Source organism: Microbacterium gorillae (assembly GCF_000826185.2).
GTDB lineage: Bacteria > Actinomycetota > Actinomycetes > Actinomycetales > Microbacteriaceae > Microbacterium > Microbacterium gorillae.
Window position 1 is genome coordinate 280,790 of record NZ_LN648874.1, and the last position, 113,525, is coordinate 394,314.

At 69.0% G+C, this 113,525-nt stretch carries 110 protein-coding genes and 2 tRNA genes (2 of these 112 running past the window's edge); 67 read left to right on the top strand and 45 right to left on the bottom strand.

The features are described 5' to 3' along the window. Window positions 1–342 carry the end of a branched-chain amino acid aminotransferase gene (locus BN1193_RS07240; RefSeq protein ID WP_040165133.1) on the top strand. Its footprint begins 738 nt before the window's first position, so 342 of the gene's 1,080 nt are visible here — the last part of the coding sequence; its start codon lies beyond the left edge, outside the window; the stop codon is at window positions 340–342. An 80-nt stretch (window positions 343–422) separates the two neighbouring features. On the opposite strand, the gene BN1193_RS07245 is transcribed toward BN1193_RS07240, so the two are convergent. Then, the gene (locus BN1193_RS07245) at window positions 423–2,597 is read right to left on the bottom strand and encodes an ABC transporter permease (protein ID WP_230206442.1); all 2,175 of its coding nucleotides are present in this window, start codon (window positions 2,595–2,597) and stop codon (window positions 423–425) included. 159 nt (window positions 2,598–2,756) lie between these two features. Between BN1193_RS07245 and BN1193_RS07250 the strand changes: the two genes are divergently transcribed. The 4 genes from BN1193_RS07250 (at window position 2,757) to BN1193_RS07265 (ending at window position 7,047) form a co-directional block, all read left to right on the top strand. Further along, entirely contained in the window at window positions 2,757–3,404 is a 648-nt protein-coding gene (locus BN1193_RS07250) for a TetR/AcrR family transcriptional regulator (protein WP_040165670.1), read from the top strand. A 60-nt stretch (window positions 3,405–3,464) separates the two neighbouring features. Continuing rightward, window positions 3,465–4,235 (top strand): fumarylacetoacetate hydrolase family protein, encoded by a 771-nt coding sequence (locus BN1193_RS07255; protein ID WP_040165135.1) that lies wholly within the window; start codon window positions 3,465–3,467, stop codon window positions 4,233–4,235. Further along, the gene (locus BN1193_RS07260; RefSeq protein WP_040165137.1) at window positions 4,232–5,467 is read left to right on the top strand and encodes an MFS transporter; all 1,236 of its coding nucleotides are present in this window, start codon (window positions 4,232–4,234) and stop codon (window positions 5,465–5,467) included. The genes BN1193_RS07255 and BN1193_RS07260 overlap by 4 nt, the downstream gene beginning before the upstream one ends. Before the next feature lie 311 nt (window positions 5,468–5,778). After that, window positions 5,779–7,047, top strand: a complete 1,269-nt coding sequence (locus BN1193_RS07265; RefSeq protein WP_040165139.1) for a glycosyltransferase — start codon at window positions 5,779–5,781, stop codon at window positions 7,045–7,047. A gap of 36 nt (window positions 7,048–7,083) precedes the next feature. Here the strand turns inward: BN1193_RS07265 and BN1193_RS07270 are convergent, their stop codons facing one another. Further along, window positions 7,084–7,704, bottom strand: coding sequence for a hypothetical protein (locus BN1193_RS07270; protein WP_040165142.1), 621 nt, complete (start codon window positions 7,702–7,704; stop codon window positions 7,084–7,086). 142 nt (window positions 7,705–7,846) lie between these two features. Here BN1193_RS07270 and gltX point away from each other — a divergent pair, with 142 nt between their 5' ends. The 3 genes from gltX to BN1193_RS07285 all read left to right on the top strand — a co-directional run bounded on the left by gltX (window position 7,847) and on the right by BN1193_RS07285 (window position 10,844). After that, the gene (gene gltX / locus BN1193_RS07275; RefSeq protein ID WP_040165144.1) at window positions 7,847–9,355 is read left to right on the top strand and encodes a glutamate--tRNA ligase; all 1,509 of its coding nucleotides are present in this window, start codon (window positions 7,847–7,849) and stop codon (window positions 9,353–9,355) included. Between the two features lie 238 nt (window positions 9,356–9,593). Further along, the gene (locus BN1193_RS07280; protein ID WP_040165146.1) at window positions 9,594–10,682 is read left to right on the top strand and encodes a pyridoxal-phosphate-dependent aminotransferase family protein; all 1,089 of its coding nucleotides are present in this window, start codon (window positions 9,594–9,596) and stop codon (window positions 10,680–10,682) included. Between the two features lie 90 nt (window positions 10,683–10,772). Continuing rightward, window positions 10,773–10,844 (top strand) — tRNA-Gln (locus BN1193_RS07285). A 219-nt stretch (window positions 10,845–11,063) separates the two neighbouring features. Here BN1193_RS07285 and BN1193_RS07290 read toward each other — a convergent pair. Together BN1193_RS07290 and BN1193_RS07295 are read right to left on the bottom strand one after the other, a co-directional pair. Beyond that, the gene (locus BN1193_RS07290) at window positions 11,064–12,203 is read right to left on the bottom strand and encodes a hypothetical protein (RefSeq protein ID WP_040165148.1); all 1,140 of its coding nucleotides are present in this window, start codon (window positions 12,201–12,203) and stop codon (window positions 11,064–11,066) included. Then, the gene (locus BN1193_RS07295) at window positions 12,196–12,684 is read right to left on the bottom strand and encodes a DUF4365 domain-containing protein (RefSeq protein WP_052460536.1); all 489 of its coding nucleotides are present in this window, start codon (window positions 12,682–12,684) and stop codon (window positions 12,196–12,198) included. The genes BN1193_RS07290 and BN1193_RS07295 overlap by 8 nt, the downstream gene beginning before the upstream one ends. A gap of 232 nt (window positions 12,685–12,916) precedes the next feature. On the opposite strand from BN1193_RS07295, the gene BN1193_RS07300 reads away from it, so the two are divergent. Then, on the top strand, window positions 12,917–13,936 hold the full coding sequence (locus BN1193_RS07300) for a LacI family DNA-binding transcriptional regulator (protein WP_040165150.1): 1,020 nt from the start codon (window positions 12,917–12,919) through the stop codon (window positions 13,934–13,936). A gap of 19 nt (window positions 13,937–13,955) precedes the next feature. Here the strand turns inward: BN1193_RS07300 and BN1193_RS07305 are convergent, their stop codons facing one another. The 7 genes from BN1193_RS07305 to kynU all read right to left on the bottom strand — a co-directional run bounded on the left by BN1193_RS07305 (window position 13,956) and on the right by kynU (window position 22,665). After that, a complete protein-coding gene (locus BN1193_RS07305; protein WP_040165151.1) occupies window positions 13,956–14,624 on the bottom strand; it encodes a 2'-5' RNA ligase family protein in 669 nt (222 codons plus the stop codon). Next, complete coding sequence (locus BN1193_RS07310) at window positions 14,621–15,763, bottom strand: ABC transporter ATP-binding protein (RefSeq protein ID WP_052460590.1); 1,143 nt, start codon at window positions 15,761–15,763, stop codon at window positions 14,621–14,623. Before BN1193_RS07310 ends, BN1193_RS07305 begins: the two co-directional genes overlap by 4 nt. A gap of 70 nt (window positions 15,764–15,833) precedes the next feature. After that, on the bottom strand, window positions 15,834–17,588 hold the full coding sequence (locus BN1193_RS07315; RefSeq protein ID WP_230206443.1) for an ABC transporter permease: 1,755 nt from the start codon (window positions 17,586–17,588) through the stop codon (window positions 15,834–15,836). A 19-nt stretch (window positions 17,589–17,607) separates the two neighbouring features. Then, window positions 17,608–19,029: an extracellular solute-binding protein gene (locus BN1193_RS07320; protein WP_052460537.1), complete on the bottom strand. Its 1,422-nt coding sequence runs from the start codon at window positions 19,027–19,029 to the stop codon at window positions 17,608–17,610. After that, window positions 19,029–19,634 (bottom strand): HAD-IA family hydrolase, encoded by a 606-nt coding sequence (locus BN1193_RS07325; RefSeq protein WP_195907828.1) that lies wholly within the window; start codon window positions 19,632–19,634, stop codon window positions 19,029–19,031. Before BN1193_RS07325 ends, BN1193_RS07320 begins: the two co-directional genes overlap by 1 nt. Window positions 19,635–19,870: 236 nt before the next feature. Continuing rightward, on the bottom strand, window positions 19,871–21,277 hold the full coding sequence (locus tag BN1193_RS07330; RefSeq protein WP_040165154.1) for a carbohydrate-binding protein: 1,407 nt from the start codon (window positions 21,275–21,277) through the stop codon (window positions 19,871–19,873). Window positions 21,278–21,396: 119 nt separating this feature from the next. Beyond that, on the bottom strand, window positions 21,397–22,665 hold the full coding sequence (gene kynU / locus BN1193_RS07335) for a kynureninase (RefSeq protein ID WP_040165679.1): 1,269 nt from the start codon (window positions 22,663–22,665) through the stop codon (window positions 21,397–21,399). Window positions 22,666–22,897: 232 nt separating this feature from the next. Between kynU and BN1193_RS07340 the strand changes: the two genes are divergently transcribed. Then, window positions 22,898–26,401, top strand: coding sequence for a S8 family serine peptidase (locus BN1193_RS07340; RefSeq protein WP_141396643.1), 3,504 nt, complete (start codon window positions 22,898–22,900; stop codon window positions 26,399–26,401). A 253-nt stretch (window positions 26,402–26,654) separates the two neighbouring features. Here BN1193_RS07340 and BN1193_RS07345 read toward each other — a convergent pair whose 3' ends face one another. The 3 genes from BN1193_RS07345 to BN1193_RS07355 form a co-directional block, all read right to left on the bottom strand. Next, on the bottom strand, window positions 26,655–28,298 hold the full coding sequence (locus BN1193_RS07345; protein WP_230206444.1) for an MFS transporter: 1,644 nt from the start codon (window positions 28,296–28,298) through the stop codon (window positions 26,655–26,657). Then, on the bottom strand, window positions 28,298–29,311 hold the full coding sequence (gene glsA / locus BN1193_RS07350; protein WP_040165157.1) for a glutaminase A: 1,014 nt from the start codon (window positions 29,309–29,311) through the stop codon (window positions 28,298–28,300). Before glsA ends, BN1193_RS07345 begins: the two co-directional genes overlap by 1 nt. Before the next feature lie 162 nt (window positions 29,312–29,473). Next, on the bottom strand, window positions 29,474–30,112 hold the full coding sequence (locus BN1193_RS07355) for an MBL fold metallo-hydrolase (protein WP_040165159.1): 639 nt from the start codon (window positions 30,110–30,112) through the stop codon (window positions 29,474–29,476). A gap of 158 nt (window positions 30,113–30,270) precedes the next feature. Here BN1193_RS07355 and BN1193_RS07360 point away from each other — a divergent pair. Further along, a tRNA-Glu gene (locus BN1193_RS07360) sits at window positions 30,271–30,346 on the top strand. 122 nt (window positions 30,347–30,468) lie between these two features. Here the strand turns inward: BN1193_RS07360 and BN1193_RS07365 are convergent. Beyond that, window positions 30,469–31,356, bottom strand: coding sequence for an NAD(P)H-binding protein (locus BN1193_RS07365; protein ID WP_040165161.1), 888 nt, complete (start codon window positions 31,354–31,356; stop codon window positions 30,469–30,471). A gap of 84 nt (window positions 31,357–31,440) precedes the next feature. Between BN1193_RS07365 and BN1193_RS07370 the strand changes: the two genes are divergently transcribed. Continuing rightward, complete coding sequence (locus tag BN1193_RS07370; RefSeq protein ID WP_040165163.1) at window positions 31,441–31,782, top strand: metalloregulator ArsR/SmtB family transcription factor; 342 nt, start codon at window positions 31,441–31,443, stop codon at window positions 31,780–31,782. Between the two features lie 110 nt (window positions 31,783–31,892). Here the strand turns inward: BN1193_RS07370 and BN1193_RS07375 are convergent, their stop codons facing one another. Both BN1193_RS07375 and BN1193_RS07380 read right to left on the bottom strand, forming a co-directional pair. Further along, a complete protein-coding gene (locus tag BN1193_RS07375; RefSeq protein ID WP_040165165.1) occupies window positions 31,893–33,014 on the bottom strand; it encodes a DUF4349 domain-containing protein in 1,122 nt (373 codons plus the stop codon). Continuing rightward, window positions 33,014–33,568, bottom strand: a complete 555-nt coding sequence (locus BN1193_RS07380; protein ID WP_040165167.1) for an RNA polymerase sigma factor — start codon at window positions 33,566–33,568, stop codon at window positions 33,014–33,016. Before BN1193_RS07380 ends, BN1193_RS07375 begins: the two co-directional genes overlap by 1 nt. Before the next feature lie 263 nt (window positions 33,569–33,831). Between BN1193_RS07380 and BN1193_RS07385 the strand changes: the two genes are divergently transcribed. Next, window positions 33,832–34,833 (top strand): TerC family protein, encoded by a 1,002-nt coding sequence (locus BN1193_RS07385; protein ID WP_040165169.1) that lies wholly within the window; start codon window positions 33,832–33,834, stop codon window positions 34,831–34,833. A 45-nt stretch (window positions 34,834–34,878) separates the two neighbouring features. On the opposite strand, the gene BN1193_RS07390 is transcribed toward BN1193_RS07385, so the two are convergent. Beyond that, window positions 34,879–35,412, bottom strand: a complete 534-nt coding sequence (locus BN1193_RS07390) for a hypothetical protein (protein WP_141396644.1) — start codon at window positions 35,410–35,412, stop codon at window positions 34,879–34,881. A gap of 294 nt (window positions 35,413–35,706) precedes the next feature. Between BN1193_RS07390 and BN1193_RS07395 the strand changes: the two genes are divergently transcribed. The 4 genes from BN1193_RS07395 (at window position 35,707) to BN1193_RS07410 (ending at window position 38,894) form a co-directional block, all read left to right on the top strand. Further along, entirely contained in the window at window positions 35,707–36,528 is an 822-nt protein-coding gene (locus BN1193_RS07395; protein ID WP_040165173.1) for an ABC transporter ATP-binding protein, read from the top strand. Continuing rightward, the gene (locus BN1193_RS07400) at window positions 36,525–37,199 is read left to right on the top strand and encodes an ABC transporter permease (protein WP_040165174.1); all 675 of its coding nucleotides are present in this window, start codon (window positions 36,525–36,527) and stop codon (window positions 37,197–37,199) included. The genes BN1193_RS07395 and BN1193_RS07400 overlap by 4 nt, the downstream gene beginning before the upstream one ends. After that, complete coding sequence (locus BN1193_RS07405; RefSeq protein ID WP_040165176.1) at window positions 37,196–37,924, top strand: ABC transporter permease; 729 nt, start codon at window positions 37,196–37,198, stop codon at window positions 37,922–37,924. The genes BN1193_RS07400 and BN1193_RS07405 overlap by 4 nt, the downstream gene beginning before the upstream one ends. 61 nt (window positions 37,925–37,985) lie before the next feature. Further along, complete coding sequence (locus BN1193_RS07410; protein ID WP_040165177.1) at window positions 37,986–38,894, top strand: ABC transporter substrate-binding protein; 909 nt, start codon at window positions 37,986–37,988, stop codon at window positions 38,892–38,894. Window positions 38,895–38,990: 96 nt separating this feature from the next. Here the strand turns inward: BN1193_RS07410 and BN1193_RS07415 are convergent, their stop codons facing one another. Continuing rightward, complete coding sequence (locus BN1193_RS07415; protein WP_040165178.1) at window positions 38,991–40,307, bottom strand: LLM class flavin-dependent oxidoreductase; 1,317 nt, start codon at window positions 40,305–40,307, stop codon at window positions 38,991–38,993. Next, the gene (locus tag BN1193_RS07420; RefSeq protein ID WP_040165180.1) at window positions 40,304–41,605 is read right to left on the bottom strand and encodes an O-acetylhomoserine aminocarboxypropyltransferase/cysteine synthase family protein; all 1,302 of its coding nucleotides are present in this window, start codon (window positions 41,603–41,605) and stop codon (window positions 40,304–40,306) included. The genes BN1193_RS07415 and BN1193_RS07420 overlap by 4 nt, the downstream gene beginning before the upstream one ends. Window positions 41,606–41,843: 238 nt before the next feature. On the opposite strand from BN1193_RS07420, the gene leuC reads away from it, so the two are divergent. From leuC to BN1193_RS07450, 6 genes are read left to right on the top strand one after another with little or no spacing between them, the layout of a single operon-like run. Next, on the top strand, window positions 41,844–43,286 hold the full coding sequence (leuC, locus tag BN1193_RS07425; RefSeq protein WP_040165182.1) for a 3-isopropylmalate dehydratase large subunit: 1,443 nt from the start codon (window positions 41,844–41,846) through the stop codon (window positions 43,284–43,286). A 1-nt stretch (window position 43,287) separates the two neighbouring features. Continuing rightward, window positions 43,288–43,914, top strand: coding sequence for a 3-isopropylmalate dehydratase small subunit (gene leuD, locus BN1193_RS07430; protein WP_040165184.1), 627 nt, complete (start codon window positions 43,288–43,290; stop codon window positions 43,912–43,914). Next, on the top strand, window positions 43,911–45,275 hold the full coding sequence (gene murA, locus BN1193_RS07435; protein ID WP_040165186.1) for a UDP-N-acetylglucosamine 1-carboxyvinyltransferase: 1,365 nt from the start codon (window positions 43,911–43,913) through the stop codon (window positions 45,273–45,275). The genes leuD and murA overlap by 4 nt, the downstream gene beginning before the upstream one ends. 7 nt (window positions 45,276–45,282) lie before the next feature. Next, a complete protein-coding gene (locus tag BN1193_RS07440; RefSeq protein ID WP_040165187.1) occupies window positions 45,283–46,032 on the top strand; it encodes a lysophospholipid acyltransferase family protein in 750 nt (249 codons plus the stop codon). After that, window positions 46,022–47,146 (top strand): NAD(P)H-dependent glycerol-3-phosphate dehydrogenase, encoded by a 1,125-nt coding sequence (locus tag BN1193_RS07445; protein WP_040165188.1) that lies wholly within the window; start codon window positions 46,022–46,024, stop codon window positions 47,144–47,146. Before BN1193_RS07440 ends, BN1193_RS07445 begins: the two co-directional genes overlap by 11 nt. After that, on the top strand, window positions 47,052–48,143 hold the full coding sequence (locus BN1193_RS07450; protein ID WP_040165189.1) for a D-alanine--D-alanine ligase family protein: 1,092 nt from the start codon (window positions 47,052–47,054) through the stop codon (window positions 48,141–48,143). Before BN1193_RS07445 ends, BN1193_RS07450 begins: the two co-directional genes overlap by 95 nt. A 23-nt stretch (window positions 48,144–48,166) precedes the next feature. Here the strand turns inward: BN1193_RS07450 and BN1193_RS07455 are convergent, their stop codons facing one another. Beyond that, window positions 48,167–48,661 carry a DUF3515 family protein gene (locus BN1193_RS07455; RefSeq protein ID WP_040165190.1) on the bottom strand — a complete coding sequence of 165 codons (495 nt, stop codon included), beginning with the start codon at window positions 48,659–48,661 and terminating at the stop codon, window positions 48,167–48,169. 54 nt (window positions 48,662–48,715) lie between these two features. Between BN1193_RS07455 and thiL the strand changes: the two genes are divergently transcribed. Beyond that, on the top strand, window positions 48,716–49,702 hold the full coding sequence (thiL, locus tag BN1193_RS07460; RefSeq protein WP_040165191.1) for a thiamine-phosphate kinase: 987 nt from the start codon (window positions 48,716–48,718) through the stop codon (window positions 49,700–49,702). On the opposite strand, the gene rsmD is transcribed toward thiL, so the two are convergent. From rsmD to BN1193_RS07475, 3 genes are all read right to left on the bottom strand, one after another. After that, the gene (gene rsmD, locus BN1193_RS07465) at window positions 49,675–50,247 is read right to left on the bottom strand and encodes a 16S rRNA (guanine(966)-N(2))-methyltransferase RsmD (protein WP_040165192.1); all 573 of its coding nucleotides are present in this window, start codon (window positions 50,245–50,247) and stop codon (window positions 49,675–49,677) included. The two genes, thiL and rsmD, sit on opposite strands and share 28 nt — an antisense overlap. A 652-nt stretch (window positions 50,248–50,899) precedes the next feature. Then, on the bottom strand, window positions 50,900–52,291 hold the full coding sequence (locus BN1193_RS07470; RefSeq protein WP_040165193.1) for an HNH endonuclease signature motif containing protein: 1,392 nt from the start codon (window positions 52,289–52,291) through the stop codon (window positions 50,900–50,902). Between the two features lie 378 nt (window positions 52,292–52,669). Beyond that, window positions 52,670–53,254 carry a CPBP family intramembrane glutamic endopeptidase gene (locus BN1193_RS07475; protein WP_040165195.1) on the bottom strand — a complete coding sequence of 195 codons (585 nt, stop codon included), beginning with the start codon at window positions 53,252–53,254 and terminating at the stop codon, window positions 52,670–52,672. Window positions 53,255–53,557: 303 nt separating this feature from the next. Between BN1193_RS07475 and BN1193_RS07480 the strand changes: the two genes are divergently transcribed. From BN1193_RS07480 to BN1193_RS07520, 9 genes are all read left to right on the top strand, one after another. After that, window positions 53,558–55,300 (top strand): alginate lyase family protein, encoded by a 1,743-nt coding sequence (locus BN1193_RS07480; RefSeq protein ID WP_040165196.1) that lies wholly within the window; start codon window positions 53,558–53,560, stop codon window positions 55,298–55,300. A gap of 42 nt (window positions 55,301–55,342) precedes the next feature. Continuing rightward, complete coding sequence (locus BN1193_RS07485) at window positions 55,343–57,493, top strand: ATP-dependent DNA helicase RecG (protein ID WP_040165197.1); 2,151 nt, start codon at window positions 55,343–55,345, stop codon at window positions 57,491–57,493. Window positions 57,494–57,511: 18 nt separating this feature from the next. Then, complete coding sequence (coaD, locus tag BN1193_RS07490; RefSeq protein ID WP_040165198.1) at window positions 57,512–58,009, top strand: pantetheine-phosphate adenylyltransferase; 498 nt, start codon at window positions 57,512–57,514, stop codon at window positions 58,007–58,009. Between the two features lie 85 nt (window positions 58,010–58,094). Further along, entirely contained in the window at window positions 58,095–58,610 is a 516-nt protein-coding gene (locus BN1193_RS07495; protein ID WP_052460591.1) for a YceD family protein, read from the top strand. Window positions 58,611–58,612: 2 nt separating this feature from the next. Continuing rightward, a complete protein-coding gene (gene rpmF, locus BN1193_RS07500) occupies window positions 58,613–58,822 on the top strand; it encodes a 50S ribosomal protein L32 (RefSeq protein ID WP_040165203.1) in 210 nt (69 codons plus the stop codon). A gap of 46 nt (window positions 58,823–58,868) precedes the next feature. Continuing rightward, entirely contained in the window at window positions 58,869–59,528 is a 660-nt protein-coding gene (gene rnc / locus BN1193_RS07505; protein ID WP_040165684.1) for a ribonuclease III, read from the top strand. 16 nt (window positions 59,529–59,544) lie between these two features. Continuing rightward, window positions 59,545–60,435: a bifunctional DNA-formamidopyrimidine glycosylase/DNA-(apurinic or apyrimidinic site) lyase gene (gene mutM / locus BN1193_RS07510; protein WP_040165205.1), complete on the top strand. Its 891-nt coding sequence runs from the start codon at window positions 59,545–59,547 to the stop codon at window positions 60,433–60,435. Between the two features lie 88 nt (window positions 60,436–60,523). Next, window positions 60,524–60,922, top strand: a complete 399-nt coding sequence (locus BN1193_RS07515; protein ID WP_040165207.1) for a VOC family protein — start codon at window positions 60,524–60,526, stop codon at window positions 60,920–60,922. Window positions 60,923–61,054: 132 nt separating this feature from the next. After that, the gene (locus BN1193_RS07520) at window positions 61,055–61,897 is read left to right on the top strand and encodes a hypothetical protein (protein WP_040165208.1); all 843 of its coding nucleotides are present in this window, start codon (window positions 61,055–61,057) and stop codon (window positions 61,895–61,897) included. 13 nt (window positions 61,898–61,910) lie between these two features. On the opposite strand, the gene BN1193_RS07525 is transcribed toward BN1193_RS07520, so the two are convergent. From BN1193_RS07525 to BN1193_RS07545, 5 genes are all read right to left on the bottom strand, one after another. Then, the gene (locus BN1193_RS07525) at window positions 61,911–62,915 is read right to left on the bottom strand and encodes an endonuclease/exonuclease/phosphatase family protein (RefSeq protein ID WP_052460539.1); all 1,005 of its coding nucleotides are present in this window, start codon (window positions 62,913–62,915) and stop codon (window positions 61,911–61,913) included. Window positions 62,916–62,991: 76 nt separating this feature from the next. Next, window positions 62,992–63,654: a nucleoside/nucleotide kinase family protein gene (locus tag BN1193_RS07530; protein ID WP_230206445.1), complete on the bottom strand. Its 663-nt coding sequence runs from the start codon at window positions 63,652–63,654 to the stop codon at window positions 62,992–62,994. 42 nt (window positions 63,655–63,696) lie between these two features. Further along, window positions 63,697–64,188 carry a hypothetical protein gene (locus tag BN1193_RS07535; RefSeq protein ID WP_040165209.1) on the bottom strand — a complete coding sequence of 164 codons (492 nt, stop codon included), beginning with the start codon at window positions 64,186–64,188 and terminating at the stop codon, window positions 63,697–63,699. Between the two features lie 120 nt (window positions 64,189–64,308). Then, window positions 64,309–64,695: a hypothetical protein gene (locus BN1193_RS07540; RefSeq protein ID WP_141396646.1), complete on the bottom strand. Its 387-nt coding sequence runs from the start codon at window positions 64,693–64,695 to the stop codon at window positions 64,309–64,311. Then, window positions 64,695–65,132, bottom strand: coding sequence for a VOC family protein (locus tag BN1193_RS07545; RefSeq protein ID WP_040165211.1), 438 nt, complete (start codon window positions 65,130–65,132; stop codon window positions 64,695–64,697). The genes BN1193_RS07540 and BN1193_RS07545 overlap by 1 nt, the downstream gene beginning before the upstream one ends. Window positions 65,133–65,264: 132 nt before the next feature. On the opposite strand from BN1193_RS07545, the gene BN1193_RS07550 reads away from it, so the two are divergent. Beyond that, complete coding sequence (locus BN1193_RS07550; RefSeq protein ID WP_141396647.1) at window positions 65,265–66,419, top strand: hypothetical protein; 1,155 nt, start codon at window positions 65,265–65,267, stop codon at window positions 66,417–66,419. A 56-nt stretch (window positions 66,420–66,475) separates the two neighbouring features. Here BN1193_RS07550 and BN1193_RS07555 read toward each other — a convergent pair whose 3' ends face one another. Beyond that, window positions 66,476–67,153, bottom strand: coding sequence for a hypothetical protein (locus BN1193_RS07555; protein WP_141396648.1), 678 nt, complete (start codon window positions 67,151–67,153; stop codon window positions 66,476–66,478). 149 nt (window positions 67,154–67,302) lie between these two features. Between BN1193_RS07555 and BN1193_RS18025 the strand changes: the two genes are divergently transcribed. Continuing rightward, complete coding sequence (locus BN1193_RS18025; RefSeq protein WP_154670783.1) at window positions 67,303–67,476, top strand: hypothetical protein; 174 nt, start codon at window positions 67,303–67,305, stop codon at window positions 67,474–67,476. Between the two features lie 212 nt (window positions 67,477–67,688). Continuing rightward, window positions 67,689–68,492 (top strand): LLM class flavin-dependent oxidoreductase, encoded by an 804-nt coding sequence (locus BN1193_RS07560; RefSeq protein WP_094770339.1) that lies wholly within the window; start codon window positions 67,689–67,691, stop codon window positions 68,490–68,492. Here BN1193_RS07560 and BN1193_RS07565 read toward each other — a convergent pair. From BN1193_RS07565 to BN1193_RS07580, 4 genes are read right to left on the bottom strand one after another with little or no spacing between them, the layout of a single operon-like run. Then, entirely contained in the window at window positions 68,476–69,570 is a 1,095-nt protein-coding gene (locus BN1193_RS07565; protein ID WP_052460540.1) for a GNAT family protein, read from the bottom strand. The two genes, BN1193_RS07560 and BN1193_RS07565, sit on opposite strands and share 17 nt — an antisense overlap. Next, on the bottom strand, window positions 69,567–70,676 hold the full coding sequence (locus BN1193_RS07570; RefSeq protein ID WP_052460541.1) for a hypothetical protein: 1,110 nt from the start codon (window positions 70,674–70,676) through the stop codon (window positions 69,567–69,569). The genes BN1193_RS07565 and BN1193_RS07570 overlap by 4 nt, the downstream gene beginning before the upstream one ends. Continuing rightward, window positions 70,676–71,743: a GNAT family N-acetyltransferase gene (locus BN1193_RS07575; RefSeq protein ID WP_040165216.1), complete on the bottom strand. Its 1,068-nt coding sequence runs from the start codon at window positions 71,741–71,743 to the stop codon at window positions 70,676–70,678. The genes BN1193_RS07570 and BN1193_RS07575 overlap by 1 nt, the downstream gene beginning before the upstream one ends. Window positions 71,744–71,755: 12 nt before the next feature. Beyond that, window positions 71,756–71,995: a hypothetical protein gene (locus tag BN1193_RS07580; protein WP_040165217.1), complete on the bottom strand. Its 240-nt coding sequence runs from the start codon at window positions 71,993–71,995 to the stop codon at window positions 71,756–71,758. Between the two features lie 413 nt (window positions 71,996–72,408). Here BN1193_RS07580 and smc point away from each other — a divergent pair, with 413 nt between their 5' ends. From smc to BN1193_RS07595, 3 genes are read left to right on the top strand one after another with little or no spacing between them, the layout of a single operon-like run. Further along, window positions 72,409–75,924, top strand: a complete 3,516-nt coding sequence (gene smc, locus BN1193_RS07585) for a chromosome segregation protein SMC (protein ID WP_040165218.1) — start codon at window positions 72,409–72,411, stop codon at window positions 75,922–75,924. Window positions 75,925–75,933: 9 nt separating this feature from the next. Further along, window positions 75,934–76,803 (top strand): signal recognition particle-docking protein FtsY, encoded by an 870-nt coding sequence (gene ftsY / locus BN1193_RS07590; protein WP_040165219.1) that lies wholly within the window; start codon window positions 75,934–75,936, stop codon window positions 76,801–76,803. Between the two features lie 40 nt (window positions 76,804–76,843). After that, window positions 76,844–77,344: a DUF2004 domain-containing protein gene (locus BN1193_RS07595; protein ID WP_040165220.1), complete on the top strand. Its 501-nt coding sequence runs from the start codon at window positions 76,844–76,846 to the stop codon at window positions 77,342–77,344. Here the strand turns inward: BN1193_RS07595 and lipA are convergent, their stop codons facing one another. Both lipA and lipB read right to left on the bottom strand, forming a co-directional pair. Beyond that, complete coding sequence (gene lipA, locus BN1193_RS07600) at window positions 77,345–78,331, bottom strand: lipoyl synthase (RefSeq protein ID WP_040165221.1); 987 nt, start codon at window positions 78,329–78,331, stop codon at window positions 77,345–77,347. It abuts the gene before it with no gap. After that, window positions 78,328–78,975: a lipoyl(octanoyl) transferase LipB gene (lipB, locus tag BN1193_RS07605; protein ID WP_040165224.1), complete on the bottom strand. Its 648-nt coding sequence runs from the start codon at window positions 78,973–78,975 to the stop codon at window positions 78,328–78,330. The genes lipA and lipB overlap by 4 nt, the downstream gene beginning before the upstream one ends. A 136-nt stretch (window positions 78,976–79,111) precedes the next feature. On the opposite strand from lipB, the gene BN1193_RS07610 reads away from it, so the two are divergent. Both BN1193_RS07610 and ffh read left to right on the top strand, forming a co-directional pair. After that, on the top strand, window positions 79,112–79,690 hold the full coding sequence (locus BN1193_RS07610) for a TetR/AcrR family transcriptional regulator (RefSeq protein WP_040165226.1): 579 nt from the start codon (window positions 79,112–79,114) through the stop codon (window positions 79,688–79,690). Between the two features lie 38 nt (window positions 79,691–79,728). Next, on the top strand, window positions 79,729–81,294 hold the full coding sequence (gene ffh / locus BN1193_RS07615) for a signal recognition particle protein (RefSeq protein ID WP_040165228.1): 1,566 nt from the start codon (window positions 79,729–79,731) through the stop codon (window positions 81,292–81,294). Between the two features lie 30 nt (window positions 81,295–81,324). Here ffh and BN1193_RS07620 read toward each other — a convergent pair whose 3' ends face one another. After that, on the bottom strand, window positions 81,325–81,996 hold the full coding sequence (locus BN1193_RS07620; RefSeq protein ID WP_040165230.1) for an SGNH/GDSL hydrolase family protein: 672 nt from the start codon (window positions 81,994–81,996) through the stop codon (window positions 81,325–81,327). Window positions 81,997–82,262: 266 nt separating this feature from the next. Here BN1193_RS07620 and rpsP point away from each other — a divergent pair, with 266 nt between their 5' ends. The 4 genes from rpsP to trmD are packed head-to-tail and all read left to right on the top strand — an operon-like array spanning window position 82,263 to window position 84,218. Continuing rightward, window positions 82,263–82,700, top strand: a complete 438-nt coding sequence (gene rpsP / locus BN1193_RS07625; protein ID WP_040165231.1) for a 30S ribosomal protein S16 — start codon at window positions 82,263–82,265, stop codon at window positions 82,698–82,700. Between the two features lie 5 nt (window positions 82,701–82,705). Further along, the gene (locus tag BN1193_RS07630) at window positions 82,706–82,936 is read left to right on the top strand and encodes an RNA-binding protein (RefSeq protein WP_040165234.1); all 231 of its coding nucleotides are present in this window, start codon (window positions 82,706–82,708) and stop codon (window positions 82,934–82,936) included. After that, entirely contained in the window at window positions 82,936–83,523 is a 588-nt protein-coding gene (gene rimM / locus BN1193_RS07635; protein WP_040165235.1) for a ribosome maturation factor RimM, read from the top strand. Before BN1193_RS07630 ends, rimM begins: the two co-directional genes overlap by 1 nt. Window positions 83,524–83,528: 5 nt before the next feature. Next, the gene (gene trmD / locus BN1193_RS07640) at window positions 83,529–84,218 is read left to right on the top strand and encodes a tRNA (guanosine(37)-N1)-methyltransferase TrmD (protein ID WP_040165696.1); all 690 of its coding nucleotides are present in this window, start codon (window positions 83,529–83,531) and stop codon (window positions 84,216–84,218) included. Between the two features lie 99 nt (window positions 84,219–84,317). Here trmD and map read toward each other — a convergent pair whose 3' ends face one another. Next, complete coding sequence (map, locus tag BN1193_RS07645) at window positions 84,318–85,100, bottom strand: type I methionyl aminopeptidase (protein WP_040165237.1); 783 nt, start codon at window positions 85,098–85,100, stop codon at window positions 84,318–84,320. 108 nt (window positions 85,101–85,208) lie between these two features. Here map and BN1193_RS07650 point away from each other — a divergent pair, with 108 nt between their 5' ends. The 8 genes from BN1193_RS07650 (at window position 85,209) to dprA (ending at window position 91,296) form a co-directional block, all read left to right on the top strand. Next, window positions 85,209–85,745: a hypothetical protein gene (locus tag BN1193_RS07650; RefSeq protein WP_052460543.1), complete on the top strand. Its 537-nt coding sequence runs from the start codon at window positions 85,209–85,211 to the stop codon at window positions 85,743–85,745. 156 nt (window positions 85,746–85,901) lie between these two features. Then, window positions 85,902–86,249: a 50S ribosomal protein L19 gene (gene rplS, locus BN1193_RS07655; protein WP_040165238.1), complete on the top strand. Its 348-nt coding sequence runs from the start codon at window positions 85,902–85,904 to the stop codon at window positions 86,247–86,249. Window positions 86,250–86,384: 135 nt separating this feature from the next. Next, window positions 86,385–87,152, top strand: coding sequence for a signal peptidase I (gene lepB, locus BN1193_RS07660; protein WP_040165240.1), 768 nt, complete (start codon window positions 86,385–86,387; stop codon window positions 87,150–87,152). Then, window positions 87,149–87,805 carry a ribonuclease HII gene (locus tag BN1193_RS07665; RefSeq protein ID WP_040165241.1) on the top strand — a complete coding sequence of 219 codons (657 nt, stop codon included), beginning with the start codon at window positions 87,149–87,151 and terminating at the stop codon, window positions 87,803–87,805. Before lepB ends, BN1193_RS07665 begins: the two co-directional genes overlap by 4 nt. A 44-nt stretch (window positions 87,806–87,849) precedes the next feature. Further along, on the top strand, window positions 87,850–88,179 hold the full coding sequence (locus tag BN1193_RS07670; RefSeq protein WP_040165243.1) for a DUF2469 domain-containing protein: 330 nt from the start codon (window positions 87,850–87,852) through the stop codon (window positions 88,177–88,179). Window positions 88,180–88,262: 83 nt separating this feature from the next. Beyond that, a complete protein-coding gene (locus tag BN1193_RS07675) occupies window positions 88,263–88,616 on the top strand; it encodes a YraN family protein (RefSeq protein WP_040165244.1) in 354 nt (117 codons plus the stop codon). Further along, window positions 88,613–90,133 (top strand): YifB family Mg chelatase-like AAA ATPase, encoded by a 1,521-nt coding sequence (locus BN1193_RS07680; protein ID WP_040165246.1) that lies wholly within the window; start codon window positions 88,613–88,615, stop codon window positions 90,131–90,133. The genes BN1193_RS07675 and BN1193_RS07680 overlap by 4 nt, the downstream gene beginning before the upstream one ends. Next, window positions 90,130–91,296, top strand: a complete 1,167-nt coding sequence (gene dprA, locus BN1193_RS07685; protein WP_040165248.1) for a DNA-processing protein DprA — start codon at window positions 90,130–90,132, stop codon at window positions 91,294–91,296. Before BN1193_RS07680 ends, dprA begins: the two co-directional genes overlap by 4 nt. A gap of 9 nt (window positions 91,297–91,305) precedes the next feature. On the opposite strand, the gene BN1193_RS07690 is transcribed toward dprA, so the two are convergent. Continuing rightward, the gene (locus tag BN1193_RS07690) at window positions 91,306–92,163 is read right to left on the bottom strand and encodes an SDR family NAD(P)-dependent oxidoreductase (RefSeq protein ID WP_195907829.1); all 858 of its coding nucleotides are present in this window, start codon (window positions 92,161–92,163) and stop codon (window positions 91,306–91,308) included. A 121-nt stretch (window positions 92,164–92,284) separates the two neighbouring features. Between BN1193_RS07690 and BN1193_RS07695 the strand changes: the two genes are divergently transcribed. The 3 genes from BN1193_RS07695 to BN1193_RS07705 all read left to right on the top strand — a co-directional run bounded on the left by BN1193_RS07695 (window position 92,285) and on the right by BN1193_RS07705 (window position 95,238). Then, complete coding sequence (locus BN1193_RS07695; protein WP_052460544.1) at window positions 92,285–93,952, top strand: FAD-binding protein; 1,668 nt, start codon at window positions 92,285–92,287, stop codon at window positions 93,950–93,952. A gap of 5 nt (window positions 93,953–93,957) precedes the next feature. After that, window positions 93,958–94,254 carry a hypothetical protein gene (locus BN1193_RS07700; RefSeq protein WP_141396650.1) on the top strand — a complete coding sequence of 99 codons (297 nt, stop codon included), beginning with the start codon at window positions 93,958–93,960 and terminating at the stop codon, window positions 94,252–94,254. 81 nt (window positions 94,255–94,335) lie between these two features. Then, complete coding sequence (locus BN1193_RS07705) at window positions 94,336–95,238, top strand: tyrosine recombinase XerC (protein WP_040165255.1); 903 nt, start codon at window positions 94,336–94,338, stop codon at window positions 95,236–95,238. 125 nt (window positions 95,239–95,363) lie between these two features. Here the strand turns inward: BN1193_RS07705 and BN1193_RS07710 are convergent, their stop codons facing one another. Further along, window positions 95,364–96,464: an IS30 family transposase gene (locus BN1193_RS07710; RefSeq protein WP_094770328.1), complete on the bottom strand. Its 1,101-nt coding sequence runs from the start codon at window positions 96,462–96,464 to the stop codon at window positions 95,364–95,366. A gap of 211 nt (window positions 96,465–96,675) precedes the next feature. Beyond that, window positions 96,676–97,221 (bottom strand): murein hydrolase activator EnvC family protein, encoded by a 546-nt coding sequence (locus BN1193_RS07715; protein WP_094770340.1) that lies wholly within the window; start codon window positions 97,219–97,221, stop codon window positions 96,676–96,678. Between the two features lie 305 nt (window positions 97,222–97,526). Here BN1193_RS07715 and rpsB point away from each other — a divergent pair, with 305 nt between their 5' ends. From rpsB to BN1193_RS07760, 9 genes are all read left to right on the top strand, one after another. Next, window positions 97,527–98,417 (top strand): 30S ribosomal protein S2, encoded by an 891-nt coding sequence (rpsB, locus tag BN1193_RS07720; RefSeq protein WP_040165259.1) that lies wholly within the window; start codon window positions 97,527–97,529, stop codon window positions 98,415–98,417. A gap of 70 nt (window positions 98,418–98,487) precedes the next feature. Then, entirely contained in the window at window positions 98,488–99,315 is an 828-nt protein-coding gene (gene tsf / locus BN1193_RS07725) for a translation elongation factor Ts (protein WP_040165261.1), read from the top strand. Window positions 99,316–99,411: 96 nt separating this feature from the next. After that, window positions 99,412–100,131, top strand: a complete 720-nt coding sequence (pyrH, locus tag BN1193_RS07730; protein WP_040165263.1) for a UMP kinase — start codon at window positions 99,412–99,414, stop codon at window positions 100,129–100,131. A 65-nt stretch (window positions 100,132–100,196) separates the two neighbouring features. Further along, on the top strand, window positions 100,197–100,751 hold the full coding sequence (gene frr / locus BN1193_RS07735) for a ribosome recycling factor (RefSeq protein ID WP_040165265.1): 555 nt from the start codon (window positions 100,197–100,199) through the stop codon (window positions 100,749–100,751). Between the two features lie 6 nt (window positions 100,752–100,757). Continuing rightward, window positions 100,758–101,822: a phosphatidate cytidylyltransferase gene (locus BN1193_RS07740; protein ID WP_094770341.1), complete on the top strand. Its 1,065-nt coding sequence runs from the start codon at window positions 100,758–100,760 to the stop codon at window positions 101,820–101,822. Then, the gene (locus tag BN1193_RS07745) at window positions 101,819–102,382 is read left to right on the top strand and encodes a DivIVA domain-containing protein (RefSeq protein ID WP_040165267.1); all 564 of its coding nucleotides are present in this window, start codon (window positions 101,819–101,821) and stop codon (window positions 102,380–102,382) included. Before BN1193_RS07740 ends, BN1193_RS07745 begins: the two co-directional genes overlap by 4 nt. Before the next feature lie 145 nt (window positions 102,383–102,527). Beyond that, window positions 102,528–103,136, top strand: a complete 609-nt coding sequence (locus BN1193_RS07750; protein ID WP_040165269.1) for an aggregation-promoting factor C-terminal-like domain-containing protein — start codon at window positions 102,528–102,530, stop codon at window positions 103,134–103,136. Window positions 103,137–103,145: 9 nt separating this feature from the next. Beyond that, window positions 103,146–103,439 carry a hypothetical protein gene (locus BN1193_RS07755; RefSeq protein WP_040165271.1) on the top strand — a complete coding sequence of 98 codons (294 nt, stop codon included), beginning with the start codon at window positions 103,146–103,148 and terminating at the stop codon, window positions 103,437–103,439. Beyond that, complete coding sequence (locus BN1193_RS07760) at window positions 103,436–104,173, top strand: alpha/beta hydrolase (RefSeq protein WP_094770342.1); 738 nt, start codon at window positions 103,436–103,438, stop codon at window positions 104,171–104,173. The genes BN1193_RS07755 and BN1193_RS07760 overlap by 4 nt, the downstream gene beginning before the upstream one ends. On the opposite strand, the gene BN1193_RS07765 is transcribed toward BN1193_RS07760, so the two are convergent. Further along, on the bottom strand, window positions 104,148–105,197 hold the full coding sequence (locus BN1193_RS07765) for an AI-2E family transporter (RefSeq protein WP_040165274.1): 1,050 nt from the start codon (window positions 105,195–105,197) through the stop codon (window positions 104,148–104,150). The genes BN1193_RS07760 and BN1193_RS07765 overlap by 26 nt on opposite strands. 161 nt (window positions 105,198–105,358) lie before the next feature. Between BN1193_RS07765 and BN1193_RS07770 the strand changes: the two genes are divergently transcribed. Both BN1193_RS07770 and BN1193_RS07775 read left to right on the top strand, forming a co-directional pair. Then, on the top strand, window positions 105,359–107,215 hold the full coding sequence (locus BN1193_RS07770; protein ID WP_094770383.1) for a hypothetical protein: 1,857 nt from the start codon (window positions 105,359–105,361) through the stop codon (window positions 107,213–107,215). Next, on the top strand, window positions 107,212–108,141 hold the full coding sequence (locus tag BN1193_RS07775) for a tetratricopeptide repeat protein (protein ID WP_040165278.1): 930 nt from the start codon (window positions 107,212–107,214) through the stop codon (window positions 108,139–108,141). Before BN1193_RS07770 ends, BN1193_RS07775 begins: the two co-directional genes overlap by 4 nt. Before the next feature lie 57 nt (window positions 108,142–108,198). On the opposite strand, the gene glgB is transcribed toward BN1193_RS07775, so the two are convergent. The 3 genes in view from glgB to glgX are tightly spaced (at most 52 nt apart) and all read right to left on the bottom strand, a layout consistent with a single transcriptional unit that may run on beyond the window. Next, window positions 108,199–110,328, bottom strand: a complete 2,130-nt coding sequence (gene glgB, locus BN1193_RS07780; RefSeq protein WP_040165280.1) for a 1,4-alpha-glucan branching protein GlgB — start codon at window positions 110,326–110,328, stop codon at window positions 108,199–108,201. A 1-nt stretch (window position 110,329) separates the two neighbouring features. Continuing rightward, window positions 110,330–112,411, bottom strand: coding sequence for an alpha-1,4-glucan--maltose-1-phosphate maltosyltransferase (locus BN1193_RS07785; protein WP_407662099.1), 2,082 nt, complete (start codon window positions 112,409–112,411; stop codon window positions 110,330–110,332). Window positions 112,412–112,463: 52 nt separating this feature from the next. After that, window positions 112,464–113,525, bottom strand: the 3' end of a protein-coding gene (gene glgX, locus BN1193_RS07790; RefSeq protein WP_230206446.1) for a glycogen debranching protein GlgX. The gene runs 1,071 nt beyond the window's last position; the window shows 1,062 of its 2,133 coding nt (coding positions 1,072–2,133); its start codon lies beyond the right edge, outside the window; its stop codon occupies window positions 112,464–112,466.

Consider the following 113,525-nt stretch of genomic DNA (forward strand, 5'->3'; position numbering starts at 1 on the left):
ATGAAGGACGGCACGATCGTCACGCCCGAGTCGGACTCGATCCTGCAGGGCATCACGCGCGACTCGATCCTGCAGCTCGCCGCGGATCGCGGTCACACGGTGGAGCGCCGCGCCATCTCACTGCAGGAGTGGCGCGATGGGGTCGCCAACGGCGACATCGTCGAGGTGTTCGCATGCGGCACCGCCGCCGTGCTGAGCCCGATCGGCGTGCTCAAGGGCGAAGGCTTCGAGGACGTGCAGCCGCTCGGCGAGCTGGCCGCGTCCCTGCGCCAGGAGCTGACCGACATCCAGTACGGCCGCGCCGAGGACAAGCACAACTGGCTCGTCCGCCTCTCCGACTGACCCACCCCCGCCGAAACACCCAAGCACGTCCGAGACCCCGCGCGGTGCGGGGTGTTTCGGACGTGCTTGGGTGTTTCGCGTCAGAGGGCGGCGGGCTCGGGAGCGGCGGCGGCGACGGCGGCCTCGTGCTCGGCGCGGGAGAGCAGGAAGTGCGGCTCCTTGATCGTCTCGGTCTCGGTCCGGACCGGCTTGATCAGGTCGATGACGCTCACCACGATGAACGAGGCGATCGCCCACAGTGCCAGGACGAGCAGGTGGATCGCGATTCCGGCGCCGTCGAAGTAGAGGATCGCGCGGATGGACTCCACCGCCGCCGGCATCGGTAGCACGTCGTGCAACCACCGGAAGGCTTCCGGTTCCATGTAGATGGACAGCGCGCCGTTGGAGGAGGGCACACCGAGGAACATCATGACCCCGACGACGGGGATCACCGCGAGCAGACCGAGCAGTCGCTCCAGGATCGTCGTGAACATGGCGACGGCGAAGATCGCCAGTGTCCCGGTGCCGAACAGCTGCCAGAAATGTCCGTCCACCGCGCCCGTGATCGGGTCGGCGATCAGCCAGATGACCGTGGACATGAACGGCGCGTACACGGCCAGGATCGGGACGAGGCGCCGGAGCGGGCGCGACGAGGGTGCCGCGTTCGCCGAGACCACGATGATCATGAATCCGGCGAGGATCCACCCCATGCCGACGTACATGCTCACCGTGCCGTTGCTGTCGTCCTTCGGAAGCGGTGCGACGTCCTCGGCGGCCACCGGCAGGTTCTGCGCGGCGGCGACCTGCGTGAACACCCGCGTCACCACCATCGCTGCGGGGTTGCCGCCGGCCTGATTCGTGATGACCGTCGCGGACGGGTTCTCCTGTGACGGCAGGACGAATGCGCCGACGACCGTGCGGTCGCTCACGAGATCGCGAGCTTCGTCCGCGTCATCGAGCACCGTGTAGACGAACATGTCCGGCATCTGCTCGTCCAGGGCGTCCGCAGTCTGCTGCGCTTGCTCTTCGGTCGCGCCGACGACGGCGACGGGCATGTCGCGCGGTACGGGGGAGTGCATCGCCCCGAGCATGACCGAGATCATCATGGCGACCATCAGGAACGGGAACAGGAACAGCGGCACCGCGTGCCAGAACTTGGACGTGGGACGTCGACCGCCGTGCAGGGACGGCATGTTCACCAGCATGGGCGGAGGCGTGGGGTTCTTGCGGCGCTTCAGGGCGTCGAAGGCGAGTGTTGCGCCGAGGCCGACCAGCGAGCCGATGCCGAGCACCAGGAGATGCGGCCAGACCCCCGCCCCATCGAAGTAGAGCACCGACCGCATGGACTCACCGATCGCGGGGGTCGGCAGGAATCCGTGCAGGAACTGGTAGAAGCCGGGCATCGTGTGCACGGACATCGCCATGTTCGAAGCGGGCATTCCCAGCACCATCAGGAACAGCATGCCGACGATCACCGCCATCGGCCCGAACAGTCGTGTGAAGAACAGCTGCACGCTGCCGATCGCGAACACCCCGAGCCAGGCGATCCCCATCACCGCGCCGGCATCCGCGCCGTCGACGATGCCGAGGATCGGCCCGGTCACGGTCCAGACGGTCGCCGCGACGACGGCGGCCCAGGCCGCCACCAGCGGCACCGCGCGACGGAAGCGCAGCAGGCGAGGTGCGTACGAGACGAGCACGCTGAAGGGCAGATACCCCGCCATCGCCAACGCGGTGGCGAGGAACATCGCGCCCATCCCGGAGGCGTCGCCGTCCGGCAGCGGAACGAGGTCTTCGCTGGTGAGCGTGAGGCCGGACGCCACGGCCTCCGGCGCGACGAGGGACGTCACGACGCTGACCTGAGACGCCCCGGCGGCGGAGGCGGTGTACAGCGTTGCGGTCGTGCCGTCCACGACGACGGCTCCGGACACCTCCCGATCCACGACCTGCTGCCGGGCGAGCGCCGCGGAATCGGCGACGGACATCGCCACCGCGTCCGGATCGGCGTCGGTCAGTGCGTCGGCGAAGGCCTGCGCGTCCGATCCGGCGACGACGATCGGCATGTGGTGGGGGGTGGGGTTGTGCATCGTGCCGAGATAGCCGGTGATCATCATCCCGACCATGATGAGCGGCATCGCGAACATGGCAACGTACCGACCGATCGTCTCGGCGCGCGCCCTTTTGCGCACGGCGTCGGCGTCCGCTCGCGCCTGCCGACGGTCCGGGATGGGCGCCTCGACCGGCTGGGCATCGGTCGGGGAAGTGGGTGTCGTCACGCGAGCTCCTGCGTCCGCCGACGCCGCGGAGAGCGCAGCGACGGCATGATGGTTGATCTTCAGCAACCAAATTACGCCATGTGACTTAAAATCGTCTGAACGGACGATTTCCCGGCGCGTTCGGTTTCGCTACCGTTGATCGACGATGACGGGAGCGAGATGACGCAGCACACCGAGCGGACACGCGACGCCCTCCTGCGCTCCGCGGAGGAACTCTTCGCCCGCGAAGGGGTTGAGGCGGTCTCGAATCGCCGCATCGCGGAGCACGCCGGGGCCGCGAACCACTCCGCGGTCGCCTACCACTTCGGCTCCCGCGATGACCTGCTGCGGGCTCTGCTGGAAAGGGACCGCGACCGAATGGCTCTCCGGCGGGACGAACTGGATCGGGAGCTCGGCCGGGGGGCGAGCATGCATGACGTCATCACGGCCCGGATCCTGCCCTGGATCGAACTGCTCGCCGAACAGCCGACCCCGAGCTGGCGGGCGCGTTTCCTGGAGCAGGTCAGCGCCCTGCCGGAGGGAGCCGCTCTGCTGCGCGAGAACGCGATCGCGGCGGCGGGGCTCGACGATCTGCTTGATCGGGACGCGTTCACGGACGTGGACCTGGCCCCGAGCGTCCGACGTGCGCGCGCCGGCATCGTCGGGGCGATGGTGCTGCGCGCGTGCGCCGAGTACGAGCAGCGTCGCGAGGACGGCACGGCCGAGGGGGACTGGCTCGCGATGGGCTACTTCCTGATCGACGCGGCGACCGGGCTGGTCACCGCCCCCGCCACCCCGCGCGCCGACTTCGTGCGGTCCCGCCTGTGACCCCACGTCGGTTTCGCGGCAGGGCTGATCAGGTCCGGAGGCCGGCGATAGGCTGAGCGGGTGAGGATCGCACGCTTCAGCCACCAGGACGCCATCAAGTACGGCATCGTCGACGACACCGATCTCGTGGTGCTCGCCGGTGATCCCATGTTCGCCGGTTATGACACGACGGGCGAGCGCGTGCCCCTGGCCGATGCGGCCCTGCTGGCGCCGGTGATCCCGCGGTCGAAGGTCGTCGCGGTCGGGCGGAACTACGTCGATCACGCCGCCGAGTTCGGCAACGACGTGCCGGCCGAACCGCTGCTGTTCCTCAAGCCGAACACTTCGGTGATCGGCCCGGGCGACGCGATCGTGCGTCCGGTCGCGCTGTCCGAGCGCACCGAGTTCGAGGGCGAGCTCGCCGTCATCGTCGGCCGCATCGCGAAGAACGTCCCGGCCGGGCGCGCCCTGGAGTACGTCTTCGGCTACACGATCGCCAACGACGTGACGGCGCGAGACCTGCAGCGCAGCGACGGTCAGTGGTCCCGCGCGAAGGGATTCGACACGTTCTGCCCGCTCGGCCCCGCGATCGAGACGGAATTCGATCCGACGGTCGGCACCCTGACGACGCGCCTGAACGGCGACGTGAAGCAGTCGGCTCCGCTGTCGGACATGGTCCACCGGGTGCCCGAGATCATCGCGTACGCGTCGGCGGCTTTCACGCTGCTGCCGGGGGACGTCATCCTCACCGGCACGCCGGCTGGTGTCGGCCCGTTCGTTGCGGGGGACGTCGTCGAGGTGGAGATCACCGGGCTGGGAATCTTGCGCAACACCGCGCGCGACGCGTCGTGACCGCCCCGGTCGCGCTCGATTACGCGCGCATCCAGCGTCGTACGGTCGGCGTGCTCGCCGCCGGCCAGATCCTCGGCGGGGTGGCTTTCGGTGCCACCGTCAGCCTCGGCGCCCTGCTGGCGAGGGACATCACCGGCGAGGACGCGCTCAGCGGTTTCGCCACCGCATCCGTGACCCTGGGGGCGGCGCTGGCCGCCATCCCACTCGCTCGTCTGGCCGCGAAAGCCGGTCGTCGGTTCGCCCTGACCCTCGGCAATCTGCTCGCGCTGATCGGCATCAGCATCGTGATCACCGCGGCCGCGCAGTCCGTGTTCGCGCTCTTCATCGTCGGCATCGTGCTGATCGGCATGGGCAACGCCGGGAACCTGCAGTCCCGCTTCGCCGCGACGGACCTCGCCGAGCCCGCCCGGCGCGGACGTGATCTGTCGGTCGTGGTGTGGGCCACGACGGTCGGCGCGGTCGCCGGTCCGCTGCTGCTCGGGCCGGGCGAGGCCGTCGGACGTGCTCTGGGCATGCCGGTGCACACCGGCTCATACATCTTCTCCCTGGTCGCGCAGGTCGCGGCATTCCTCCTGTACGTGATCGCGCTGCGTCCGGACCCGCTGCGGACCGCGCAGCAGCGTGACGCGACCAGTGGTCCGGCGGCGGTCGCGGACCGCGCCGACCGCCCGCGCGTGGCCCGTTACGCGATCTTCGCGGTGGCCGCCTCGCACGCGGTGATGGCATCTGTGATGGCGATGACGCCGATCCACCTCCAGCACATGACGCACGGCGATGCCACCGTCATCGTCGGCATCACGATCGCCGCTCATGTCGCCGGGATGTACGGCCTCTCACCGGTGTTCGGCTTCATCTCCGACCGCTTCGGGCGGGTGCGAGTGATCCTGCTCGGGCAGCTGCTGCTCGCCGGCGCCCTCGTATCGGCGTTCATCGGTGGGGACTCGCACGCGGGCGTCCTCGTCGCACTGGTGCTGCTCGGCCTCGGCTGGAGCGCCGCGACCGTCGCGGGAAGCGCGCTGCTGACGGAGGCCTCGGCCCCGGATCGCCGTCCGAAGCGCCAGGGGCTGTCCGACTCGCTGATGAGCCTGTGCGCGGCCGTCGGTGCGGTGCTCGCCGGCCTGGTGCTCGCCGCCGTGGAGTACCGGGGCCTGGCGCTCACCGCCCTCGTTCTGGTGGTCGCCGTGACGGCCCTCTCACCCCTGGCCCTGAAGGTCCGCGACCCCCAGTCCTGAGACCCGGTGTCCCACTTTCCGTGGGGCATATCGGGACGGGTGATGAACGGAGGGGCGGGAGTACGCTGGGCGCGGGCGCCGCTGCTGGTCGGGCCGGACGGGTGCCGGGCGGGGGGGAGCATGGCGCACGTCCTGGTGGCGGCCGTCCCGTTCGCCGGTCACGCCCCACCGGCCGCGGGGGTCGCGGCCCGACCCGGGGAAACCGGGCGTCCGGGGACCGCCCACACCCGGGGCCGAACGGAGGGGCGGGAGTACGCTGGGCGCGGGCGCCGCTGCTGGTCGGGCCGGACGGGTGCCGGGCGGGGGAGAGCATGGCGCACGTCCTGGTGGCGGCCGTCCCGTTCGCCGGTCACGCTCGACCGGCCGCGGGCGTCGCGGCCGAACTCGTGAAACGCGGGCTTCGGGTGACCGCCTACACCGGTGAACGCCATCGTGCGCTGTTCGAAGCCGCCGGATGTCGCGTGGTGTCCTGGCGGCGTGCTCAGGACTTCGATGAGAGCCGTCTGACCGAGACGTTCCCGGCGACGGGACGGCCCGGAGTCCGGGGCCTGGTCGCAAACGTGCGAGACGTCTTCATCGGCACCGCTCCGGGACAGGTCGAGGACATCCGAGCGATCCACGCGGCCGACCCGTTCGACCTCATCGTGGCCGACGTGATGGCGGTCGGGCCGCCGATCGCGGCCGCGCTGTTGGACGTGCCCTGGGTGACGCTCGGTGTGCTCCCGCTGATGCTGAGCAGTCGGCACCTGCCGCCGCCCGCACTCGCGATTCCCCCGGGGCAAGGCGTGCTCGGCCGCTGGCGCGACGCGATTCTGCGCGCGGGCGGAGACCTCGCCGGTGCACCCCTGCGACGATTGCTGAACAGGCTCCGCGCGGACTACGGGTTGCCCCCGGTCCGCCGGTTCGAGGACGGGTTGCACTCCCGGCTGCTCACGCTCAATGCGGGTTGCGAGCTCCTCGACGGCGCGCGCCCGGACCTGCCGACGTGGGTGCGCTACATCGGACGCTTCGATTCCGCCCCGGCGACCTTCCCGCCACCGGACGAGCGCGTCCGGCGTCTGCTCGCCGCCGATGCTCCACTCGTGCTCGTGACGCAGGGAACGTTCGACACCGACCCCGATGACCTCCTTCGACCGACCGTTCGTGCTCTGGCGGGCGAGCCCATGGCGGTGATCGCCACGATTTCGCCGACGGACCTCGGCTTCGACAGTCCGGCGAACACGGTGGCCGTGCCGACGGTCGCATTCGCGGAGGTCCTGGACCGGGTGGCGGTCTACATCACCAACGGCGGATGGGGCGGCACGCTCGAGGCGCTCGAGCACGGTGTGCCCCTCATCGTCGCCGGAGGCGACCTCGACAAGCCGACGATCGCGATGCACGTCGAGTTGGCCGGCGTCGGAATCAACCTGCGGACGGGCTCGCCCACCGAGCAGGCGATCCGGGACGCCACTGGCCGCATCCTCGCGGAGCCCGAGTTCCGGGCTCGTGCCGAGGAGGTCGGCCGACGCCTCCGCGAGCTGGGCGGATCCGGGGCCGGGGCCGCAGCGATCGTGGCCCTGCTGCAGCCGATGTCGGGGTGACACCGCCGCTGCGCGGCACCCCGGGCTCACGCCACCTCAGCCGAACAGTTGTGTCTCGATCTGGTCCGCCCACGTCGCAGCGTCGAGATTGGACCAGCTCACATCCAGCCAGACGCCATCCCGGTACACGGCCTTGCCGCCGACGGGGTAAGCGTTGCCCTGGTAGTCGCCCTGCCGGTCGGTGCGGCACATCGGGTAGCCGGCGGATTCGTCGCAGGTGGTTCCCTCCGTGGTGGCCAGCTGCGCGAACGCCGCCGTGACCGCCGCTGCCTCCGCGTGGCCGATGCGCACGGAGATGCCGGTGACATCGCCGGCGAACCAGCTGCAGGACAGGTCGATCGTGGCGCCGGCCGGCGTGTTCGGGCCGGCCTCCGGGGACGGGTCCGGCTGCGGCTGGACATGTTCGAGAATCGCCTCGCGCGTCGCCGCCTCCCCGAGGTCGTCGCAGGACGCCGGAATCGTCACCGTCGTCGGCGCTTCGGTCGTCGGTTCGGTCGTCGGTTCGGTCGTGGGCTCTTCGCTCGTGATCGGTGCCGCGGATGTCGTTGCCGTACCGCTGCCTGTTCCGGTCGCGCATGCCGTGAGTGCGATTCCCGCGACGGCGAGGAGAGCGAAGGCGCCTGTGGCGCGCAGCGTCGTGGTTCGTGTGTTGCTCATGGTTCGGTCCCCCTAGATCCAAGTGCCATGTTCTGGTGAAAGGGTGACACCGCGAGGCGTAGGACGGAAGCGGCGATGTCAAGCTGTGACCTCCTTCCCGACAGGCGTGGGCGGAAGGCCTCCCGACGTAGAATGGACGGTGATGTCGAACACGCCTGATTCCCGCACCACGACCGCCTCCGGCAGTGACGTCCGCGTCCGCTTCTGCCCCTCGCCGACGGGCCTGCCGCACGTCGGCATGATCCGGACCGCGCTGTACAACTGGGCCTACGCGCGCCACACCGGCGGCAAGCTCATCTTCCGCGTCGAGGACACCGACGCCGCCCGTGACAGCGAGGAGAGCTACCGTCAGCTCGTCGACGCGCTGACGTGGCTGAAGATCGACTGGGACGAGGGCGTCGAGGTCGGCGGTCCGCACGCGCCCTACCGGCAGTCCGAGCGCAAGCCGATCTACGCCGACGTGCTGCAGAAGCTCATCGACGCCGACGCGGTCTACGAGAGCTACTCGAACGCGGAGGAGATCGACGCGCGCAACGAGGCCAACGGCCGGGCCAAGCAGCTCGGGTATGACAACTACGACCGCGACCTCACCGACGAGCAGAAGGCCGCGTTCCGCGCGGAGGGTCGCGAGCCCGCCTACCGCCTGCGCGTTCCGGACCAGGACTTCACCTACGTCGACCTCATCCGCGGCGAGGTGACCTTCCCGGCTGGGTCCTTCCCGGACTTCGTGCTGGTCCGCGCCGGTGGCCACGCCCTCTACACCTTCACCAACCCGGTGGACGATGCGCTGATGGGCATCACGCACGTCATCCGCGGCGAGGACCTGATGCCCTCGACCGCGCGTCAGCTCGCGCTGTACGCCGCCCTCAACGACGCCGGAGTGACAGACTTCGTTCCGCGTTTCGGGCACATGCCGCTCGTGCTCGGTGAGACCGGCAACAAGAAGCTGTCCAAGCGCGACCCGAAGGCGGATCTCTTCCTGCAGCGCGAGAAGGGCTTCATCCACGAGGGCCTGCTGAACTACTTGGCGCTGCTCGGCTGGTCCATCGCCGCCGATCGTGACGTGTTCTCGCTGGACGAGTTCATCGCGGCGTTTGACATCGCCGACGTGAACCCGAACCCGGCCCGATTCGACCAGAAGAAGGCCGAGTCGATCAACGGCGACCACATCCGCATGCTCACTGCGGAGGACTTCGCCGATCGTGCGCTGGCCTACATGACGGACATCTTCGGTGGCGAGCCCTCGGCCGACCAAGCGGCGCTCTTCCGTCGCGCGACGCCGCTCGTGCAGGAGCGTGTGCAGTTGCTCGGCGAGGTGCCCGGCATGCTCGGATTCCTCTTCACCGACACCGTCACCTATGACGAGGACGCGCTGAAGGGACTGCCCGCGAACACCGGTGAGGTGCTGGCCGGTTGCGTGGCTGCACTGGCGGACATCCCCGAGGTCGACTTCGATGCGGAGCACGTGCAGGCTGCCCTTTCCCGCGTGCTGGTCGAGGAGCTCGGACTGAAGCCGCGCGTCGCCTACGGCCCGCCGCGGGTGGCGATCACCGGCCGCCGCGTGTCGCCGCCGTTGTTCGAGTCCATGGAGCTGCTGGGCAAGAAGGAGACGCTGCGGCGTTTGGACGCTCTGTCCGCCGCTCGTTCCTGAAGTGAGTCTTCGTGGGGCGTCCGGCGGTTCGCCGGGCGCCCCACGGCGTTTCGGCCTGCGGTCGCGAATCGGCTAGCCTGGTCCGAACCCGGATCGGTCGTGTCGATCCACGCGGAGTCCGGGCGGTGGCGGGACGCACTCTCCTCGCCCCGAGCGTGTCCAGCAGACCGGCGTCGCGGCTCGCGATCCCGCCGGCGCGCGCTGTCCGCGCCCGCCCGAAGCTCGAGGAGGAGCACCCATGACCCCGTTCCGTCACCTGTACGGCCCCGGCCCGACCAACCCCTACGACGAGGCGACCGCCGCGCTCGGCGAACCGCTGCTGGGTCACCTCGACCCCCTGTTCATCGAGCGGCTCGACCGCACCTGTGACATGCTCCGCGAGGTGTGGGGGACGGAGAACACGCGCACCCTGCCGCTCAGCGCCACCGGTTCCGGCGGTATGGAGGCGGCCCTGGTCAACACCGTGCACCCCGGCGATGTCGCCGTGATCGCGGTGAACGGCCTGTTCGGCCTGCGCATGGCGGACATGGCACGGCGTTGCGGCGCCGAGGTCATCACCGTCGAGCACGAGTGGGGCACGCCGGTGGACGCGCAGCGTCTGCTTGACGCTCACCCGGCCCCGCAGCTGTACGGCATGGTCCACGCCGAAACCTCGACGGGCGTGGTGTCCGATGTCGCCACGCTCGGCGCCGCCAAGGGCGACGCTCTGCTGGTGGTCGACGCGGTGACCTCGATCGCCGGTTCGGAGCTCCGCGCGGACGACTGGGGAATCGATGTCGGGTACGCCGGGACGCAGAAGTGCATCGGCGTCGCGCCGGGCCTCGCCCCGTTCACGATCAGCGATCGTGCGTTCGAGCGTCGCGTGACGGAACCCCGCTCCTGGTACTTCGACCTCGGCATGCTCGGCGGTTACGTCACTGCCGGCCCCGGGGCGCGGACGTACCACCACACCGCTCCGGTTGCGATGGTGGCGAGCCTGGAGGCGGGCCTCCGCCGCGTGCTGGACGAGGGTCTGCCCGCCGTCTGGGCGCGCCACGAGGAAGCCGGCCGCCTCCTGCAGAACACGCTGGAGGAGCGTGGGTATGAGCTGTTCGCCGCCGAGGGCAGTCGCCTGGCGCAGCTGACCAGCGTGCGGGTTCCGGACGGCGTCGACTCGGCGGCCGTCCGCCGCTGGCTCCTGACGGAGCGCTCGATGGAGATCGGTGCCGGTGTGGGGGAGTTCGCGAGCACCGTCTGGCGCATCGGCCTGATGGGTCCGAACGCCACCGCAGAGTCCGCGCTGCGCGTGGCGGACGCGATCGATGAGGCCGTCGCCGCCACGCGCTGAGGCCGACGCGCCCGGCGACGGGCACCGGTTTGGCCGGTGTCCGTTCGTCGGGTAGAGTGGATGACTGTTGCGACAACGGTTGATAACCGGTGGGGTATGGTGTAATTGGCAACACGGCTGATTCTGGTTCAGTTGTTCTTGGTTCGAGTCCAGGTACCCCAGCAAGACGAAGAAGCCCGGAATTCCGCGAGAAATCGCGGGTCCGGGCTTCTTGCTTTCCCTCGGTCGGATCAGACGATCCCCTCGGAAACCCCAGCCTGTCCCACGGAGGCATGGTCGGGATGCATCGGTAGATGACTGCCGGTGAGCGTGCACTGGTACGCCTCGCGCGCGGGCTTGAGCTCGCCTCGCGAAGGCACGGCCCATCGGGCGGCTAACTGCTCACTCGGTGAATAGGCCAGAGAGCGCGTCCTGGAATGCGAACCGGTCTACATCGGTGAGTCGAAGGGCATGCCCTGGTGTGCGGTGGAGAATGCCCGTTGCCGACACCATCTTGCGTTCGGTGTTCGCTTCCCCAGCAATGTGGTACTCGGCGTCGTCCAGCTCGACCGTGACGTTGCGCGCCTTGTCATTGTCGAGCACGCGGAGCGTTACGCGCCCAACCTCATCGTCCTCGCCGCGGTCGAGGCGCTTTACGTAGCCGATGAGGGTCTGGCGACCGACTTGTGGTGCGCCCTTGAGGACGCGTTCCACCTCGCGGATGACCGTCACTGCACCATCTTCAAGCGCGATGGCCTGCGGGGCTTTGAGGGCTGGCAGCCTGCTCGCCCAGCTGAAATTTACCTCGAGTCCGTCGATGCTTTCGGTTTCGAGTGTGTTGGCGACAGCCTCACAGAGCTCCGCGGAGACTCCGGCACCAACCGCTTCCGTGATACTTCGCGGACTCGGCGCGGCTGATCCATGCGTCAGGTCGCGAACGGCGTTAAGGCCCTCAGCGAGACGCAGCATCGCGGTGCGAGCGAACGGTTGGTACGTGGCGTCATCGAACAGCACCTCGTCGTCGGCGTACTCCGGACGAAGCATCGGGAGACGGCTGATGACCGGGACTATGTAGCTGCCCCGCCGAGTCTGACCCATCCGAACCTTGCGGGCATGGTCGCGAGCGGCGTCTGGGACCCGGTGGCCGAAGTAGCTTCGCGGCTGAAGCGCTGAACTTGCTGAGGCTTGCATCCCGCGACGGACGGAGTCAATGAAGGTGGCGGCATCGCCGAGAGGGAGCGAATCATCGATCTGCCCAGTCGCTCGGAACTCCGCCACGTCAGAGCCCGACTTCGTGACGGCCAGGAGCACGCCAGCGGCATCGGTCTGGAACGCGGCTCCGAGCCGATTGAGCATCTCGTCCCAGCGAAGCGAAAAGTCGGGGGCGCTCCTGAGTAGAGGTACGACGGCGTCGGCGTTCTGGCCCTGCCACCGTTGGGCGATGTCGCCGAGGCTGGCGGTGAGCTGCCAGCCTCGAAGAGCGAGCCAGGCGGAGACGTCGACGGGAGCCACAGACTCCTGCGGCAGATCAAGTTCATCCATTGCGCTGCCACCTCGCAGCTTCAGTGCTCATGAGCGAACGCATCGCATCCGCCGTCAGGAGGTTCGCCACGGGAACTTCCAGCCGGACCGTTGCAGCGTTCGCGGTGGCGGGCATTCCCGTCAGCGAGAGATAATACGCGCACTTGGCGAGCGTGGTGGCGTCATGATCGGGGACATGCCACGTGGTCGTGTCTGGTCCGAGCACTATGAGGGCCAGCACGCCGTGCGCGGAGCGTGTTGTTGAGCGGAGAAGGTTGTAGGTCCGCACGTCCAGATCGTGGATCAGATGTCCGTTCCGGAGTTCGGGGTTGCTCGTCGCCTTGAGCTGGAAATCGAGCGTGTGCTGGCTGCTGTGGACGGTCATGTCTACACCGCGCTCGTCGTCCGCAACGATCTCGTAAGTGAAGTCGGCGGAAGCGGCCGCTGCGATGATCCAGGCACGACTGAACCGCTCCTTCTGCTTGGATGCGCCGTCTGCCATGGTGACCGAATCCTATCGGGTCGCCTCCTGCACAGATGCGCATGTTTCCTCGTGTTGGACCCTAGCGGTGGGCGCCGACGTGACGCTTGGAGGGTGTTACAGAATCGGGCTGATCCCGCTTTCCGCAGCAACCGCGCCATGAAACGGCGGCGGGAGAGAGCGACAGGGTCGTGACCGGACGATAAACTCGCCTGGAACGTTCCCGGACGGCTGGGACGCGAGAGCGGGAGACATGGCCGAACGCAGACCCAAGGCACCCACGATCGTGGACGTCGCCGCCGCGGCCGGCGTGTCCAAGTCCGCGGTGTCACGAGCGCTCCTCGGCCAGGGCGAGGTCAGCGTCGCCACCCGCGAGCGAGTGGAGACGGCGGCCAAGGAGCTCGGCTACGTCGCCAACGCGATGGCACGGGGCCTCGTCACCGCGCGCACCTCGACGATCGGCGTCATCCTCCGCGATGTGACCCGTCCGTACTACGCCTGGCTCATCAATGGCATGCAGCAGGAGGCCGAGCGGCAGGGCTTCCGCATGGTGACCATGACCAGCGCCGGTGAGCTGGAAGTGGAGGACGCCGTCCACGCCCTGGAGACTCTCGTGTCCATGCGGGTGGACGGGATCGTGCTGGCCTCGGCGCGGCTGCCCTCCTCGGAGCTTCGGCCCTATGTCGGCCGCGTCCCGATCGTCGTCGCGGGACGCCGCGAGGTCGAACCGGGGGTGACGAGCGTCTACGGCGACGATGCCGCGGGCGGCCGCGTTCTCGCAGATCGACTTGCGGATCTCGGTCATCGCACCATTGCGGTGCTGCTGGTTGACCAGACGTACTCCCTGAGCCAGCACACGCGCGGCGTGGCGATGATCGCGCAGGCGCGCGAACGCGGCCTCGATGTTCGGGTCTGGCCGGTCGACGATGACCGGCACGTCCGGGACGTCCTCGCGCACCAGGACGATGCCGCTGAGGTCACCGCGATCATGTGTCCGACGGACGACGCCGCGGTCGACGCACTGGATCACCTCCGCGAGGCGGGGCGGACCGCGCCCGCGGACTGCAGCATCACCGGCTTCGACGGCATCGGGGTCTACAGCTCGCCATTCCTCGGACTCACGACCTTCCGGCAGCCGGTCTCCGAGATCGGGCATACGGCGATGGCCCTGCTGACCGCGCGGATCACCGGTGACGCCGCCGGTGATCAGGCTCTCGAACTGCACGGCTCCCTCGTGACAGGTCGCACAGCCGGACCGCCGCCGCAACGCTGAGCGCTGCGGCGGCGAACGTTCAGGACAGGCGCCAGCTGCGGACGACGTCCCAGGTCAGGGACTGCCAGTAGTCGGGCGTCCACGCGTCGGCGGTCAGGCGGTACAGGGTCACGGTGTCCCCGTGGAATGAGGCCGGACCGTCGAAGCCGGCGCCGACGAGGAACTCGTGCACCTCCTGGCGCAACGCATCCGCGCCCTCGAGCTCACGACCGGCGAGCGTCAGGTGCGGGTGGAAGCGCTCGGGTGCGTCGCGACGACGCTGCACCACGTCCCAATCACTCGGCGGGAAGACGCGCAGCGGTGCGAGCGCGGTGATCAGCTCGCCACCGAGTGCGCGCAACGGATCGGAGCCGTCCCCCATGCCGGCCAGGGCGTAGCCGATGCCGTCGCCCGGGCGCTGCCGCAGCCCGAGGTTGCGGACGGTCATCGCAGAGCGCGCGGACAGCACGGCGTCAAGCGTGTCGATCAGGTCTGATTCTGGGGCATCGAGTGCGACCGAGCCGACCAGGGTGACGTGCGGCGGATAGCTCGCGGCTTCGCGCAGACCGTACTGTCGCTCCATGACGTGGAACGCCTCGGCGATGAGGCGCGCGAAGACCGGGGACGGACGCAGGAACACGCCGTAGCGAGGGTCCGCGGTGTTCGCCTCGGCGGTCGCCTCCGCGAGGCGGGGGTCCACCACCGTCATCGGGCCTCCCCGGGCAGCAGCCACGTCCGCGACGCGTCGATCTCGATCCGGGCGCGATCTCCGGGGGCCAGTGCGTCCGGTCCCGGTGTGACATCGGCGACCTGGAGGGTGCCGGACTCCGTGTGCAGTTCGTAGTCGATGCGCTCCCCGGCGAAGCTCGCCACGATGACCTCGCCGATGTCCTCGCCACCCGGAGTGCACGCATCGACCGGGGTGATGCGCGCCGCTTCCGGGCGGACCAGGAGCCCTGCGGGGGAGCCGACGGCGATGTCGGGATGCGCGGGGACAGAGAGAGCGCGGCCGGCCACGACGACGTCCGCGCGCCCGTCACCGACACGCGTCACGCGCGCCGCCAGGATGTTCGCGGTGCCGATGAAGTCGGCGACGAACGGTGTCGTGGGCCGACGGTAGATCTCCTGCGGTGAACCGATCTGCTGCACGCGACCGCCGCGCATCACCACGATGCGGTCGGACATCGTCATCGCCTCCTCCTGGTCGTGCGTGACGAAGATGCTGGTGATCCCGAGCTGCTGCTGCAGGCGACGGATCTGCAGCCGCATGGTGCCGCGGAGCTTCGCGTCCAGGTTGGACAGCGGCTCGTCGAAGAGGAGGACCTTGGGCTTGATCACCAGGGCGCGGGCGAGGGCGACGCGCTGCTGCTGACCGCCGGAGAGCTGATGCGGCGCTCGGCGGTCCAGCCCGTCCAGCCCCATCACGTCCACCACGGCATCCACCTCGGCGTCGATCTGCGCCCGCGGGAGCTTGCGCAGCTTCAACCCGTACGCGATGTTGTCGCGGACGCTGAGGTGCGGGAAGAGGGCGTAGGACTGGAACACCATCGACATCGGACGTCGGTGGGGCGGCAGCGCGAGCAGGTCTTCGCCATCGAGAGTGATTCGGCCGGCCGTGGGCGTCTCGAATCCCGCGATCATGCGCAGCGTCGTGGTCTTGCCGCAGCCGGACGGACCGAGCAGCGAGATGAACTCGCCGGGCGCGATGTCGAGCGTGACGTCGTCGACGGCCGGGGCGGTCGCCGCCTTGCCGGGATAGCGTTTGGACACCCCCTCCAGTCGCATGCGCCCGACGGGCGCGCTCGTCGGGGCCGCCGCGGCGGGTGCGTCCAGTGTGATGGTCGTCATGGCGCGGTCCTTCCTGTCCGCCCGGATGGGGCCGGGCTTCGTGTCGATCGGGGTGTCGGGAGCCGTGCGCTCAGCCATCGGTGCGCACCGTTCCCCAGCGGCGGAGCGCGAGATTCAGCAGACCCATGAAGCCGAGCACCACAGCGATGAGCAGGGTGCAGTAGGCGAAGGCGTTGCCGAAGCGTCCGGTGTCCACCTCGTCCAGCAGCTGCGCTGAGACGATGTGCGTGCGCGGTGTCGTGACGAAGATGATCGGCGTGAGGGCGGTCATCGAGCGCGCGATCGCGTAACTCACACCGGCGATCAGCGCCGGGCGCAGCAGCGGGAGCGTGGTGGTCACGAACGTGCGCAGGCTCCCGGCGCCGAGAGAGGTCGACGCCTCTTCGATGGCCGGATGGATCTGCGAGATCGCGGCGATCGAGGACCGCTGACCCGCCGGCAGCGAGAACACGATGTAGACCAGGAGGATCGCGATCGCTCCGCCCGCGATGCCGTTGCCGCCCGCCAGGGCCGGGACCTTCACGCCCAGCACCAGGTAGGGAACGCTGAACGCGATCGCGTAGCCGAGGCCGAGCACGATGCCGGGAACGGCGACGCCGAGCATGCCGATGAAATCGACGACGCCGCCGAGTCGACGACCGAGTTTGCGCACCACGAGCCAGGCGATGAGCGTACCCAGCAGTCCGCTGATCGGTGCGGCGATGACGGCGAGGACAGCGGTGTCCAGGAATGCGCCCGGAGCCCGTCCGGTGAGGATCTGGCGGTAGTGATCCAGCGTGAAGGTGTTCTTCACCCCGATGATGTCGATGAACCCGCCCACGATGACGGTGAGGAACACCAGGACGATCAGCGCGCTCACCAGAGCGACGATCGTCAGCACCGGAATGCGCAGAGCGGGCGCGGTGATCAACGTCGGCTTGGCGGACGGTTTGCCGGTGACGCTGACGACGTTGCGCTTGCCGACCCAGTAGTGCTGCAGGACGAACACCAGCAGCGCCGGGATCAGCAGCACGATCGAGTACGCCGCCGCCTTCGTCATGCTGAAGTCGCCGTTGATGGCGAAGTAGACCCGGCTCGCGAGAACGGAGTAGTCCCCACCGATGATGAGGGGGTTGGCCAGGTCGCTGATCGCCTCGACGAACAGGAACAGGAACGACCCCGCGATGCCGGGGAAGATCATCGGCAGGGTCACGGTGCGGAACACGCGGAAGCGGTTCGCGCCGAGGTTGGCGGCGGCCTCCTCCATCGATGCGTCGACGTTCATCAGCATGCCGCGGATCGTGAGGTACGCGATGGGGGAGAAGGACAGCGACATCACCAGGACGAGGCCGGGCAGCCCGTACACGTCCAGCGGCGTGTGGAACAGCCCGTTCGAGATCAGTCCCTTTCGACCGAACTGGACGATCACCGCGGTGGCGATCGCGAACGGCGGGGCCACCACCGGCAGCAGGGCGATCAGGTGCACCAGCCGCCGGCCCCGGAAGGCCAGGCGGACCTGCGCGAACGCGAAGCACAGCCCGATGAGGGTGCCGAACACTCCCGTGAGCAGCCCCAGCACGAGCGTGTTCAGCAAGGCCCGACGGTCCACCGCATGGGTGAACGTGCCGACGATCGTGGCGAGGCCGTCCGCGGATGCGCCGGTCAGCAGCAACTCCGCGATGGGCCAGACGACGATGATCGCGAGCACGAGGGCCACGGCGCCGAAGACGATCACCGTGGACCGATCGATGACGCGGCGGCGGGGGCGCGCGGCCCGGACCGGGTCCGGGCCTGCGCCCACCGCTGCGGTGATCGTCGCGCTGTCGCGAGTCAGTGTTTCCGACACGATGTCCTCTCCGGGTCCCTCAGGACTTCGGGGCCGGGGCGATCTCGTTCGTGAAGTGCTCGATCAGGCCCTGCCGGGTGTCGGCGGCCTTCCGCTTGTCCCACTCCACCAGCTTCAGCTCGCTCATGTCGATCGCGCCGTCACGCACCTTGGCGTCCGGGTTCACCGGCAGGGCGTACGTCGGGATGTCCGCGTACGTGTCCTGCCAGTCGGTGGTGAGGATCCAGTCGAAGAACTTCTGACCGCCGGCCGCGTTGTTCGCGCCCTTGACCATGCTGACGGCGCCGACCTCATAGCCGGTGCCCTCCGCGGGGAGGCTCACGGTCAGGTCGTAGCCCTGCGCGGCGAGGCGTTCGCAGTCGGCGACGAGCGAGACGCTCGTGGCCAGTTCACCGCGGCCGACCATCTCACCGGCCGTCGAGGACGCGTTGCCGTACTGCAGCACGTTGGAGTTGAGCTTGGTGAAGTAGTCGATCGTCGCGGCGTCGTCGGCGTTCTTCAGCACGTGCTCCGCGTACATCGCCATGTACCCGGCGCCGACCGACGCGGGGTGCGGCATGCCGACCTGGCCCTTCAGCTTCGCATCCAGCAGGTCGTCCCAGGACGTCGGGAGCTTCAGGCCGAGTCCCTTCATGGCCTCCTCGCTGGAGCAGAAGCCGAGGGCGCCGGTGTAGAACCCGGCCCAGACCCCGTCCGCGTCGGTGTACAGCTCGTCGAGGTTCGACGCATTCGGCGAAACGTAGTTCTCGATCAGGCCGGCATCGGCGGCGACGAGGTGGTTCTCGGCCTGACCTCCGGCCCAGACGTCGAATTCGGGTGCGTCCTTGGCTGCGGTGAGGCGGGCGATCGCGGCGCCGGCACCCATCGAGACGTAGTTCGTCTCGATGCCGCTGGCCTTCTCGAAGCCCTTGGCCATGGCTTCGCAGTAGTCCTCGACCTGGCTGCAGGCGACGGTGATCGAGCCACCGCCGTCGCTCCCGGCGGTCGCTCCGCCGCTCTCGCCGTCGTCGGTGACGGGGGTGCAGGCGGACAGGGCGATTCCGGCGACCGCCAGCGGGGCGAGCATCAGCAGGGATTTCTTCTTCATGTTCGTGTCCTTCGCATCGAGCGGGGTGATCCGAGCGGAGCTCGGCGGGGTCGGGTGGTGGGTGGATGGTTCGGAGTTCGGCTGAGCGTTGACGATGGCGTATCCGCGTCCGCGGGTGCCGCGGATCTCGAGCGCGCGGTGGAAGCGAAGCTTGCGCCGCAGGCGGTGCACCGCGGTCCGCAGCCGCGCGCGGTCGCCGCGTCCGGGGATCGGCCCCCACATCGTCGCGCACAGACGCTCATGCGGGACGAGTGCGCCGTCGGCCCGCACCAGCGTCAGCAGCAGTCGACGTTCGGCAGGCGACAGGGCCACCGCGTCGGCGGCCGCGAGTGCGCGGCTGCGGAGGGCGCGCATCAGCTCGGGAACCCCGCGGGGGCCAGATCGAGGATCAGTCCGTTCAGGAACGCCCGTGACTCGGCGTCCGAAGCCCACAGGTGCGCGTTCCAGCCGCATGCCCGCGCGGCGGCGACATTCTGCTCGCGGTCGTCGATGAACGCGATGGACTCCGGCGCGATGCCCGTCGCGGTGGAGACCGCGCGATAGACCGACGGATCCGGCTTGTTGGCGGCGAGTTCGGCGGAGAAGAACCAGTGCGAGACGTGCGGTGCCCAGGCGGACTCGCGAGCCGCGGCGGCCATCGGGTGCGGCGCGTTGGAGAGGACGGCCACGGGACGGTGCGCGGCGACGTCCGCGACGAGCGCGGCGGCCTCCGGGCGTGCGGTCGCCCATGTGCGGCTGTCGAGGTCGGACAGCTCCGCGACGATCTCTGCCGTCACGGGGTGCTCCAGGCGGTTCAGGACATCGCCCCAGTACTCCTCGGTCGCACCCCCGGCGTCGAATGCCGCCCGGGGTGCCCAGTAGGCCGGCGTGACCGCCGAGACGTCGCGCTGGGTGATCCGGGAGATGCCTTCGAACAGGCCCGCAGCGGGGGAGAGCACCTCGCCGATGTCGAATACCACGAGGTCGATGCTTGTCGCGGATACTGAGCGCATCGTCATCCGAACCTATCCGATCTTCATTGAGGCGGGAACGTTCCCGGTACGGTGAAGGTACCACGCGAAAACGGCCGCGCAAGGGCGGAACGGATAAATGACGGGTGAACGATGGATGGCGTCCGGGTGCTCCGCCTCGGCGCGGCGGGAACACTGACGGCGGCGGCCCCGATGGCTCGGACCCGCCGCCGTGTGCCCGCGGATCAGGCGGGGTTGAACTGCAGGTAGTCGAGGTTGAAGTTCTGATTGCCCGATCCGACGCGGAATGTGACGACGTGTTCGCCCGCGCTGAGGTGCACTCCGGCAGCGACGTCCTGCATCAGGAAGTGGTCATGGCCGGTTGTGTTCCGGACGCTGACGGTGGGCGTGGTCGCCGTGTCGATCGTCAGCGTGAACGAACCGGTCCCCGCGGCCTTGGACGCCACGCGCGCACGAATGTCATAGGTCCCGGCGGTGGGCAGGTCGATCGTGTACCGGATCCATTCGCCGGCACGGATGTAGCAGACCGCGAGCGCGCGCTGCTGGTCGCACACGTCCACACCCGGTCCCTTGTCCTGCGAATCCGTGTCGTGGAACGCGACACCCTCGCCGCCCTCGTCGTACTCGCGCGCCAGGACGCGGACGGACCCGGCCGGCCGGTCGTAGGACGCGGCCGATCCGGTGTCGATCCAGTGCTGAAGAGCCTCCGCGTGATCGGTCTGGATGATGCTCGCGCCCTTCGCCGCGGCGCCACCCCAGCCCTGGGACTCGTCCCAGAAGGTGGCCTCATCGGTGAGCTGGCCCGCCAGCCCGCGCCACAGCGTGTTCAGCCAGATGCGGCTGTTCGTCCCGACCGTGTCGAGGTAGGCGGACTGCGCCTGCGTCTCCGCGTCGTTCGCGTAGATGACCTCGAAGCAGTCGGGCGTGCGCACGAACGTGCCCGCCGCGACGGCGTCCAGCACGGCCGCCTGGTTCTGCGCGTTCACCACGTGGCAGTACAGGGCGTCCTCGTTCGCCGCCAGGAACGTGTTGACCTCGGCGATGGGTGCGGTGCTCTTGAAGATGATCTGCCGTTGCATGCCCTGAGCCTCGGCGGCCGCGTAGACCTCGTCCCGCCACTGCCACGCCTTGTCGACGTTCAGCAGGATCTCGTCACGGGCGACCTCAAGGATCTCGTCGAAGGACGGCACGGTCTGCTGCGTCACCGCCCCCGTCGTGCCGCGCAGGTCCTTCAGCGGCAGCGCGGTGACCTCGGCGAGCGTGTGCGAGCGGACGTTCCCGCTCCCGGTGGTGGTGCGGCTCACGTTCGCGTCGTGCATCACGACGAGGTGATCGTCGGAGGTCATCTGCAGGTCGATCTCCGCGATCGCGACGTTCAGATCGATCGCATGCTGCACGGAACCGACGGAGTTCTCCGCGGACGTGCGCCACGCGCCCAGATGGGCGGCGGCCATCGTCTCGGCGGACGCGGAGTGGTCGAGGAACGTCGCGAGATGCTGTTCCGCGTTCGTGGGAGCGGTCGCGGAAGCCGGTGCGGCGGCTCCCGCGGTGAGCAACGCGGCGGTTGCGACCGCGCAGGCGATGGCTGCGCGTCGGGAGCGCGGTGGGTGGAGGTGACGGATGACGGGCATGGGATTCCTTCCGGCGTCGACTCCCGCCGGCCGATCCCGCGGGAGTCGAGCCCAGTCTTCCGAGCGCGCTCCGGCGCTTCCGCTTTCCGAGAGAACGGTAACGGACCGATTCCGGTGGCTCAGGTGACGGTGTCGCGGAGTTGGAACTCCGGGGCCCGCCAGAGCTCGTCGTCGAGGACGCGGCGCAGCGTCTCCACCGCGTCCCAGACGTCCGTGAACCCGTTGTAGAGCGGAGCGAGGCCGAACCGGAGGACCTCGGGCTCCCGGTAGTCCCCGATCACGCCGTTCGCGATGAGCGCCCGCATCACCGCGTAGCCTTCCGGATGACGGTAGGACACGTGGCTGCCGCGGTTTTCCGGGTCGCGCGGCGTGACGAGTTCCAGCGGATGGTGGGCGAGCCGGCTCTCCACCAGAGCGATGAAGAGATCGGTGAGGGCGAGCGACTTCCGCCGTAGCGCGTCCGGATCGACCTCGAGGTGCAGATCGACCCCGACCTCCATCGTGGCGAGGGACAGGACCGGCTGCGTGCCGACGAGAAAGCGGCGTCCGCCGTCCGCGGCCGCGAACGAATCGGACATGCGGAACGGCTCGCGGTGCGCCCACCACCCCGTCAGCGGGGAGACGGCGCGTGCGAGGTGGCGCTCGGCGATCCAGACGAAGGCGGGGGAGCCGGGGCCACCGTTGAGGTACTTGTAGGTGCACCCGACCACGAAGTCCGCACCGTCGGCGGCGACGTGGAGGGGAATGGCGCCGACGGAGTGGCACAGGTCCCAGATCGCCAGGGCTCCGGACCGGTGAATGCGGGCCGAGGCGTCCGCCATGTCCCAGAGGCGGCCGGTGCGGTAGTTGACGTGCGTCAGCAGCACGACCGCGACGTCCTCGCCGAGCGCATCGTCGAGCTCGTCCGGCGAGTCGATCAACCGCAGGCGATAGCCCTGATCGAGCAGCTCGATCAGGCCCTCGGCGATGTAGAGATCGGTCGGGAAGTTGTCGCGCTCGGACACGATCACCCGGCGCGTGGGCGCGTCCTCGTCCTGGATGCGCAGGGCCGCGGCGAGCGCCTTGAAGATGTTGACCGACGTGGTGTCGGTGGCGACGCACTCGCCTCCGTCCCCACCGATCAGCCGGCCGATCTTCGCGCCGATGCGCACCGGGAGGTCGAACCACGCGTTCTTGTTCCAGCTGCCGATGAGGTCGTGGCCCCACTCCTGCGTGACGACCTCGGCGGATCGCGCCACCGCGTCCCGGGGCAGTGCCCCGAGCGAGTTGCCGTCCAGGTAGATGACGCCCTCCGGAAGCGCGAAGCGCGACCGCAGCGGGCGCAGCGGGTCTGCGCGGTCGGCGGCGCGGCAGTCCTCGGCCGTCACGGGCCGTGGGGGTGTGCTCATCTCGTCATCTCCTCGGGGGTGTCCCTCCAGCATGCCGATCCCGGACGTCGCACGCACGCGCCCGTCGGTTCGGCGACGTCGTCGTGGCGAGCGGATGAGAATCGCTTCACCCGTGAAGAACTTCTGGCGCTCGCTCCCAGCTGGCGCTAATCTGCCGCTCAGGAAACTGGCAGGCGCCACCGACCCCGGTGCCCGAGCGCCTCCCACTCATGAGGACCCCCAAGGAGCGGTCATGCAGAGTGCGGGAAGAAAACGGTTGTGGCTGGTCGCCATCGCGACGAGTGCCCTCCTGATCGCGGGCGGGGTCTCCCCGGCAGTCGCCGCGAGCGGATTCGAGGGCGCGGGACTGACGCCGGACGGCAGCGCGGGGGACGGCGACAAGTCGTACTCCGGCCGCTTGGCGACGGATGACTCCGCGCTGCTCAAGCGGTCGGACGCGGCGAGCGTGCTGGTGATGGTCAAGGTGGATGTCGACCCGGTCGCGTCCTACACCGGCACCGTGGACGGCTATGCCGCCACGAGCCCCGAGATCACCGGCATCCCGATCAGCCAGGGCAGCCCCGCCATCACCGCATACTCCGCCTACGTGACGAGCCGGATCGAGGCCTCACAGCAGGAGGCGCTCGCACTGATCGGCGACGCCACCGTGATCGATTCCTACAGCACCGTGTACGGCGGGTACGCGATGTCCATCCCGGCCAACCGTGCCAAGGACCTCGCGAAGCTCGGCAGCGTCGCCGCCGTGCAGGCAAACGAACTCCACCAAGCGGTCCAGACCACGCCGGACACCGAGGAGTCCCCGGCCGCCGAGGCGACGCCGACCCCCGATCCATCGCCGTCACCCGAGCCCGAGGCGTCCCCGTCGCCGACCGCGGAGACGCCGGAAGCCCCCGCGGCGGAGAAGACCGAGACCCGCTCCACGAAGGCGATGGCGGCCACCGCGGAGCTTCCCTCCACGACGCCGGCTCCCTACCAGGACGCCACGCACTTCATCGGCGCGGACGCGGTGTGGGACTCCCTCGGCGGACGGGACACCGCAGGTGCGGGCGTGATCGTCGGCGTGATCGACACCGGCATCTGGCCCGAGCACCCCATGCTCGCCGAGAATGGCCTGGCCGCCCCGGAGGGTGGTCCCTGGGCGTGTGAGTTCGGCGACGGTTCCGTCGGCGATGCGTTCTCCTGCAACAACAAGCTCGTGGGCGCGTACGCGGAGCTGCACACGTACCAGTCCAGCTCGAACCCGGCCGGTTCTGACGCCTACTGCTCCGGAACCCTGTGCTCGGCGCGCGACGCGGAGGGTCACGGCACGCACACGGCCACGACGGCGGTGGGTGACCACGTCGACAACGCCGAGATCTTCGACATCGAGCGCGGCCCGTTCAGCGGCATCGCCCCCGGAGCGTCGGTCATCATGTACCGCGCTCTCGGCCCGGACGGCGGCTACAACGGCGACCTCGTCGCCTCCATCAACCAGGCGGTCCTGGACGGTGTCGACGTGATCAACTACTCGATCAGCGGCAGCGCCGACCCGTACGACTCCGTCGAGCTCGCGTTTCTGGACGCCTTCGCGGCCGGTATCACCGTGAACTCCTCGGCCGGCAACTCCGGTCCGGCGGCGTCGACGGCGGATCACGCCAGCCCGTGGACCACGACGGTCGCGGCCTCCACCTCCGATCGGGCGTACACCTCTGCGCTCGTGCTGGCCTCCTCGGACGGGCAGACCCTCGTCAAGCAGGGCACCACGATCATGGACGGAATCACCGACCTGCCGGTCGTGCTCGCCTCGGCGGTGCCGGGGTACGAGGACCAGCTCTGCCAGACGCCGCTGCCGGCGAACTCCGTCACCGGACAGGTCGTGCTCTGCTTCCGCGGCGGCAACGGTCGGATCGCGAAGGGATGGAACGCCCGTCAGGGCGGTGCCGCGGGGATGATCCTCGCCAACCCGGAGCCGATGGACCTGCAGACGGACAACCACTTCCTGCCCGCGATCCAGCTCGAGGGTCCGAACGACGAGATCGTCGCCTTCATCGCGGATCACCCGGACGTCACGGCGACGTGGGCGCGCGGTGAAGCCACGGTGTCGCAGGGCGATGTGATGGCCGGATTCAGCTCGCGTGGTCCGATCGGACCGTTCCTGAAGCCGGACATCACGGCGCCCGGCGTGCAGGTCATCGCCGGTCTCACACCGACGCCGATCGGAACCGACAGCGGCCCGACCGGGCAGTACTACCAGGCCATCGCGGGCACCTCCATGTCCGCCCCGCACGCCGCCGGCGTCTCGGCGCTGGTGAAGGCGGCCCACCCCGACTGGACCCCCGGTCAGATCAAGTCCGCGTTGATGACGTCGTCGGTGCAGGACGTCGTGAACGTCGACGGCTCGCCCGCCGGCGTGTTCGACCGGGGTGCCGGTTCGATCCGGGCCGACCGCGCGGTCGCGACGGTCGCGACGATCAGTGAGTCCGCCGCCGATTTCGCCGCGAGCTCCGCGGACGTGAACGGTCGGATCGACCTGAACATCCCGAGCATCAACGTCGACCCGCTCCCGGGCGCGGTCACCACGACCCGCACGATCACGAACGTCAGCGGCTCGACGCAGGTGTTCCGGACCTCCGCCACCGCGGATGACGGCCTCACCATCTCGGTCTCCCCGAAGAACCTCGCGATCCCGAAGGGGCAGTCGCGGGACATCACCGTGACGCTGAGTTCGCTCGGCGCCGCGGACGGACAGTACGAGGGTCAGATCACGCTCACGCCGAAGAAGGGCAACGCCCTGGTGATCCCCGTCGCGGCGAAGGCGGGCGAGGCGAGCATCGCGTTCGCCCAGAGCTGCGAGCCGGAGACGATCGGCAAGGGTGATGAGACGACGTGCACCGTCACGGCGTCCAACTTCCTGCCGGTCGCCGTGGACGCGAAGGTGACGGTCTCGGCCGACAAGAAGCTGCAGATCCGGTCCTTCGCCGACCCGCTGCGTAAGAGCGGCAACGGGGGATCGTGGTCGGGCACGCTGTCGGCGGCGCTCCCGCCGCAGATCGCCGGCATCGACGCAGGGGAGACCCCCGGCGGAGGCTACGTGCCCTTGGCCGACTTCGGGATCGCCCCGATCGCCCTCGGTGACGAGCAGATCGCCAACTTCACCGTCCCGGCGTTCCAGTTCGGTGGCGAGACCTACACCCGGCTCGGCGTGGTCTCGAACGGCTACGTGGCGATCGGCGGGGGAGCGGCCACCGACGTGCTCTACCAGCCCAACGCCATCCCCGACCCGGCGGCGCCGAACAACATCGTGGCCCCGCTGTGGACGGACCTCAACCCGGCTGCGGGCGGCACCGTGCGCGTCGGGACGCTGAGTGACGGTGTCAACCGCTGGCTCGTCGTGGAGTGGGACAAGGTGCCCACCTACAGCGGCAACGCCACGAACTCGATGCAGGTCTGGATTCAGACCGGGGCCACCGAGGACGTCACGATGGCCTACGGCTCGGACGGTGTTGCCGATGCCGCCGCCAACGCGGCCACCGCGGCGGAGAACCGGGACGGCACGAGCGGCATCGTGCTCCCGGAGCTGCCGAAGGCGGGCGACCAGCTGAAGGTCGACGTCACGCCGCCGACGGCCGGCGGAACCGTCGCGCTGAGCTACACGGTGCGCGGCAAGCAGAAGGGGGACGGCCACGTGTACGCGACCCTCACCTCGAGGGCCCTGCGCACCACCCCGATGGAGGACACGGTCGTCACCGTCCAGTAGTGCTTCACAACGGAGCGGGGCGCCTCGACGGAGGCGCCCCGCTCTGCCGTGAGCGGTGTGCCGTCAGCGCTCGGAGGCCCGGCGCCGTCCCGGAGCTGACCGAACATGCGCGCGTACCGAGCGACGTCGTGCAGGACGGCGACGGCCTGCAGCAGGCGGACGGTGGTGGCGAGGTCGAGCGCCGCGGAGACCGACTCGTGCACTCGCCTCAGTGTGGCGTGCCCGTCGGACAGGCCGCGCACCGGAGCCCGGTTCAGGCCTCGTCCACCTGCGGAGCGGGGATCTCCTCCGGCTTGTAGCGGGGGAGGCGAGATGCGGGAATCAGAGCGACGAGACTGATCCCGCCGAGGATGAGGAAGCCGATGCGCAGCGTGCGGAGCCGCTGCTCAGCGTTGAGGGTGACGGCGGCCTCGATCTGCTCGTCGGTGGCGGAGGTGTTCGCGAGGGTGCTGCGCAGGTCGTCGTTGGAGATGAAGTTCACATCGTCGAGGTCCACCTGCTGCACCAGTGAGTCGGGCAGATCCGGGTGACCGGCGACCGCTTGCGCGATCCCCATCCCCAGTACTCCGACCAGGATCGCGCCCATCACGGCCGTTCCGACCGCAGACGCGAGGTTCTGCGCCGTGCCCCGGATGGACCCGACGTCCCCGGCGAGTTCCACCGGAGCCGCCGTGACCAGAACGTTGAAGACCAGGGTCACGAGTGCGCCCTGTCCGATCCCGAACGCGATCAGCCCGATGATCGTCGGGAACGTCTCCCAGTTGTTGGAGACGACCAGCGCGAGCCAGGCGAGTGCGACGGTCGTCAGGGAGAAGGAGAACACCGCGATCGCGCGCGGCGTGAAGCGGCGGTAGAAGCGCACCACCAGGGTTGCGGTGATGAACACGGTGAGGTTGAACGGCATCATCGCCAGCGAGGTGTCGAACGGCGTGCGGCCCTGCACGACCTGGATGTAGGTCGGCACGGCGAAGTTCACGGCGGCTTCCATCGCCACGATCACGAACATCGCGTAGACCGCCGCGCGTTCGGACGCACGATCGAGCACGCTGAGGTCCACCAGCGGCACCCCTCCGCCGCGCATCCGACTCCGGGTGCGGAGGAAGAACAGCTGGCCGAACACGAGTCCCAGCACGATGAGCACGGGCGCCGGCGAGATCCCCGCGATCGCGAACGGCGCACCCGGCTCGGCCAGCAGCAGCCCCCAGCCGTTGAGGTTGTTGAAGCCGAGCGTGAGGAGAACGATCGCGACACCGATCAACAGGGAGGCGATGAGGTCGATCCGGACCGAACGATCGCCGTAGTCCTTGCGCAGGGTGAAGCTCAGCAGGAAGACCGCGACGGCGACGCACAGGGTGATCACGAAGATCGGGCGCCACCCGACGAACGTGCCGAGCGTGCCGCCGATGAGGAATGCGCTCACGCCGGAGAACGCGCGGGCGGATCCGAGGGAACCGACCGCTGTCGCCTGCTGGTTTCCGGAGTAGTTCTCCGCGATCAGGGCGACCAGGGCCGGCACGATGATCGCGGCCGCGGCGCCGGCCAGGAGCTGGCCGCCGATGACCCACCCCACCGACGGCGAGAGGATCATCATCACGGAGGACGCAGCGAAGACGATCAGAACCGAGCGGAAGATCAGCACCCACCCGATGCGCTGACCGAGCTTCGCGCCGGTCATGACGAGTGCGGCGACCGCGAGGCCGTACACGACGATCGTGCTGCTCGCCGTCGTCGGGGGAACGCCGAAGTCCTGCACCATTCCGCCGAGGGAGATGGGGAGGGCGGCGACGTTGAAGGACATCAGGATCTGGCCGAGGAACAGGCCGATCATCGGGACCCAGGAACGCCGCTCGGGCTGCGTGCCCGTTCCGGAGGACGTGGTTTCCGTCTGCGAAGCCATCAGCCGATCTCCTCACGCTCGTCGCGCGCGACCGACGCGAACAGGTTGAGTCCCAGGGAGCGGGACAGGTGGGCGCACGCCCGCTGACCGCGAACGCTGTTGCCCGCGGCATCCAGGCGGGGTGAGTAGGCGCCCACGGCGCCCTTGCCCGGTGCGATCGCGACGATGCCGCCGGATACGCCGGACTTGGCGGGCAGCCCGATCTCGTACAGCCATTCCCCGCTGGTCTCGTACATCCCCGTCGTCGCCAACACGGCGAGCGTGTCGCGCGCGACGTCGGCGGCGACGACCCGGTGACCGGTGACCGGGTTGACCCCGCCGTCGGCGAGTGTGGCGCCCATCACGGCGAGGTCGTGCGCCGTCACGGCCAACGAGCACTGCCGGGTGTACACGTCGACGCTCTCCAGCGGATCTTCGTCCAGGCGGCCGTAGCTCTGCAGCAGCGCGGCGATCGCGCGATTGCGATGGTTCGTGACCGATTCGGACTCGTAGACCTCCTCATCGAGGGCGAGCTCGCGGCCGGCGAAAGCGGACAGGCCGTCCAGAACGATGTCCCAGCGGGCCTCGGCGGAACCTGCCGGGATCATGGCCGTGGTGGCGATCGCACCCGCGTTGACCATCGGGTTCATGGGGCTGCCGTCATTGAGTTCCAGCGCGATGACGCTGTTGAAGGGCAGGCCCGTGTTGTTCACCCCGACGTTCGCGTGCACGGCGGCGTGACCGATGCGCTCGCAGGCGAGTGCGAACACGAAGGCCTTGGACACCGACTGCAGCGAGAACCGGCGCTGTACGTCGCCCGCCTCGTGCGCGTGGCCCGCGACGTCCACGAGGGCGAGGCCGAAATCGGAGGGCTCGGCTCGACCGAGGATCGGGATGTAGTCCGCGACCACGCCCTCGTCATCGGTCGCGTAGCGCCGATGCGCGTCGCGGATGAGGTCGTCGACCAGCAGGTCCGGGGGCAGGACGCCCGTGGCCGCACGCTGGTGGACGTCATCGAGACGGACCTCGAACACGGCGCACTCCTCACCCTCGGGGAACGGGTGTCGCCAGTATCCGACCGCGTGCGAGGGGGCGCATCGTCCACAAGCGCGACGGGCTACGGAGATCCCTCGCGCGGCTACTGGAGTGAAGGCAAAAAGCCCGGATGCGCGTCGCATCCGGGCTTTTCGTGGGTGTCAGAGCTCGATCGAGTCACCGGGTTCGAGGGCGTGGAATGTCCCGCCGTCCTGCTGCACGGCCCACTCCAGCCGCGCTCGTCCCATCTCCAGGCCCGGGCGCGAGAGCGTCATGTCGTGGGTGCCGAAGACGGCGCGAGGAGCGACGGCAAGGACGAAGTCCATCGCGTCGCCGATCTTCAGCCATGGGGCACCGACGGGGGCGGCCAGCACTGCGACGTCGACGTCCGTCGGGACCGCGTAGGAGTCGCCCGGGTAGTAGAACGTCCCGTCGACGAGAACACCGACGTTGTCGATGAGAGGGATGGAGGAGTGGATTTCGGCGTGGACGCCGCCGAAGAACCGGAGCGTGAAGGTCCCGACGGTGATCTCATCGCCGGGGGACACGACGGTGATGTCGTAGCCGGAGGCGGCCGCGGCGACACCGGCCGGACCGTAGATCGGGATGCCGGGGTTGTCACGCAGTACGAGGTCGAGTCCGGCCGGCGTCCAGTGATCGACGTGTTCGTGGGTGAGGATGATCGCGACCACGTCGGTCACCGCGGTCAGGGTCTGCAGGAAGGAGCCGGGATCGATGACGAGGCGTTCGCCGTCCTTCTCGAGAACGAGGGTGGCGTGCTCGTACTTGGTGATGCGCATAGTCGATGTAACCGCGGGTCGGGGTGCCGGTGCAACCCGTATTTCTCGGCGCGAACACGCCCGGGGAGCCGCGCCGGCGGTCCCGATTTGCACGGGGGAGAGCCCTCGGGCATACTTGGTGAGTCGCAAGGCGCGCTGAGAAGCCGCCCGGATGGCTTGGCCCCATCGTATAGCGGCCTAGTACGTCGCCCTCTCACGGCGGTAACGCGGGTTCGAATCCCGCTGGGGTCACCATTGCCCGCTTCCCTTGATCTCGAGGGAAGCGGGCTTTTTGCTTGTCGGCTCGCGGTCGGTTCCTCGGCCCTGCTTCGTGTCTGAGCGGTGAGCCGGTTCGATCCCGTTCATTCCGACGGTTCTCAGCGCGCCGGGCGGAGGTCGCTGAACCCGAATCCGCCTCGTTCGGGGAGTGCTGCCTCGATCTGCGCTGTCGAGAAGGGGAGCCGCGGGCGGAGCGAGGCGGGCAGATCAGCCGTGGGTGGGGCGGCTGCAGAGACGCCCTCGGCCAGCATTCGAGCCTGAGCCTTGGCGATCAAAGGCACCTTCATCGTCCACTCCGTGATCTGCGCAAGGATGCGAATCGCCCACACGGGGGCGGGTACCACGAGGACGTGCCGGCCAACGATGCCCGCGACTCGACGGACGACTTCGCTGAGCAGGAGCTCCTCGCCGCCGACCACCGCGACGGTCGAGTGGGGGAGTTCGCCCGCCGCCGCCGCGACGAGGACGTCAACCATTTCCGTGACGGGGATGGGACGGATCGGCTTCTCCCGGAGCCCGACCGTCGCGAACACGGGCACGGTCTGAACCGAGCGGCTGACGTGATCGACCAGGTGGTCGCCGTGGCCGTAGATCATGCCCGCCTTCAGGATGGTGTAGTCGAGACCGGACTGTCGGACGAGCTCTTCCGCCGCCCACTTCGACTCGTGGTAGGGAGACCCGCAATCCGGCCGTGCCCGCAAGAAGCTCAGCATCAGGATGCGCTTGACGCCCGCTCGTCCAGCGGCTTCGACGACCGCTCGCGTGCCGTCGATGTGCACCCTCTCGTAGGTCTGCTCGCCGATCTGGCGGTTGATTCCGGCGCAGTGCGCAACGACATCGCAGCCCGCGAAGGCGGCGGCCAGAGCGTCCACATCATCGATGTCGACGCCCGTCCGCCGGGATACCGCGACGACGTCTGACGGGGCGTACCGCTCGGCCAGGTGCCTTCCGACGAACCCGGCGCCGCCGGTGATCGCGATCTTCATGTGTCTGATGTCTCCTCACGAACAAGCTTCCGAGACAAGCTAGGCGCTTTGTAGTTATTTAGCAATAATGCTAAAGTGCGAACTATGCAGGACAACGTCAGCGACATCTTCGAAGCGCTTGCGCACCCCACGCGCCGGCAGATTCTTCAGGATCTCAAGGCCGGAGAGCTGGCTGCGGGGGAGATCGCCGCCAGATTCAGTGCATCCGGCCCCACCATTTCTCGCCATCTCGGGGTACTTCGAAACGCGGGCCTCGTGAGCGAGCGTCGGGATGGGAATCGGATCCTGTACTCCCTTGTCGGGGACCGGTTGGCACTCTCTGTCGGGGATTTCCTTTCGACGGTGTGCCCGGAGCAGGTCGTGATGCGCGAAGTGCGAAAGCGAAAGAGCGCGTCGGCACGCGATGCGAAGGGGGCGACCGCATGAGCGGCTTTCCGACGGTCGAGAAGCATGCCGCGGAGGGAATGTGGGGACGTCCGTGTCCTCCGTGTCGGACGTCCCCGGGACCGCGCGTGGGCCGGTGACGGCCACGCAAGTCACAACTGCAAGGATTCCTCGTCTTCGTCGGCGATCCGGGACGCCGCCGGTCGCGGCGTGTCGCGACGGCGCCGGCGAGCGCGGACGATGAACCAGATGACGAGCGCCACGACGGCGGCGATGGCCAGCCACGGCAGCAGGAAGCCGACGGCGATGATCGTGCCGTTGACGGCGGCGACCAGCCCATGCCACCCTGCGGCGAGTCCGTCGCCGAAACCCGCCGGGTCCGCTGCCGCGGTGTCGGCCTGATGCAGCGTCACGGTGAGCGTCGACATCGCGACCTGGTCCTTGAGGGCCTTCAGCTGCTGCGTGTAGGAGTCCAGCTCAGCCTGCCGCTGCGAGAGCGCCTCGTCGGTGGCGGTGAGGTCCGCGACGTTGCCCGCCTGCGCCATCAGCGCGGTAAGCCGCTGCACCGATGTCTTGAGCGCGTCGATGCGGGCCTGGATGTCGATGCTCTGCGCGGTCACGTCCGTGCGCTGCGTGGTGGAGGACGTGACGGTTCCGACCTCGGCGAGATCGGTCACCGCCTGCGTCATCGCGTCCGCCGGGATGCGCAGGGTCATCGAGCCGTAGGTGGTTCGCGTCGTCGCGGCAGACGGATCAGCGGGGTCGGCCGCCCCCAGGGTCTGCGCGTCCACGAGGCCGCCGTGCGCGGACGCGTACGTCGCGAGGGTGTCCGCGGCGTGCTGCACGTCGGTGACGACCACCGTGGCGTCCACCGTCGTGATCACCTGCTGTGCGATGACCGGTTCGTCGGCGGAACCTTGTGCCGAGTCCGTGCCCGGTGCCGAATCCATCCCGGGGGCGGTCATCGGTTCGGCCGGGGCACCTTGCGCGCTCTCCAGCGCCGCCTTGTCGCCCATGGACGTTCCCCCGGACGTCGTGGAGACGCCGGTGGACGCGCTGTTCAGTGCGGCCGGAACCGTGACACCGGCGATGACGACGACCGCGGCGGCCGCCACGCCCCATCCCACCGAGGCGCGGCGTCGACGTCCGGCGCGCGCGGTCTGTCGCGTGCGCTCCGCGCCGATGCCGGCGAAGATGTTTCGCTCCATGCGATCGATGACCGCGTCGTCCAGCTCCGGCAGCACGAGTGCGGGAGGGTTCTTGTCTCCGGACATCAGACTTCCGATTCTGTGAGATTGGACCGCAGTCGGGTGCGAATGCGGGAGAGACGATTGCGAACGACGCCGTGACCGACCTCGAGCGCTTCGGCGGCCGCCTGGTAACCGTGACCTTCCACGGCGCAGAGCCGGAAGATCTCCCGATCCAGGTCGCTCAGCTGGGCGACCTCGGCGGCGATCCGATCCGCCAGGTCCTCGCCGATGACCTGATCCTCAACGCTGACGGTGTCCGGCAGCGTCTCCTCGACGAGGTCCGTGCGGTGGTCGCGGTCCCGCCGACGCGCGCGGATGCGGTTGGCGGATTGGAACCGGCAGATCGTCGCCAGCCAGGGCAGCAGGGACTCGCCCTGCAGCACCAGGGTCGGGAGCTTGCGCCAGGCGACGACGAACGTCTCCTGCGTGATGTCCTCGGCGTCCCCGGTGTCCTTCAGCAGACCGAACGCGATCCAGTAGACCGGCCGCACGTACTGCCGATACAGCTCCCGGAAGGCGAACTCGCTTCCGCCGGCCGCTTGCGCGACCAGCTCCGCGTCCGTCGTCGTGGCTGGCACAGTTCCCCCGCCTCTGTGGTGTGTGTCTCTCACCCGGTCAGTGTCGGTCGTGCGGCAATCGTCTCACCCCGGCGCGAATCCGAGGCGACTTTCACAATGACCGGATTCGAGGGCGGCGCCGAGAGCGGGTTATCCTGAAGGAGCGAGAGGGAGTATCCCGGCATCGCGCGGTCGTCACCACGAGCTCTGCTCCGGACGCGCGACGTCGCCACCGGCGGCGAGGGAGAGACTTTCGGTCATCATCGTCCCCTCGAAAGGCACCCATGGACCTCGAGCTGCCCCTGGCATTCGAAGTCGGATCCCTCGTGATCCTGACCCTCATTCTCGTCGCCGACCTCCTGCTGATTCTGAAGCGGCCGCACATTCCCTCCACGAAGGAATCGACGCTCTGGGTCGTCTTCTACGTCACGCTGGCGCTGATCTTCGCCGGCCTGATGTGGTTCTTCGCCGACGGCGAGCACGCCGGACAGTTCGTCGTCGGTTGGCTCACCGAGTACAGCCTGTCCATCGACAACCTCTTCGTGTTCGTGCTGATCATGGCGCAGTTCAAGGTGCCTCGGCGGTACCAGCAGGAAGTGTTGATGGTGGGCATCATCATCGCGCTCGTCCTGCGGGCGGCCTTCATCCTGCTGGGCGCTGCGGCCATCGAGCGCTGGTCGTTCGTGTTCTACCTCTTCGGTGCCTTCCTGATCTACACGGCGATCAAGCAGGCGATCGGCGACGGCGACGACGAGGAGGAGAAGGAAGGCCTGATCGTCCGGCTGCTCCGCAAGCGCATCCCGATCTCGAACGAGTACGACGGCAAGAAGCTGCGCACCGTGATCGGCGGCAAGAAGATGTGGACGCCGATGATCATCGTCTTCATCGCGATCGGCGTCACGGACCTGATGTTCGCCGTCGACTCGATCCCGGCGATCTTCGGCATCACCACCAGCCCGTTCATCGTGTTCACGGCGAACCTGTTCGCGCTGATGGGACTGCGTCAGCTGTACTTCCTGCTCGGTGACCTGCTGGAGCGCCTGCGCTACCTGCACTACGGCATCGCGTTCATCCTGCTGTTCATCGGTGTGAAGCTCGTCCTCCATGCGATGCACGAGAACGAGCTGCCGTTCATCAACGGGGGGCAGCATATCGAGTGGGCGCCGGAGATCAGCACCTGGACCTCCCTCGGCGTGATCGTCGGCTCGATGGCCATCGCCACGATCGCGAGCCTCATCGCCGCGCAGCGGGACAAGCGCCGCGCCGTCACCGGCTCGGAGGCGTGACGCAGTCCGGACGCCCGGCCCCGAGTCGGTACGCGGGATCTGCCGTCAGCCGGCCTCGAACTGCTGGGCGATGAGGTCGTCGTAGGAATGCGGTAGAAGGGGGTCCGCCGGGTAGCGGCGTAACTCCTCCGCTCCGATCCGTGCGAGGGAGACGTCACCGCGCCACGCGACGGTGACGTGCACGCCATCCGCGAGCGAGTATGCGACGGACGCCGTGTGGAACGCCCCCCGCATCACCGCGATCGGCTGACCATCGAGCAGGAGCGTCCCTCGCGCCCACTCCGAATCTCGGAGGGCGGTGTCCAGGAGCTCGACAGCGCTCGACAGTCGCGCGGACCCGTCCAGCACGTTCGCCGCCATGAAGGCGAAGATGCGGGGGTCGGACTCCACATTCCAGGGGAGGCACGACGTCACCAGGGCTCGACCGTCGCCGGTGTCGACCCCCAGCGTCACGTCGGTCGGGGGAAATCCGATCTGCCCGTTCCACCCGTGGATCCACCGGTTGACGGGCCCGACGTCGGAATCGGCGAAGCGGCCCTCGAACAGGGGGAAGGCGGGCGGTTGGTAGGGGAGGGGCACGGTACACCCGTCGTCAGATTCGGCGTCCCGGACGGGTGCGCGCTGGCGCCAGCGTGCCATTCCCGGCACGCGGGATCAACCCCGTCCGTCGGTCCGGCGAGCCACGCGAGCGCTCGCCCGCCGGCCGCCGCCTCAGCTTCGCGTCGACATTCGGACGCGGTTCGCATGTCCGGGGTGTGTGCTTGTCTGGGCCCGTCGGTGTGGACAGCGTTCAGTGACACCGCGTGACGAATGAGCCACATCGCCGTGGCGGCCTGTGGTTGAGTTGACCGATCCAAGGGGTGAAGGGGCGACATGATTGAGTTCCGCGGGGTCAGCAAGCGATTCCCGGACGGCACGCTCGCCGTCGAGGACTTCTCCCTGATCATTCCGCCGCGGAAGACGACGGTGTTCGTCGGGTCATCCGGCTGCGGCAAGACCACCCTGCTGCGGATGATCAATCGCATGGTCGAGCCGTCCGGCGGTGCCATCGAGATCGACGGACGGTCGATCCTCGAGGAGAACGCGGTCGGCCTCCGTCGCCGCATCGGTTACGTGCTGCAGAGCGGCGGCCTGATGCCGCACTTCACCGTGCTCGACAACGTCGCGACCGTACCGGTGCTGCAGGGTGTCAAGCGCGCCCAGGCGCGCGCTCGCGCGCTGGAGCTGCTGGACACGGTAGGCCTGGACCGCGGACTCGCGCAGCGGTACCCGAGCCAGCTCTCCGGTGGGCAGCAGCAGCGCGTCGGCGTCGCCCGTGCCCTGGCCGCCGACCCCAACATCCTGCTGATGGACGAGCCTTTCGCGGCCGTCGACCCGATCGTCCGCGCCGAGCTGCAGACCGAGACTCAGCGCCTGCAGAGGGAACTGGACAAGACCGTCGTGTTCGTCACGCACGACATCGACGAGGCCTTTCTCCTCGGGGATCAGGTCGTGATTCTCGAGCGCGGGGCGAGGATCGCACAGCTCGGGACGCCGGAGGAGATTCTGGCGAACCCGGCGAACGACTTCGTGCGCCGCTTCGTCGGAATCGATCGCGGGGGCCGGGCGCTGCGTCCGGTCCGAACCGCGACCGGCACGGTACTGGTCGACGGCGCGGGCCGCGCTCAGGGCGTGCTCGTCGAGGACGGCACATGACCTGGGTCCTGGACAATCTGCCGCTGATCGGCCAGCTCACCCTCGAGCACCTGCGCCACAGCCTGATCCCGATCATGTTGGGGTTGCTGTTCGCGCTGCCGATCGGGTGGGTGGCGTACCGGTTCACGCGGTTGCGCGGACCGGTGCTCACGGTGATCGGTCTGCTCTACACGATTCCCTCCCTCGGGTTGTTCGGCGTCCTGCCTGCCCTGATCGGCATCAGTCCGCTGTCGGAGGCGAACCTCGTGATCGCGCTGACCATCTACGCGGTCGCGATCATGACCCGACCGGTGACGGACGCGTTCGACTCCGTGCCGGCAGAGGTGCGCCAGGCTGCGACCGCGATCGGCTACGGGCCGTTGCGCCGCTTCTTCACGGTCGAACTTCCGCTCGGGGTCCCGGTGATGCTCGCCGGACTGCGGGTGATGGCGGTCTCGACGGTGGCGCTGGCCACGGTCGGTGCCCTGATCGGAGTGAACAACCTGGGCTACCTGTTCACCAATGGATTCGAACGACGCATCACCGAAGAAGTTCTGAGCGGAGTGGTCACGGTCGCGCTGGTCGCCCTGGTGATCGACGGCTTGCTCACGCTGATCGGACGGGCTCTGACGCCCTGGTTGCGCGTCGGGGCGACATCCCGGCCGGTTCGACGCCGGGCGGTGGCCGCATGAACCTGTTCATCGACGCCTTCGGGTGGATCTTCTCTCCGGATCGTGCGACCGGCTCCACACCGCTGCTCGCCGCCATCGGAGTGCACCTCTGGTTCACCGCCGTCTCGGTGCTCATCGCCGCCGTCATCGCCATCCCGCTGGGTTGGTGGATCGGACACACCGGGCGCGGGCGGAACATCGCGGTTTTCATCTCCGGGGCCGCGCGCGCGATCCCGGCGCTGGGGTTGGTGACGCTGCTGCTGCTCCTGGTGGGGGTGACCCTCAAGACCGAGGCGGCGATCGTCGCCTTCGTGGTGCTGGCGATCCCGTCGATCCTGGCCGGCGCGTATGCCGGCTTCGAAGCGATCGACCGGTCCACCATCCAGGCGGCCCGGGCGGTGGGGATGACGCCCTGGCAGATCCTCTGGCGCGTGGAAGTCCCGCTCGGACTGCCGCTGCTGATCAGCGGCGTCCGGGCCGCCGTCCTGCAGGTCGTCGCGACCGTGGCCATTGCGGCGTACGTCGGGCTGGGTGGCGTCGGCTTCTTCATCATCCAGGGCATCCAGCTGCGTCAGTTCACTCAGATCCTGGGCGCCTCCCTCGTCATCGTCGCTCTGGCGCTCGCGCTCGATGCGCTGTTCGCCCTGCTGCAGCGTCTGGTCACCCCGGCGGGCGTACGCGCCGAGCGCACGCGGTCGAAGGCGGAGCGCGCCGAGACCACGGCGAAGCGGACGGTGGCCGCATGACCCGCACCAGAACAACCGACCCCCGCGGCGCCAGACGGGCGTCGCCGACAGGAGGAAAATCATGAAGACCCCACGGATTCTGGCGATCGCCGGTCTCGGTGTCGTCGCGGCCCTCGCCCTGAGCGCCTGCGCCTCCCAAGACCCGCTCGCCGCACCGACCGGCGGTGCATCCGGATCGGCATCGTCCGACACCATCGTCGTCGGTTCGCAGCAGTACTACTCGAATGAGATCATCGCGGAGATCTACGCCCAGGCGCTGGAGGGCGCGGGATTCACCGTCCAGCGCAAGTTCGACATCGGTCAGCGCGACGCGTACATGCCGGCGCTCGAGAGCGGTGAGGTGACGGTGTTCCCGGAGTACACCGGAAACCTCCTGCAGTATCTCGACCCGAAGGCGACGGCCACCTCGACCGATGACGTGTACGCGGCCCTCGGAAAAGCGCTGCCGGAGACGCTGAAGGCGCTGGATCAGTCCAGTGCCACGGACCAGGACTCGTACACGGTGACGAAGGCGTTCGCCACGGAGCACTCCCTGAAGACCATCGCCGACCTCGCGAACGTGAAGGATCTGACGCTCGGCGGGCCGCCGGAGTTGGAGGAGCGCCCGTATGGTCCGAAGGGCCTGAAGAGCGTGTACGGCATCGACGTGAAGTTCTCGCCGACTGCGGACACGACCGTCGACGAACTCGTCGCCGGCAACATCCAGGTCGGCAACGTCTTCACGGCCGACCCGCGGATCAAGACCGATGACCTGGTGCCGCTGGAAGACACCAAGAGCCTCTTCCCGGCGTCCCACGTCGTGCCGATCGTGAACGCGGCCATCGCCGACAAGGTGGCGGACGTGCTCAACCCGGTCAGCGCGAAACTGACGCCGGAGGGCCTGATCGAGCTGAACGTGCAGTCCACCGTCGACAAGAAGTCCTCGGCCGACATCGCCAAGGCGTGGCTGGCCGCCAACGACCTGAAGTGACACCCACCGGCCGTTGAGGCGAGCGGGGGATTCGTTCCGCTCACTCAACGGCCGGGGGAGCCGCGCTGAGGGGCGCCGGTTCGCCCACCCAGGGCGTCAGAACGACTGCAGATTGGCGCGGAGCCCGCCGTCGGCGTACTCGCGGCGCAGGATGCCGCGGCGACGCAGGATCGGGACCAGGCGGTCGGTGATCGCGCGCACGTTCGCCGGGTGCAGATCGCCCCACAGCAGCACCCCGTCGTTGCCCCAGGTGCCGAGTTCCTCGATGAGATCAGTGAATTCGTCCGCGGTGCCGACGAAACCGGAGCGGTCCGTGATGCGGCCCTGCCGAGCGAAGGACGCCAGGATCGTGCGCAGGGGCGTCGTGGCGACGTCGTGCTTCTTTACCAGCCGCCGAATACTTCCTTCGGATACGTGTTCGCCGAACGCAGCCAGGTCCAGTGGACGGTCGAGATCCAGTTGCGTGAGGTCGGTCTCCAGATCGCTGGACTGCTTCTGCGCGATCTGACGCAGAACGTCCTCGGTCGGATGAAGGGAAGCGGCGACGATGCGGTCGGCCTCCTCGGCGCTGTCGACGATGACCGGTTGGATGGCGAAGAGGATCTTGATGTCGCTCGGCTCGCGACCGGCCGCCCGCGCAGCCTCGTGGATGCGCCCGCGGTACTCGCGGACCGAGGCCTCATCCAGCGGGGCGAGCGCGAGCTGCACGTCGGAGTTGTGGCCAGCGAAGCCGAGGCCGCGCCCGGAGCCGCCGGGGGAGACGATGACGGGCTCGCCGTCGGTGAACGGCACCGCGTTCAGCGGCCCGTCGAAGGCGAAGTGCTCGCCGCGATGCTGGATCGCGCGCATCTTCGTGCCGTCGGCGAAGCGACCATCCGGGTCGGCGACGAGGGCGCCCTCGTCCCAGCTGCGCCAGAGGTCGCGGATGCCGCTGAGCCACTCCTCGGCACGGTTGTACGCGGCGTCGTGACCGAGCTGCGCTGCGTCCGAGAAGTGTCGGGCGCTGCCGGTGTCGGTGACGACGTTCAGCCCGAGTCGGTGTCCACTCAGATGCTGGAGAGAGGCGAACTGACGGGCCGCGGTGTACGGCAGGTACGCGGCCGGGTTCACGGTGGGCACGATGCCGAGGTGAGAGGTGGCGGCGAAGAGGTACGGGGCCAGCAGCAGCGGATCGTGCTTCGGACCGCCGAACGCGTGGCGCACGCGCAGATCGATCGTCGCCGGGGACCCGAGCGAGGGAGCGTCCTCGATGATGACGAGGTCGAATCCGGCCTGCTCCAGGGACCGGACGGCCTCCTGGTACAGATCCGGGCGCGTCCAGTCGTATCCCCAGTCCCAGGCCGAGGTGCCCCAGCCCTGCGGACCGAAGCCGCGTGCCGCGAACCAGCCGAGGTGCTGGGGCCGGGCGCTCACGCCGTCACGGCCTCGGTGGGCAGCCCGGCGAACGCACGGTCGAGGTCGGCGATCAGATCGTCGACGTCCTCGATGCCGATCGACACGCGCAGGGTGCCCTCGTGGACGCCGACGTCGGCGCGACGATCCGGAGTGGCGTGCACGTGGGAGGTCGTCGCCGGATGCAGGATCAGCGAGCGGACGTCACCGAGGTGCGTCATGTGCGTGAAGGTCTGGACGGACTCGATGACGTGCTCGGCCGCCGCGCGTCCCCCGTGCAGCGTGAAGGTGAAGACGGAGCCGGCACCGCGGGGGAGCAGGCGCTCGACGAGGTCGTGGTCCGGGTGCGAAGGGAGGCCGACGTAGTCGACGCTCGCGACGGCCGGCTGAGCCTCGAGCCATGCCGCGACGACCGCGGCATTGCGACTGTGCTCACGCACGCGCAAGGACAGCGTCTCCAGGCCTTGGCCGATGAAGAACGCGTTCAACGGGGACAGCGATGGACCGAGGCGCGGGACGAGCACGTCGCGAGCCCACCCGAGCCGCGCTGAGCCGCCGTGCTTCTCGGCCGCGGACGCGTCACCGTGGGCGCCGGGGGCGACCAGATGCGGCGCCCTCGCGCCATCGCGGGCCGGGTCGAAGTGCCCACCGTCGATGATGACCCCGCCGATGACGGCACCCTGGCCGGAGATGAACTTGCTCGTGGAGTGGACCACGAGGGCCGCGCCGTCCTCAAGTGGGCGCTGCAGGTAAGCGGTCGAGAAGGTGCTGTCCACGATCAACGGGATGCCGTGCTCTTCGGCGATGTCCGCGACCTGGCGCACGTCCAGGAGCCGGTTCGCGGCGTTGGAGATCGTCTCCCCGAACAGGACTTTCGTGTTCGGTCGGATCGCGTTCCGCCAGGCCTGCGCGTTGCGGATGTCCGAGACGAAGGACGTCTCGATCCCGAAACGGGCCAGCACGTCCAGGAAGAGTCCGCGGCTGCCCTCGTAGATGTGGTCGGAGACGACGATGTGATCGCCGGCACCCGCGGAGGACAGGATCGCACCGGTGACCGCGGCCTGGCCGCTCGCGACCAGCAGTGCGGAGGTGCCGCCGTCGAGCGATGCGAGCTTGCGCTCCACGGCATCCGTCGTCGGGTTGCCGATGCGCGTGTAACCGAAGCCGACGCCGGCCCCGAAGTGGTCCACACCCTGTTGGAACGAATCGAACGTGAACCCGGCCGTGAGGTGGATCGGCGTCGCCCGCGGAGTCGCCGAGGCGACGTCCTCGCCGACGTGAACCTGGCGGGTGGAGAATCCGGGTTGCGGGTCCGACACGACGCGCTCCTTCCAGCTGAATAGTGTTCCAGCATGCCTCGTGCGCGCGAGCGCCGGGGTATCGTGTGACGCTTCGTGACGCCTGTGCTGGCGCGGGTGGGGGGTGTCACGGTGGTAGCCTGGCCACATGCGCGGCGCTTTCCTTCTCCTTAGCTGCCGCGACGAGTCCTCGTTCTAAGGCCTTCCTCGTCGCGGAGCCTCATCGCGGGCCACCATCGTCCTACCTGGAGAACACGCCATGACCGATCAAGCCCCCGCCCGTCCCCGGACCCTCGCGGAGAAGGTCTGGGACAACCACCTCGTCGTCGCCGGCGAGAACGGTGAGCCGGACCTCATCTACATCGACCTGCACCTCGTGCACGAGGTCACCAGCCCGCAGGCGTTCGACGGCCTCCGCGCGGAGAACCGCCCGCTGCGTCGCCTGGACCTCACGATCGCGACCGAGGACCACAACACCCCGACGCTGGAGATCGACAAGCCGATCGCCGATCTGACCAGCCGCACGCAGATTGAAACGCTGCGTCGCAACGCGGCCGAGTTCGGCGTCCGGATCCACTCGCTGGGGGATGCGGAGCAGGGCATCGTGCACGTCGTCGGGCCTCAGCTCGGTCTGACCATGCCGGGCATCACCGTCGTGTGCGGCGACTCGCACACGTCCACCCACGGCGCATTCGGTGCGATGGCCTTCGGTATCGGCACCAGCGAGGTCGAGCACGTGATGGCCACGCAGACCCTGCCGCTGAAGCCGTTCAAGACCATGGCCATCACGGTGGACGGCACGCTCAAGCCCGGCGTCACGGCGAAGGACATCATCCTCGCCGTCATCGCGAAGATCGGTACCGGCGGGGGACAGGGCTACGTCCTGGAGTTCCGCGGTTCGGCGATCCGTGCGCTCTCCATGGAGGGACGCATGACGATCTGCAACATGTCGATCGAGGCCGGCGCGCGCGCCGGCATGGTCGCCCCGGACGAGACCACCTTCGCCTACCTGGAGGGTCGTCCGCACGCACCGAAGGGGCAGGACTGGGACGAGGCCGTCGCCTACTGGCGCACCCTGCCGACGGACGAGGGTGCGGTCTACGACGCTGAGGTCACCATCGACGCGGACGCGCTGGAGCCGTTCGTCACGTGGGGCACGAACCCGGGGCAGGGCGTGTCCCTGTCCGATGTGGTGCCCTCTCCGGAACAGTACGGGGATGCCAACGACCGGGCCGCCGCCGAGCGGGCGCTGGAGTACATGGCGTTGACGCCGGGCACGAAGCTGAAGGACGTCCACGTCGACGCCGTGTTCATGGGCTCGTGCACGAACAGCCGCATCGAGGACCTGCGAGCCTTCGCGTCCGTCATCAAGGGGCGCACGAAGGCCGAGGGCGTGCGCGTCATGGTCGTTCCCGGGTCCGCGCGCGTCCGCCTGGAGGCGGAGGCCGAGGGCATCGACAAGATCGTCACCGACTTCGGCGCCGAGTGGCGCTTCGCCGGTTGCTCCATGTGCCTGGGCATGAACCCGGACCAGCTCGCCCCGGGGGAGCGGTGCGCATCGACGTCGAACCGCAACTTCGAGGGGCGCCAGGGCAAGGGCGGGCGCACGCACCTGGTGTCACCGCTGGTCGCGGCCGCCACCGCCGTGCGCGGCACGCTGTCCAGCCCGTCCGATCTGCAGCCCGCGGGAGAGGTGGCCTGACATGGAGAAGTTCACCACGCACACCGGTGTCGCCGCGCCTCTGAAGCGCTCGAACGTCGACACCGACCAGATCATCCCCGCCGTCTACCTCAAGCGCGTCACCAAGACCGGCTTCGACGACGCACTGTTCTCGGCGTGGCGGCAGGACCCCGAGTTCATCCTGAACCAGCCCGCCTTCGCCGGCGCGTCCGTGCTCGTCGCCGGGCCCGACTTCGGGACCGGCTCCAGCCGCGAACACGCGGTCTGGGCGCTGCGGGACTACGGCTTCCACGTGGTCCTCTCGCCCCGGTTCGCGGACATCTTCCGCGGCAACTCCGGCAAGCAGGGCTTGCTCACCGGTGTCATCACGGAAGAGGACCTGGAACGCATCTGGGCGGTCATCGACGCTGAGCCCGGCATCGCCATGACCGTCGACCTCGAGGCGCGAACCGCCACTGTCGGCGATCTCACGGTCGGTTTCGACATCGACGATTACACTAGATGGCGGCTCCTGGAGGGGCTCGACGACATCGGTCTGACCCTCCGGAACGAAGACAAGATCGCCGCCTACGAGGCGCGACGAGAATCCTGGAAGCCGCGCACGCTACCCGTGCCGGACTCCGGAACCGAGGAGAAGGCCACCGTATGAGCATCACCCTGAACGACACCCGCGGGGGATCGGCCCAGCCGGGAGGCGAAGAGATCCTCGCGATCCGCGGAGGACGACCGCTGTCCGGTCGCGTGTCGGTCAAGGGGGCGAAGAACCTCGTCACCAAGGCGATGGTCGCCGCTCTCCTGGGTGAGACCACCAGCGTTCTGCGCGATGTGCCGAACATCAGCGACGTCGCCGTGGTGCGCTCTCTGCTCGAGGTGCACGGCGTGCACGTCTCCGAGGGTGACGAGCCCGGCTCGCTGGTCATGGACCCGAGCGAGGTCGAGTCGGCTCACATGGAGGAGATCGACGCGTACGCCGGCTCCAGCCGTATTCCGATCCTGTTCTGCGGTCCGCTGCTGCACCGGCTCGGTCAGGCGTTCATCCCCGACCTCGGCGGCTGCCGCATCGGCGACCGTCCGATCGATTTCCACCTCGATGCGCTGCGCAAGTTCGGTGCTGTCGTGGAGAAGCTGCCCAGTGGCATTCGTCTGTCCGCCCCGCAGGGGCTGAAGGGCGCGAACATCCACCTGCCGTACCCGAGCGTCGGGGCCACGGAGCAGGTGCTGCTCACCGCGGTGCGCGCGTCCGGCACCACGGAGCTGAAGAACGCGGCGATCGAGCCGGAGATCATGGATCTCATCGGCGTGCTCCAGAAGATGGGCGCGATCATCTCCTACGAGCCGAACCGCGTGATCGTCATCGAGGGCGTGGACGAGCTGCGTGGCTACGATCACCGGGCCATCTTCGATCGCAACGAGGCCGCCAGCTGGGCCGCTGCCGCACTGGCGACCGACGGCGAGATCTTCGTCGAGGGCGCGCGTCAGCAGGACATGCTGACGTTCCTGAACGCCGTGCGCCGGATGAACGGTGACTTTGACATCCGCGAGGACGGCATCCTCTTCCGCCGCGGTGGCGAGCTGCGTCCGGTGACCGTGGAGACCGATGTCCACCCCGGCTTCATGACCGACTGGCAGCAGCCGCTCATCGTCGCGATGACGCAGGCCGAGGGCGAGTCGATCGTGCACGAGACCGTGTACGAGAACCGGTTCGGATTCACCGACGCCCTGAACAAGATGGGCGCGAACATCGTCGTGCACCCGCACGGACTCCAGGACGGGCCGCGTCGCGTCCCCCGTCGCCAGCTCGAGCAGGCCGCCGTCATCAACGGCAAGACCGCCCTGCACGGCGCCGACATCGTGGTTCCGGACCTTCGGGGCGGCTACAGCCACGTCATCGCGGCGCTGACGGCCGAGGGCGAGTCGACGGTGCGCAACATCGGCATCATCCGTCGCGGGTACGAGCGTCTGCTGGAGAAGCTGACGGACCTCGGCGCCGACTTCGACGTCGTCGGCTGAGACCCTCGTGCGCGCCACTGCCGAGAAGACGCGGCCGAGCTGGTTCTGGCCGCTGGGAGCACTGGTCGTCCCGCCCGTGAGTCTGCTGGCGAAGCTGCGCTTCGTGCACCCGGAGAAGCTTCCTCGTGCGGGTGCGTTCGTGCTCGTCGTGAACCACTACAGCGAGTTCGATCCGCTGACCACCGCCATGGGCGTGTGGCGGCTCGGTCGCGCTCCGCGGTTCATGGCGAAGGAGAGTCTGTTCCGCATCCCGGTGCTCGGCGCTGCACTGCGGGCGACCGGGATGGTGCCGGTGGCGCGATCATCCTCGTCCGCGTCGGCGAAGCAGACCCTGAGCGCGGCGAGCGAGATCGCCGAGGACGGGCGCGGCGTCATCGTCTATCCGGAGGGCACGCTCACGCGGGACCCGGACCTGTGGCCGATGCGCGGCAAGACCGGGGCTGTCCGGCTTGCGCTGGAGGCCGGCGTGCCGCTGATTCCGGCGGTGCAGTGGGGCGTGCAGGAGATCATGCCGCGATACGGCAAACTCCGGATCTTCCCGCTGCGTCGACCCGTGACGATCATGTTCGGCGACCCGATCGACCTGACCGACTTCGTCGGGCACGAGCGCGAGAATTCGCAGCTGGTCAAGGCGACCGGCATCGTGATGGATCGCCTGGCCGAGATGCTCGGGGAGCTGCGTGGTGAGAAGCCGCCGGTGGAGCGCTGGAACCCGGCTGCGCACCAGCAGAAGGAGACCGGTCGCTATGACGCCTAGGAGCGTCCGTCCCCGCGTCGCGGTGATCGGTGCCGGCAGCTGGGGCACGACCTTCGGCAAGATCCTCGCGGACGGCGGCGCCGATGTCGTGATGTGGGCGCGGCGTCCGGAGCTGGCCCAGGAGATCTCCCAGGGCAAGCGGAACTCGCAGTACCTGCCCGGCATCAATCTGCCGCGCTCGATGACCGCCTCGGTGCACCTTTCCGAGGTCGTCGATCGCGCGGACGCGGTGTTCCTCTCGGTCCCCAGCCAGTCCGCCCGGCAGAACCTCAAGGCGCTGCGGCCGCTGCTGGCGAAGAACGACGTCCCGGTGGTCAGCCTGATGAAGGGCGTAGAGAAGCGCTCCGGCCTGCGGATGAGTCAGGTGATCGAAGCGGAGTTGCAGTGCGACCCGGATCGCATCGCCGTCGCTTCGGGGCCCAATCTGGCCCTGGAGATCGCCCGGGAGCAGCCGACCGCCGCGGTCATCTCGTCCACCTCGGCGACCACCGCCGAGCGGGTCGCCCGTCTGGCGACCAACCGCTACTTCCGCACGTTCGTCAACGATGACGTGATCGGAACCGAGTTCGGTGGTGTGCTGAAGAACCTCATCGCTGTCGCGATCGGCATCGTCGACGGTGTGGGGTACGGCGAGAACACGAAGGCGTCGATCATCACCCGGGGCCTGGTCGAGATGACCGATTTCGCCGTGGCGTACGGTGCGCAGCCGGGAACCCTGCAGGGGCTCGCCGGGCTCGGGGACCTGATCGCGACGTGCCAGTCCCCGCTCAGCCGCAACAACACCGCCGGCCGTCTGCTCGGCCAGGGCTACGCGTTCGACGAGGTCGTCGCGCAGATGCAGCAGACCGCTGAGGGACTGGGATCCGTGGGTCCCGTGCTCCAGCTGGCGCACGCCGTGGGCGTGGAGATGCCGATCGTGGAGCAGGTGAAGATGGTGCTGGACGGGACGATGAGCCCGAAGGACATCGCACCCCACCTGACCACCGACGATGACACCCCGCAGGGGGAGAGGACTCAGAATGAACAAGCAGGTCGTGGCGGTGCTCTTCGGCGGGCGTTCCAGCGAGCATTCGGTCTCAGCGGCGACCGCGGGCGGGGTTCTCGCCGCGATTGACCGCGACCGATTCGCGGTCCTGCCGGTCGGCATCACGCGGGACGGCGCGTTCGTCCTGGAGGAGGACCGTCCGGAGAAGTTCGCGATGATCGCGGACGCGATGCCGCAGGTCGCGGACAACGGTACCCGCGTGCTCTGGCCGGAGGCTGCCGGTGATCGGTCCCTGCGCGTACGCCGCGCGGACGGCACGGTGGACGACCTCGGCGTCGTGGACGTGGTCCTGCCGATCCTGCACGGCCTGCACGGCGAGGACGGCACGATGCAGGGCTTCCTGGACATCGTCGGTCTGCCGTACGCCGGGTGCGGCGTGCTGGATTCCGCGCTGTGCATGGACAAGCACTTCACCAAGCTGGTGCTCGCCGCCGCCGGCATCGAGGTCTCGCCGGGCTTCACGGTGACCGCGCGGGAGTGGTCCGCGGACGCCGACGGTGTGCGGTCCCGTGCGGCGGAGTTCCCGTTGCCGTGGTTCGTCAAGCCCGCGCGGGCGGGATCCAGCGTCGGCGTGTCCAAGGTGCACACGGCGGACGAGTTGGACGAGGCGCTGCGCGTCGCGCTCGCCGAGGACGACAAGGCACTGATCGAGCAGGGCGTGTCCGGTCGCGAGGTCGAGGTGGCTGTGCTCGCCGGTTTCCCGGGCGAGCCGACGAAGGCGTCGCTGCCCGGTGAGATCGAGCTGACCACGCGCGACTTCTACGACTTCGAGGGCAAGTACCTCGGCGGCGAGGGTGTGAACCTCATCTGCCCGGCGAACGTCGATGACGCCACGACCGAGCTGCTCCGGTCCACGGCGATCCGCGCGTTCGACGCGTTGGACTGCCAGGGGCTGGCCCGCGTGGACTTCTTCGTGACCGCCGACGGTCGCGCGGTCGTGAACGAGTTGAACACGCTGCCCGGCTTCACGCCGATCTCGATGTTCCCGCAGTGCTGGATCGCGTCCGGGCTGAGCTACACGGAACTCATCACGTACCTGATCGACAACGGGCTCGCCCGCGCCTGAGTCACGCGTTCCGCCGCTGCGTGTCAGAGGGTGGGTGTCGGTGTGGGCGTCTCTCCGGCGACGGTGCACTTTCGTCCGGTGCTCGTGAAGGTGGTCATGGTCTTGGCCAGGCGGGTCAGCACTTCGGCGGAGTCGACGTGCTGCGCGGTGTTGATGAACACCTGGACCGCGGGACTGCGCCCGAATGACGTGACGCGGTAGTAGGGCGGTTCGCTGTTGTCGACGAGCCAGTCGATGCCGGCGAAGGTCACACAGGTGAGGTCGGACACCGCGGGCTCGGTGACGCCGCAGGACAGGATGATCTCGGAATCGGAGCCCCAGGCGGCCGTGGACTGCGCGTCGGTGTGGATCCGTTCCTTGTCTCCGAGCGGGTCCGGCAGGGCGACCATCAGGTCCGCGCATTTCGGATTGTTCGCATCCGGGGCGGGTGTCAGGGACACCGTCGGGGTGCAGGCGGCCAGTCCCGCGCCGACGACGGTGTCGGCCGCGGCGGCGGCGGCAGCACGGAACGACCTCACTGGTCCAGGCTAACCCGCGGCGGCGAGGGTTCCGGACGGCACTAGCGTGGAGGGATGACGGAATCGGACGCGCTCATCGGCGAACTCGGCGAGAGTGACATCCTGCGACGCATCCTGGCCCTGACTCCGGCCGCGGAGGGCACGGTGATCGGCCCGGGCGATGACGCGGCCGTGCTCCGGTTCGGGGGCGATGTGGTGGCGACGACGGACACGCTCGTGCACGGTCCGGATTTCCGACTCGCTTGGACGGGCGGCCGCGACCTGGGCTGGAAGGCCGCCGCGGTGAACCTCGCGGACGTGGCGGCGATGGGGGCTCGTCCGACGGCGCTCCTGGTCGCGCTCGCCGTGCCGAACGATCTGCCGGTGTCCTACGTCGAGGACATGGCGCGGGGGCTTGCGGAGGCGTGCGCGGCGCTGGCGCCGGGATGCGCCGTCGTCGGCGGTGACCTCACCGTGTCCGATGTGCTCACCGTGGCGGTGACCGCGCTGGGCGATCTCGAGGGTCGTCCGGCCGTCCTCCGCTCCGGCGCGCGCCCGGGCGATGTCGTCGCGTTGGTCGGCGACCAGGGTGCGGCGGCGCGGGGGCTCGCGGTGCTCTTCGACAGGTTTCGTGCGGACGGACGTCCGGTTCCCGTCGACGATGCGGTCCTGACCGACGCCGAGCGGGCGGACGTCGTCGCGCAACTGCGCCCGTCCCCGCCCGTGGCCGCGGGCGTGCCCGCAGCGGAGGCCGGGGCGCACGCGATGATGGACGTGTCGGACGGTCTGCTGCTGGACGCGCGGCGGATGGCGAAGGCTTCGGGGGTCACGATCGATCTCGAGCGAGCGTTGCTCGGTCCGGATCCGGAGGGCGCGCTGACCGGGGGAGAGGATCATCCGCTGCTGGCGTGTTTCGCGGCGGACGCTCGGCTGCCCGAGGGGTTCCGAGTCATCGGCCGGGTGCTCGGCGCGGGGTCCGAGGCGGTCACGGTGGACGGCGCGCCCCACGACGGGCGTGGTGGCTGGGACCCCTATCAGGATTGGGACGACACGCGGGGCTGACCCCACCACAGCCTCGTGTCGCCGAACGTGCGGTCGCGCAGAGGTTCGAGTCCCGCTTCGCCCCAGGCCGGCGCGGCGGACCGCTTCGCACGTTCGACGATGACGACGGCGTCGGGCGAGAGCCGCGGCGAGAGCCCCGTGAGGACGGCGGTCACCTCCGCGTCGCTGACGTCGTAGGGCGGGTCCATGAGCACGAGGTCCCAGGTCGCCGAGCTCGTGCGGAGGAAAGGTTCGACCCCGGTCGCGTGCACGCGGGCGGCAACGCCGGCGGCGGTCGCGACCTTCGCGGCGTTCTTCGCTGCGATCCCGGCTGCGGGACGGGACTTCTCGACCAGGTCGACGCTCGCCGCTCCACGGCTGGCACACTCCAGGCCGAGCGCGCCCGATCCGGCATAGAGGTCGAGGACACGGGCGCCGGCGACCAGGTCCTGCGCCTCCAGCGAGCCGAAGAGGGACTCGCGCACGCGATCGCTCGTGGGGCGCGTTCCGGTTCCGGGGACTGTGAGGGGCAGTCCGCGCGCCGCTCCGGCGATGATTCTCGTCACTGTTCCAGCGTATCCGGGAGCGGCGCGGGGTATTGCGTGCCGGCGCGGGCGTCATCCCCGTCGTTGGGTGAGCGCCCTCTTGACGACAGGTTGGTCCGTGCGAGGCGGGGGTTCTCGTGTCGCGTTCCTGCGTGGTTGCGTTGTTTCGGCTTAAGACGGCATGGGATTTCGGGGTGGTTCGGTTCACGCGCCGGCGCGCGGATGTCGGGGTGGTTATTTTTGCGGGCGCTCGGGGAGCTGTCGGTGCATTCCGTTCGGCGCTGCGGGTTTCGGCGGGGTTGGGTTGTCGGCTTCAGACTGTCCGGCGCGGATCGGGTCGCGTCGGCGGGTTGCGTTCGCGGGGTGGGTGCCATCGCGTCGGTCTCGTTTTCGTTGGTCGTCGCGTGAGCGCCGGCGGGTTGAAGCGGCGCGGGGTGTGTGGCGGGTGCCGCCGTGCGGTGCGGGTCGCGTTCCGGCGTGGTCGGGTCTTTCGGCTGGGGACGGTGGACGTCTGCTCGGCTTTTGTTGCCGGCTCGCGTTCGTGAGGGGGTCGCCATTGCGCCGGTCGCGTTCTCGACGTGGTTCCCTGTCTCGGTTGTTGAGTGGGCGCCGGCGAGACGAGACGTCGCGGGGCGCGGGGTGGGTGTGGTGTGGGCGGAGTTCTCCCCGGACATCACGCACCCCGCTTCGGGCGAGGTACTGCCCGCGAGCCTGTGGGTTTCCAGGATTGGGTGGGGTCGATCCAGTCCGGTGGACGGACCTCGGGGACGCCGTCCGCCATCCGGATATCCCACCCCATCCGATCGATGAACCGATGGTGGTGCCAGCAGATCAGCACCCCGTTATCGACATCGGTCTGACCGCCGTTTGACCATTCCTTCACGTGGTGGATTTCACACCACCGGGCTGGGGTGTGGCACCCCGGGATCACGCACGATCGGTCCCGGACGGTGATCGCTCGGCGCTGGTCCGGGGAGAAGAAGCGCTTGTCGATCGTGAGCTTCACGATCCGGCCGGTGGCGGCGGTGGTGAGGTGCTGGACGGTGCCACAGCATCCGACATGCTTCGCCGCGGCGAACGGCACCGGCACATCCGTGCCCGTCGCATCGGCGCCGGGGATGGTGGCCCACCCTTCACCGGCACGAACGGTGTCTTCGGTCGCGTGGATCACCAGGACCGGTGCTCCGCCACCGTTGGTCGGCATGTCCGGCGCGTTGGGGACGGCGGCGAGGATGGTGCCGAGGGCGTCGTGGTTGCGTTGCACCATCGTCCGGACGTCCGGGTTCTCGTCGGTGTCCTCGCTGGGCTGGAACTTCACCCCGGCGGGCTGACCGTGCGGGTTGTTGATCAAATCCAGCAGGACGCAGAGCGCACCGGCGACGTCAGGGATCAGTTGACCGGTGATGGGGACGAGACCGTTGCGCTTGACCCCCAGCCGCAGGGCCCGCCCTCGGAACGCCTTCTCCTCTTCCGCCTCCGCGCCGGTGATGTCAAGGTCGGTGGCGAGCCGGAGGGAAGAGTCCCGGAGCGTGTCACACATGACCGGCGCACCGGTCGTGGTGGTCATCGCGGCGAGAATCTCATCGACCTCCGCGAGATCGGCGGGATCGACGCGATCCTTGATCTCCCGCAAGGGCCGGGTGGCGGCTTCCAGACCATCCGCCCCGAGGGCGCCGGTGGTGAGCGCGTCGCGGAGGGCCGGGAACTCTGCTGGCCGCACCTCACCAGACGAAAGCGTGCGCTCCGGCTTGATCGTCGCGGCCAGGCGACTCCATCGCTTGACGGTGGTGGGGGCGACACCGGTGGTGCGTTGCAGGACTTCGTTCGCGGAGCGGCAGTCGGAGGAAACGTCGAAGCGCTCCGCCGTGGCGGAGCGCTTCTCGATCACACCGGTGCCGATGACCAGGGTTGCTTCAACCTGCCGATACAGGTCTCCGACCCCGATCATGAACCCGAGAACGTCGTCCCGGTCGGCGGTGTCGAGGGTGCCGGAGACCAGGATGGAGCGGAGGTCGGCGACGGCGTGAGCCATCGTCTCCCGGGTCCGTTCCATCGTGTTGTTCATAACCCATATTTTACGCCGGGGCTCCGACATTGGACGTTGAATATCCCAGGCTGTGGATGGATTTCAGCCTGTGGAGATGAGGTTTCTCTCACCTCCAGACCTGAACCGCGCTGACCGCCGTTTCGTCTCGCTGACGCTCGCCGAACGACCCGCGGCGCGGCCCCGATATGGAACGCGAGCCGGCGAGCGGAACGTCCCCATCCACGGGGCCGTCTTAAGCGGAAGAACCTGACCCGGCGCGGAACGCGAGCCGGCCTGCGAAACCGATCAATCCACGGGGCCGTCTTAAGCGAAGGAACGCCGCCCCACCGAAAACGCGACCCGGCCTCTGGGACGCCACCCTCCACGAATCCCTGTTAGGCGGAAGGAACCCCTGCCTCAGGCGGAGATGTCGACGGCCCAGTGGAGGAACGTCGCGAGGACGAGGTTGCCCGTCGCCAAACGGAGCACGCCGTAGATCGCCCCGCCGATCAGGATCGCGAGGACGCTGACCACGTCGGTGCCGTGAACGACCCAGCCAGGCAGGTGGAACAGTGCGAAGCAGACGGTCGTCAGCACGACGATCAGCCATCCCCGGTCCGTCACGCGGGTGCAGAGCCACCAGAGGAAGCCTCGGAAGATCAGCTCCTCCGCTGCGGCGACGACCAGCAGGAAGAGCGACCGGACCGCGACGTGCGTGGGCGCTTCGCCGCCGGCCGCCGCGAAGATGAACGCGATCGCGACGAGCACGCATGCAACCGCATACTGCCACGTCGGTGCCCGGAAGAGTCGAAGGAGTCTGGGTCGGATCGCCAGCGCCGGACCGACGAGGGCGAGGTACACGACGGTCTGCACGACAGGCGCCCACTCGGCAGGGGTCAGCGGGAAGATGACGGCCTCGGTGAGGGTGGCGACGGCGAGGACGATCGCCAGAGAGAGCACGATTCCCGCCGCATCCCGCCGCGCGTCCGACCGCCCGTCCACGCCCGCAGTGTACGCCGCGCGTTCCCCGGCTGGTGTCGGAGTGATGCGGCCGGAGTCGGCCGCTTATCAAGCCGACCGCCCCCGCCGAGGACGATGGGTGCTGCACAGCAGCCCGGGAGAGCGCACGCTGCGCCATGCACCACCCGGGGCGAACGCGCCCCGCCTGCGATGCACGGCGGCGCGCCGAGATGTCAGGCAACACTCACGAAGACGCCGCTGGTGCGTGCAACCATGGGCAGTCCGTGCACAGCGCGGACTCCGGAAGAGGCGCGAAGGAAGGATCTGATCATCTTCACCGCACGCGTGGCGCGCCTCTGGACCTTTGCGGGAGCGGTTCTCGTCGCGCTCCTGCTGGTCGGTCTGGCCGCACCCGCTGCGCAGGCTGCGGAGCGGACCCCCGCGCCCAAGACCACGGCCGCGACACCGGCCAGGACCGACAACACGGCGAAGGCCACGTCCAAAGCCTCGCCGGAGAGCTCCCCGTCGGCACGCGCCGCAACGGAGTTCGCCCATCCCGGTGTCTTCGTCGGCCTGGCGGAGCTGAAGACGTCGAAGGAGCACGTCAAGGCGCGCGACGAGCCCTGGATCACGATCTTCCGGCAGCTGGCCGCATCGCCCTCCGCCTCGCGCGCGGCACCGAACTTCACGACGTTCGCGTCCGCGTCCCTCGACCCGGCCGCCGAAGAAGAGGCCTATGCGCACAAGCGCTGCAACGTCAACGATCCGGCGGGATGCGTGACGTACTGCGGGTCGTACAACCAGCCGGACATCGGCTGCACGGAGGAGCTCGCGGACGCCCGTGCGGTCTACGGCCAGGCGCTGATGTACTGGTACACGGGAAAGTCCGCCTACGCGCAGCGCGCGATCGCGATCCTCAATGCGTACGCGAAGCACTTCACGGGCAACCGAGGCTCGAACGGTCCTCTGATGACCGCGTGGGTGGCCGAGATGATGCTGCGTGGCGCGGAGATCCTCCGCTACACGTACACGCCCGGTGATGGAGAGACGGCGTTCGATGTCGCCGGGTTCAGCGCGATGCTGCGGAAGGTCTTCGTCACCCGATTGCAGACCTTCGACTGGTCCAACGTCAATGGGAACTGGTCCGGCTCCGCCGCCGACGGCCTCATGAATGCGGGGGTCTTCCTCGACGACCGAGCGATCTACAACGTCGGCATCGCCATGTGGCGCGAGCGCGTTCCGACCTACCTCTACCTCAGTTCGGATGGGGACCTCCCGCACGCGCCGCCCGGCTCGACGAACTACGGCACCGACACCGCGGCGAAGACGGTCGACCTCAAGTGCTGGTGGCTGAACAACAAGGCGGACGCCTGCCTGACCGCCCCGAAGACTGACCCGGGTCCGCTCGTGCTGCAGAACGGGCAGTCCCAGGAGAGCTGCCGTGACTTCGGACACGTCTCGCTCGGAATCGCGGGGATCGTCAGCGCCGCCGAGACCGCCCATCTGCAGGGTGACGATCTGTACGGGGAACAGCGGGAACGGATCATGACGAGCGTGTCGTACCTCGTGCAGGTCGAGGAGAACTGGCGGCTGCACAAACAGTGGCCGAAGAACTTCTGCAAGAACGTGTCCGGTCTCGTCACGACCGGAATCTCGCGGGCGGACTTCCAGGCGGAGGTCGTGTACAACGCCTACGCCGTTCGGGAACGCGTCCCCTTCCAGACGATCAGGATCCCGGGCTTCGGCGAGCCGGACAAGAATCGGGACCCCCTGGCGGCGTACCTCGCGCGGAAACAGCGATCCCAGAACGCGGAGGGACTCATCGACGCGTGGGACACTCTCACCCACCACCTCGCCGCAGCACCGATCCGGCGCGCGAGCCCGTCGGCGACCACACCCTCTGCGACGAGGACCCCCTCGGCTCACAGACCCTCGGCGGAGAGCCCGACCGAGGAGATCGACCCCACGACCGCCGTGTCCCGGACCGGCTTCTTCTCCGTCCTGGCTGAACCGCTCACGGCGCTCATCGTCGTGCTCATCGTCACCCTCGCGGCGGTCCTGTTCGCGCGCAGTCGTTCGCACCGGTGAGCGCGCGCCGAGCGTGGGGGAGGCCGGGCATAGGCTGGCTCCGTGCGATTCGGCCTGGACACCCCCCTGAGCCTCGCCGCGGGCGAGAAGATCGCGGCGACCCTGCACAAGGCGTTCGCGATGGAGACCGTCGGCGACCTGCTCAACCACTATCCGCGCCGATACGCCTCGCACGGTGAGCTCACGCCGATCCGGGGATTGCCGATCGGCGAGCAGGTCACGATCGTCGCTGAGGTGATCTCCGCGACCGACCGACGGATGAAGAATCGTCCCGGCACACTGCAGGAGGTCGTGATCAGCGACGGCGCCGGCCGGATGACGCTGACCTTCTTCAAACAGCCCTGGCGGTTGCGGGAGCTGCTGCCGGGACGTCGGGGGATCTTCGCGGGCAAGGTGACCAGGTTCCGGGAGACCCTGCAGTTCTCGCACCCCGACTACCAACTGTTCGGCGACGACGACTCCGTCGACGCGAAGACCTGGGTCAACAAGCCGATCCCGATCTACCCCGCCACGGCCGCCGTCACGAGCTGGCAGATCCGCAAGGTCGTCAACACGGTGCTGGATGATCTCGGGGAGATCGAGGACCCGTTGCCGCCGGACTTCGCGGTCGCTGAGGGATGCCTGGACGCCCGCTCTGCGGTGATCGGGATCCACCGTCCGTCGGACCTCACCGAAGCCAAGGTGGCTCAGCGCACCCTGCGCCTGCACGAGGCGCTGCTGATGCAGACGGCCCTGCTGCAGCAGCGCGAGTTCGTCCGGATGATGTCGGCGACCAAACGCCCGGGCGGCTCGTTGCTGGAACGCTTCGATGCGGCGCTCCCGTTCGAGTTGACGCCGGATCAGCGTGAGGTCGGCGACCGTGTGGCCGAGGATCTCGTCGGCGACTGGCCGATGAACCGGCTCGTCCAGGGCGAGGTCGGGTCCGGCAAGACGCTCGTGGCTCTGCGCGCGATGCTCCAGGTCGCACAGTCCGGCGGGCAGTCCGCCCTCATCGCGCCCACCGAGGTCCTCGCGGCCCAGCACCTGCGTTCCATCGCGAAAGCGCTCGGTCCTCAGCTCGCACCGGAACTGATGCCCACGCTCCTCACCGGTCAGATGCCGGCCAAGGACCGCCGCAAGGCCGCCCTGCGCGTCGCCTCCGGACAAGCCCTCATCGTCGTCGGCACGCACGCGCTGCTCAGCGAGACCACGCAGTTCGCCGACCTCGGCCTCGTCGTGGTGGACGAGCAGCACCGGTTCGGCGTGGAGCAACGCGAAACGCTGCGTGCGAAGGGATCCAGCCCGCACGCCCTCGTCCTCACCGCGACCCCGATTCCACGCACCGTCGCGATGACCGTGTTCGGCGACCTCGATATCTCAACGATCCGAACGATGCCGGCCGGCCGCGCCGGAATCTCGACGTTCGTCGCGCCGATCGCGGAGAAGCCCGGCTGGTTCGCCCGGGTCTGGGATCGCGCTGCCGAAGAGGTCGCCCAGGGACGCCAGGTGTTCGTCGTGTGCGCCGCGATCGATGCCGACAAGGGCTCCGGTGGCGAGGAAGGTGATGCCGCGCCGCCGGTCGAGGGTGAGGCCACGGGTCCCCGGTGGGGTGTCGTTCAGGTCGCGGCGCTGTTGGATCGGCACCCGCTGTTCGCTGACCTGCGTGTGTCGACCCTGCACGGCAAGATGCACGCCGATGAGAAGGACGCCACGATGCGGTCCTTCGCCGACGGCGAGATCGACGTGCTCATCGCGACGACCGTGATCGAGGTCGGCGTGGACGTCCCGAACGCATCGACCATGATCATTCTCGAAGCCGACCGCTTCGGTGTCTCGCAGCTGCACCAGCTCCGCGGCCGCGTCGGCCGTGGCGGTGTCCCCGGCCTCTGCTTGCTGGTGACGGAGTCGGAGCCCGGTACCCCGGCGCGCGAGCGTGTGGAAGCCGTGGCGGAGACCCTGGACGGGTTCCGCCTCGCCGAGGTGGATCTGGAGCTGCGTGGCGAGGGCGACGTTCTCGGCGACGCGCAGTCCGGCGTCCGCTCGTCCCTGCGACTGCTGCGTGTGGTCGCCGACGCGGAGCTCATTCAGCGAGCGCGGGCCGAGGCCGAGGACATCCTGAACCACGATCCGACCCTGGACGCGCACCCGGCCCTCGCCGCCGCGGTGGCGCGCCGTGTGACGCAGGATGAACGTGCGGCACTCGGCAAGAGCTGACTCGGTAGGCTGGAGCACATGACAAGCAGGATCGCCGTCGTCCCCGGTTCCTTCGACCCACCGACCCTCGGACACCTGGACGTGATCGCCCGAGCCGCGAACCTGTTCGACGAGGTGCACGTTCTGATCGTGCACAACCCGGACAAGGAAGCGATGCTGCCGATCGCGCAGCGGCTGTCGCTGCTGGAGCAGTCCATCGCGGAGGCGAACATCGACGGCAACGTCACGGTGGGATCCTGGAGCATGGGTCTGCTCGTGGACTACGCCACGGAGGTTGGGGCGAGCGCGCTGGTGAAGGGCATCCGCTCCCAGGTCGATGTGGCCTACGAGACGCCGATGGCGATCGTGAACCGCAACCTCGCGGGCGTTGAGACGATCTTCATGCTGCCCGACCCCGAGCACGCGATGGTCTCCAGTTCGCTGGTGCGCCAGGTCGCGGGACTCGGCGGAGACGTTTCGCCGTACGTGCCGGGCCCGGTGGCACGGTTCCTGGACACCGGAGCTCGCGGGCTCTGAACCCGACGCCCACCGATCCGGGTTAGAATCGTCGGTTGTGAAGACTTCCCGACCCGGTCCTTTCTCCCTGCCCGTGCGTGACATCATGCACCAGCCGGGGGAGATGCGTGAGTTCACCCTGTCCGTCCCGCTTCGTGAGAAGTGGGGCGAGGGAATGATCGCAGTTCCCGCCGGCGCGGAGATCGAGATGGACGTCCGCCTTGAGTCCGTGCACGAGGGCATTCTCGTCACCGCGGACCTCGCTACGACCGCCGAGGGCGAGTGCTCCCGGTGCCTGCGCGAGATGACCGAGGGTGTCGAAGTCGAGTTCCAGGAGCTTTTCGCGTATTCTGGTGATGAAGCAGCTGACTTCGAAGTTCAAGACGACCACGTGGATCTTGAAATTCCGGTCAGGGATGCGATTGTCCTGTCGCTTCCGTTTCAGCCGGTGTGCCAGCCGGATTGCCCGGGTCTTGATCCGATCACGGGTGAGCGACTGGCCGCACAGCCGGACGAGCGTGCTTCGGCCCCCATCGATCCCCGATGGGCAGCGCTCCAGGGACTCACAGACCAGGCGACCGGAACCACCGGTTCCGAGTCGCGCAACACGGAAGAGAGCTAGTCATGGCAGGTAACCCCCCGAAGCGGAAGGTCTCCCGCTCGAACACCCGGTCGCGCCGCGCGCAGTGGAAGGCGGAGGCTCCGGCCCTCGTCAAGACCGTCGAGAACGGCAAGGTCGTCTACAGCCGCCCGCACCAGGCGAAGGTCGTCACCGACTCGCAGGGCACCGAGCTGTTCCTTGAGTACAAGGGCCGCAAGGTCGCTGACATCTGAGTCGATCACTGCGGATTGAGGACCTGTGTCTGATCTGGCCGCATTGATGCAGAAGCTCGGCGTCGATATCGACGCCGAGCTTCTGTCACTTGCGCTGACGCATCGCTCGTACGCGTACGAGAACGGGGGCATCCCCCACAACGAACGCCTGGAGTTCCTGGGCGACTCCGTGCTGGGGCAGGCCACCACCGTGCTGCTCTACACCCGCAACCCGACCCTGGATGAGGGCGAGCTCGCCAAGCGGCGCGCAAGTGTCGTCTCCACCGTCGCTCTGGCGGAGTCCGCCCGCCGCATCGGGCTGGGCGAGTTCATCAAGCTCGGCCGGGGCGAGGAGAACACCGGCGGGCGCGACAAGGATTCGATCCTCGCCGACACGACCGAGGCGATCATCGGAGCCACGTACCTGTCCCGCGGACAGGACGTCGCCACCACCCTCGTGCACAGCATCGTCGAGCCGCTGCTCGCCGACCCCGAGCGCTACGGCGCCGCAATGGACCCGAAGACCAGCCTGCAGGAGATCGCCGCCGCTCTCGGTGAGCCGGCGCCGTCGTACGAGATCACCGCATCGGGTCCGGATCACGACCGCCGCTTCACCGCCACCGTCACCGTCGGGCACGTCACGACCACCGGTGAGGGCACCAGCAAGAAGACCAGCGAGATGGCCGCCGCCCTGGCCGCCTGGCGCGTGCTCAGCAAGCGCGACTGATCACTCCGCACGCCCGATGCCTGAACTTCCCGAGGTCGAAGTCGTCCGCGCAGGGCTCGCTCCCGCCGTGGTCGGTTCCGTCGTCAGCGCCGTCCGGGTGCTCGATGATCGGGCCCTGACGCGTCATGCCGGGGATGCCGCCTCCTTCGAAGCCGAGCTGACCGGCGCGACGATCACCGCCGCCGCTCGGCGCGGCAAGTTCCTCTGGCTGCCGCTCGCATCGGGACGCGCCGTGGTCGGCCATCTCGGTATGAGCGGCCAGATGCTGCTTCGTGAGCCGTCGGCCGGCCCCGAGCGTCACGAGCGCATCCGACTCTTCCTCGAGCACCCGACGCACGGAGAAATCGCCGTGGTTTTCGCCGACCAGCGGACCTTCGGCTCGCTCGCGATCGACGACATGGTGCCGACTCCGGACGGCCGCGCCGCCGGGTGGGGAACCTCCGCCGCGGTGATCCCCACGCAGGTGCTGCACATCGCGCGGGACGCGATGGACGACGCCGTCGACCTCAAGCGGGTCCGGGAGCGGATCGGCCGGACCGATTCCGCGATCAAGCGAGTGCTGCTGGATCAGACCGTGATCAGCGGCATCGGCAACATCTACGCCGACGAGTCCCTGTGGGCCGCACGCATGCACCCCGAGACGCCGGGCAGCGCGCTGTCCACACGGGCCGTGAATCGACTCTTCGTCGAGGTCCGCGCCGTCCTGGAGAAGGCCCTCGCCGAGGGCGGCACGTCCTTTGACGCCCAGTACGTCAACGTGAACGGCCAAGCCGGATATTTCGCCCACTCCCTGAACGCCTACGGCCGCGACGGCCAGCCCTGCCCGCGCTGCGGCCGACCCCTCGTCCGCGCGAGCTTCATGAACCGCTCCTCGCACTTCTGCCCACACTGCCAGCGGCGGCGTTGACGGACATTCCGGCGCTGGGCGGTTCATCATGGTCTGTCCGGCGTCGGACACGGAGAGTACGGTCTCCCTCACACAGGGAGGGGGCATCATGCCCAACAGCGTCATTCACTTCGAGATTCACGCCGCGGACGTCGCGCGCACCGTGGAGTTCTACACGTCGGTCTTCGGCTGGACGGCCGAAGACTGGTCGGGCTTCGCTGGGATGCCGTACTGGGGCGTGACCACGGCGGCCGCGGGCGAGATGGGCATCAATGGCGCGATCATGCAGCGCCAGGGTGATGACCCGGCACCCGGTGGTGCCGTGTCCGGGGCCGTGATCACGTTGGGCAGCGGTGACTTCGACGGCGATGCCGCGAAGATCCTCGCCGCCGGGGGCCAGATCGCCCTTCCCAAGGCCGCACTGCCGGGGATGGCGTGGCAGGGCTACTTCCTCGACCCGGCCGGCAACGTCTTCGGACTGCACCAGCCCGACCCCGACGCGAGGTGATCGCCCCACGTGCGTGGCCGCATTCCGCGCAGGATGGCCCACGCGGTGAGAGCCTCGAGCACGTTCGTCACCGCCGCTGCGAGGCGGTCCTCGCGGCGGACGTCTTCCGGGCCGGCTCGGTAGGCTGAGGGCGTGGTCGCCGAACTCACCGTCACCATCGACCGCGACAGCGTGGCGATGGGTGACGATATGGAGTCGCATCGGCGCACGATGACGGTCCCGACGCCGGTGCGGCTCAGCGTGCTGCTCGCCCGCGTCGCGCCGGAGATCCGGCAACGGGGTTGGTCGTGGGTGGTCGACATCGGCGGTGAGGCGGTGGCCGTCTGGTCGGCGGATCACGGCGTACGCCTCCTCGTGGCGGACCGTGAGCTCGCTGCCGATTCTCCGCTCGGAACGATCGTGAACCGCTACTTCGGACAGATCGACCCCGGCTGGCTGCACCGGCGCTTGTCGGAGGGGGCTCCGGCGAACCGGTGTCAGCTCGAGCGGGAGTACGAGCCGCTCGCACGCCGAGCTCGGGCCGAGGAGGACCGCCGGCGTGAGCGCGAGCGCCCGGGCGGGTTCGTCGGCGAGGAGACACTCGCACAGCTGTCCCGCCTCGCTGCGGTCATCGACCTGCACCACGACCGGAAGATCGCGTTCGAGGTGGGTGGCGTCCGCTGGGAAGCGGAGCGGTCCGACACCATGATGACGATCCGTCGGGACGGACGTCCGCGCGCGTCACTGCGCCCGCACGCCTTCGGGGAGGTGTGGTTGGTCGTGGCGGTGGTGGTGGATGTCCGGGAGCGGCGAGGTCTGCGGCCGTGCCCCGAGGCCCCGCTGCGCGCAGCGCGGGAGCCGGTTGCCGTCGCCGGGCGATTCTTCCTGCGAGGTGGCCCGCCGGACGGGAACCTCGAGGACGACGCAGCCGTCGCGATCTACCGCCTGGCCGCGGGACGAACCGTGACGGAGGCCGGCGACCTCATCGGCGCGTGAGGCGCGCCCTCCGTCACCGGGTGGAGATCACCGCGACCAGGGCACGGTGATCGGTTCCGCCCCTTGTCTCGATCACGACGTGCGCGGCCTGAGCCGACCAGTCGCCGCCGACCAGGACGTGGTCGATCGGGGACGCCAGCCAGGCGGGGGAGGTCGACGGCCAGGTGCCGGTGGCTCCGGACCCGGTCCGGCTTGCGACATCAGTGCAGGAAAGCCCCGGGCCGAGGTGATCGACGGTCGCATTGAGATCGCCCGCGAGAATCGTGTGCGGCTCGGAACACCGCGCGGCGACCCAGTCCAGTCCGGCGCGCCAGTCGTCCATGCTGGACGGGAGTGGGGGAGCGAGATGTGCGGCCACGATGACCGGTCCGTCGTGGCCGACGGGCGTCCATACCCCGCTCGGCAGGCCGGGTGTCGATTCGACGGTGTCATCGTGCGTGTAAACACCCAGCGATTCGGCGATCAGCACCGAAGTCGGGATCGTCGAGTCGCCGTACACCGTGTCGTGGAACATGGTCGGGCCGCCCCGCTCGTGGACCAGCTCAGCCACGCGCGTCACCGCGCTCTCGTCCATCTCCGGCAGGCTCACGATCGACGCACCGCTGGAGAGGACGAGCGCGGCGACGTCCTCCGGACCGGTGGCGCCCCCTTGGGTGTTCCACGTCAGAACGGTGAGCTCACCCGACGTCGACGTGTCCGACGTGGCCGACGTACCGCGTATCGCGAGGATGCCGCTGTTCGCCGCCGCCAGGACGAGGGCCGCGACCGCGACGCCCGCCACCACCGACCACCGTCGACGCGCGATGACGACGGCGCCCGCCAGGACACCGACCCCGGCGAATCCGAGGACGAGCACGGCGCGCAGCGAGACGAGATGCGCGAAGCCCCAGACCCGCTGTACCCGGAGAGCCTGCGGCCAAGTCACGATCAGTCCGAGGGCGAGGACGACCGAGACGGTCAGCAGGAACGCGCGGGAGCGCCACCACTGCGAGCGCGTCGCATTGACCTCGGGCGTCAACCGCGCATCTCCAAACGTCCCCGGTCGATCGACATCATTTTCCAGTTCATCAGACGGTCAGGCGCCGGGTATGTGCTCACAGCGAGGTTCGCAACACGGGCCGCGCCACGTCGGTGTTGTCGACGACGATCGTCGCGCGCTCCCGGGGAGCCTGCTCGGCACGGTAGATGTCGCAGGCGGCCATGTAGCGGACCTCATACGCCGCGCGGGCCGCTTCGGCTCCGCCGAGCAGCACGGAGTCGCGCTTCACACCGCGCTTCACCGCCTGTTCACGCGCGACGTCGAGGTAGATCACCTCGTCCCAGAGCTCCCGCAGGTCGTCGCGCTGGAGGAACGTGGCGTCGAAGATCACGATCGCATCGGGGGCGGCATCGGCCCACCGCGGGTCGACCTCGTCCGTGTGGAGATCGTGCACATGGTGGGCATAGCGTCCCGACCCACCCGGCCCGAGCGGTTCGAGCGTGAGCCGTCGGAGCGAGTCGAAATCATAAGCGTCCTCGTAGTAGCCCCCGGCCGACTCCCGACCCTGGCGATACCGGACCGCGCGCACGTTGTGGAAGCCGTCGGAGTCGATGCGGATCACCGGCCGCGGACCGCGCGTCAGCACGTCGGCGAGCACGCGGGCGAAAGTCGATTTACCGGCCCCGCAGACCCCGTCGATCCCGACGCGAAGGGGATGGCCGGGGTCACGTCCGCTGAGCGCGGAGGCGACGCGCTCCGTCAGTTCGGTCGGTTCCACGATGCGACCGTATCAGTGGGGCCGGAGAGCCCGCGTCGACGGCTATCGATGGATGGATGTGTCCAGGTCGGTCTCCTCGAGCGCGATCACGCCCCACGAGGTGCCATCGGAGGTCGTGAACTCGTAGGCGGGCGCGAGGTAGGTGACGCCGTCGGAGCTCACCACCAGGGTGAGCTCGAGTCGCACTGCCACGATCTCGCGCTCGAGGATCGACCAGGGGACGGCGGAGCCGGCAGCCGGCACCGGTGCCGGGGCGGTCGGCGCGACATCCGGCACGCCCATGGACTCATCCGACTCCGGCCAGGCGGTCTGCCGCAGCGGGAACGCGGGGTCGGCCAGGCGTACTGCGGCCGCCGCGGGGCTGATGATCGCGTAGTCCCCGAGCGAGACGATCGAGCCGGTATTCCCGCTGGCGTGCTCGATGCCGCCGGCGGTGATGTCCATGTGGGCTGTGACCTCCGTGACGTTGTCGGCGACGATGAGGGCGGCGGTCACCGAGACGGACCGACTGAAGTCGTCGGCGTACAGCGTCACCTTCGTCGCGGACTCATCGATGCCGATCGCGGTGAGGAAGCGGCTGATCGCCTCGCTGACCTGGGCGTCTGTGAAGCGGCGCCGACCGCAGACGGCCGGCCCGTGCGGGACCGCTGGGCCTCAGAACCCGCCCCACGTCGGATCGCTTCCACCGGGGGAGAGGATCAGCGACCAGGCAACGACGATCAGGATCACGCTCACCAGGGGAGCCACGACGACGGCGTCCTTTGCGCCGGAACTGCGCTCGGCCCAGCGGCGTGAGCCGAGGACCCAGGCGAGCACGAGCAGAATCGCGGCGATGACCGAGGAGCCGATCGCGAACGGCACCGTGACGACGGCGTTCCCGTTGTTCCAGTGGTAGGTCGTCCCGAACTCCCACGGACGCCAGACGATGCCACTGAGCGCGAGCCCGAAGGCGCCGAACGCTCCGAAGAGGATCGCGACGATGCAGGCCGTGACGGTGGCTCCGAGATCCGGGCGGGGCCGGGTCGGTGGTGCGTCCGGCATCATCCGCGCCGCAGATCCTGGGCGAGCATGACGAGGATGCCGCTGGGCCCGCGAAGGTACGTGAGCTTGTAGACGTCCTCGTATGTCGCGACGCCGCGCAGCGGAAGGCAGCCGTGGCGAGCGGCGATGGCGAGCGACGCGTCGATGTCGTCCACCTGGAACGCGACGCGATGCATGCCGATCTCGTTCGGCAGCGCGGGCTCCGTCTCGAGGGCGTCCGGGTGGATGTACTCGAACAGTTCCAGTTGCCCGTGTCCGTCCGGGGTCTGCAGCACGGCGATCTTCGCGTGGTTGCCGTCCAGCCCGACAGCGGTGTCGGCCCACGGACCGCTGATCGTGTCCCGACCCGCGACGGTCAGCCCGAGGTCGGTGAAGAAGGCGATCGCCTCCTCGATGTCACGGACGGCGATTCCGACGTTCTCCAGCGTGATGGGCATGCCGCACATCGTACGCCGGACGCGTCGGGGTTTCGGTGGGCGTCGATCACCCCAGACTTCCGCGACCCTGGCCGGACAGCATCCCGCTGCGCCGGCGTGTGATCCTTTCCCCCGCGCCGCTACAGTGTGGCCATGAAGAGGTTGTTGGGGCGCCTCCTGCTGATGGTGGCGGCTGTGGGGCTCGGGGGACTGGTCGCATCGATCATCGCGCTGACCGTGGGCAACGAGGCCGGCGGCGGCATCGGGCTGACCGTGAGCATCATCGCCATGATCGCCGGCTTCTTCGGCGGGGCCTTCGCCACGGTGGACGCCGAGGTCATCGGGGCGAAGCCGCATCCGAAGCCCACGGCGGAGCCGGCGCCCGGCGACGCGCGGGAGCTGGCTCGGATCGAGAACCTGCGCGAGGTCGGCATCACGCGGGAGAACTTCCACCACCTGTTCGAATTCACGGTGACCGTGTTCCCGCGCGCCGGTCGACCCCGCCGGGAGGTCTTCGAGCAGTTCATCACCCTGGGCCAGTTGCCGAACTTCGGTGTCGGCACTTATGTGGTCGTCGCCACCGATGCCGGCCCGCCGCCGCGGATGCTCCTGGACCTCACGCCGTCCGCGGCATGGGTGACGCAGTTGCGCGACGCTCCGGAGCACCACGATGCGTTCCCGGCGGCGCGTGCCTCCGCCGCACCGGTCGCTGTTGTGGAGACCCCTGCTCCGCGACGACGTTCTCCGGCATGGGGAGTTCTGAGCTTCGTGGTCGCCATCTGCTGCCTCCTGGCGGGGCTCGCCGGCGGCCTGGTGCTGACGATGGGCGGTGTGGATCGTGTGTCGAGCTGGGTCGCCGAACTCCCTGCGCGGCTGAGCGGTGGAGTGCACGCGTTGTGGGACTCCGAGAACCTCGACCACGATGTCGACACGCTCCGCACCCAGATGGGGGATCGTCGGCTGGAGTACGTCGTGATCTTCGACGATTACTGGTCCATCGCGGCGTTCAGCGAGACGCAGGCCGACGGCGAGGACACCTACACCTTGCGCAGCGGCGTGATATCGGACTCGTGGACGGGGACCACCTCCTCGTTCCACGCGCCGTTCGCTGCGGCCGATATCGACCCCGCCGTCGTCCGGGAGGTCACCCGTCGGGTCTACGCCGACACGCCCGGTGCGGAGATCCAGAACGTGATGATCCGGAACCTGAGCGGACGGGGATTGCGGTTGGAAGTGGACATCGCCGGCAAGTATGAGGACACGAAGCGCGTCTTCGACGCCGCGACAGGCGTGGAACTCGCGGAGTGAGTCCGTCGCCCCTGCGATGATCGACGGCATGCACATCGCACGGCTGTAGGACCAGGTCAGTCGAGCACCGTGCGTGAAGCTACGTCCCCGTTGATCAGGAAGCGCACTTCGCGATCGTCGGTCATCACCTTGAGATAGCCGCTCGGCACGGAGATCACGTAGCCCTTGATGGTGCTGCCGTCGGTGAGCGCGATCCGTTCGTGATCGAGCCACGGCGTCTGGACGATGAAGGCCAGCAGAAGGACGACCACGGCGGCGATGGGCGCGGTCCGGCGCAGGACGGCACGGGCGAATCGGCCGGGCAGACTGCCGCGGGGGGCGCGGTGTGCGATGGCGAGGACGGCGACGACGACGACCGCGACGGGCCACTGCCACCAGATACCTCGACTGAACGTCAGAGCCACCATGAAGGCGGCGCACACGGCCAGCATCAGCATCGCGGTGTTGCGCGCGGATCGTTCGCCGTAGATCAGCCGCTGCGTCACGACCGGGGCGATGATGGCGAGCGCCCCGGCGGTGAGATGGGGCTCGGAGAAGATGGTGCCGAAGATCACATCGGTGAAGCTCTCGAAATCCACAGCGTCGGTGAGTGCCCACGCGGTGTCCCAGTTCCACCAGCTCACGGCGAGCACGCGCAGCACGACGAACAGCGCCAGCACACCGGCCGACAGGCTGAGAGCGGGCAGTGCACCGCTCCAGGGCGGCGTGTGGTCTTCGGCGGTGTGATTCCCCATCACCACACGGTACGGTCTGGCTCGCGCCTCGCGGCGTGCTTCGCTTTGAAAACTCGATGAGAACCGCCCCGATGCCGTCCCGCGGGAGTACGGTGCGATCACACTCCCTGGTGACGCGCCACGAAGTGCGTGAAGTGGGGAGGTTTGTCATGAAGCACGACATCTTCGTGGTGATCTACTTCGTCGTGATGGCGGGGATCATCGTGTCCACCGACTTCCTGTTCCTGCGCGAGCACTTCTGGCTCCGACTCGGGACGAACGTCGCCATCGTCCTGGTGTTCGCTCTGGTCTACTTGACTTGGCTCCGCAACGCCTTCCGCTGACGAGCCCCCGGGTTCTGCAGGATCGTCGCGGTTTCGCAGGAGCGGTGGACACCCGGATCCCGGAATTCCGCGGGGGCCCATCCGGCACGACTGTGTGACTTCCTGCGCAACGCGGGGTTTCCTGCAGAACCGGGGGGCGCTCCGGGACGCGCCGGGACGATCCGGGGGCTCGGACGGTGTGGGTGTCGGCGCGGGGGAGTACGGTCGGCGCCATGACATCGACGTCCCTGATCCTGCCGCCCGATATTCCGCCCGAGCGGCTGATTGAATTCGCGCGGGCGGCCGAAGAAGCGGAGATCGACACCGTGTGGCTGTGGGAGGACTGCTTCGCGACGAGCGGCGTGGGGCTGGCCGCCGCGATCCTGGCGGCCACCACCCGGCTCCGGGTGGGGATCGGGCTGCTCCCGGTGCCCTTGCGCAATGTCGCCCTCACCGCCATGGAGATCGCGAGCCTCGCGCGCATGTATCCCGGGCGCTTCCGGCCGGCCATCGGCCACGGCGTCCTGTCCTGGATGGCGCAGACCGGTTCCCGCGTCGCCTCGCCTCTCACTCTGCTGCGCGAGTACGGCACGGCATTGCGCCGGCTGCTGGCGGGGGAGTCCGTCACGGTGGCCGGACGCTACGTGTCCCTCGAGGACGTGCGACTGCGCTGGCCACCGAACGAGGTACCACCGCTGCTGCTCGGCGCGGAGGGGCCGAAGACGCTGGCGCTCGCGGGCGAGATCTCGGACGGCATCGTCGTGTCCGGACTCACCGACGACGGGGCGCTCGCGACCGCGGTGCGGACCGCGACCGCGGAACGCGCCGCGCCGCTGGAGGTCGTCGCGTTCAGCGCGGTCTCCGTGGACGCCTCCGCCGCCGAGATCGCCGATGCCGTTGCGGCCCGCGCCGCGGCCGGCGCCACCGAGGTGCCGGTGCTCGGGCTCGCCCCGGACGGTGGATCGGTCGATGGCGGTGCGAACCTGCGCCGCCTCATCACCGCGCTCGGGCGGGGATCGCTCAGATCAGACGCTTGATCCAGACACCGTCGGATGACGAGGTCGTGAAGCCGAGCCGGTCGTTGATCGCGAGCATGTGGGTGTTCTCGGCCGCGTTCCACGTGGCGACTCGGGGACATTCCGGTGCGAGCTCGCGCAGGCGACGGATCCCGGCCCGCTTCACCTGCAGCCCGAGGCCGCGCCCGCGGTGCTCGGCCAGGACGAGCGTGTCCAGCTGCTGCGCCGACCGAGTCCGCACCCGCCCGAGCAGCAGCTCATTCACTGCAACCAACCGACCCGTCGCGACGTGCTCGGCGGCCGTGACCAGCAGGAGCCCGTCGTCGGCGAGGCACGCCCGCTCGTGTGCCGCGAGCGATGGCTCGTCGCTGACCTCGTCCGAGGACATCTCGCCGTGCGACGCGTCGGTGACCATCCGGGCACGCAGCAGAATGCGGTCCGACCGGTGGACGTCCGGCGTCTCCCCGATCCACTGCACGATGCGATACGCGGAATCCGGCGTGTCCGTTTCCGGGACGACGGCCGTCAGATCGTAGGAGGCGTTACGGCCGACCTGCTCCAGTCGGTACCTGTGCCGCAGCGCGAACCGCGCAGCACCGTCGCGGGGGACCGCGCCGACTCCGGTTCGTGCCGGAATCGCCTCGACTGCCTCGTTCGTCTTGTGTCGCGTGTCGGCGTGCAACTCGCGGAACCCGACCCTGCGGGCCGCCGTTTCCGCACGCTCCAAGCCGAGGCTGCCCGCTCCGATGCCCTCGTGCGGCGCGAGGATCGCGACCGTCACGGTCGCGGTCGGGACGTTCGATGTCAGCACCCCCGCGAGGCCGGCATACCCGATGGCCTCGCGTCCGGCCCGGATGACCCAGGTTTCGGTCACCTGTCCGTCTACGCCGGAGGGTTGCAGTCGCGCGAGTGCCTGCTCGGGCGTGAGGACGTTCCGGTCGTCACCGTTCATCGCGATGCTGAGCTGGGCCCGCACGTCGCAGAACGCCAGGAAGTCGGAAGCGTCCGGCGCCCGGACACTCGCGGGCACCGGCATCAGGGTCGCCGTGAGGGCGGTCATGGGTTCTCCGATCCAGAGGAGCGTGAGGGACGGCGTCATCGCGACAGATCCTTCTGCCAGGCTCCGATCGCCAGGCCGCCGACGAATCCCAGAGCCTCGTTGATGTCCAGCATCGGACGGTTCTCCTCCGCGTTCCAGGTGATCACCCGGGGTGCTTCCGGCGCGCGCTCGTGCCACGCACGAAGCCCCACCGCCTTCACCAGCATCCCGAGCCGGTGTCCGCGGTGCTCCGTCAGCACGAGAGTGTCCTCCTGGAACGTGCGATCGCCATCGGCCGGCCCGTGCAGCAGTTCATTGAACGCGCACAGGCGGCCGGAGGGTCGGTGCCGTGCCGCGGTCACCTGTTGGGTGCGGCCCACCACAGCCGCCTCCATGCGGGCGACGCGCGCCGTGTCCCACCGATCTTCGTCCACGTCCATCCCCGCGCTCGGCACGTCCGTCGCCATCCGTGATTTCAGCCAGGCGTAGTCGTCGACGAGCTGCGGCGGCGTCGGGAGCGTCCACTGCACGATGTCGTAGTCGGGCCCCGCGTGTGCGCGTGCCGCGGCCTCGAACGCGGTGACTCGTGCCAGCGCGTCTTCCCCCAGGACCAGCTGACTGCGCCGCTCGATCTGCTGCAGCGCATATCCGCGGCGCCGGAGGAACCGTGTCGTGTGGTCGTCCGGCAGCGTGCCGTAACCGGTGGGCGCCCGGACGCGGTCGCCGATGGCGTTCGGGTGCTCCGTCCACCCCTGCAGGAGCGTGCGTCCAGCATCCCTGGTCAGCGATTCCAGCATCCGCAGTGCCGCCGAGCCCGTGCCGCGGCTCCAGGCGCCCGGAACCAGTTGGACGAACGCGCGCGCCGAGCGTGACCCCTCCTCGTTCGGCACGTCGAGTCCGACGCGGCCGAGCGCCTCACCGCCGACGACCACGAGCCACAGGCGACGCCAGACGTACGCGTCCGGCTGGTACGCGGAAAGAAGCGCTTCCGCGTCCAGCACCTCATCGTCATCACCGAGCGTCTCCCGGTAGGCGCGGTTGCGCACCTGGACAGAGGAGAGGAAGTCGGAGGCGTCCGAACTCTCGACCGAGGTGGGGATGCGGACGGCGCGAAGGGTCACCGCGCCGTCGGCGACGTCCCGGAGGTCTCGGTTCGTCGCTCCCATCACCTGATCCGTTTCTGCCAAGCGCCGACATAGCCGGCGGGGACGAAACCCAGCGCTTCGTTGATGGCCAGCATGGGACGGTTCTCCTCCGCGTTCCAGGTCAGGATTCGGGGGGAGCGCGGGCTCTGCTCGTGCCAGGACAGGATGCCGCGACACTTCACGAGCATTCCGAGCCGATGACCACGGTGATCGCCGTGCACGAGGGTGTCGCCCTGTTCGGTGATCGACTCCGGGTCGGTGAGCCGACCGAGCACGTTGTAGGCCACGAGCGCGCCCGAGTCGATGTGGCGCGCGACGGTCCATTGGCGAAGTACGCCGGAGGCGAGCACGCGAGCATCGTTCTCTCGGACGCGAGCGGCGTCCCAGTTCTCCTCGGCCGTGTTCAGATCTGCGCTCGGCACATCGATCGACATCCGGCGCCGAAGCTCCGCCATCGGTGCCTGCAGCTCGGCCGGAGTGGCGCCGACCCAGGTCAGCACTTCGTAGCCGGCGGCGTGCTCCTCGGCATCGCGCAGCAGCTCCCGGACGCGCGTGAGGTCGCCGGAGAGGTCGAAGACGCTCTTGCGCTCGACCTGCTCCAGGACGTACGCGTGCTGCTGCAGGAACCGCGCGATGTGGTCCTCCGGGACGGTGCCGAACCCGGTGGGCGCCGCGAGCTGCGGCACACGGGCGTCGGCGGGATGCTCCGCCCATGCGGTCAGGGAGTCACGGCCGGCCTCCGCGGCGGTCCGCTCGACGAGCTCGACGCCTGCCGAGCCGATGCCGACACCCCAGTGGGGCGGCAGGACGAGGACTTCGGCGTAGGCGTGGGTGGCTCCGGCGTCGAGCGGAACATCGAGTCGGGCCAGAGCCACGACCGCGCCCCCGCGCTCGATCACCCACAGGTGATGCCGCTGCGATGTGCCGGTGAACTCCTGCAGGAACGTCTCCGGCGGAATGTCCTCGTCCCGGGTACCGCCCATCGCCGCGTACACGTCGTTGCGCACGACGGTCGCGGCGATGAGGTCGGCGTCCGGAACGGCGGTGGCCGCGGTGATCGGCACCGCGCGGATGGTGAGGTCGGTCATGAATTTCTCCGATCAGAGGATCTGACGGCCGAAGCCCTCAGCGCGGATGGTGTCGAGCTGGGCTCGGCGCAGCGCGTTCTCGTCGAGCCGCCGCTGGGGATGGGGACGACGAGCCCGGCTGATCAGCCAGAGCCCGAGTTGGAGCGAGAGTCGGTCCAGGGCCCCGAGGCGGTCATCGCGCTCGGTGTCGAGGATGGGCGGGCGAGCCACGCCGGAGTCGACGGGCCGCGTAAGCAGGGTGGTGGTGTTCACGAGATGCTTTCGTGTGTGCGTCCGGAGGACGCGAAGTGATGATCGACGCCGATCAGGTCGGCGGACCGGAAAGGGGTGCAAACCCCGTGGATGCGCGAGAGCGCGGGCCCGAAGAGCGGGCGGACGGAGGAGAACTCGACTCCGCGGGCGGCGATGCTAGTGCGCCGCGATGACCCGGGAGCCGGCGGTGAAGCCGGTGACGGAGGACGCGACGCAGATCGCGGCTGGCATGCCGCTCGTCGTGATGGTGATCATCATGGTGTCCTCCTTCCGTGGGTACGGACGCCGACGCTAGTACGCCCGGGCGTGTCCCGTCAACCGCGCGGCGTGTCGCGGACCCCGCCGCGCCGCCCGGGTGGAACCGCGCCGTTCCGGTAACGTGAGCGCGTACGACAGCGGTCGGGAGGGCATGGATGCACCTGAAGAGCCTCACGCTCAAGGGGTTCAAGTCGTTCGCGCAACCCACCTGGTTCGTCCTGGAACCGGGGGTCACCGCGATCGTCGGACCCAACGGTTCCGGGAAGTCCAACGTCGTCGACGCGCTCGCCTGGGTGATGGGCGAACAGGGGGCGAAGACCCTCCGCGGCGGCAAGATGGAGGACGTCATCTTCGCCGGCACCGCGACTCGTGGACCATTGGGTCGCGCCGAGGTGCAGCTGACCATCGACAACGCGGACGGTGCCCTGCCGATCGACTACGCCGAGGTCACGATCAGCCGAACCCTGTTCCGCAACGGCTCCAGCGAGTACGCGATCAACGGCGAGTCCGTCCGGCTGCTGGACGTGCAGGAGCTGCTGAGCGATTCCGGCCTCGGCCGCGAGATGCACGTCATCGTCGGGCAGGGACGCCTGGACACGGTGCTGCAGGCCACGCCGGAGGACCGCCGCGGGTTCATCGAGGAGGCCGCGGGCATCCTCAAGCATCGCCGCCGCAAGGAGAAGACGCTCCGCAAGCTCGAGGCCATGGAGACGAACCTCACGCGGCTGTCGGACCTGGCGGGGGAGATCCGGCGTCAGCTGAAGCCGCTCGGCAAGCAGGCCGAGATCGCCCGCGAGGCCGCGACGATCGCCGCCGTGGTGCGCGACGCCAAGGCCCGCTTGTTCGCCGACGATCTGGTCGGGCTCCGGACGGCGCTGGCCGACCACGCCCGCAACGAGCAGGAGCGGCACGCCGAACGGATCGTGCTGCAGGATCAGGCGCAGACCCTGCGCGGACGCATCGAGCACCTCGAGCGGCAGCAGAGCACCGCCGAGGTCGATGCAGCGCGCAGCGTGCTGTTCGGTCTGGAGCAGGTCCAGGAGCGGCTGCGCGGGCTGTACACGTTGGCGAACCAGCGGCTCGCGCTGCTCGGGGACACGGACGACCAGTCCGCCGCGATCACGGTCTCGCAGGCGGACATCGACGAGGCCCGCGCCGAGATCGACACCATCTCCTCCGGCATCGGCGATGCGCGCGTCGCCTCCGCTGAGGCTGCCAAGAACGTCCAGCGCGCCCGCGCCGAGCTGGACGCGTTGGACACGGAGATCGCCGAGCAGAGCGCCCTGGTCAGTGAACACGACATGCGCCTCACCAAGCTCCGCGGTCAGGCGGACGCCGCCGCGTCCACTCTCGCCGCCGTCCGGGGCGGGGTGCTGCGCCAGCAGAACGCGCTGGATGCGGCGAACGCGCGCCGGGTGGAGGCCGCCGAGGCCTCCGACGCAATCGAGGACGAGGAAGCGCCGGACGGGACGACCGCCTCGCACACGGCCGCGTACGAGGCGGCTCAGCGCGCGGTGACCACCGCCGAGGGCGAAGTCGAGGGCATCCGCGAACGACTGCACGCCGCCGAACGCGAGGCCGAGGCGCTGACCGCCAAGGCATCCGCGCTCGGCTCGGCTCTGGCCGTTCGCAACGCGGCCGGCGCACTGTCCGGGGCGGACGGCGTCCAGGGCCTCGTCGGTGACGCGATCACCGTCACCCCCGGGTACGAGGCCGCGATCGCCGCGGTCCTGGGCCCGCTCGCCGAAGGCCTGCTCGTGCGGACGCGCGGGGATGCCCGACGCCTCGCCGACCGAGTGCGTGAGGGCGATCTCGGGGTGGTGGACCTCGTGGTCGCGGAGAGCTCGGCGGCGTCCGCGGACCTGGACGTCCCGGCCGGAATCGTGCGCGCGCCCGCGGTGGTTCGCGGCGCGGACGGCGTCCTCGGCGTCCTCTCGCACGTCGTCATCGCCGATGACCTGGACGCTGCCGAATCGGCGGCGCCGGCCCTGCGAGCGGCCGCGGGCGCGGTACCCGTCGCGGTCGTCACGAAAGCCGGCGAGGTCTGGACCGAACACACGTTGCGCGCGGGCTCGGGGGAGACCTCTCGCCTGGAGCTGACGGCGGAGCGCGACGCGGCGGTCGACCGGCTGGGCGAGGTTCGCGTCATCGTGGACAGCCTCACCGAGGCTCGGGAGGACGCGCGTGACGCGCTCGAAGTGGCGCGGCGCACGGCCAAGGAGGCGCTGCAGACGCTCCGGGAATTCGACGCCGCCGTCGCCGCCCGTGCGGAGCACGTGAACCGCATCGCCGTGCGGCTGGAGTCGGCCGTCGCCGAATGCGAGCGTCTGGAGGCCGGGCTCGCCCAGACGCACGCGTCGGTCGCCGATGCCGAGGCCGCGGCGACCGCCGCGACGAACGAGCTGAACACGGCGCTGGAGGCACCTCGGCCGATCCTGGACGCCTCCGCCCGTGAGGGACTGCTCGGCGCCCTCGACGAGACGCGCGAGGAAGAGGTGCGCACGCGGCTCGAGGTCGAGACGCTGCGCGAGCGCGTCCGCTCCGCCGAGACGCGGGTGGCCGGACTGGAACGTCAACGGGAGAAGGAGCGCGAAGCCGCGGCCGCCGCCGCCCGACGCGCGGTGATCCGCCGAGCGCAGCGTGAGGCGGCGGAGGGCGTCGTCGCGGAGATCCCCGATGTCCTGGACTCGGTGGATCGCTCGGTGTCCGAAGCGCGCATGGCCCTCGGTGAGGCGGAGACCGCGCGCGCGGCGCAGTCCCAGGAGCTGATCGAACTTCGCGCCCAGGAGAAGGTCGTCCGCGACCGCCTCGCGACGCTGACGGAGAGCGTCCACGGCCTCGAACTGCAGATGCACGAGAAGCGCCTGCACGTGTCCAGCCTGCTTGAGCGCGTGCTGTCCGAACTCGGTCTGGACGAGGACGTCCTGGTCGCCGAGTACGGGCCTGACCAGCCGATTCCGGTGCCGGTCGGGGACGGGGAGGAGCCGGCGGAGGAGCAGTTCGATCGCCGTGCGCAGCAGAAGCGTCTCGCTGACGCCGAGCGGAAACTCGGCCAGTTGGGGCGGGTGAACCCGCTCGCTCTGGAGGAGTTCGCCGCACTCGAGCAGCGGCACAAGTTCCTCACCGAGCAGCTGAACGATCTCACCGAGACGCGCCGGGATCTGATGACGATCATCGCGGACCTGGACGAGCGGATGCAGGTGATCTTCGCCGCCGCGTTCGAGGACACCCGGGTCGCCTTCAACGAGGTGTTCCCGATTCTGTTCCCGGGCGGGACCGGCGCGATCACGCTGACGAACCCGGATGACATGCTCACCACCGGCATCGAGGTGTCCGTCCGCCCGGTGGGCAAGAAGATCGAGCGTCTCTCGCTGCTCTCCGGTGGTGAGCGGTCGCTGGCCGCCGTCGCCCTGCTGACGGCTATCTTCAAGGCGCGCCCGAGCCCGTTCTACATCCTGGACGAGGTGGAGGCGGCCCTCGATGACGCCAACCTCGGTCGGCTCCTGGGCGTGTTCGAGACGCTGCGCGAGGCCAGCCAGCTGATCGTCATCACGCACCAGAAGCGCACGATGGAGATCGCTGACGCGCTCTACGGTGTGTCGATGCGACAGGACGGGGTGTCCGCGGTCGTCGGACAGCGCGTGGGCGACCGGGCCGCCGCGCGTCAGTAGGCTGGTCTCATGGCTGAGAAGTGGTCCCTCGGGCGCGCGCTGCGCAATGTCTTCGTCAAGCCCACGATCGATGAGACGACGTGGGACGACCTGGAGACCGCGCTGCTGACCGCGGATTTCGGTCCGGACATCACCGAGCGCATCGTCGACGAACTGCACGAGAAGGTGGACCGTTACCGCACGACCGACCCGCGCGACCTGCAGCGCATGCTCGAGGAGACGATCGAGGAGCACTTCGCCAAGTTCGACACGACGCTCAAGCTCACCGAGCGTCCCGCGGTCGTGCTGGTGGTCGGTGTGAACGGCGTCGGCAAGACGACCACGATCGGCAAGTTCGCCAACTTCCTGCGCCGTTACGGCCGCTCCATCGTCGTCGGTGCGGCGGACACGTTCCGCGCCGCCGCCGTCGAGCAGCTCGCGACCTGGGCGCAGCGTGGCGGAGCGGCGATCGTCCGGCCCCAGCAGGAGGGCCAGGACCCGGCGTCGGTGGCCTTCCAGACGATCCAGTACGCGCAGCAGACCGGCACCGAGATCGTCCTGATCGACACCGCCGGACGTCTGCAGACCAAGGGCGGTCTGATGGACGAGTTGGGCAAGATCAAGCGCGTCGTCGAGAAGCTCGCGCCGATCAGCGAGGTGCTGCTGGTCCTGGACGCCACGACCGGACAGAACGGCGTCATTCAGGCCGAGGCGTTCCTCGAGCACGCCGGGGTGACCGGGCTGGTGCTGACCAAGCTGGACGGCTCCGCCAAGGGCGGATTCGTGCTCGCCGTCCAGGAGCGCACGGGCATTCCGGTGAAGCTGCTCGGGCAGGGTGAGGGGATCGGCGACCTCACGGGGTTCACGCCCTCAGTGTTCGCCAAGCAACTGGTGTCCTGAGGCGCTTGCCTCGGACCGCTCGGCCGGGTTGGATGGCGCTATGGCGATCGAACACGACTTCTTCGGGATCCTGGCATCCGGACCGGATGGCTCGATCTTCTGGTCGGAGACCGTCGAATTCGGGGATCAGGCGGTTTCCGTCGACCTCACCGCGCCGGATGAGACGGATGTCTCGCCGGACGCCCTGAACATCGCTGCGGCGATGATCACGCAGCTGGAGGCGGTTGATCTCAACTGCCGCGAGGCGATGGTCGCCCAGCTCAGCGATCGCACCAGCGAGGTCACCGAGTACGTCCTGCAGCAGCAGGAGCAGCTCGGCGACGACATCGAGGAGTTCCTGACGATCGTCTCCGGCGACATGGCGATCGACATCATCCGGGCCATGCGCCTGATGAGCGTCACGATCCTCGCCGATGAGCACGGTGGTGCCGAGCCGTTCCTGGTCCTGGAGTACGCCCTGGACCCGGACGCCGCCGACGACGTGCTGCTGGTGAACCTGTCCTCGGACGGGACGGTCCTGTCGGTCACCTCGGCCGAGTGATCACACGGCCTGCGCGAACTCGTCCTTGTCCGCCAGGTGGCGCAGGTGCTCGGGGATCTCGCGGCCCTTGGCGATCATGGACCGCGCCCACAGGCGTCCGGCGCGGTAGGACGAGCGCACCAGCGGCCCCGCGAGCACGCCGAGGAAGCCGATTTCCTCCGCCTCCTCGCGCAGCGCGACGAACTCCTCCGGCTTGACCCAGCGGTCGATCGGGTGATGCCGCGGCGACGGACGCAGGTACTGCGTGATCGTCAGGATGTCGCACCCGGCGTCGTGCAGGTCGTGCATCGCCTGGATGATCTCCTCGGTCGTCTCACCCATACCGAGGATGAGATTCGACTTGGTGATCAGTCCCGCCTCGTGTCCCTGGCTGATCACCGACAGCGAGCGGTCGTACGTGAACGCAGGACGGATGCGCTTGAAGATCCTGGGCACCGTCTCGACGTTGTGCGCGAACACCTCGGGGCGCGCGTCGAAGATCTGCCCGAGGAAGGCCGGGTCAGCGTTGTGCTCGTTCGCGAGCAGCTCGACGCCGGTGTTGGGGTTCAGCTCATGGATCTTGCGCACCGTTTCGGCGTTGAGCCACGCCCCGGTGTCCGGGAGGTCATCGCGGGCGACCGAGGTCACCGTGGCGTAGCGCAGCTCCATCCGCTGCACGCTCTCCGCGACCCGGCGCGGCTCGTCGGTGTCGTAATCGGCCGGCTTGCCGGTGTCGATCTGGCAGAAGTCGCACCGTCGCGTGCACTGCGAGCCGCCGATGAGGAACGTGGCCTCGCGATCCTCCCAGCACTCGTAGATGTTGGGGCAGCCCGCCTCCTGGCAGACCGTGTGCAGGTCCTCGTCCTTCACGAGCGCCCGCAGAGACAGGTACTCGGGTCCAGTCTTGGCCTTCGTTCGGATCCATTCCGGCTTGCGCTCGATGGGCGTCTCGGAGTTGCGAACCTCGAGACGCAGGAGCTTGCGTCCGTTCGGGGCGGTCGTGGTCATGCCGGAACCTCCACGGCGTCGATGGCTGCCTCGCAGTCGAACGCGGCGAGGATCGGACCGATCAGGTCGCGCACGTGCACCGGGCGCCCGGCGATCCGGCTGACGGTCGTCACACCCGCGTCGGTGATGCCGCACGGGACGATGCCGCCGAAGCCGGACAGATCGCAGTCCGCGTTCACCGCGAAGCCGTGCATCGTGACGCCGCGCTCAACGCGGACGCCGATGGCGGCCACCTTGTCCTGGCCCGTGGGAGTGTCCACCCATACCCCGCTGCGCCCCGCGACCTGGATTCCCGGCACCCCGTGCACGCGGAGAGCGGCGATGAGTCGACGCTCCATATCCCGGACGTGCTCGATCACGTCGACGGGGTCGTGCAGGCGCTTGATCGGGTAGCCGACCAGCTGCCCGGGCCCGTGCCAGGTGATCTTGCCGCCGCGGTCGACGTCGATCACCGGGGTGCCGTCCTGCGGACGCTCGTGCGGCTCGGTGCGCTTGCCGGCGGTGTAGGTGGCCTCGTGCTCGAGCAGGATGAGGGTGTCCGTGCGGCGTCCGGCGACGACGTCGGCATGCACATCGCGCTGCAACCGCCAGCCGTCGAGATAGGGGACAGGGGTCGGGCTGAACCCGGCGAAGATGACGTCCATGAGGTCCTTCGGGCAGTTATTAGACGCGATCCAACAACTATACACAGCGCCGCCGGCCCGGCTCCAGTCCGTGTCGCCACGTCCGGACGGTCGGCCATCCGCGGGCCGGGCGTCCGGACGCGGCTAGGATTCCCTCATGGCCCGCGAGAATCGTCAGGGACGCCCTCGGGCGTCGTCACGCGAGACGCTCGCCGAGGCCGCCTGCGAACTGTTCTTCGAGCAGGGGTACGAGGCCACCAGCGTGTCCGACATCACGGCGCGCGCCGGTGTCAGCCGGTCGAGCTTCTTCAACTACTTCGCCTCCAAGCACGACGTGCTGTGGTTCGGTGTGGACGAGCGCATCGACGCGCTCGTGGACGAGCTCGCCGGTGCGGACGGCTCCGACGTGGCGGACGTGCTCGCGCGGTTCGCCGACGGGCTCGCGCCGGACTCGCTCGCTCTCGCGCTGGCCAATGCGGAACCGATGGGTGCCGCCGTGGACCTGGACCGGGAGTCCTCACGTCGCGCCCGACGCATCGCGACGGCGGTCGCCGCGCGCCTGCGCTCCGAGGGGGTGGCCTCGCTGCGCGCCGATGTGCTGGGCAGCGCTTTCGGCGGCGGACTGATCGCATCGATCTGGCGTTGGGCGCAGGACGGCCCGGGCACCACGGCACTGGCCGATCGGCTCGCCGAAGCACTGTCCTACGTGGCGGCGATGCCGGGGGCTCCGCGCTGAGTCGGCACGAGCCCGCGGCCGGGTAAACTCGTTCCATCATGGCTACCTTCGGCACGCTCTCCGATCGTCTCACCGAGACCTTCCGCAACCTCCGCACCAAGGGCAAGCTGACGCCTGCCGACGTTGACGGCACCGTCCGCGAGATCCGGCGCGCGCTGCTGGACGCAGACGTCGCCCTGGAGGTCGTGAAGGACTTCACCGCGAAGGTGCGCGAGCGCGCCCTCGGCGACGAGGTCAGCAAGGCGCTGAATCCGGCCCAGCAGGTCGTGCAGATCGTCAACGACGAGCTCATCGCCATCCTCGGTGGCCAGCAGCGTCGACTGCAGTTCGCCAAGACGCCGCCGACCGTCATCATGCTCGCCGGTCTCCAGGGTTCGGGTAAGACGACGTTCGCGGGCAAGCTCGCCAAGATGCTCGAGAAGGACGGTCACACGCCGCTGCTGATCGCGGCCGACCTCCAGCGGCCGAACGCCGTGAACCAGCTCCAGGTGGTCGCCGAGCGCGCGGGGGCCGCCATCTACGCCCCGGAGCCCGGCAACGGCGTCGGTGACCCGGTCCGGGTCGCGCGTGATGGTGTCGAGCACGCTCGTCGCCAGCAGCATGACGTCGTCATCGTCGACACCGCCGGTCGCCTCGGCATCGACGCCGAACTGATGAAGCAGGCCTCGGACATCCGTGCGGCGGTGCAGCCGGACGAGGTGCTGTTCGTCATCGACGCGCTCACCGGTCAGGACGCTGTCAACACCGCCAAGGCCTTCCAGGAAGGCGTCGACTTCACCGGCGTCGTGCTCAGCAAGCTGGACGGCGACTCGCGCGGTGGTGCCGCGCTGTCGGTGGCGTCCGTCACCGGCCGTCCCATCATCTTCGCCTCCACGGGTGAGGGTCTCGATGACGTTGAGCCCTTCCACCCGGACCGCATGGCCAGCCGCATCCTGGACCTCGGCGACATCCTCACCCTCATCGAGCAGGCCCAGCAGGCCTTCGACGAGGAAGAGGCCCAGAAGGTCGCCGAGAAGCTGGCCAAGGAGCAGTTCACGCTCGAGGACTTCCTCGAGCAGATGCAGCAGGTCAAGAAGATGGGCTCCATGAAGAAGATGCTCGGGATGCTCCCGGGCATGGGAAACATGAAGCAGCAGCTCGAGGACTTCGACGAGAGCGAGATCGACCGGACCGAGGCGATCATCCGCTCGATGACGCCCGCCGAACGGCGCAGCACGAAGCTCCTGAACGGCTCCCGACGTCTGCGCATCGCGCGCGGTTCCGGCGTGACCGTCACCGAGGTGAACCAGCTCGTGCAGCGCTTCGAGCAGGCCGCCAAGATGATGAAGACGGTCGCGCGTGGCGGCATGCCGAACATCCCGGGCATGGGGCCGATTCCGGGCGGACGGCCCGGCGCCTCGACCAAGCGCGGCAAGAAGGGCGTCAAGAAGGGCGGCGGTGCACCGCGTTCCGGTAATCCGGCCAAGCGTGCGGCCGAGGAAGCCGCTCGGGCCACCGCGCCGGCGGAGACGCCGACCGGATCCGGGTTCGGGCTCGGCGGCGGCAAGAAGGCGCCGACCGCCGAAGATCTGGCCGAACTGCAGAAGATGCTCGGCCGCGGCTGAACCCGGTCCGTTCGCGGCCGGGAGGTCGTCTCATCCGGTCAGGTCGATCCCGTGCGCGGTCAGCGCGGCACCGATCGCCGTGGACAGGTCCTGCTGACCTTCGGCGGTGGGGTGGATCTGATCCGCCTGCATGAGGTCCCCGGTACTGGAGAGCGGCTGGCCGAGGTCGATGTACACGCCACCGACCGCGTCCACGGCCGTCCGCAGAGCATCCGAGGAAACCTGGACCACCTCCGGTGCGCTGTCGGCGTCCTTCCAGATCGTGGACAGACCGACGATGGTCGCCCCCGGCAGGTCCTGATGCACCGCTTCCACCGTGGCCGTCGTGGCGTCTTCCAGCGTCTGGGTCGACACCCCCTCGTCGTTGCTGGAGGACTGCAGGATCACGTACCGCGGACGCAGGGCGGTGGCCTGCTCGAGCAGACCACCGAAGTCCGTGCCGCACGAGCCGGGGGTGGCGAAACCGGCACCGCTGCACGCCAGATTGGCGACGTCCGCCCCGGTCTCGGACGCGAGCAACGCCGGCCAGGCGGTGGAGGGATCGAGTCCGTACCCCGCCATGATCGAATCCCCGATCGTGACGACCGTGACCGTCCCGGCGGTCGGCGCGGCATCGGGCACTGCTGTCGGGGCGCACGCCGTGAGCATCGCCAGCGCGAGTACGCTGACGGCCGCAGCGGGTCGAACTCCGCGTAATGCCATGGGGCGAGCGTAGATCTCCCACGGCGAGACGGGGCCGGACCGCCGAGTTCGTCAGAGATTCCCAGGTGATCCCGACGTAGGGGATGGTCCGCAGTGCGACACGGCCGCCGTCCGGTTCGCACCCCGGTCCGGAGTCTGGCAGAATGGGACCTTGGACCGCGTGCTCGACCCTCTATCCAGTTCGCGTCCGACCCTGAGCTTCCGCCGGGTGTGCACCCCACGCTCCAGGCGACACTCTTATCTCACTCACCATCACTGGAGTTTTTGTGGCTGTCAAGATTCGCCTCAAGCGCCTGGGCAAGATCCGGGCACCGTACTACCGCATCGTCGTCGCCGACTCGCGCACCAAGCGCGATGGTCGTGTCATCGAGGAGATCGGCAAGTACCACCCGACCGAAGAGCCCTCGTTCATCGAGGTCGACTCCGAGCGTGCGCAGTACTGGCTGTCCGTCGGCGCGCAGCCGACCGAGCAGGTCGCCGCGCTGCTGAAGCTGACCGGCGACTGGGGCAAGTTCAAGGGCGACGCGAACGCCGTCTCGACCGTCAAGGTCGCCGAGGGCAAGGAGGCGTTCTCCGCGGACGCGTCCAAGAAGTCCGTCATCAAGCCCAAGGCGGAGAAGAAGGCGGAGGAGCCGGCTGAGGCTCCCGCCGAGGCCGAGGCCGAGGTCGCGGACGAGGCTGCCGCCTCGACCGACGCCGAGTAATCGTCGTGCTGTCCGCCGCGCTCGAGCACATCGTCACGGGGATCGTCGATCACCCGGACCAGGTGCGGATCGACTCGTCCACCTCCTCCCGTGGGGAGGTCCTCGCGGTGCACGTGCACCCCGATGACCGTGGGCGAGTGATCGGGCGCGGCGGACGGACAGCGAAAGCACTGCGCACGCTGGTGTCGGCTCTGGCCGACGGTGCGCGCGTCCGCGTCGACGTCGCGGACGACTGATGGCCGAACGTCCCGGAAAGACGCAGCTCCGAGTGGGGCGCCTGGTCAAGGCGCACGGGCTCAAGGGCGCGTTCAAGCTTGAGCTGTACACGGACGATCCGGACGGCCGGTTCACCCCCGGCGCGCAGTTCACGCTGCAGGTGCCGGAATCGTCGCCGTGGCACGGCAAGACCATCACCGTTCGGGAGTTCCGATGGATGAACTCCCACCCTGTCGTCTTCTTCGAGGGCGTCGATGACCGCAACGCGGCCGACGAGCTCGTCCGCGCCATCCTGTGGATCGACCAGGACGAGGATGCGGTCTCGACCGAGGACGACGCCTGGTACGACCACCAGCTGACCGGTTTGGACGTCGTCCGCGACGGTGCCGTGGTCGGCCGCATCGCCCGCGTGGAGCACATGCCGGCGCAGGATCTCCTCATCGTCAAGACCGCCGAGGACGAGGTCATGGTCCCCTTCGTGTCGGCCATCGTGCCCGAGGTCGACATCTCCGCCGGCCGGGTCATCATCACGCCGCCCGCCGGATTGTTCGAGGACGTCGCTTCCGACGACGAGCCTGCGGACGAGTCGACCGACACCCCGGAGTGATCCCGATGCGCATCGACGCGATCTCGATCTTTCCGAGCTACTTCGATGTCCTCGAGGTCTCGTTGCTCGGCAAGGCTCGTCTGGCCGGCCTGATCGACGTTCGCGTCCACGATCTGCGCGACTGGACGCACGACCGGCACCGCACCGTCGATGACACCCCGTACGGCGGGGGAGCGGGCATGGTCATGAAGCCCGAGCCGTGGGGCGAGGCGCTGGACGCCATCGCCACGGACAGCGAGAGCCGACCGGTCTTCATCTTCCCGTCTCCTGCGGGTGAGGTCTTCACGCAGGCCAAGGCCCGTGAGCTCGCCACCGCCGAGCACCTCGTGTTCGGCTGCGGCCGCTACGAGGGCATCGATGAGCGCGTGTTCGACTACGCCGCCGAGCTTGGCGAGGTCCGCCTGATGAGCATCGGTGACTACGTCCTGAACGGCGGAGAAGTCGCCGTGATGGCGATGATCGAAGCGATCGGCCGGCTCATCCCGGGCGTCGTCGGCAATCCGGAGAGCCTCGTCGAGGAGTCGCACGAGGACGGGCTGCTGGAGTATCCCTCGTACACGAAACCGTCGCTGTGGCGCGGACGTGAGGTGCCGCCGGTGCTGCTCAGCGGCAACCACGGTGCCGTGGACACCTGGCGCCGCGACCAGCAGGTCATCCGCACCCGCGAGCGTCGCCCCGACCTCCTGGCGGACTGAAACCTCCTCGTCAGGCGACGCGGGTTCCCGGAGGCGGACGCCGGGGCGACGTGCGCGTGCGGCCGTGGCGTCTCGCTGCGGGGCGCGACGCAGCCGTGGTCAGTCGACGCCGAGAAACGAACGGTCGGTCAGGACGATCGGTCCGTCGGCCGTGATCGCGATGGTGTGTTCGGAGTGCGCACCGCGGGACCCGTCGGCGGATTTCAGGGTCCAGCCGTCGGCGTCCGTGATGAGCTCATCGGTGGTCGCCAGGAACCAGGGTTCGATCGCGATCACCAGTCCCTCGCGGAGCGGATAGCCGCGACCGGCCTTGCCGTTGTTCGGCACATGCGGGTCGCCGTGCATCGTGTGCCCGACGCCGTGGCCGCCGAAGTCGGTGTTGATGCTGTACCCCTCGCCGTGGGCCACGGCGGCGATCGCCGCGGAGAGGTCACCGATCCGGTTGCCGGCCGTGGCGGCATCGATCGCCGCGGCCAGGGCGGTCTCGGTCGTCTCGATCAGACGGAGGTCCTCATCCCGCGGCGTACCGACGACGAACGAGACTGCGGAATCCGCCACCCAGCCGTCGATCGACACGGCGAAATCCAGTGACACCAGGTCGCCGTCGCGGAGCGTGTAGTCGAACGGAACTCCGTGGAGCACCGCATCGTTGATCGATGTGCAGATGACCTTGCCGAACGGACCGGAGCCGAACGAGGGAGCATAGTCGATGTAGCAGGACTCGGCCCCGGCCTTGCGGATCAGATCGTGCGCGTGCCGATCGATGGCGAGCAGATTGGTGCCGACCTTCGTCTCCGCGCGCAAGGTGGCCAGCGTCTCCGCCACGAAGCGTCCGGCCGGACGCATCTGCTCGATCTCGGCAGGCGTGCGCAACTCGATCATGGAACTCCCTCTTTCGCTTCCTTCCATTCTTCCGCATGTTCGCCGGGCGCCCGCCGAGAGCGGCCGCGGGAGGCGCGCTTTCCCGATCGTCGGGCGTACGATCTGGACATGGGCGTGCGTCGTGTGTTCTATCGGTGGCTGTTGCCGGCTGCCTTCGTTCTGCCGCTGTGGTTGTTCCTCGGCTGGCTCATCTTCTCTCGGAGCGGCCTCGCGCTCATCCCGACCCTGGTCGTGTTCATGCCGGCCGTGTTCGTCGCGCAGCTCGCACTGACGCTGATCGTGCGGACGCGTCCGTCCGTGCGGGCGGAGAAGGCGGTGTCCTGGGCCGACGTCGGCGCCTTCACCGCGTGGCACGTGCTGACCATCGCGGTCGGTGTCTGGCCCCCGCTGTTCGGCCTCGTGCTGGCGCTGGCGATCGTGGCGGCGCTCGGAACCTTCTGGCTCACCCTCTGGGAGCTGTGGACCGACTCCCGCGCAGCCTGGTCCGTGGGCGCTCCGATGTCGGCGGAGCAGCGGGAGCGTTTGCGCGAGCAGGCCGATCTGCAGCGGGAGCGGACGATCATCGTCGCGGAGACCCAGTCGGAGGCCGCTCGTTACAACACGATGAACACCACCCGTGCCAGCGGTGGCATGGGCCCGTGGTAAACTCTCTGCTTGTGCCGTGATCACGTGCGGGCCTGAGGTCCGCACCCACGCGAAAGCTCTGCCACAGGGGAGCCCCGGCCGCGAGGCGCACGAACACCCCCATTCTTATCCACCTTTATGCGGCTGTCCCGTGGCGGGCGCAGGAAGCGATCGATCATGCAGATCCTCGACGCTCTGGACGCGGCTTCGCTGCGCTCCGACATTCCCACGTTCCACCCCGGCGACACCGTCAAGGTGCACGTCAACATCATCGAGGGCAGCCGCTCCCGTGTGCAGGTCTTCCAGGGCGTCGTCCTGGGCCGCTCCGGCGACGGTGTGCGCGAGACCTTCACGGTTCGCAAGATCAGCTTCCAGGTGGGCGTGGAGCGCACGTTCCCGGTGCACTCGCCGGTCATCGACCACATCGAGGTCGTCACCCGCGGTGACGTGCGTCGCGCCAAGCTGTACTACCTGCGCGAGCTCCGTGGCAAGAAGGCCAAGATCAAGGAGAAGCGCGAGAGCTGAGTCTCTCTCGTCGAAACGCCCCGTGGATTCCGCGGGGCGTTTCCCGTGGGCGCGGGCGATTCCTCAGGATGGCTCACGCGGAATATGAAAAGCTGAGGCGGTTGTGCCGGTCGGCGCACCTTCGTGAAGGAAGACATGTCTGCAGTCGAGGAGAGCCTTCCGCTCTCGCGTCGCGATGCGCGTCAGGCGCGGACGGGGCGGACACGGCGCAAGCGCGGGTGGCTGGCCTTCTTCCGCGACATCGTGGTGATCGTCATCATCGCCCTCATCGTGTCGTTCGTGGTGAAGTCCTTCGTCGTCCGGTCGTTCTACATCCCCTCCGGGTCGATGGAGAACACGCTGAAGGAGAACGACCGGATCCTCGTGGACGAGCTGTCCCCCCGATTCACCGGTTATCACCGCGGCGACATCGTGGTCTTCCGCGATCCGGGTGGGTGGCTGCCGCCCGAGGCGGCCGTCGATCGAGGCCCGATCGCTGCGGCCGGTGAATGGGTGCTGTCGCTGGTCGGGTTGGCCGCTCCGGACTCCTCCGAACATCTCGTCAAGCGCGTCATCGGCCTTCCCGGAGATCACGTCGTCTGCTGCGATGCGGCGGGACGGATCGAGGTCAACGGCACGCCGCTGGACGAGTCGGCGTACGTCAAGCTCTCGCCCGGTCGGAGCACCCCGAAGGAGATCGAGTTCGACGTCACGGTTCCCGAGGGTTCGCTGTGGGTCATGGGCGACAACCGCGACCACTCCCGCGACTCGCGGTTGAACATGGACCAGCCTTCGAAGGGGTTCGTGCCGCTGGACGGCGTCGTCGGACGCGTGTTCCTGCGCACCTGGCCCCTGGACCGCTTCGGCGGGCTCGGGTCCGACGGCAACGCCTTCCTCGGCGTTCCGGGGCGCGACCGCTCATGACTGTCGCGACCCCCACCCTGCGACTGGAACGCGAGCTTCTGCGCGAGCACGCCTGGGTGATCGCGTGCGATGAGGTCGGTCGGGGAGCGATCGCCGGTCCGGTCGTCGTCGGTGCGGCGTTTCTGGACGCGTCCGGGGCGCGCAAGCGCGTGCCGGAGGGCCTCCGGGACTCGAAGCTGATCGCCGAGCCGAAGCGCGCCGACGTCGCCGCGCGCGCCGCCGCCTGGGTGCAGGCCAGTGCGCTCGGCTGGGCCTCCGCGCAAGAGGTCGACCAGGTGGGCATCATCCGGGCGCTGGGGCTGGCCGCCCTGCGTGCCATCGACGGTCTCGCCGCGCTCGAGCTGACCCCGTCCGAGGGGATCGTGCTCCTGGACGGCAACCACGACTACATTTCGCCGGCGGGCGGTTGGGCGTATCGGGTGCGCCCCGTCATCAAGGGGGACCGCGACTGCGCCAGCGCCTCCGCGGCGTCCGTCCTCGCGAAGGTCGAACGTGATGCGTACATGACGGCCCTGCACGAGGAGGAACCGGTCTACGGCTGGGACCACAACAAGGGCTACGCGTCGCAGACGCACCGCGACGCGATCACCGCGCACGGCATCTCCCGACACCACCGGGCGAGCTGGGCGTTCCAGGGCAACACCCTGTTCTGATCCGGTCCGGCGCGGTGCGCACCGCGGCATAAGATGGAGTCACCATGGATGACGAGACCTTCGACGACTACGATCGGGAACTCGAACTGGCCCTGTTCCGCGAGTATCGCGACGTCGTCGGCCAGTTCTCCTACGTCGTCGAGACCGAGCGGCGCTTCTATCTCGCGAACGACGTCAATCTCGTCCGTCGCGACACCGAGCACGACTTCTATTTCGAACTGTCGATGACGGACGTGTGGGTGTGGGACATCTACCGTGCGGACCGTTTCGTGAAGTCGGTGCGGGTGCTGACGTTCAAGGACGTCAACGTCGAAGAGCTCACCCGCCGCGACTTCCAGCTCCCGGACGACCTCTCCCTCGACGGCGAGAAGTGACCTCGCGTCCTCCCCAGGACTGATCCTCTCCCGATCGCGGGCGGTGGACCCCGTGACGTCCGGTCGACGACCAGCATCGGGGGATGGCGAAGCACAATGAGCTCGGGGCCCGCGGCGAAGCGGAGGCGGCGCGCTACCTGCAACGCGCCGGGTATCGCGTCCTGGACCGCAACTGGCGCGGCCCGACCGGGGAAGTCGATCTCGTCGTCTGCCGCGGGAGCGCGCTCGTCGTCGTCGAGGTTAAGACCCGCCGGACGAGGGCTTTCGGTGATCCTCTCGCGGCGGTCGACGATCGCAAGCTCGAACGCGTGTGGCGGTCGGCCCTCGCGTGGGCTCGGGCGCATCCGTCCGTGTCCCGAGGGCGCGATCTTCGTGTCGACGTCATCGGGATCACGATGGACGAAGCGGACATCTCCCACCTGCGGGACGTGCGATGACTCTCGCGCGGACGTGGGCCGTGGCCGTGAGCGGCATCGTGGGGTCGCTCGTCGAAGTGGAGGCGGACCTGTCCAATCAGGAGCCGAAGTTCGACCTCATCGGCCTGCCGGACAAGGCGCTGGGGGAATCGGTGCGGCGCGTCATCAACGGGTGCGCGAACCAGCACCTGCCGCTGCCTCGGCGGCGGATCACGGTGAACCTCTCGCCGGCGAGCCTGCCCAAACGGGGCGCGAGCTTCGATGTGGCCGTGGCGATCGCGGCCGTCGCGACGGAACATCCGATGCGCGCCGAGTCGCTCCGACGCACCGTGCATCTCGGCGAACTCGGGCTGGACGGGCGATTGCGACCGGTCCCGGGGATTCTCCCGGCCGTCCTCGCCGCGGTCCGTGCCGGCATCCCACGCGTCGTCGTGCCCTGGGCCTGCCGTGTCGAGGCGGAACTCGTGGAGGGTGCCGAAGTCTTCGCCGCGGTGTCGCTGGCGGATGTCGCTCGCCTGCATGGCGCAGAAGTCGATGAGCAGGAGTGGGAGCCGCACGTTCCTCCGGCGGACGCCGAGGCGGAACCTCCCGTCCTGGAACTGGCGGACGTCGTCGGACAACGCGCTGCCGTCGACGCGCTCATCGCGGTGGCCGCGGGAGGACACCCGCTGCTGCTCAGCGGTCCGCCCGGGGCCGGGAAGACCATGCTGGCGTCCCGGTTGCCGGGGATTCTTCCACCGCTGGAGCACGACGATGCGCTCGAAGTGGCGTCGATCCGGTCACTGTGCGGGGAGACGGTGACCGTGCTGCCGCGGGACGCTCCCTTCGAAGCGCCGCACCACTCCGCGACCGTGGCAGCGCTCGTCGGCGGGGGATCGGGCACGATCCGCCCCGGCGCCATCGCCCGGGCCAGCCACGGCATCCTCTTTCTCGACGAAGCCGCCGAGTTTCCACCGGCGGTGCTCGATGCGTTGCGGCAGCCCATCGAGTCCGGGTCGATCACGATCCATCGCAGCGGGGTCTCCGCCTCGTACCCCGCTCGATTCCATCTCGTCCTCGCGACCAACCCCTGTCCGTGCGGCAACCGTGGAGTGCGCGGCGCGGACTGCTCGTGCCCGCCGATGGCGGTCAGGAGATATCTGGGCCGGCTGTCCGGTCCGTTGCTGGACCGCATCGACGTCGAGTTGCCCGTGACCCGGGTGACCACCGCCCGCGACACCTCGGGCACCTGCACGACGGCGGACGCTCGCGCCCGAGTGCTGGCCGCGCGCGCTCGGGCCGGCGCTCGCTGGTCCGGTCTGCCGTGGCGATTGAATGCGCAGGCGTCCGGTCCCTGGCTGCGCACCGGTCCGCTCCGCCTGGGGTCGGACGTCACCCGGCCGCTCGATCAGGCGCTCGCCCGGGGCGCGTTGACCCTCCGCGGCTACGATCGCGTGCTCCGGGTCGCCTGGACGCTCGCCGATCTCGGCGAACGCGATCGGCCGGGGCCGGAGGAGATCGGCCGCGCGTTGGCCCTCAAGACGGGGACGGCGCTGTGAACAGGGGTGAAGCGGCCGCGGAGCGGAGCGAGCTCGCCCGGGCCCGACTGGCCTGGTCCTTCCTCGTCGAACCGGGCGATGGCGACGCGGGTGCGCTGGTGGCGGCGCTCGGCCCGCAGGAGGCGCTGGCCGCGGTCCGGGCGAACCGACCGCCGGCGGCCGGCACCCGTTGGCATGAAGCGTTCGCCCGCTGGCGGCCGCGTCTGGAGCGTGTCGACCTTCCGGACCAGGCCGATCGTGCGCGTCGCTGCGGGGCCCGCCTGCTCATTCCGGAAGATGACGGGTGGCCCGCACGGGTCGATGACCTCGACGTCCACGCCCCGCTGTGCCTGTGGGTCCGGGGCGACCCGGAGGCGCTCGTGGCCGCGACCACCGTCGCCATCGTGGGAGCGCGCGCGTCGTCCGGATACGGTGACCTCGTGACGGCGGAGTTCGCGGCGGAGCTGGCCGCAGCCGGCGTCGTGGTCGTCTCCGGTGCGGCGTACGGCATCGACGGTGCCGCGCATCGGGCCGCCCTGGCCGCCGGGGGCGCGACGGTGGCGGTGCTGGCCGGAGGCGCCGATCGGGTCTACCCCGCCGGGCATGCCGAGCTCCTGGGGCGAATCGTCGGCAGCGGTGCGGTCGTCAGCGAACTGCCGCTCGGCTCGGAGCCATCGCGCTGGCGCTTCCTCACCCGGAACAGGATCATCGCAGCGCTCGGCGACGCGACCGTCGTGGTCGAGGCCGGGTGGCGCAGCGGGTCCCTGAATACCGCGGGGCATGCGGCCACGCTGGGGCGGTCCATCGGCGCGGTCCCGGGGCCGATCACCTCGCCGGCTTCCGCCGGCTGTCACCGCCTGCTGCGCGAGTACGACGCCACGTGCGTCACCACCGCCGCGGAGGTCCAAGAACTTCTCGGCGCAGAGATCTCACCCGAGCGACGTCCAGCAGAGCCGGCGGGCCCATCCTCGCCACGATCGACGACGGCAGCTTCACCGCCCGAGGACGACGGCGCGGAGCGATTGGAGAACAGGGTCGCAGACGCGCTGGCCCTGCGGACGCCGCGGCCGGTCGAGGACATCGCGGTGCGCGCGGGAGTCGCCGTCGCGAGCACTGAGGCGGCGCTTGGGTTGCTCCTGCTGCAGGGCCGCGCACGGCGGGCCGACGGCGGGTGGACGCGATGAACCGAAGACTCAGGCGCCGCGGGCCATGTCGATCATGCCGCGGAGGGTGAGGCCGGCCTTGGTCCCGCCATCCACGAGGATGTCCGTTCCGGTGAGGTAGCCCGGGGCGCGGCTCGCGGCGAACGCGAGGACCGCCGCCACCTCCTCCGGCCGGCCGAAGCGCTTCAGGGCGGCGTGGCCCAGGAGCTTGTCCGATCCGGAAGCGATCTCCAGGCGACCCATCGCGGTGTCGAAACTGCCGGGGGAGACGGAGACGATGCGAGCGCCCCGCTCGCCGAATGCCGCCGCCATCTTGCGGGTGTACCAGATGACGAACGCCTTGCTGGTGGAGTACGCGCCGCCGGCGCGCATGCGCTTCGGTGCTCGATTGACGGACGCGTCCAACCGCCGCGCGAAGGCCGACTCGTCCGTCAAAGCGAGCTGGAACACACGGGTGGGCTGCAGGAATGCGGGACTCATGTGCCCGGCGATCGACGCGACGTTCACCAGGGCAGCGCCGTCCTGCGCGAGACGGAGGTACGAACGGGTGATGTTCACCGTGCCCACGGCGTTGACCCGGGCGATGAAGCTCGCGTCGCCCATCTGCGGTGAGACGCCCGCCGCGTGTACGACGGCGCGGACGTGTCCGACCGCTGCAGCGCCGTCGAGGAGGGCGTCCACGGACGCGCGGTCGGTGATGTCGGTGCGCACTCCGGTCGCCTCGATGCCGAGAGCGGCGAGTTCGGCGACAGCGGCGTCCAGCCGGTCGGGAGCCAGGTCCGCGAGCACGATGCGATGGTCGGCGCCGAGGATCTTGGCGGTGGCGAGACCCATGCCTCCGGTGCCTCCGGTGATCACGGCTGCCAGGCGGGGGGATTGAGTGGTCATGGGGGTCCTGTCGGTGGGATGGGGGTCCTGTCGGTGGGGGCGGCGAGGTGGATCCGAACCTAGCACTGTTATCGAGACGCGGCGTTGCGTAACATGTGCCGCACCAGATCAAGGAGGAAACATGCCCCCCACCAGTGCCTCTGCATCGTCTTCCCGTCCGGCGTCCGCGTATGACGTCGTCGTGGTCGGCTCGGGAGCCGCCGCTTTCGCCACCGCCCTCGGCGCGATCGACGAAGGACTGAGCGTGCTCATGGTCGAGAGCACCGACCGATTCGGGGGCAACTCCGCGATGTCCGGCGGCGGTCTCTGGCTGCCGAACAATCCGCTCATGCGTCGCGATGGTGCACGCGATTCCCGCGACGAGGCATTGGCATACCTCGAGGAGACCGTGGGGGAGCCGGGGCTGGCCTCCAGCCCGGCGCGCAAGGAGGCGTTCGTGGACGGCATCGCCGACTTCGTCGCCACATCCGAGCGCTACGGTTTCCGGTGGGCGCGCGCGGCGAACTATCCCGATTACTACCCCGAGCTTCCCGGCGGCAAGATCGGCCGGTCGATTGAGGTCGAGCCCATCGACAGCAAGCTGATCGGGGAGTGGCGCAAGAAGTCCCGTGCGCTGCTGCCCTTCCCGATGATGAACTCGGACATGTACCGCCTCGGTCGGGCCTGGTCCACCTGGTCTGGGTTCTTCCAGGGAGTGCGCCTCGTGTTCCGCACTCTCGGTGGCCTCGTGCGCGGCAAGATCCTCGTCGGCATGGGCGCAGGGCTGATCACCTCCTTCACGAAGGCCGTCGTGGTCGATGGCGGGGTCCCGCTGCTGCTGAACACGCCGGCTCGGCGGCTCCTGGTCGAGGACGAACGCGTCGTGGGCGTGGAGATCGAGGTCGACGGCGCGCCGCAGGAGGTTCGGGCTCGGCGTGGCGTGATGCTCGCGGCCGGCGGGTTCGACCAGGACAAGGCCCGGCGCAAAGAACTGCAGGGAGTGGAGGGATTCCCGGCCGGATCGCCCGGAGCGCTCGGCGGCGGAATCGACATGGCGGCCGAGGTCGGCGCGGCCCTGGAGTACATGGAGGATGCGTGGTGGGGTGCGACCGTCCGCCCGGTCGAGGGCGGGCTCAGCTCCTTCATCGTGGGGGAGCGGTCGATGCCGTACTCCCTGATCGTGGACAAGGACGGACGCCGGTTCGCCAACGAGTCCGAGTCCTACGTCGATCTCGGCCACCACATGCTGGAGCACGATGGCGCGACCGGTCCGTACTGGATGATCCTGGACGGCCGATACACGAAGCGCTACTTCCTCACGTTCGCGGTGGACCCGAAGGCCAACCGGAAGATGGTGGCGGAGGGCATCAAGGTCACCGCGCCCACGCTCGCCGAACTCGGCGCGAAGATCGGCGTGGACGCCGGAGTGTTCGCCGCCGAGATCGAGAAGTTCAACGGGTTCGCCCGCAGCGGCAGAGACCAGGACTTCCATCGCGGCGACTCGGCCTACGACCGCTACTACGGGGACCCGACGAACCAACCCAACAACAACCTGGCCCCCATCGAGAAGGGGACCTTCACCGCGTATGAGATCGTGATCGGCGACCTCGGCACCAAGGGCGGCGTGGTCTCGGACGTCCACGGCCGGGCGCTGCGAGCGGACGGTTCGGTGATCGAGGGCCTGTACTCCGCCGGCAACAACTCCGCAGCGGTGATGGGGCACACCTACCCCGGCCCCGGATCCACGATCGGTCCGGCTTGCGTCTTCGGCCTCCTCGCAGCCCGTCACATGGCCGGCAGCAGCGAGTGATCGACGTGACCGTGAGTCGAGCCGTTCTGGCCTACACCGGGCGGGAACGCTCCGCATTTCCCCGTGCGGATGTGGACGCCGTGCGCGTCCTCGCCACCGAGGTCGGCGCGGACGCCACACGGCTGATCGCGGCGGTACAGGACTTGGTCGCGGAGTGCGACGCCGTACAGGTCGACTGGTCGCAGCACGACCTCCGCAGCGCCGGCGACCACCTCGCCCGGGTGATGACCGCACGCCACCCGGAGCTGGATGCCGAGGCCATCGCCGCGCTGCGGTGGGCGTTCACGTATTCCTGGCGCTGAGGGGTCGCGGTGCCTTCCTGGCGCTGAGGGGTCGCGGCGCGCGTCCCACCCGATCCGACGTCGGCGCGAGATGATCGCCGTATGCGCCTTTCGATGGCGGCCGACACGTTCGCCGAGCACCTGACGCGGGTGAGACGGCTCTCGCCGGCCACAGTGCGCGCGTACGGCGCGGATCTGCGTGACCTCATCGCCGCCTCCGGTGACCTCGAACTCGGTGACGTCGACCTGGAGACGCTGCGGGACTGGCTGTGGAAGGCGTCGCAGCGCGGAGACGCGCGCACCACGATCGCGCGCCGGACCGCCACCGCCCGGTCCTTCTTCGGCTGGGCCGCGGAAGAGGCACTCGTCCCGCACGACCCCGCGGTTCGCCTCGTCACCCCCAAACGTCCGCAGCGGCTGCCCACGGTGGCGACGGCGGACGGCGTCCGAGAACTGCTGGAGAACCTCGCGGCGCGGGCGGCGGAGGGCGACCCGGTCCTGTTGCGCGACTCGGCGATTCTCGAGCTCCTGTACGGCGCCGGTATCCGCGTGTCCGAGTTGTGCGGACTCCGCCTCGGCGACGTGGACCGGGATCGGGCGACCATGCGGGTGACCGGAAAGGGTGACAAGGAACGGGTCGTCCCGTTCGGCGCCCCGGCGCTGCGGGCGCTGAACGCATACGTGGTGCGTGCCCGGCCGATTCTGCGCGCGCGAGCGACCACCGCTCCGTCCGCTCTCTTCCTCGGTGCGCGCGGCGGACGGATCGGTCCGCGCACGGTGTACGACGTGGTGTCGCGTGAACTCGGCCCCGTCGTCGGCGCCGAGAAGGTCGGGCCGCATGCACTCCGTCACTCCGCCGCGACGCACCTCATCGACGGCGGTGCGGACCTGCGCGCCGTGCAGGAACTGCTCGGCCACGCGAGCCTCGGCACGACACAGATCTACACGCACGTCTCGTCCGAACGACTCACGGCCGTCTACCGCGTCGCGCACCCCCGCGCCTGAGCATCGGATGACTGCACCCCGAACTTTATCGCTCCCACGTCCGCCAGTTCCGGAGGCGTGAGGCTGCCGAAAGCGGGAGCGTCCCTGCGGTCGCTCTCAATTGCTGCAGTTCGGCGCGGGCGGTCTCAAGCGGCTAGTGCAACACCGGTGATGTTCTCGAAGAGTACTTCGCGGGGTTTGCGCCAGTCCAGGATGTGTCGGGGGCGGCGGTTGAGGAGGCGTTCGGCTTCGGCGAGATCGGCGTCGGTGACGTGGTTGAAGTCGGTGCCTTTGGGGTAGAAGTCGCGGATCAAGCCGTTGACGTTCTCGTTGGTGGGGCGTTGCCAGGGCGAGTGCGGGTCGGCGAAGAATACGGGGCATCCCGTCGCGATGGTGAAGTCTGCGTGGCGGGCCATTTCGGTGCCTTGGTCCCACGTGATCGAGGCGAACAACGTCTCCGGAAGGCGTTCGATCATCTGTTGCAGAACATCGATCACGGTCGTGGAATCGCGGCTGCCGGGGAGCCGGCCGAGCATGACGTAGCGGGAGCGTCGCTCGATCAGGGTGATGATGCCAGAGTTGTTCGGCCCGACGACGAGATCCCCTTCCCAGTGCCCCGGAACGGCCCGATCAGCGGCCTCCGCGGGCCGTTCACTGATCCGTGCTCCGTCGAGCCACGGCCGGCTGTCGCGACGGGGAAGCTTGGATTGCGGTTTCCTGCCGGCGCGTCCGGAACGAAGGGCCTTGGCAACGGTGAGCTCATGCCGCAACGTCCCGTAGCCCTGAACGTAGAGGGCTTGGTAGATCGTTTCGTGAGACACGTGCATCTCCGGCCTGTCGGGGAACTGCGTCTTCAGCTCGGCCGCGACCTGCTGCGGAGAGAGCTTGTCGTTCAAGCGTGCCACGACCGCGTCTCGGAGCACGGGATCGTCCAGCCGTCGGGGTCGGACTCGTTCCCGGTCTCGCAGCGCGACCTGATGAGCGGCTTCCGCGTGATACCGCCACTGACCGGCATGGAATTTCACACGGTGAGCGCGCAACTCTCGCGAGATCGTCGAGGGCGCCACCCCCAGCTCGCCCGCGATCTTCCGAATCGACACCGGTGGTCTCAGCCCCCGCGCGGCCTGCACGAAGGCACGATCAGCGAGCGTCAATCGCCGATACGAACGCCCCACCGGCGGCGCGACGCGCTCCGCGTCCACACGAGGTCCTCGAACACCACCACCGCGTCCCCTGACCAACTCCATGCCCGCGAGTCTGGCCCACAACGCCACCCCGTAGCGCGATACCCCGAGACCCTCCGCCGCCTCGATCGTCGATGCGCCACGCGCCAATCGAGACAAAGCCACCGACCACACACCCCACTCCACAGCAACCTCCTCAAACGAGGTGTTGCGCTGACCACCTGAGACGGCCCGGGCGGAACTGTCGCGAGTGGGAGCGACGGAGGCCGGCGCTTCATTCGCAGCAGGGGAGAAGAACCGCGCGACGCGCGCCGCCGAACAACCCGAGCGGATTGATGTACTCGCCGTTCCACCGGACGCCGACGTGCAGCCGTCCCTCTGCCACGTGCCCACCGGTCGCAACGGTGCCGACCGGCTGCCCTGCGGTGACCGCCGTGCCCGCCGGCACGAGCGCGTTCACCGGTTCGAGGGTCGTGACCAGTCCGTCGGCGTGGGCGATCGTGAGGAGCGGGCGATCGACGACGGTTCCGGAGAACGCCACGACCCCATCCGCCGGCGCCCGGACGAGGCCAGTGGCCGCGATGTCGATGCCGCGGTGCCCCGCACCGTAGCGCGTTGATGGCGCGCGGTAGGGCTCGGCGACCTCCCGTGGATTCTCGACCGGCCACACCCAGTGACCGGTGGGCGCGTCAGCGGCGGCGGACGTTCCGGCGCCGAGGATCAGGACCGTCACCAGGACGGCCGTGGGCAATGTTCGCCCGCGCCGACCGGAGTGCCCACGGGAGGCGCCGGAGAGGTTGCGGCGGGGGAGAGAGGACATGCCCCGATGTTCGTCGCGACAGCGCCTCGCGGCAGCCGACATCGACACAGACGGCACAGCCCACGCGGGGCTGGCGCGGGGGAGGAGACGGTGCGCGTCCGAGGCGGTCCCGACTGGTACACTGGATGACGCATCTCGTCTGTCGAGATGACTTCGCGTGCCCTGCACGACGGAAACGTCGTGGTCACGAAATCCCACCGGTCCCTTTCGAGGGCGGGAGCGCGTCCGGCACCAGGACTGCGGGAATCCCCGCACAACTCAACCGCAAGAACGGCGCCTCGTGCGCCCAGAACAGGAGAACGACCATGGCTGTCGTCACCATCCGCCAGCTGCTTGACGCCGGCGTTCACTTCGGACACCAGACCCGCCGGTGGAACCCGAAGGTGAAGCGCTTCATCCTCACCGAGCGCTCGGGCATTCACATCATCGACCTGCAGCAGTCGCTGGCTTTCATCGACCGCGCCTACGACTTCGTCAAGGAGACCGTCGCGCACGGCGGCACCGTCCTCTTCGTCGGCACCAAGAAGCAGGCGCAGGAAGTCATCGCCGAGCAGGCGACCCGCGTGGGCCAGCCGTTCGTGAACCAGCGCTGGCTCGGTGGTCTGCTGACCAACTTCGCCACCGTCTCCAAGCGTCTGCAGCGCATGAAGGAGCTCGAGGAGCTGGACTTCGAGAACCCGTCCGCTTCGGGCTTCACGAAGAAGGAGCTGCTGCTGAAGAAGCGCGAGCTCGACAAGCTGCACAAGTCGCTCGGTGGTATCCGCAACCTGACCAAGACGCCGTCGGCGCTCTGGGTCGTCGACGCCAAGCGCGAGCACCTCGCCATCGACGAGGCCAAGAAGCTCGGCATCCCGGTGGTCGGCATCCTCGACACCAACGCCGACCCGGACGACCTGCAGTACGCGATCCCGGGTAACGACGACGCGATCCGCTCCGTCTCGCTGCTGACCCGCATCATCGCGGACGCCGCGGCCGAGGGCCTGCAGGCCAAGCACAACCCGGCCGACGAGAACGTCGAGCCGCTGGCCGAGTGGGAGCGCGAGCTCCTCGAGGCTCCGGTCGCCGAGGGCGCCGAGGCCGAGCTCGTGGCTGCGGACTCCGCCGCCGACGAGGCCGGCGCTGAGGCCCGCGAAGAGGGCGTCGAGGCCGCAGAGGCAGAGGCTGAGAAGCCGGCCGAGGACACCGAGACCAAGTAAGCCCCGATGACGGGGCCGCCCGATCGGCGGCCCCGTCCTCTGACATCCACCACAGCGAGGAGCCACACACATGGCAAACTTCACCATCGCCGACATCAAGGCGCTGCGCGAGAACCTGGGCACCGGAATGGTCGACACCAAGAAGGCGCTGGAGGAGGCCGACGGCGACGTCGAGAAGGCCACCGAGATCCTGCGTCTGAAGGGTGCGAAGGGCAACGCGAAGCGTGCCGACCGCTCCACCAGCGAGGGCCTCATCGCCGCGTCTGAGCAGGACGGTTCCGTCACGATGATCGAGCTCGCCTGCGAGACCGACTTCGTCGCGAAGAACGAGCGCTTCATCGCGCTGGCCGACAAGGTGCTCGCCGCCGCGGCCGCCGCGAAGGCCGACTCCGTTGAGGCCGCCCTGGCCGCCCCCGCCGGTTCGCAGACCGTCGCTGATCTGATCAACGACGAGGCCGCGATCATCGGCGAGAAGGTCGAGCTGCGTCGCGTCGCCACCATCACCGGTGACAACTTCGAGGTCTACCTGCACCGCACCAACAAGGACCTGCCGCCGCAGGTCGGTGTGGCCGTGGCCTACACGGGCGACAACGCCGAGGCCGCTCGCGCGATCGCGCAGCACATCTCCTTCGCGAACCCCTCCTACCTCTCCCGCGATGACGTCCCCGAGGCCGACATCGACAAGGAGCGCGAGATCGTCACGAAGATCTCGCTCGAGGAGGGCAAGCCGGAGGCCGCCCTGCCGAAGATCGTCGAGGGCCGCGTGAACGCCTTCATCAAGCAGGTCGCCCTGCTCGAGCAGGACTACGCCCGTGACAACAAGCAGTCCGTGGCGCAGGTCGCCAAGGACGCCGGGATCACGGTCACCGCGTTCGCCCGCTTCAAGGTCGGCGCGTAACACCCGTCGGAGGGCCCGGATCGATTCGTCGGTCCGGGCCCTTCTTCACGCCCGCCTGTCCGATACCGTTGAACCGCGACGAGAGGAACACCACCCGTGACCACTGAAGAAACCGGACGCCGCCGCGTCCTGCTCAAGCTCTCCGGCGAAGCGTTCGGGGGTGGCCAGTTGGGCGTGAACCCCGACGTGGTCAGCCAGATCGCCCGCGACATCGCTGCCGCGGTGGACCGTGTCGAGATCGCCATCGTCGTCGGCGGCGGAAACTTCTTCCGCGGCGCCGAACTGAGCCAGCGCGGTATGGACCGCGGTCGTGCCGACTACATGGGCATGCTCGGCACCGTGATGAACGCCCTGGCGCTGCAGGACTTCCTGGAGCAGGCGGGCGCCGCGACCCGCGTGCAGTCCGCGATTCAGATGACGCAGGTCGCCGAGCCCTACATCCCGTTGCGCGCCGAGCGACACATGCAGAAGGGTCGCGTCGTCATCTTCGGCGCCGGTGCCGGACTGCCGTACTTCTCCACCGACACCGTCGCCGCCCAGCGCGCGCTGGAGATCGGAGCGGACGAGGTCCTGGTCGCCAAGAACGGCGTGGACGGCGTCTACGACGATGACCCGCGCACCAACCCGAACGCCCGCAAGCTCGATCACGTCACGTACTCCGACGCGCTGGTGCAGGGCCTCAAGGTCGTCGACTCCACGGCGTTCAGCCTGTGCATGGACAACGGGATGAACATGCGCGTGTTCGGCATGGAGCCGGCCGGCAATGTCACTCGCGCCCTCCTGGGAGAGCAGATGGGCACGCTCGTCACCGTCTGACATACCAGCCGGCACCATCCGGACCGATAGACTGGGTCCGGCATTTCGACCTGAATGGAGCACGTATGACCGCCAGCGTGATCGCCGACACCAAAGCCAAGATGGAGCGTGCCGTCGAGGCCGCGAAGGATGACTTCGCCACCGTGCGCACCGGTCGGGCCAACCCTCAGCTGTTCCAGAAGGTGATGGTGGACTACTACGGGTCCCCGACGCCGCTGGCTCAGCTCGCGTCGACCAACGTCCCCGAAGCTCGCACGATCATCGTCACGCCCTACGACAAGTCGGCGCTGAAGGCGATCGAAGAGGCCATCCGGAACGTCCCGAACCTCGGTGCGAACCCGACGAACGACGGAAACATCGTGCGCGTCACGATGCCCGAGCTGACGGAGGATCGTCGCAAGGAGTACGTCAAGCTCGTCAAGAGCAAGGCGGAGGACGCGAAGGTGCACCTGCGCGGTATCCGCCGCAAGGCCAAGGACGAGTTGGACGCGCTCAAGAGCGAGGTCGGCGAGGACGAGGTGGCGCGCGGGGAGAAGGAGCTGGACGCTCTGACGCGCTCTCACGTCGACCTCATCGACGACGCCCTGAAGCGCAAAGAAGCTGAACTGCTCGAGGTCTGATCGCCGATGACATCGGACCCTTCGAGGGAGCAGCCGACTGACCGGGCGAAGCCGGACGGCGCGGAGAACTCATCCGCGCCGTCCGGCCCGACCCGATCGGAGTTCGAGTCGCAGGTCGCGCACGCGCGGGAGAACCTCGAATCCCAGGTCGCGCACGCGCGGGAGAACATCGAGTCCCAGGTCGCGCAGGCGCGGGAGAGCTTCGACCTCGCGAATGAGCGGATCAAGGAGCGCACCGGCCGGGACCTGCTGCTGGCCATCGCCACCGGCGTCGTCATCGGTGCCGTGGTTCTCGGTTCGCTGCTGTTCCTGAAGGAGTCGTTCGTCGTCATCGTCCTCGCTGGCGGATTGCTGGCGACCTGGGAGCTGACCCGAGCGTTCCAGTCCGGCGGACGTCGGATCGACCTCGCCCCGCAACTGATCGTCACCGCCGGTCTGATCTGCTCCGCCTTCTTCGTGAACGCGTGGACCGTCTGGATGCTGCTGTTCGTCGGCATCGCGGTCATCGTGATCTGGCGGCTGCTGGCACAGATGTCCAGCAGCGACGGCCGGATCTACGGCGATGTGCTGGCCGACGTCATGGCCGGGGGCTTCATCGCGATCTACGTGTCGCTGTTCGCCTCGATGCTGGTGCTCCTGCTGCGCGAACCGCACGGCGAACTCTGGGCGCTGACCATGATCGCGGTCGCCGTGGCGGCCGACACGGGCGCTTACGTGACCGGCCTGACTCTCGGGAAGCACCCGATGGCGCCGCGCGTGAGCCCCAACAAGACCTGGGAGGGCTTCGCCGGAGGCGCCCTCTTCGCGCTCGTCGCCGGCGTCCTGATGTGCTGGCTGCTCATCGGCACGCCCTGGTGGGTCGGGCTCATCGTCGGCGCCGCCATCCTGGCCAGCGCGACGCTCGGAGATCTGGGGGAGTCCATGCTCAAGCGCGATCTGCGGATCAAGGACATGAGCTCCTGGTTCCCCGGACACGGCGGGCTCCTCGACCGCCTCGACAGCATCCTGCCGTCGGTGGTCGTCATCTTCGCTCTCTACCAGCTCTTCTCACCGCTGGCGGTGGCTTCGTGAGCGGCGGCGCGCCGTTCCCGCTCGCGGACGGACGCACGAAGGGCTACGAGCGTCGGGCTGTGGATGCGTTTCTCGGCCGTGCTCGTGGCGCGTTCGAGACGGCGGGGGGCATCGCCATGACGGCGGAGGACGTCCGACGCGTGGCGTTCCCCCTCGTCGCTTCCGGGTACGACATCGCGACGGTCGACGCCGCGCTGGGTCGCCTGGAGGATGCCTTCGCCGCGCGCGAACGCGAAGCGCGCATCGCGCAGCACGGCGTCGCGACCTGGGTCCGGGAAGCGCGGACGGATGCGCAGGTGATCCTGGAGCGGCTGACGCGGCCCCACGGGGAGCGCTTCCGCCGCGCCGGTGTGCTCACCTACGGGTACCGGTGCGATGAGGTCGACCTCGTCGCCGACAAGCTCGTGCGCTATCTGCGTGACGGGGAGCCGGTGACGGCTGAGCAGGTGCGCGCCGCCGCCTTCCGGATGCAGCGCAACGGTTATGCCGAGGAACAGGTGGACGCGCTGCTGGACGGCGTGGTCGAGGTCATGCTCGCGGTCACCTCCGGTCGAGCGTGACGAACCACCGAGATCCCGATAGACTCTGCTCATTGTGACCCCCGATAAGTCGACGAAAACAGTGAGTATGCGCCGCGAATGGCGGCTTGCGCAGAAGGAGACCAAACCTCCTCACACCCCACGGTGGGCTCGTCGACGCGGTGGGATGGCGGTCTTCTCCGTCCTCGCCGCCACCGGTCTCGCCGCCGCATCCGTGGTTCCCGCGGTGGCGGCGTTCTCCGACCCCGGTGTTCCGGTCACCTCCGTTGAGGCGGCGACCGCCTACGGACACGCCGTCGCCGGCGCGCAGGATCTCACCGCAGACGCGTCGGTCGTGACCAACGCCATCGACGAGCGCGGGTCTTACCAGACTTACGTGACGCCCACACCGACGCCCACGCCGACCCCGGAGCCCGAGCCGGAGCCGGCGGGGGAGTCGGACGGCGGAAGCCACGACAACTCCTCCAACGGCGGGTTCCCGCAGCAGTACACCGGCGGAGGGGCACCCGCGGAATGGATGGCGGCCGCCGGCATCGCGCAGTCCGACTGGGGATACGTCGACTACATCGTCAGCCACGAGAGCGGCTGGAACCCGAACGCCACCAACAGCGGCTCCGGCGCGTGCGGTCTGGTCCAGGCCCTGCCGTGCTCCAAGGTCGAGGGCAACGGCTATGACCCGGTGGACAACCTCCGCTGGGGCAATGGCTACGCGGTGGGTCGCTACGGCAGCTGGGGCAACGCCTACGCGTTCTGGACCGCCAACAACTGGTGGTGACGTCGGCAGATGCCCTCCTCCCGTCGTCGGAAGCGGACGGAGTCCTCGCAGCGAGCCGATGACTCCTTCGATCGCCTGCTCTCCGGCTGGAAGCGATCGGAGTCACGCCGCGGCGCGGAGTGGAATGTGCAGCCGGTCAGCGCTCAGCAGGCGGTGAAGGACTACATCTGCCCAGGGTGCGGACGGACGGTGGCCGCCGGCACCGCACACATCGTGGCCTGGCGGGCCGACGGCGTACTCGGTGACTCCGCGGACCTGAACGCGCGTCGGCACTGGCACAGGCACTGCTGGAAGATCGCGTGAGCGCGATCCGGGGAGTCATCGAGCTCCCCGCGCGGCGCGAGGACGTGCGGTTGCGCACGGCGGACGGCGAGACACTGGTCGGCGAGTTGGCCCTGCCCGAGCACGCCCGACCGGCGGCGATGCTCGTGCTGCTTCATCCGTTACCGACCGCGGGTGGCGACATGGAATCCCACGTCCTGCGGAAAGCCGCGGCCCGTCTGCCCGCGCTGGCCGGATTCGGTATTCTCCGGTTCAACACGCGGGGGACCTCCTCTCCGCGCGGCGCGAGCAGCGGCCGCTTCGGTGAAGGCGAGACCGAGGGCCGAGATCTCTCGGCCGCGCTGGCCTTCGTGCGCGAGCGCGAACTGCCGACACCGTGGGTGGTGGGCTGGTCCTTCGGAACCGAGATCGCCCTCAAGCACGGTCGCGAACACGAGATCGCGGGAACCGTGCTGCTCTCACCCCCGTTGCGGCGGACGAGCGTCACCGAGCTTTCAGCCTGGTCGGGCGATCCGCGGCCGATGGTCGCGATCGTTCCCGAACTCGATCACCTGCTCGCGCCGGAGGCGGCTCGCGAACGATTCGCGGTGGTCCCGCATGCACGCCTCGTGGCAGTCGCGGGGGCGCGCCACCTGTGGGTGGGGGAGACGCAGACCCGCCGGGTGCTGCAGGAGATCGTCGACGCGGTGCGTCCTGAGGTCGGACCGCTGCCGCTGGAGTGGTCGGAACTCAGCGCTCGTTCATCTGCGGAATGACGACCTGGCGGTAGACGATCAGCAGGCTGGCCGCGATGGGAATGGCGACGAGCGCGCCGAGCAGGCCCCCGAGCGCACCACCGGCCAGGGCGGCGATCACCACGACGGCTCCCGGAACCGCCACCGCTCGCCCCATGATGCGCGGCGAGATCACGTATGCCTCGATCTGCATGTAGATGAGGTAGTAGACGCCGGCCGCGATCGCCGCCCCGGGGGAGCCGACTTCAGGCAGCAGGCAGGCGAGCACGATGAACGTGGAACCAGTGATCGTGCCGACGAGGGGGATCAGAGATCCGCAGAAGGCGACGACGGCCAGGACGGCGGGGAAGGGCGCGTTGATGATGGAGAGGTAGAAGAAGCTCAGCACGCCGTTGATCGCGCCGAGGGAAACCTGGCCCATGACGTAGAAGCCCACCGAGTCGGTGATCTGCTCGGCGATGTCGACGAAGCGTCCGCGCTTGGAGGCCGGGACGAGCTGGTAGACCGCGGACTTCAGCGACGGCGTGCTGGCGGTCAGGTAGATCGTGAGGATCAGGACGATGAAGGCACCCATCAGGCCCTGAGCAAAGAGCAGGGTCGCGTTGATGAGCTGGCCGCCGACGTCCGTCCAACTGCCCAGCAGCCATTTCTGCGCCGACTCGAGGACCAGGTCGACGTCCAGGTTGGGGAAGACGTCATGCAGCCAGGTGGCGACGTCGTCCATGAGGTTCTGCGCGCTGATGAGCCGGGTGATCTGCTGCACCAGCTGGGTGATCTGCGGGACGACGACGGACAGGATGATCGAGACCAGGCCACCGAAGATCCCGAGGATGAGGACGACCGTGATCGTGACCGCGAGCCACCGCGCGAGTCCGCGTCGCTCCAGGAACGACACCACGGGATCGATGCCGAGGCTGAGGAACAGCGCCGTGCCGACGTAGAGCAGGACGAGCCCGAGGTTCTGCACCGCCATGAGGATGGCGATCCCGGCGCCGACCCCCAGCGTTGCGACGAACGCGGTGCGGAACGGGTTGTGGATCTTCATGGTGCCTTTCGCTGCCTGACCTCAGCAACGCTACCCGTGCGGCCGACGCGGACGCGGCAGCGACGGCCGCGTCGGGACAACTTTCAGATGTGTTCGGTAGGCTGATACGTCGAGTGTCTTGACGCTCCGGGTCCGGACCGGAGCTGTGAGGAGTTGTGTACGTGCGTTTCGTGTGGGCTGTCGTCTCATTCCTGCTCGCCGCTGTTCTCATCGGCGCGGGTGTCGCACAGCGCACCGTGTTCCTGGGAGAGACCAGCGCGCAGCAGAAGGTCGAGGTGACGGGATCAGCCCCGTACACCCTCATCGACGCGGCGGTGCTGGAGCAATCACCCGGCGCCCAGACGCTCATCGTCAAGGGCACCGGGCAGCTGTTCGCGTCGTACGGCCGCACCGATGACATGACGGCATGGCTCGCTGACGTCGACTACAACCACGTCACGTTGTCCAAGTCGGGAAAGGTGTCCTCCACTGCGGTCCCCGCCTCGGAGAGTGCTCCGGAGGTGACCGAGGCTCAGCAGAAGCAGCTGGACGCCGCAGCGGCCGCGAAGCAGATCGTCCCCCAGGCCGGGAAGCCGGCCGGGTCTGATCTGTGGCTCGACGAATACACCGACACGGATTCTCTGATCAAGGAGTTGCGTCTGACGGCGGGCCAGAGCGTGCTGCTGGCGACGGACGGCACCAATCCGGCCCCCGCCGATGTCACCGTGTCCTGGTCGAAGGACAACGCGACGCCGTGGGCCGGTCCGCTGATCGTGCTCGGTGGGATCGCCCTCCTGGTCGGCATCGTGCTGTACGTCCTGGCCATCCGGCACATGCGCCGCGGTCGCGGTCCCCGTCGTCGGGCGCTGCCGCCGCTGCCGGAGACGCAGCCGATCGCGACCGCCGATGCAGCGGCCCAGGACAAGGGCGTCGTCAGCACGTCCTCGCGCCGGTCGCGCTCCGGCCGCCGCGCCTTCATCGCCCTACCGCTGGTCGCGGTGACGGCCGTCGCGCTGTCGGGCTGCTCGTCGGACTGGTGGCCGCAGATCTCCGCATCCACGCCGACCCCGACGCCCAGCGAGACCGTCGTGGCCCCCGAGGGTCAGCAGGCGCCCGCCGTCACCGAACTGCAGGCGCAGCGCATCATCGACCAGGTCTCGCAGACGCTGGCGGCCGCCGACGAGGCGAAGTCGGCGGACATCGCGGCGACCCGGGCGACCGGTGCCGCGCTGGCCGAGCGCACGGCGAACTACACCCTGCGCGCGGCACTCGCGGATGAGCCGGCCACGGCCCCCGTGCCCGGCAAGCCGTACGAGATCGTGCTGCCGCAGGCCACCGACGCGTGGCCGCGGACGATGATGGCGGTCTGGCGTGACGCGGCCGACACCACGACCCCGCCGCGCATCATGACGCTGGAGCAGACCGACCCGTGGTCCGGCTACAAGCTGACCTACATCGGCCAGATGGAGGCGTCCGCGGAGATTCCCGCGCTCGCGCCCCCGGCCATCGGTGCCAACCTGGTTCCGCCGAACTCCAACCTGCTGACGATCGCTCCGGAGAAGCTTGCCGCGGCGTACGCCGACGTGCTGGACAAGGGCAAGGACAGCGCATACGCGGACCTGTTCGACCTCGAGAACGACGCGTTCGCGAAGAAGATCGCCGAAGGCCGCACGGCACGCCTGAACGCGTTCAACGAGAGCGCGAAGGAGCAGGACAAGGAGGACACCGGCAGCCTGACCTTCAGCGCGCAGGCGTCCTCGTTCGCTCCGATCGCTCTGCAGACCGTGCAGAGCGGCGCGCTGATCGCGGTGAGCGTCGACGAGGTCGACCTGGTCAAGGCGACGGACCCGGACGCGGTGATCAAGCTCGGTGACAACAAGCGCGTCGAGGCGCTGGCCGGAACCGCCGAGTCGGCGAAGGGCTTCAGCATCACCTTCGGCGACCAGCTCTTCTTCTCCGTCCCCGGCCGTGACTCCGGCGAGAAGATCCGACTCATCGGCTTCAGTTCCAGCACCATCTCCGCGGAGGTCATCAAGTGAGCGACGTCAACCCGGCCATGATGCGTGGGGCGGTGGACCTGTCCTCGTTGCGCAATCGTCCGGAGCCCGGTTCGCCGGCTGCTCAGGCCTCCACGATGCCGGTCGTCCAGCACGTCGAGGACGCCGATTTCCAACGCATCCTCGACCTGTCCCGTCGCGTGCCGGTGGTCGTGTACCTGTGGACCGAGGCGGCTGAACAGCGCGTGCAGCTCGCGCCGGTGCTGGAGCAGGTCGTCGCCTCAGCGGGCGGACGCCTGTTGCTGGCGGAGGTCGACATCGCCGCAAACCCGCAGATCACATCCGCGTTCGGCGTGACCGCGGATGCGGCCCCGCTGGTCGTGGCACTGGTGGCCGGACAGCCGGTTCCGCTGTTCAACGACGCCGCCCAGGAGGCACAGGTCGTTCAGGTGCTCGGCCAGTTGCTGCAGGTCGCCCAGCAGCAGGGCGTCAGCGGCGCCATCACTCCGGCAGCGGCGGAGAGCGCCGACGGTGAAGAGCCGGCCGAGGCACCGATTCCGCCGCTGCACGCCGAGGCGTACGACGCCATCGAGGCGGGCGACTACGACCGTGCGGTGAACGCCTACGAGAAGGCTCTGGCGGAGAACCCGAAGGACGCCGACGCGCGCGCCGGTCTCGGCCAGGTGAAGCTGCTGCAGCGCACGCAGGGCGTGGACCTGCAGGCGGTTCGCGACGCGGCCGCGCAGCACCCGCAGGACGTGGACAAGCAGTTCGCCGTGGCGGACATGGACATCGCCGGTGGGCACGTCGACGACGCGTTCGAACGCCTGCTGGATCTGTTCGCGGCGCTGCCGTCCGACGAGCGGACCCCCGTGCGCGAGCGTCTGGTGGAGCTGTTCGGTCTGGTCGGGGACGACGATTCCCGCGTCATCCGTGCGCGCGGACGCCTGGCCTCCCTCCTGTTCTGACACCGCGCGATCCCCTGCAGAACCGGGCGGACGGGGTCAGGGGGCCGGGAGACGGGGTCAGCCGGCGGCGAGGAGCCAGATGGTGCCGAGGGCCGGGAGAGTGATCGTGGCCAAGCCGTCATCGGCGGCGACGACCTCGCCCAGGTTGCCGACGCCGTGGCCGCCGAACTCCGTGGCGTCCGAGTTGAGCACCTCGTGCCACACGCCACCGGCGGGGAGTCGGATCGGCAGGTTCGCGATCTCCGCACCGGAGAAGTTCGTCAACGACACCAGGCAGCTGTCATCGTCCGCGGTGCGGGCGAATGCGACGACGTTCGGGTTGTGCGACGGCTCGCCCAGGCGCAGGAACGCGGCACCGTCGTGGTCTCGCTGCCACAGCGCCGGCGTGCGCGTGTAGACCGCGTTGAGCGCGCCGACGAAGTCCTGCAGGGCGCGGTGGCTGGGCTGGTCCAGGATCCACCAGTCCAGGCCGCGGCCCTCACTCCACTCGGAGAGCTGACCGAACTCCTGGCCCATGAACAGCAGCTGCTTGCCGGGGTGCGCCCACATGTAGCCGAGGTAGCCGCGGGCACCGGCGATCTTCGTGGCGTGATCGCCGGGCATCCGGGACAGCAGAGTGCCCTTGCCGTGCACGACCTCATCGTGACTGATCGGCAGGACGTACTGCTCGCTGAACGCATACGCGAAGGAGAAGGTGATCTCACCGTTGTGGTGGGAGCGGTAGAGCGGATCGCGCTGGACGTACTGCAGCGAGTCGTTCATCCAGCCCATGTTCCACTTGAAGCCGAAACCCAGGCCCCCCGCATCGGTCGGTGCGGTCACGCCGGGGTAGCTGGTGGACTCCTCGGCGATCATCGCGACGCCGGGGTGACGGCGGTACGCCGTGGCGTTGGTCTCCTGCAGGAATCGGATGGCCTCGAGATTCTCCCGACCACCGTGGATGTTCGGTTCCCACTCGCCGTCCTGGCGCGAGTAGTCCAGGTACAGCATCGAGGCGACCGCGTCCACGCGCAGTCCGTCCACGTGGAACTCCTCGAACCAGTAGAGCGCGTTCGCGACGAGGAAGTTGCGGACCTCGTTGCGGCCGTAGTCGAAGATGTACGTGCCCCAGTCCTTGTGCTCGCCGCGCCGCGGATCCGGATGCTCGTACAGCGGCTGGCCGTCGAATCGCGCCAGAGCGAAGGCGTCCTTGGGGAAGTGTCCCGGCACCCAGTCCATGATCACGCCGATGCCGGACCCGTGCAGGCGATCGATGAGGTACCGCAGGTCGTCCGGGCTGCCGAAGCGGCTGGTGGGCGCGTAGTAGCCCGACACCTGGTAGCCCCAGGAACCGCCGAACGGGTGCTCGGCGAGTGGCATGAACTCCACGTGCGTGAACCCGAGGGTGGTGACGTGCTCGATGAGCTGGTCTGCGGCATCACGGTAGGTCAGACCCGGACGCCAGGAACCCAGGTGCAGTTCGTAGATGGACATCGGATGCGCGGACGGCTCAGTGCGGGCGCGGTGCGCGATCCAGTCGCCGTCGTTCCAGGTGTACTCGGAGCGGGTGACCACCGAGGCGGTCGCCGGAGGCACTTCGGCGCGCTGGGCCATCGGGTCCGCCTTGAGGATCCACTCGCCGCGACGCGTACGGATCTCATACTTGTAGACGGTGCCGACGGCCATGGCCGGGACGAACAGTTCCCAGACGCCACTGGCGCCGAGCGAGCGCATGGCGTGGCCGCGCCCGTCCCAGTCGTTGAAGCCGCCCACGACACGGACACCGGTCGCGTCCGGAGCCCAGACCGCGAACGCGACGCCCTCGATGCCCTGGTGACGGATCGGGCGTGCGCCGAGCGCGTGCCACAGCTGCTCGTGCCGGCCCTCCGCGATCAGGTGCAGGTCCAGCTCGCCGAGCGTCGGGGTGAACCGGTACGGGTCATCGGCGATGTCGTGCACGCCACCGGCGTACTCCGCTTCGATCGTGTAGTCGGACACGGTGCCCGGAACGCGCGCCGCCCAGACGCCGTCGGCGACGTGCGTCAGCGGCACGGGACCGGTGTCGGTGATCGCGGTGACCGAAACGGCCAGCGGTCGCCGCACGCGGATGACGCTGCCGTCCCCGTCCGGATGGACGCCGAGCACGTCGTGGGGGGAATGGTGGCCGCCCTCGGCGATGGCGGTGATCAGTTCGGGTGCGATGTCCATGTCAGGCCTCCCGACGCACGTGCAGGATGTGGGCGGGCTGGGTGAAGGCGTCCAGTCGCACGTAGACGTGATCGGTCCACGTCCACTCCGCTCCGGTGAGCAGATCCGTGACCGTGAAGGCATCGCCGCGGGGGATGCCGAAGACCGTCGTGTCCAGGTGCACGGTCGTCTCGCGAACGGAGTGCGGATCGACGTTCACCACGACGATGATCGTGTCGGCGGCGCCGGTCGCGGTCAGCGCGCCGTCCAGGTGCTTGCTGAACACGAGGATGGCGTCATCATCGCTGGTGTGCAGCTCCAGGTCGCGCAGCTGACGCAGCGACGGGTGGGCGGCGCGGATCTCGTTCAGCCGCGTCAGCAGGGGCGCGAGGCTGTCGCCGCTGCGTTCGGCGGCGGCGAAGTCGCGCAGCTTGTACTCGTACTTCTCGTTGTCGATGTTCTCCTCGGCCCCCGGACGGGCGACCGATTCGAACAGCTCGAAACCGGCGTACACGCCGTAGAGCGGGGCCGCGGAGGCGGCGATGACCGCGCGCGTCGCGAACGCCGCTCGCCCGCCGAACTGCAGGTACTCCGTGAGGATGTCCGGCGTGTTCACGAACAGGTTCGGGCGGAGGAAGTCCGCCGTGTCGTGACTGATCGAGTCCAGGAACTCCTCGAGCTCGGCTTTCGTGTTGCGCCAGGTGAAGTACGAGTAGCTCTGCTGGAATCCGGCGGCGGCGAGAGCCTGCATCATCGCCGGACGCGTGAACGCCTCGGCCAGGAACAACACGTCGGGGTGCTCGGCGTTGACGGTGCGGATCAGCCACTCCCAGAACTGCAGCGGCTTGGTGTGCGGGTTGTCGACGCGGAAGATCCGGACTCCCTGCGCGATCCAGTGCCGGACGATGCGCAGCACCTCGGCGCGGATGCCCGAGGGGTCGAGGTCGAAGTTCACCGGATAGATGTCCTGGTACTTCTTCGGCGGGTTCTCGGCGTACGCGATCGTGCCATCCGGGAGCGTGGTGAACCACTCCGGATGCGCGGCCACCCACGGGTGGTCCGGTGCGGCCTGCAGGGCCAGATCGAGGGCGATCTCGAGTCCCTCGTCGTGTGCGCGGTCCACGAACGTGCGGAAGTCCGCGAGCGTACCGAGATCCGGGTGGACGGTGTCATGGCCGCCGGCCGCGCCGCCGATGGCCCACGGCGATCCGGGGTCGCCCGGACCCGGGGTGAGGGTGTTGTTCGGACCCTTGCGGTTGACCTCGCCGATCGGGTGGATGGGCGGCAGGTACAGCACGTCGAACCCCATGGCGGCGACGCCCGGCAGCCGCTCGGCGGCGGTGCGGAAGGTGCCGGACCGGATGCTGCCGTCGGGCAGGCGGACGGCGCCCTCGGAGCGGGGGAAGAACTCGTACCAGGCACCCACACCGGCGCGTTCGCGCTCGACGAGGAGCTCACGGCTCTCGCCGATCGAGACGAGGGACATCAGCGGTCGCGCACGGAAGAACGCGGCGAGGTCCGGATCGAGAACCACAGCGAGCGCCTGCTCCGGGGTGGTCGTCTTCGCGCGCAATGCGCGCGCGGCGGCGGTCAGACGCGTGCGGTCGGTGCTCGGCAGCTTCGGCTCAACCTTCGCCCGCTCGAACAGCAGGGCGCCCTGCTCCCGCATCACCGCGACATCGACGCCGGCCGGGATCTTCAACGATGCGGCATGGCGCCACGTCGCGTAATCGTCGCCGAACGCCTCGAACCGGAACCGCCAGGTGCCGCGCGCGAGCGGGGCGACCAGAACGTCCCAGTGATCCAGACCGTCACCGGTGGACTCCAGCCGGTGCAGCGACTCACCGCCGGCCGGATCGGTCAACCGGACCTGGACCCCGATGAGATCGTGCCCCTCGCGGAACACGGTGGCGCGGAAGGGGACCGCCTCGCCCGCGAACGCCTTCGGCGCGAAGCCGCCGGGAGCGCTCGGTCCGGTCTCGGTGAGGGGAATCCGGGGCGTGAGCGTATCGGCGTTCGCCTGCCAGGCCGTGACCGGCCGAAGCGGAATCGGGCGGACGCTGCGCCAGGTGTCGGGTCGGGTGCGGGTCTTGGAGGCTGCCACCCTTTGAACCTATCGCCCCCCGGGCGCTCCGCCTACGTCCGCCGAGCCCCGATCACTCCGCGTCGACCGTCGCGTCGTCGACGGCGGTGTCGGTGGCGGCTTCGTCGTTCGAATCGACCCCGAACAGGTGCATCGCAGTGCCGTCCAGCATGACCGCGTCACCGGGTGCGAACGTGGCACGCTCCGTCGCCGGTGCCTCCTCCTCGCTGCACCACAGCGACCGGTACGCGACGATGCCGGGAACCGTGGGCAGGCGCACCTCGGCCGGACGCTCGTTGCCGTGGATCATCAGCAGGATGCGGTTGCGCGAGTCATCGGTCGGAGTCGCCGCGGCGAAGTACTGCAGCGTGCGGTGCGAGGCGTCCTGCCACCGTTCACCGGACATGGTCTCGCCGTTCTCGTCGAACCACTCCATCTCGCTCGAGCCCGGGACGTGCTCTCCGAGCACCGCGAACCGTGCCGGACGCAGGGCGGGGTTCTCGCGTCGGATGCGCAACAGCTCCCGGACGTGCGCGTGCAGGTCCTCCTGCCACTGCTCGTGCTGCCAGGACAACCAGGTCATCGGGGAGTCCTGGCAGTAGGCGTTGTTGTTGCCGTGCTGGGTGCGACCGGACTCGTCACCCGCGGTGATCATCGGTGTGCCGGCGGAAAGCAGCAGCGTGCCGAACAGGTTGCGCATCGCCTTGCGGCGAGTGGCGCGGATCACCGGGTCGTCGGTGAGTCCCTCCGCGCCGTGGTTGAACGAGCGGTTCGTGTCGGCGCCGTCGCGGTTGTGCTCACCGTTGGCGAGGTTGTGCTTGGTGCCGTAGGAGACCAGGTCCCGCAGGGTGAAGCCGTCATGCGCGGTGACGAAGTTGACGCTCGCCAGCGGACCGCGCTCATTGCTGAAGGTGTTCGACGATCCCGCCAGCCGGGTGGCGAACCCCCCGATGCCGGTGGGCGCGATACCGGCGCGGCGCGCGTAGTCGATGTCGCTGAGCCAGAAGTTCCGGACGCGGTCGCGGTAGCGATCGTTCCACTCCTGCCATCCCTCACCGAAGTTGCCGGTCTGCCAGCCGCCCATGCCGACATCCCACGGTTCGGCGATGATCTTGACGTCCGACAGCAGCGGATC

Coding starts and splice junctions, on each gene's coding strand:
- BN1193_RS07560 (WP_094770339.1), top strand. CDS start 67,689: ATGACATCGACGTCCCTGATCCTGCCGCCCGATATTCCGCCCGAGCGG.
- BN1193_RS07715 (WP_094770340.1), bottom strand. CDS start 97,221: ATGTCCTCTCTCCCCCGCCGCAACCTCTCCGGCGCCTCCCGTGGGCAC.
- BN1193_RS07330 (WP_040165154.1), bottom strand. CDS start 21,277: ATGCCCGTCATCCGTCACCTCCACCCACCGCGCTCCCGACGCGCAGCC.
- BN1193_RS07595 (WP_040165220.1), top strand. CDS start 76,844: ATGGCGATCGAACACGACTTCTTCGGGATCCTGGCATCCGGACCGGAT.
- BN1193_RS07550 (WP_141396647.1), top strand. CDS start 65,265: ATGAAGAGGTTGTTGGGGCGCCTCCTGCTGATGGTGGCGGCTGTGGGG.
- lipA (WP_040165221.1), bottom strand. CDS start 78,331: ATGACCACGACCGCCCCGAACGGACGCAAGCTCCTGCGTCTCGAGGTT.
- BN1193_RS07295 (WP_052460536.1), bottom strand. CDS start 12,684: ATGGCAGACGGCGCATCCAAGCAGAAGGAGCGGTTCAGTCGTGCCTGG.
- trmD (WP_040165696.1), top strand. CDS start 83,529: ATGCGCATCGACGCGATCTCGATCTTTCCGAGCTACTTCGATGTCCTC.
- BN1193_RS07740 (WP_094770341.1), top strand. CDS start 100,758: ATGACATCGGACCCTTCGAGGGAGCAGCCGACTGACCGGGCGAAGCCG.
- BN1193_RS07575 (WP_040165216.1), bottom strand. CDS start 71,743: ATGACCGACCTCACCATCCGCGCGGTGCCGATCACCGCGGCCACCGCC.
- BN1193_RS07355 (WP_040165159.1), bottom strand. CDS start 30,112: ATGCGCATCACCAAGTACGAGCACGCCACCCTCGTTCTCGAGAAGGAC.
- BN1193_RS07570 (WP_052460541.1), bottom strand. CDS start 70,676: ATGGGAGCGACGAACCGAGACCTCCGGGACGTCGCCGACGGCGCGGTG.
- BN1193_RS07270 (WP_040165142.1), bottom strand. CDS start 7,704: ATGAGCAACACACGAACCACGACGCTGCGCGCCACAGGCGCCTTCGCT.
- murA (WP_040165186.1), top strand. CDS start 43,911: ATGAGCATCACCCTGAACGACACCCGCGGGGGATCGGCCCAGCCGGGA.
- BN1193_RS07250 (WP_040165670.1), top strand. CDS start 2,757: ATGACGCAGCACACCGAGCGGACACGCGACGCCCTCCTGCGCTCCGCG.
- BN1193_RS07690 (WP_195907829.1), bottom strand. CDS start 92,163: ATGACCACTCAATCCCCCCGCCTGGCAGCCGTGATCACCGGAGGCACC.
- rnc (WP_040165684.1), top strand. CDS start 58,869: ATGCAGAAGCTCGGCGTCGATATCGACGCCGAGCTTCTGTCACTTGCG.
- BN1193_RS07445 (WP_040165188.1), top strand. CDS start 46,022: ATGACGCCTAGGAGCGTCCGTCCCCGCGTCGCGGTGATCGGTGCCGGC.
- BN1193_RS07265 (WP_040165139.1), top strand. CDS start 5,779: ATGGCGCACGTCCTGGTGGCGGCCGTCCCGTTCGCCGGTCACGCTCGA.
- BN1193_RS07410 (WP_040165177.1), top strand. CDS start 37,986: ATGAAGACCCCACGGATTCTGGCGATCGCCGGTCTCGGTGTCGTCGCG.
- BN1193_RS07340 (WP_141396643.1), top strand. CDS start 22,898: ATGCAGAGTGCGGGAAGAAAACGGTTGTGGCTGGTCGCCATCGCGACG.
- BN1193_RS07450 (WP_040165189.1), top strand. CDS start 47,052: ATGAACAAGCAGGTCGTGGCGGTGCTCTTCGGCGGGCGTTCCAGCGAG.
- BN1193_RS07710 (WP_094770328.1), bottom strand. CDS start 96,464: ATGGAGTTGGTCAGGGGACGCGGTGGTGGTGTTCGAGGACCTCGTGTG.
- map (WP_040165237.1), bottom strand. CDS start 85,100: ATGATCGAGTTGCGCACGCCTGCCGAGATCGAGCAGATGCGTCCGGCC.
- BN1193_RS07280 (WP_040165146.1), top strand. CDS start 9,594: ATGACCCCGTTCCGTCACCTGTACGGCCCCGGCCCGACCAACCCCTAC.
- BN1193_RS07675 (WP_040165244.1), top strand. CDS start 88,263: ATGGCGAAGCACAATGAGCTCGGGGCCCGCGGCGAAGCGGAGGCGGCG.
- BN1193_RS07300 (WP_040165150.1), top strand. CDS start 12,917: ATGGCCGAACGCAGACCCAAGGCACCCACGATCGTGGACGTCGCCGCC.
- BN1193_RS07695 (WP_052460544.1), top strand. CDS start 92,285: ATGCCCCCCACCAGTGCCTCTGCATCGTCTTCCCGTCCGGCGTCCGCG.
- rpmF (WP_040165203.1), top strand. CDS start 58,613: ATGGCAGGTAACCCCCCGAAGCGGAAGGTCTCCCGCTCGAACACCCGG.
- BN1193_RS07405 (WP_040165176.1), top strand. CDS start 37,196: ATGAACCTGTTCATCGACGCCTTCGGGTGGATCTTCTCTCCGGATCGT.
- BN1193_RS07400 (WP_040165174.1), top strand. CDS start 36,525: ATGACCTGGGTCCTGGACAATCTGCCGCTGATCGGCCAGCTCACCCTC.
- BN1193_RS07650 (WP_052460543.1), top strand. CDS start 85,209: ATGGGCGTGCGTCGTGTGTTCTATCGGTGGCTGTTGCCGGCTGCCTTC.
- BN1193_RS07495 (WP_052460591.1), top strand. CDS start 58,095: ATGCACCAGCCGGGGGAGATGCGTGAGTTCACCCTGTCCGTCCCGCTT.
- rpsB (WP_040165259.1), top strand. CDS start 97,527: ATGGCTGTCGTCACCATCCGCCAGCTGCTTGACGCCGGCGTTCACTTC.
- BN1193_RS07365 (WP_040165161.1), bottom strand. CDS start 31,356: ATGAAGATCGCGATCACCGGCGGCGCCGGGTTCGTCGGAAGGCACCTG.
- BN1193_RS07515 (WP_040165207.1), top strand. CDS start 60,524: ATGCCCAACAGCGTCATTCACTTCGAGATTCACGCCGCGGACGTCGCG.
- ffh (WP_040165228.1), top strand. CDS start 79,729: ATGGCTACCTTCGGCACGCTCTCCGATCGTCTCACCGAGACCTTCCGC.
- ftsY (WP_040165219.1), top strand. CDS start 75,934: ATGGCTGAGAAGTGGTCCCTCGGGCGCGCGCTGCGCAATGTCTTCGTC.
- kynU (WP_040165679.1), bottom strand. CDS start 22,665: ATGAGCACACCCCCACGGCCCGTGACGGCCGAGGACTGCCGCGCCGCC.
- BN1193_RS07680 (WP_040165246.1), top strand. CDS start 88,613: ATGACTCTCGCGCGGACGTGGGCCGTGGCCGTGAGCGGCATCGTGGGG.
- BN1193_RS07470 (WP_040165193.1), bottom strand. CDS start 52,291: ATGAACAACACGATGGAACGGACCCGGGAGACGATGGCTCACGCCGTC.
- BN1193_RS07620 (WP_040165230.1), bottom strand. CDS start 81,996: ATGGCATTACGCGGAGTTCGACCCGCTGCGGCCGTCAGCGTACTCGCG.
- lepB (WP_040165240.1), top strand. CDS start 86,385: ATGTCTGCAGTCGAGGAGAGCCTTCCGCTCTCGCGTCGCGATGCGCGT.
- BN1193_RS07290 (WP_040165148.1), bottom strand. CDS start 12,203: ATGGATGAACTTGATCTGCCGCAGGAGTCTGTGGCTCCCGTCGACGTC.
- BN1193_RS07755 (WP_040165271.1), top strand. CDS start 103,146: ATGCCCTCCTCCCGTCGTCGGAAGCGGACGGAGTCCTCGCAGCGAGCC.
- thiL (WP_040165191.1), top strand. CDS start 48,716: ATGACGGAATCGGACGCGCTCATCGGCGAACTCGGCGAGAGTGACATC.
- lipB (WP_040165224.1), bottom strand. CDS start 78,975: ATGGACGTCATCTTCGCCGGGTTCAGCCCGACCCCTGTCCCCTATCTC.
- BN1193_RS07665 (WP_040165241.1), top strand. CDS start 87,149: ATGACTGTCGCGACCCCCACCCTGCGACTGGAACGCGAGCTTCTGCGC.
- BN1193_RS07375 (WP_040165165.1), bottom strand. CDS start 33,014: ATGTCCGGAGACAAGAACCCTCCCGCACTCGTGCTGCCGGAGCTGGAC.
- BN1193_RS07320 (WP_052460537.1), bottom strand. CDS start 19,029: ATGCGCGCCCTCCGCAGCCGCGCACTCGCGGCCGCCGACGCGGTGGCC.
- BN1193_RS07750 (WP_040165269.1), top strand. CDS start 102,528: ATGGCGGTCTTCTCCGTCCTCGCCGCCACCGGTCTCGCCGCCGCATCC.
- smc (WP_040165218.1), top strand. CDS start 72,409: ATGCACCTGAAGAGCCTCACGCTCAAGGGGTTCAAGTCGTTCGCGCAA.
- BN1193_RS07545 (WP_040165211.1), bottom strand. CDS start 65,132: ATGCCCATCACGCTGGAGAACGTCGGAATCGCCGTCCGTGACATCGAG.
- leuD (WP_040165184.1), top strand. CDS start 43,288: ATGGAGAAGTTCACCACGCACACCGGTGTCGCCGCGCCTCTGAAGCGC.
- BN1193_RS18025 (WP_154670783.1), top strand. CDS start 67,303: ATGAAGCACGACATCTTCGTGGTGATCTACTTCGTCGTGATGGCGGGG.
- BN1193_RS07705 (WP_040165255.1), top strand. CDS start 94,336: ATGCGCCTTTCGATGGCGGCCGACACGTTCGCCGAGCACCTGACGCGG.
- rplS (WP_040165238.1), top strand. CDS start 85,902: ATGCAGATCCTCGACGCTCTGGACGCGGCTTCGCTGCGCTCCGACATT.
- BN1193_RS07305 (WP_040165151.1), bottom strand. CDS start 14,624: ATGACGGTGGTGGACCCCCGCCTCGCGGAGGCGACCGCCGAGGCGAAC.
- BN1193_RS07765 (WP_040165274.1), bottom strand. CDS start 105,197: ATGAAGATCCACAACCCGTTCCGCACCGCGTTCGTCGCAACGCTGGGG.
- BN1193_RS07395 (WP_040165173.1), top strand. CDS start 35,707: ATGATTGAGTTCCGCGGGGTCAGCAAGCGATTCCCGGACGGCACGCTC.
- BN1193_RS07540 (WP_141396646.1), bottom strand. CDS start 64,695: ATGCCGGACGCACCACCGACCCGGCCCCGCCCGGATCTCGGAGCCACC.
- mutM (WP_040165205.1), top strand. CDS start 59,545: ATGCCTGAACTTCCCGAGGTCGAAGTCGTCCGCGCAGGGCTCGCTCCC.
- BN1193_RS07670 (WP_040165243.1), top strand. CDS start 87,850: ATGGATGACGAGACCTTCGACGACTACGATCGGGAACTCGAACTGGCC.
- leuC (WP_040165182.1), top strand. CDS start 41,844: ATGACCGATCAAGCCCCCGCCCGTCCCCGGACCCTCGCGGAGAAGGTC.
- frr (WP_040165265.1), top strand. CDS start 100,197: ATGACCGCCAGCGTGATCGCCGACACCAAAGCCAAGATGGAGCGTGCC.
- BN1193_RS07310 (WP_052460590.1), bottom strand. CDS start 15,763: ATGACGACCATCACACTGGACGCACCCGCCGCGGCGGCCCCGACGAGC.
- BN1193_RS07345 (WP_230206444.1), bottom strand. CDS start 28,298: ATGGCTTCGCAGACGGAAACCACGTCCTCCGGAACGGGCACGCAGCCC.
- BN1193_RS07370 (WP_040165163.1), top strand. CDS start 31,441: ATGCAGGACAACGTCAGCGACATCTTCGAAGCGCTTGCGCACCCCACG.
- BN1193_RS07385 (WP_040165169.1), top strand. CDS start 33,832: ATGGACCTCGAGCTGCCCCTGGCATTCGAAGTCGGATCCCTCGTGATC.
- tsf (WP_040165261.1), top strand. CDS start 98,488: ATGGCAAACTTCACCATCGCCGACATCAAGGCGCTGCGCGAGAACCTG.
- BN1193_RS07610 (WP_040165226.1), top strand. CDS start 79,112: ATGGCCCGCGAGAATCGTCAGGGACGCCCTCGGGCGTCGTCACGCGAG.
- rimM (WP_040165235.1), top strand. CDS start 82,936: ATGGCCGAACGTCCCGGAAAGACGCAGCTCCGAGTGGGGCGCCTGGTC.
- coaD (WP_040165198.1), top strand. CDS start 57,512: ATGACAAGCAGGATCGCCGTCGTCCCCGGTTCCTTCGACCCACCGACC.
- gltX (WP_040165144.1), top strand. CDS start 7,847: ATGTCGAACACGCCTGATTCCCGCACCACGACCGCCTCCGGCAGTGAC.
- BN1193_RS07565 (WP_052460540.1), bottom strand. CDS start 69,570: ATGACGCCGTCCCTCACGCTCCTCTGGATCGGAGAACCCATGACCGCC.
- BN1193_RS07555 (WP_141396648.1), bottom strand. CDS start 67,153: ATGGGGAATCACACCGCCGAAGACCACACGCCGCCCTGGAGCGGTGCA.
- glgB (WP_040165280.1), bottom strand. CDS start 110,328: ATGGACATCGCACCCGAACTGATCACCGCCATCGCCGAGGGCGGCCAC.